General features: G+C 47.8%; 116 protein-coding genes and 1 riboswitch (1 of these 117 running past the window's edge). Of the genes, 49 read left to right on the top strand and 67 right to left on the bottom strand.

The features are described 5' to 3' along the window. Positions 1–137 precede the first annotated feature (137 nt). Entirely contained in the window at positions 138–524 is a 387-nt protein-coding gene (locus tag ACHWTJ_RS14900; RefSeq protein ID WP_394679947.1) for a RidA family protein, read from the top strand. Positions 525–557: 33 nt separating this feature from the next. Here the strand turns inward: ACHWTJ_RS14900 and ACHWTJ_RS14895 are convergent, their stop codons facing one another. The 3 genes from ACHWTJ_RS14895 to ACHWTJ_RS14885 are packed head-to-tail and all read right to left on the bottom strand — an operon-like array spanning position 558 to position 1439. Beyond that, positions 558–821 carry a hypothetical protein gene (locus ACHWTJ_RS14895; RefSeq protein ID WP_394679946.1) on the bottom strand — a complete coding sequence of 88 codons (264 nt, stop codon included), beginning with the start codon at positions 819–821 and terminating at the stop codon, positions 558–560. After that, a complete protein-coding gene (locus tag ACHWTJ_RS14890; RefSeq protein ID WP_394679945.1) occupies positions 811–1173 on the bottom strand; it encodes a hypothetical protein in 363 nt (120 codons plus the stop codon). The genes ACHWTJ_RS14895 and ACHWTJ_RS14890 overlap by 11 nt, the downstream gene beginning before the upstream one ends. Continuing rightward, positions 1170–1439: a hypothetical protein gene (locus ACHWTJ_RS14885; RefSeq protein WP_394679944.1), complete on the bottom strand. Its 270-nt coding sequence runs from the start codon at positions 1437–1439 to the stop codon at positions 1170–1172. The genes ACHWTJ_RS14890 and ACHWTJ_RS14885 overlap by 4 nt, the downstream gene beginning before the upstream one ends. A gap of 260 nt (positions 1440–1699) precedes the next feature. Between ACHWTJ_RS14885 and ACHWTJ_RS14880 the strand changes: the two genes are divergently transcribed. The 5 genes from ACHWTJ_RS14880 to ACHWTJ_RS14860 all read left to right on the top strand — a co-directional run bounded on the left by ACHWTJ_RS14880 (position 1700) and on the right by ACHWTJ_RS14860 (position 6632). Then, a complete protein-coding gene (locus tag ACHWTJ_RS14880; protein WP_394679943.1) occupies positions 1700–2380 on the top strand; it encodes an ATP-binding cassette domain-containing protein in 681 nt (226 codons plus the stop codon). Then, positions 2373–3404, top strand: coding sequence for an ABC transporter permease (locus ACHWTJ_RS14875; protein WP_394679942.1), 1032 nt, complete (start codon positions 2373–2375; stop codon positions 3402–3404). Before ACHWTJ_RS14880 ends, ACHWTJ_RS14875 begins: the two co-directional genes overlap by 8 nt. A 79-nt stretch (positions 3405–3483) precedes the next feature. Further along, positions 3484–5556 (top strand): methyl-accepting chemotaxis protein, encoded by a 2073-nt coding sequence (locus ACHWTJ_RS14870; protein ID WP_394679941.1) that lies wholly within the window; start codon positions 3484–3486, stop codon positions 5554–5556. A gap of 21 nt (positions 5557–5577) precedes the next feature. Beyond that, on the top strand, positions 5578–6228 hold the full coding sequence (locus ACHWTJ_RS14865) for a Type 1 glutamine amidotransferase-like domain-containing protein (RefSeq protein WP_394679940.1): 651 nt from the start codon (positions 5578–5580) through the stop codon (positions 6226–6228). Then, the gene (locus ACHWTJ_RS14860) at positions 6225–6632 is read left to right on the top strand and encodes an NUDIX domain-containing protein (RefSeq protein ID WP_294748550.1); all 408 of its coding nucleotides are present in this window, start codon (positions 6225–6227) and stop codon (positions 6630–6632) included. The genes ACHWTJ_RS14865 and ACHWTJ_RS14860 overlap by 4 nt, the downstream gene beginning before the upstream one ends. A 47-nt stretch (positions 6633–6679) precedes the next feature. Here ACHWTJ_RS14860 and ACHWTJ_RS14855 read toward each other — a convergent pair whose 3' ends face one another. Then, positions 6680–7771: a GGDEF domain-containing protein gene (locus ACHWTJ_RS14855; protein ID WP_394679939.1), complete on the bottom strand. Its 1092-nt coding sequence runs from the start codon at positions 7769–7771 to the stop codon at positions 6680–6682. 145 nt (positions 7772–7916) lie between these two features. Between ACHWTJ_RS14855 and ACHWTJ_RS14850 the strand changes: the two genes are divergently transcribed. Further along, entirely contained in the window at positions 7917–8093 is a 177-nt protein-coding gene (locus ACHWTJ_RS14850) for a hypothetical protein (RefSeq protein ID WP_167341066.1), read from the top strand. 89 nt (positions 8094–8182) lie between these two features. Further along, a complete protein-coding gene (locus tag ACHWTJ_RS14845) occupies positions 8183–9832 on the top strand; it encodes a methyl-accepting chemotaxis protein (protein ID WP_294748539.1) in 1650 nt (549 codons plus the stop codon). 48 nt (positions 9833–9880) lie between these two features. Here ACHWTJ_RS14845 and ACHWTJ_RS14840 read toward each other — a convergent pair whose 3' ends face one another. Then, positions 9881–10408: an NUMOD4 domain-containing protein gene (locus ACHWTJ_RS14840; RefSeq protein ID WP_294739349.1), complete on the bottom strand. Its 528-nt coding sequence runs from the start codon at positions 10406–10408 to the stop codon at positions 9881–9883. 132 nt (positions 10409–10540) lie between these two features. On the opposite strand from ACHWTJ_RS14840, the gene ACHWTJ_RS14835 reads away from it, so the two are divergent. Then, positions 10541–11119, top strand: coding sequence for an AAA family ATPase (locus tag ACHWTJ_RS14835; protein WP_174315936.1), 579 nt, complete (start codon positions 10541–10543; stop codon positions 11117–11119). A gap of 38 nt (positions 11120–11157) precedes the next feature. Here ACHWTJ_RS14835 and ACHWTJ_RS14830 read toward each other — a convergent pair whose 3' ends face one another. Genes ACHWTJ_RS14830 through ACHWTJ_RS14820 form a run of 3 tightly spaced genes read right to left on the bottom strand, consistent with a single transcriptional unit; the run spans position 11158 to position 13586 of the window. Further along, positions 11158–11499 (bottom strand): GNAT family N-acetyltransferase, encoded by a 342-nt coding sequence (locus ACHWTJ_RS14830; protein ID WP_394679938.1) that lies wholly within the window; start codon positions 11497–11499, stop codon positions 11158–11160. After that, positions 11500–12546, bottom strand: a complete 1047-nt coding sequence (locus ACHWTJ_RS14825) for a DNA alkylation repair protein (RefSeq protein ID WP_294739354.1) — start codon at positions 12544–12546, stop codon at positions 11500–11502. After that, entirely contained in the window at positions 12543–13586 is a 1044-nt protein-coding gene (locus tag ACHWTJ_RS14820; protein ID WP_087681842.1) for a bifunctional transcriptional activator/DNA repair enzyme AdaA, read from the bottom strand. Before ACHWTJ_RS14820 ends, ACHWTJ_RS14825 begins: the two co-directional genes overlap by 4 nt. 162 nt (positions 13587–13748) lie before the next feature. On the opposite strand from ACHWTJ_RS14820, the gene ACHWTJ_RS14815 reads away from it, so the two are divergent. From ACHWTJ_RS14815 to ACHWTJ_RS14800, 4 genes are all read left to right on the top strand, one after another. Continuing rightward, positions 13749–14324, top strand: a complete 576-nt coding sequence (locus ACHWTJ_RS14815) for a class I SAM-dependent methyltransferase (protein ID WP_294750669.1) — start codon at positions 13749–13751, stop codon at positions 14322–14324. Then, positions 14302–14991 (top strand): response regulator transcription factor, encoded by a 690-nt coding sequence (locus ACHWTJ_RS14810; protein WP_294739361.1) that lies wholly within the window; start codon positions 14302–14304, stop codon positions 14989–14991. The genes ACHWTJ_RS14815 and ACHWTJ_RS14810 overlap by 23 nt, the downstream gene beginning before the upstream one ends. Continuing rightward, positions 14988–16337: a sensor histidine kinase KdpD gene (locus tag ACHWTJ_RS14805; RefSeq protein ID WP_294739363.1), complete on the top strand. Its 1350-nt coding sequence runs from the start codon at positions 14988–14990 to the stop codon at positions 16335–16337. The genes ACHWTJ_RS14810 and ACHWTJ_RS14805 overlap by 4 nt, the downstream gene beginning before the upstream one ends. 135 nt (positions 16338–16472) lie before the next feature. After that, the gene (locus ACHWTJ_RS14800; RefSeq protein ID WP_294739365.1) at positions 16473–18266 is read left to right on the top strand and encodes an acyltransferase family protein; all 1794 of its coding nucleotides are present in this window, start codon (positions 16473–16475) and stop codon (positions 18264–18266) included. Positions 18267–18317: 51 nt separating this feature from the next. On the opposite strand, the gene ACHWTJ_RS14795 is transcribed toward ACHWTJ_RS14800, so the two are convergent. The 3 genes from ACHWTJ_RS14795 to ACHWTJ_RS14785 all read right to left on the bottom strand — a co-directional run bounded on the left by ACHWTJ_RS14795 (position 18318) and on the right by ACHWTJ_RS14785 (position 21268). Further along, positions 18318–19307, bottom strand: coding sequence for a CopD family protein (locus ACHWTJ_RS14795; protein WP_394679937.1), 990 nt, complete (start codon positions 19305–19307; stop codon positions 18318–18320). Continuing rightward, complete coding sequence (locus ACHWTJ_RS14790; RefSeq protein WP_294749990.1) at positions 19304–19831, bottom strand: copper resistance CopC family protein; 528 nt, start codon at positions 19829–19831, stop codon at positions 19304–19306. Before ACHWTJ_RS14790 ends, ACHWTJ_RS14795 begins: the two co-directional genes overlap by 4 nt. 63 nt (positions 19832–19894) lie before the next feature. Next, on the bottom strand, positions 19895–21268 hold the full coding sequence (locus ACHWTJ_RS14785; RefSeq protein WP_294739373.1) for a copper amine oxidase: 1374 nt from the start codon (positions 21266–21268) through the stop codon (positions 19895–19897). Between the two features lie 244 nt (positions 21269–21512). On the opposite strand from ACHWTJ_RS14785, the gene ACHWTJ_RS14780 reads away from it, so the two are divergent. Next, a complete protein-coding gene (locus ACHWTJ_RS14780) occupies positions 21513–22520 on the top strand; it encodes a hypothetical protein (protein WP_394679936.1) in 1008 nt (335 codons plus the stop codon). Between the two features lie 57 nt (positions 22521–22577). On the opposite strand, the gene ACHWTJ_RS14775 is transcribed toward ACHWTJ_RS14780, so the two are convergent. The 3 genes from ACHWTJ_RS14775 to ACHWTJ_RS14765 all read right to left on the bottom strand — a co-directional run bounded on the left by ACHWTJ_RS14775 (position 22578) and on the right by ACHWTJ_RS14765 (position 25279). Then, positions 22578–23063 carry a FixH family protein gene (locus tag ACHWTJ_RS14775; RefSeq protein ID WP_394679935.1) on the bottom strand — a complete coding sequence of 162 codons (486 nt, stop codon included), beginning with the start codon at positions 23061–23063 and terminating at the stop codon, positions 22578–22580. Further along, on the bottom strand, positions 23056–24423 hold the full coding sequence (locus ACHWTJ_RS14770; RefSeq protein WP_294739378.1) for a PepSY domain-containing protein: 1368 nt from the start codon (positions 24421–24423) through the stop codon (positions 23056–23058). The genes ACHWTJ_RS14775 and ACHWTJ_RS14770 overlap by 8 nt, the downstream gene beginning before the upstream one ends. A 274-nt stretch (positions 24424–24697) precedes the next feature. Beyond that, a complete protein-coding gene (locus ACHWTJ_RS14765; RefSeq protein ID WP_294739381.1) occupies positions 24698–25279 on the bottom strand; it encodes a DedA family protein in 582 nt (193 codons plus the stop codon). Between the two features lie 273 nt (positions 25280–25552). Between ACHWTJ_RS14765 and ACHWTJ_RS14760 the strand changes: the two genes are divergently transcribed. Continuing rightward, positions 25553–26338 carry an NUDIX domain-containing protein gene (locus ACHWTJ_RS14760; protein WP_294739383.1) on the top strand — a complete coding sequence of 262 codons (786 nt, stop codon included), beginning with the start codon at positions 25553–25555 and terminating at the stop codon, positions 26336–26338. A gap of 47 nt (positions 26339–26385) precedes the next feature. Here ACHWTJ_RS14760 and ACHWTJ_RS14755 read toward each other — a convergent pair whose 3' ends face one another. Further along, on the bottom strand, positions 26386–27234 hold the full coding sequence (locus tag ACHWTJ_RS14755) for a VOC family protein (RefSeq protein WP_394679934.1): 849 nt from the start codon (positions 27232–27234) through the stop codon (positions 26386–26388). A gap of 121 nt (positions 27235–27355) precedes the next feature. Between ACHWTJ_RS14755 and ACHWTJ_RS14750 the strand changes: the two genes are divergently transcribed. Then, a complete protein-coding gene (locus tag ACHWTJ_RS14750; RefSeq protein ID WP_394679933.1) occupies positions 27356–27706 on the top strand; it encodes a winged helix-turn-helix transcriptional regulator in 351 nt (116 codons plus the stop codon). 7 nt (positions 27707–27713) lie between these two features. On the opposite strand, the gene ACHWTJ_RS14745 is transcribed toward ACHWTJ_RS14750, so the two are convergent. Further along, entirely contained in the window at positions 27714–29627 is a 1914-nt protein-coding gene (locus tag ACHWTJ_RS14745; RefSeq protein ID WP_394679932.1) for a 3'-5' exonuclease, read from the bottom strand. A 121-nt stretch (positions 29628–29748) separates the two neighbouring features. Here ACHWTJ_RS14745 and ACHWTJ_RS14740 point away from each other — a divergent pair, with 121 nt between their 5' ends. After that, the gene (locus ACHWTJ_RS14740) at positions 29749–30531 is read left to right on the top strand and encodes a nucleotidyltransferase domain-containing protein (RefSeq protein WP_394679931.1); all 783 of its coding nucleotides are present in this window, start codon (positions 29749–29751) and stop codon (positions 30529–30531) included. Positions 30532–30582: 51 nt separating this feature from the next. Here the strand turns inward: ACHWTJ_RS14740 and ACHWTJ_RS14735 are convergent, their stop codons facing one another. The 3 genes from ACHWTJ_RS14735 to ACHWTJ_RS14725 form a co-directional block, all read right to left on the bottom strand. Then, positions 30583–31176, bottom strand: a complete 594-nt coding sequence (locus tag ACHWTJ_RS14735; RefSeq protein WP_394679930.1) for a DUF4352 domain-containing protein — start codon at positions 31174–31176, stop codon at positions 30583–30585. A gap of 168 nt (positions 31177–31344) precedes the next feature. Continuing rightward, positions 31345–32280 (bottom strand): NADP-dependent oxidoreductase, encoded by a 936-nt coding sequence (locus ACHWTJ_RS14730; RefSeq protein WP_294739395.1) that lies wholly within the window; start codon positions 32278–32280, stop codon positions 31345–31347. 112 nt (positions 32281–32392) lie between these two features. After that, positions 32393–33862 (bottom strand): methyl-accepting chemotaxis protein, encoded by a 1470-nt coding sequence (locus tag ACHWTJ_RS14725; RefSeq protein ID WP_294739397.1) that lies wholly within the window; start codon positions 33860–33862, stop codon positions 32393–32395. A gap of 154 nt (positions 33863–34016) precedes the next feature. Between ACHWTJ_RS14725 and crcB (ACHWTJ_RS14720) the strand changes: the two genes are divergently transcribed. Beyond that, positions 34017–34415, top strand: a complete 399-nt coding sequence (gene crcB, locus ACHWTJ_RS14720; protein ID WP_294739399.1) for a fluoride efflux transporter CrcB — start codon at positions 34017–34019, stop codon at positions 34413–34415. Then, positions 34416–34766, top strand: coding sequence for a fluoride efflux transporter CrcB (gene crcB / locus ACHWTJ_RS14715; RefSeq protein ID WP_294739401.1), 351 nt, complete (start codon positions 34416–34418; stop codon positions 34764–34766). Between the two features lie 54 nt (positions 34767–34820). On the opposite strand, the gene ACHWTJ_RS14710 is transcribed toward crcB (ACHWTJ_RS14715), so the two are convergent. The 6 genes from ACHWTJ_RS14710 to ACHWTJ_RS14685 form a co-directional block, all read right to left on the bottom strand. Then, the gene (locus tag ACHWTJ_RS14710) at positions 34821–35675 is read right to left on the bottom strand and encodes a DegV family protein (RefSeq protein ID WP_294739403.1); all 855 of its coding nucleotides are present in this window, start codon (positions 35673–35675) and stop codon (positions 34821–34823) included. A gap of 70 nt (positions 35676–35745) precedes the next feature. Next, positions 35746–36777, bottom strand: a complete 1032-nt coding sequence (locus ACHWTJ_RS14705) for an aldose epimerase family protein (protein WP_294739405.1) — start codon at positions 36775–36777, stop codon at positions 35746–35748. An 89-nt stretch (positions 36778–36866) separates the two neighbouring features. Next, a complete protein-coding gene (locus ACHWTJ_RS14700) occupies positions 36867–38543 on the bottom strand; it encodes a LytS/YhcK type 5TM receptor domain-containing protein (protein WP_394679929.1) in 1677 nt (558 codons plus the stop codon). Positions 38544–38721: 178 nt separating this feature from the next. Continuing rightward, on the bottom strand, positions 38722–40044 hold the full coding sequence (locus ACHWTJ_RS14695) for a hemolysin family protein (protein WP_294739409.1): 1323 nt from the start codon (positions 40042–40044) through the stop codon (positions 38722–38724). Between the two features lie 36 nt (positions 40045–40080). Next, a complete protein-coding gene (locus tag ACHWTJ_RS14690) occupies positions 40081–40449 on the bottom strand; it encodes a MerR family transcriptional regulator (protein ID WP_294739662.1) in 369 nt (122 codons plus the stop codon). A gap of 151 nt (positions 40450–40600) precedes the next feature. Next, positions 40601–42736, bottom strand: coding sequence for a (Fe-S)-binding protein (locus tag ACHWTJ_RS14685; RefSeq protein WP_394679928.1), 2136 nt, complete (start codon positions 42734–42736; stop codon positions 40601–40603). A 203-nt stretch (positions 42737–42939) separates the two neighbouring features. Here ACHWTJ_RS14685 and ACHWTJ_RS14680 point away from each other — a divergent pair, with 203 nt between their 5' ends. Next, positions 42940–43287 (top strand): DUF2628 domain-containing protein, encoded by a 348-nt coding sequence (locus ACHWTJ_RS14680; protein ID WP_294739414.1) that lies wholly within the window; start codon positions 42940–42942, stop codon positions 43285–43287. Between the two features lie 48 nt (positions 43288–43335). Here the strand turns inward: ACHWTJ_RS14680 and ACHWTJ_RS14675 are convergent, their stop codons facing one another. The 4 genes from ACHWTJ_RS14675 to ACHWTJ_RS14660 form a co-directional block, all read right to left on the bottom strand. Beyond that, positions 43336–43773, bottom strand: coding sequence for an NUDIX domain-containing protein (locus tag ACHWTJ_RS14675; RefSeq protein WP_394679927.1), 438 nt, complete (start codon positions 43771–43773; stop codon positions 43336–43338). A 55-nt stretch (positions 43774–43828) separates the two neighbouring features. Next, positions 43829–44248 carry a hypothetical protein gene (locus tag ACHWTJ_RS14670; protein ID WP_394679926.1) on the bottom strand — a complete coding sequence of 140 codons (420 nt, stop codon included), beginning with the start codon at positions 44246–44248 and terminating at the stop codon, positions 43829–43831. Further along, positions 44238–44660, bottom strand: a complete 423-nt coding sequence (locus ACHWTJ_RS14665) for a DUF1934 domain-containing protein (RefSeq protein ID WP_394679925.1) — start codon at positions 44658–44660, stop codon at positions 44238–44240. Before ACHWTJ_RS14665 ends, ACHWTJ_RS14670 begins: the two co-directional genes overlap by 11 nt. Before the next feature lie 108 nt (positions 44661–44768). Beyond that, positions 44769–46469 (bottom strand): alpha-glucosidase, encoded by a 1701-nt coding sequence (locus ACHWTJ_RS14660; RefSeq protein WP_294739421.1) that lies wholly within the window; start codon positions 46467–46469, stop codon positions 44769–44771. Positions 46470–46819: 350 nt separating this feature from the next. Between ACHWTJ_RS14660 and ACHWTJ_RS14655 the strand changes: the two genes are divergently transcribed. From ACHWTJ_RS14655 to ACHWTJ_RS14615, 9 genes are all read left to right on the top strand, one after another. Next, on the top strand, positions 46820–48256 hold the full coding sequence (locus ACHWTJ_RS14655; protein ID WP_394679924.1) for an NAD-dependent succinate-semialdehyde dehydrogenase: 1437 nt from the start codon (positions 46820–46822) through the stop codon (positions 48254–48256). Then, the gene (locus tag ACHWTJ_RS14650) at positions 48253–49881 is read left to right on the top strand and encodes an acetolactate synthase large subunit (RefSeq protein ID WP_394679923.1); all 1629 of its coding nucleotides are present in this window, start codon (positions 48253–48255) and stop codon (positions 49879–49881) included. Before ACHWTJ_RS14655 ends, ACHWTJ_RS14650 begins: the two co-directional genes overlap by 4 nt. 5 nt (positions 49882–49886) lie before the next feature. Continuing rightward, a complete protein-coding gene (gene ytxJ / locus ACHWTJ_RS14645; protein WP_029343222.1) occupies positions 49887–50213 on the top strand; it encodes a bacillithiol system redox-active protein YtxJ in 327 nt (108 codons plus the stop codon). A 263-nt stretch (positions 50214–50476) separates the two neighbouring features. After that, complete coding sequence (locus ACHWTJ_RS14640) at positions 50477–52012, top strand: DHA2 family efflux MFS transporter permease subunit (RefSeq protein ID WP_294739428.1); 1536 nt, start codon at positions 50477–50479, stop codon at positions 52010–52012. Between the two features lie 118 nt (positions 52013–52130). Then, on the top strand, positions 52131–52427 hold the full coding sequence (locus ACHWTJ_RS14635) for a metal-sensitive transcriptional regulator (protein WP_294739430.1): 297 nt from the start codon (positions 52131–52133) through the stop codon (positions 52425–52427). A 13-nt stretch (positions 52428–52440) separates the two neighbouring features. Then, positions 52441–54570 (top strand): heavy metal translocating P-type ATPase, encoded by a 2130-nt coding sequence (locus ACHWTJ_RS14630; protein WP_394679922.1) that lies wholly within the window; start codon positions 52441–52443, stop codon positions 54568–54570. Then, positions 54567–54773 (top strand): cation transporter, encoded by a 207-nt coding sequence (locus ACHWTJ_RS14625; protein ID WP_294739433.1) that lies wholly within the window; start codon positions 54567–54569, stop codon positions 54771–54773. The genes ACHWTJ_RS14630 and ACHWTJ_RS14625 overlap by 4 nt, the downstream gene beginning before the upstream one ends. An 86-nt stretch (positions 54774–54859) precedes the next feature. Beyond that, a complete protein-coding gene (locus ACHWTJ_RS14620) occupies positions 54860–55066 on the top strand; it encodes a hypothetical protein (protein WP_394679921.1) in 207 nt (68 codons plus the stop codon). Between the two features lie 190 nt (positions 55067–55256). After that, entirely contained in the window at positions 55257–56558 is a 1302-nt protein-coding gene (locus tag ACHWTJ_RS14615; RefSeq protein ID WP_294739437.1) for a globin-coupled sensor protein, read from the top strand. A gap of 55 nt (positions 56559–56613) precedes the next feature. On the opposite strand, the gene ACHWTJ_RS14610 is transcribed toward ACHWTJ_RS14615, so the two are convergent. Both ACHWTJ_RS14610 and ACHWTJ_RS14605 read right to left on the bottom strand, forming a co-directional pair. Next, positions 56614–57219: a class F sortase gene (locus ACHWTJ_RS14610; RefSeq protein WP_394679920.1), complete on the bottom strand. Its 606-nt coding sequence runs from the start codon at positions 57217–57219 to the stop codon at positions 56614–56616. After that, positions 57191–57979 (bottom strand): DUF4397 domain-containing protein, encoded by a 789-nt coding sequence (locus tag ACHWTJ_RS14605; protein ID WP_394679919.1) that lies wholly within the window; start codon positions 57977–57979, stop codon positions 57191–57193. The genes ACHWTJ_RS14610 and ACHWTJ_RS14605 overlap by 29 nt, the downstream gene beginning before the upstream one ends. A gap of 217 nt (positions 57980–58196) precedes the next feature. Here ACHWTJ_RS14605 and ACHWTJ_RS14600 point away from each other — a divergent pair, with 217 nt between their 5' ends. Both ACHWTJ_RS14600 and ACHWTJ_RS14595 read left to right on the top strand, forming a co-directional pair. Continuing rightward, positions 58197–58658 (top strand): Lrp/AsnC family transcriptional regulator, encoded by a 462-nt coding sequence (locus ACHWTJ_RS14600; RefSeq protein WP_394679918.1) that lies wholly within the window; start codon positions 58197–58199, stop codon positions 58656–58658. Beyond that, complete coding sequence (locus tag ACHWTJ_RS14595) at positions 58658–59251, top strand: LysE family translocator (RefSeq protein WP_294751737.1); 594 nt, start codon at positions 58658–58660, stop codon at positions 59249–59251. The genes ACHWTJ_RS14600 and ACHWTJ_RS14595 overlap by 1 nt, the downstream gene beginning before the upstream one ends. Before the next feature lie 45 nt (positions 59252–59296). Here ACHWTJ_RS14595 and speB read toward each other — a convergent pair whose 3' ends face one another. The 3 genes from speB to ACHWTJ_RS14580 form a co-directional block, all read right to left on the bottom strand. Next, positions 59297–60169: an agmatinase gene (gene speB / locus ACHWTJ_RS14590; RefSeq protein WP_394679917.1), complete on the bottom strand. Its 873-nt coding sequence runs from the start codon at positions 60167–60169 to the stop codon at positions 59297–59299. A 115-nt stretch (positions 60170–60284) separates the two neighbouring features. Beyond that, entirely contained in the window at positions 60285–61127 is an 843-nt protein-coding gene (gene speE, locus ACHWTJ_RS14585) for a polyamine aminopropyltransferase (protein WP_023466799.1), read from the bottom strand. A 144-nt stretch (positions 61128–61271) separates the two neighbouring features. After that, positions 61272–61943, bottom strand: a complete 672-nt coding sequence (locus ACHWTJ_RS14580; protein ID WP_294748479.1) for an NAD(P)H-dependent oxidoreductase — start codon at positions 61941–61943, stop codon at positions 61272–61274. Between the two features lie 377 nt (positions 61944–62320). On the opposite strand from ACHWTJ_RS14580, the gene ACHWTJ_RS14575 reads away from it, so the two are divergent. Further along, on the top strand, positions 62321–63877 hold the full coding sequence (locus tag ACHWTJ_RS14575) for a BCCT family transporter (RefSeq protein ID WP_294739453.1): 1557 nt from the start codon (positions 62321–62323) through the stop codon (positions 63875–63877). An 89-nt stretch (positions 63878–63966) separates the two neighbouring features. Next, positions 63967–64812, top strand: a complete 846-nt coding sequence (locus ACHWTJ_RS14570; RefSeq protein ID WP_294748477.1) for a metallophosphoesterase — start codon at positions 63967–63969, stop codon at positions 64810–64812. Positions 64813–64846: 34 nt separating this feature from the next. On the opposite strand, the gene ACHWTJ_RS14565 is transcribed toward ACHWTJ_RS14570, so the two are convergent. Then, positions 64847–65341: a YwhD family protein gene (locus ACHWTJ_RS14565; protein WP_023466794.1), complete on the bottom strand. Its 495-nt coding sequence runs from the start codon at positions 65339–65341 to the stop codon at positions 64847–64849. Between the two features lie 65 nt (positions 65342–65406). Next, positions 65407–65931: a hypothetical protein gene (locus tag ACHWTJ_RS14560; RefSeq protein ID WP_294739457.1), complete on the bottom strand. Its 525-nt coding sequence runs from the start codon at positions 65929–65931 to the stop codon at positions 65407–65409. Between the two features lie 169 nt (positions 65932–66100). On the opposite strand from ACHWTJ_RS14560, the gene ACHWTJ_RS14555 reads away from it, so the two are divergent. Continuing rightward, positions 66101–66286 (top strand): 2-hydroxymuconate tautomerase, encoded by a 186-nt coding sequence (locus ACHWTJ_RS14555; protein WP_023466792.1) that lies wholly within the window; start codon positions 66101–66103, stop codon positions 66284–66286. 72 nt (positions 66287–66358) lie between these two features. Then, positions 66359–67003, top strand: coding sequence for an NAD(P)-dependent oxidoreductase (locus ACHWTJ_RS14550; RefSeq protein ID WP_394679916.1), 645 nt, complete (start codon positions 66359–66361; stop codon positions 67001–67003). Positions 67004–67058: 55 nt separating this feature from the next. Here ACHWTJ_RS14550 and ACHWTJ_RS14545 read toward each other — a convergent pair whose 3' ends face one another. The 3 genes from ACHWTJ_RS14545 to ACHWTJ_RS14535 form a co-directional block, all read right to left on the bottom strand. Then, positions 67059–68237, bottom strand: a complete 1179-nt coding sequence (locus ACHWTJ_RS14545) for a NupC/NupG family nucleoside CNT transporter (protein WP_294739461.1) — start codon at positions 68235–68237, stop codon at positions 67059–67061. 122 nt (positions 68238–68359) lie between these two features. Then, positions 68360–69217, bottom strand: a complete 858-nt coding sequence (locus tag ACHWTJ_RS14540; RefSeq protein WP_294739463.1) for a phosphotransferase family protein — start codon at positions 69215–69217, stop codon at positions 68360–68362. After that, entirely contained in the window at positions 69214–70521 is a 1308-nt protein-coding gene (locus ACHWTJ_RS14535) for an HD domain-containing protein (protein WP_294739465.1), read from the bottom strand. Before ACHWTJ_RS14535 ends, ACHWTJ_RS14540 begins: the two co-directional genes overlap by 4 nt. Positions 70522–70666: 145 nt before the next feature. On the opposite strand from ACHWTJ_RS14535, the gene ACHWTJ_RS14530 reads away from it, so the two are divergent. Together ACHWTJ_RS14530 and ACHWTJ_RS14525 are read left to right on the top strand one after the other, a co-directional pair. Continuing rightward, positions 70667–71488 (top strand): biotin/lipoate A/B protein ligase family protein, encoded by an 822-nt coding sequence (locus tag ACHWTJ_RS14530; RefSeq protein ID WP_394679915.1) that lies wholly within the window; start codon positions 70667–70669, stop codon positions 71486–71488. A gap of 16 nt (positions 71489–71504) precedes the next feature. Further along, positions 71505–72353, top strand: coding sequence for a DegV family protein (locus ACHWTJ_RS14525; RefSeq protein WP_394679914.1), 849 nt, complete (start codon positions 71505–71507; stop codon positions 72351–72353). A 61-nt stretch (positions 72354–72414) separates the two neighbouring features. Here the strand turns inward: ACHWTJ_RS14525 and ACHWTJ_RS14520 are convergent, their stop codons facing one another. The 8 genes from ACHWTJ_RS14520 to ACHWTJ_RS14485 all read right to left on the bottom strand — a co-directional run bounded on the left by ACHWTJ_RS14520 (position 72415) and on the right by ACHWTJ_RS14485 (position 79285). After that, positions 72415–72630 carry a hypothetical protein gene (locus ACHWTJ_RS14520; RefSeq protein WP_394679913.1) on the bottom strand — a complete coding sequence of 72 codons (216 nt, stop codon included), beginning with the start codon at positions 72628–72630 and terminating at the stop codon, positions 72415–72417. Between the two features lie 49 nt (positions 72631–72679). After that, the gene (locus tag ACHWTJ_RS14515; protein WP_294739472.1) at positions 72680–74200 is read right to left on the bottom strand and encodes a flotillin family protein; all 1521 of its coding nucleotides are present in this window, start codon (positions 74198–74200) and stop codon (positions 72680–72682) included. Further along, positions 74197–74718 carry a hypothetical protein gene (locus ACHWTJ_RS14510; protein WP_394679912.1) on the bottom strand — a complete coding sequence of 174 codons (522 nt, stop codon included), beginning with the start codon at positions 74716–74718 and terminating at the stop codon, positions 74197–74199. Before ACHWTJ_RS14510 ends, ACHWTJ_RS14515 begins: the two co-directional genes overlap by 4 nt. Further along, positions 74708–74935: a hypothetical protein gene (locus ACHWTJ_RS14505; RefSeq protein WP_394679911.1), complete on the bottom strand. Its 228-nt coding sequence runs from the start codon at positions 74933–74935 to the stop codon at positions 74708–74710. Before ACHWTJ_RS14505 ends, ACHWTJ_RS14510 begins: the two co-directional genes overlap by 11 nt. 151 nt (positions 74936–75086) lie before the next feature. After that, positions 75087–76289, bottom strand: a complete 1203-nt coding sequence (locus ACHWTJ_RS14500) for a multidrug effflux MFS transporter (RefSeq protein ID WP_294748465.1) — start codon at positions 76287–76289, stop codon at positions 75087–75089. After that, positions 76286–77419 (bottom strand): YfbR-like 5'-deoxynucleotidase, encoded by a 1134-nt coding sequence (locus ACHWTJ_RS14495; RefSeq protein WP_394679910.1) that lies wholly within the window; start codon positions 77417–77419, stop codon positions 76286–76288. The genes ACHWTJ_RS14500 and ACHWTJ_RS14495 overlap by 4 nt, the downstream gene beginning before the upstream one ends. 51 nt (positions 77420–77470) lie before the next feature. Beyond that, positions 77471–78235: a TerC family protein gene (locus ACHWTJ_RS14490; protein WP_294739481.1), complete on the bottom strand. Its 765-nt coding sequence runs from the start codon at positions 78233–78235 to the stop codon at positions 77471–77473. Between the two features lie 192 nt (positions 78236–78427). Next, complete coding sequence (locus tag ACHWTJ_RS14485; protein WP_294739483.1) at positions 78428–79285, bottom strand: TerC family protein; 858 nt, start codon at positions 79283–79285, stop codon at positions 78428–78430. 325 nt (positions 79286–79610) lie between these two features. Between ACHWTJ_RS14485 and folE2 the strand changes: the two genes are divergently transcribed. The 4 genes from folE2 (at position 79611) to ACHWTJ_RS14465 (ending at position 85001) form a co-directional block, all read left to right on the top strand. After that, entirely contained in the window at positions 79611–80516 is a 906-nt protein-coding gene (gene folE2, locus ACHWTJ_RS14480; protein ID WP_394679909.1) for a GTP cyclohydrolase FolE2, read from the top strand. A gap of 109 nt (positions 80517–80625) precedes the next feature. Beyond that, positions 80626–82392, top strand: coding sequence for a LytS/YhcK type 5TM receptor domain-containing protein (locus ACHWTJ_RS14475; protein WP_394679908.1), 1767 nt, complete (start codon positions 80626–80628; stop codon positions 82390–82392). Continuing rightward, on the top strand, positions 82373–83068 hold the full coding sequence (locus ACHWTJ_RS14470) for a LytTR family DNA-binding domain-containing protein (RefSeq protein ID WP_029343193.1): 696 nt from the start codon (positions 82373–82375) through the stop codon (positions 83066–83068). Before ACHWTJ_RS14475 ends, ACHWTJ_RS14470 begins: the two co-directional genes overlap by 20 nt. A 139-nt stretch (positions 83069–83207) precedes the next feature. Continuing rightward, a complete protein-coding gene (locus ACHWTJ_RS14465; protein WP_294739492.1) occupies positions 83208–85001 on the top strand; it encodes a carbon starvation protein A in 1794 nt (597 codons plus the stop codon). A gap of 61 nt (positions 85002–85062) precedes the next feature. On the opposite strand, the gene ACHWTJ_RS14460 is transcribed toward ACHWTJ_RS14465, so the two are convergent. The 12 genes from ACHWTJ_RS14460 to pta all read right to left on the bottom strand — a co-directional run bounded on the left by ACHWTJ_RS14460 (position 85063) and on the right by pta (position 98490). Then, positions 85063–85887, bottom strand: a complete 825-nt coding sequence (locus tag ACHWTJ_RS14460) for an energy-coupling factor transporter transmembrane protein EcfT (protein WP_294739494.1) — start codon at positions 85885–85887, stop codon at positions 85063–85065. Then, positions 85878–87581, bottom strand: coding sequence for a DUF3744 domain-containing protein (locus ACHWTJ_RS14455; protein ID WP_394679907.1), 1704 nt, complete (start codon positions 87579–87581; stop codon positions 85878–85880). The genes ACHWTJ_RS14460 and ACHWTJ_RS14455 overlap by 10 nt, the downstream gene beginning before the upstream one ends. 70 nt (positions 87582–87651) lie before the next feature. Beyond that, a complete protein-coding gene (locus ACHWTJ_RS14450; protein WP_294748451.1) occupies positions 87652–88203 on the bottom strand; it encodes an ECF-type riboflavin transporter substrate-binding protein in 552 nt (183 codons plus the stop codon). Continuing rightward, positions 88200–89057, bottom strand: coding sequence for an S-adenosyl-l-methionine hydroxide adenosyltransferase family protein (locus ACHWTJ_RS14445; RefSeq protein WP_294748448.1), 858 nt, complete (start codon positions 89055–89057; stop codon positions 88200–88202). Before ACHWTJ_RS14445 ends, ACHWTJ_RS14450 begins: the two co-directional genes overlap by 4 nt. A gap of 372 nt (positions 89058–89429) precedes the next feature. Further along, on the bottom strand, positions 89430–89873 hold the full coding sequence (locus ACHWTJ_RS14440) for a GDYXXLXY domain-containing protein (RefSeq protein ID WP_394679906.1): 444 nt from the start codon (positions 89871–89873) through the stop codon (positions 89430–89432). Next, on the bottom strand, positions 89870–91057 hold the full coding sequence (locus tag ACHWTJ_RS14435; RefSeq protein WP_394679905.1) for a DUF2157 domain-containing protein: 1188 nt from the start codon (positions 91055–91057) through the stop codon (positions 89870–89872). Before ACHWTJ_RS14435 ends, ACHWTJ_RS14440 begins: the two co-directional genes overlap by 4 nt. Positions 91058–91224: 167 nt before the next feature. Then, positions 91225–93204 (bottom strand): methyl-accepting chemotaxis protein, encoded by a 1980-nt coding sequence (locus ACHWTJ_RS14430; RefSeq protein WP_294748440.1) that lies wholly within the window; start codon positions 93202–93204, stop codon positions 91225–91227. Positions 93205–93358: 154 nt separating this feature from the next. Beyond that, positions 93359–93658, bottom strand: coding sequence for a rhodanese-like domain-containing protein (locus tag ACHWTJ_RS14425; RefSeq protein WP_294739507.1), 300 nt, complete (start codon positions 93656–93658; stop codon positions 93359–93361). Between the two features lie 120 nt (positions 93659–93778). After that, positions 93779–95155, bottom strand: coding sequence for an amino acid permease (locus ACHWTJ_RS14420; protein WP_294748438.1), 1377 nt, complete (start codon positions 95153–95155; stop codon positions 93779–93781). A gap of 220 nt (positions 95156–95375) precedes the next feature. Continuing rightward, the gene (locus ACHWTJ_RS14415; protein ID WP_294739513.1) at positions 95376–96677 is read right to left on the bottom strand and encodes a nucleobase:cation symporter-2 family protein; all 1302 of its coding nucleotides are present in this window, start codon (positions 96675–96677) and stop codon (positions 95376–95378) included. Continuing rightward, positions 96674–97258 (bottom strand): xanthine phosphoribosyltransferase, encoded by a 585-nt coding sequence (locus ACHWTJ_RS14410; protein WP_394679904.1) that lies wholly within the window; start codon positions 97256–97258, stop codon positions 96674–96676. The genes ACHWTJ_RS14415 and ACHWTJ_RS14410 overlap by 4 nt, the downstream gene beginning before the upstream one ends. 75 nt (positions 97259–97333) lie before the next feature. Then, positions 97334–97433, bottom strand: a riboswitch (purine riboswitch). 70 nt (positions 97434–97503) lie between these two features. Next, on the bottom strand, positions 97504–98490 hold the full coding sequence (gene pta / locus ACHWTJ_RS14405) for a phosphate acetyltransferase (protein ID WP_394679903.1): 987 nt from the start codon (positions 98488–98490) through the stop codon (positions 97504–97506). Between the two features lie 345 nt (positions 98491–98835). Between pta and hemQ the strand changes: the two genes are divergently transcribed. Together hemQ and ACHWTJ_RS14395 are read left to right on the top strand one after the other, a co-directional pair. Next, positions 98836–99612 carry a hydrogen peroxide-dependent heme synthase gene (hemQ, locus tag ACHWTJ_RS14400; protein WP_394679902.1) on the top strand — a complete coding sequence of 259 codons (777 nt, stop codon included), beginning with the start codon at positions 98836–98838 and terminating at the stop codon, positions 99610–99612. A gap of 92 nt (positions 99613–99704) precedes the next feature. Then, complete coding sequence (locus tag ACHWTJ_RS14395; RefSeq protein WP_023466754.1) at positions 99705–99854, top strand: hypothetical protein; 150 nt, start codon at positions 99705–99707, stop codon at positions 99852–99854. A gap of 95 nt (positions 99855–99949) precedes the next feature. Here the strand turns inward: ACHWTJ_RS14395 and ACHWTJ_RS14390 are convergent, their stop codons facing one another. Together ACHWTJ_RS14390 and ACHWTJ_RS14385 are read right to left on the bottom strand one after the other, a co-directional pair. Next, positions 99950–100318: a DUF423 domain-containing protein gene (locus ACHWTJ_RS14390; protein ID WP_294751682.1), complete on the bottom strand. Its 369-nt coding sequence runs from the start codon at positions 100316–100318 to the stop codon at positions 99950–99952. A 2-nt stretch (positions 100319–100320) separates the two neighbouring features. After that, positions 100321–100926 carry a trimeric intracellular cation channel family protein gene (locus ACHWTJ_RS14385; RefSeq protein ID WP_023466752.1) on the bottom strand — a complete coding sequence of 202 codons (606 nt, stop codon included), beginning with the start codon at positions 100924–100926 and terminating at the stop codon, positions 100321–100323. A 165-nt stretch (positions 100927–101091) separates the two neighbouring features. Here ACHWTJ_RS14385 and ACHWTJ_RS14380 point away from each other — a divergent pair, with 165 nt between their 5' ends. The 4 genes from ACHWTJ_RS14380 (at position 101092) to ACHWTJ_RS14365 (ending at position 105525) form a co-directional block, all read left to right on the top strand. Then, positions 101092–102720, top strand: a complete 1629-nt coding sequence (locus ACHWTJ_RS14380) for an ABC1 kinase family protein (RefSeq protein WP_394679901.1) — start codon at positions 101092–101094, stop codon at positions 102718–102720. A gap of 142 nt (positions 102721–102862) precedes the next feature. Beyond that, on the top strand, positions 102863–103714 hold the full coding sequence (locus ACHWTJ_RS14375) for a GRP family sugar transporter (protein ID WP_394679996.1): 852 nt from the start codon (positions 102863–102865) through the stop codon (positions 103712–103714). An 18-nt stretch (positions 103715–103732) separates the two neighbouring features. Then, positions 103733–104518, top strand: coding sequence for an SDR family oxidoreductase (locus tag ACHWTJ_RS14370; protein WP_394679900.1), 786 nt, complete (start codon positions 103733–103735; stop codon positions 104516–104518). Between the two features lie 32 nt (positions 104519–104550). After that, on the top strand, positions 104551–105525 hold the full coding sequence (locus ACHWTJ_RS14365) for a cation diffusion facilitator family transporter (RefSeq protein WP_294751679.1): 975 nt from the start codon (positions 104551–104553) through the stop codon (positions 105523–105525). Between the two features lie 44 nt (positions 105526–105569). On the opposite strand, the gene ACHWTJ_RS14360 is transcribed toward ACHWTJ_RS14365, so the two are convergent. The 3 genes from ACHWTJ_RS14360 to ACHWTJ_RS14350 all read right to left on the bottom strand — a co-directional run bounded on the left by ACHWTJ_RS14360 (position 105570) and on the right by ACHWTJ_RS14350 (position 107333). Then, positions 105570–106280 carry a thermonuclease family protein gene (locus ACHWTJ_RS14360; protein ID WP_394679899.1) on the bottom strand — a complete coding sequence of 237 codons (711 nt, stop codon included), beginning with the start codon at positions 106278–106280 and terminating at the stop codon, positions 105570–105572. A 75-nt stretch (positions 106281–106355) separates the two neighbouring features. Then, a complete protein-coding gene (locus ACHWTJ_RS14355) occupies positions 106356–107006 on the bottom strand; it encodes an SDR family NAD(P)-dependent oxidoreductase (protein WP_394679898.1) in 651 nt (216 codons plus the stop codon). A gap of 60 nt (positions 107007–107066) precedes the next feature. Then, the gene (locus tag ACHWTJ_RS14350) at positions 107067–107333 is read right to left on the bottom strand and encodes a DUF5327 family protein (protein ID WP_394679897.1); all 267 of its coding nucleotides are present in this window, start codon (positions 107331–107333) and stop codon (positions 107067–107069) included. Between the two features lie 57 nt (positions 107334–107390). Between ACHWTJ_RS14350 and ACHWTJ_RS14345 the strand changes: the two genes are divergently transcribed. Together ACHWTJ_RS14345 and ACHWTJ_RS14340 are read left to right on the top strand one after the other, a co-directional pair. Further along, a complete protein-coding gene (locus ACHWTJ_RS14345; protein ID WP_394679896.1) occupies positions 107391–108359 on the top strand; it encodes a Gfo/Idh/MocA family oxidoreductase in 969 nt (322 codons plus the stop codon). Positions 108360–108392: 33 nt separating this feature from the next. Further along, positions 108393–110054 (top strand): glycerol-3-phosphate dehydrogenase/oxidase, encoded by a 1662-nt coding sequence (locus tag ACHWTJ_RS14340; RefSeq protein WP_294739540.1) that lies wholly within the window; start codon positions 108393–108395, stop codon positions 110052–110054. A 46-nt stretch (positions 110055–110100) separates the two neighbouring features. On the opposite strand, the gene ACHWTJ_RS14335 is transcribed toward ACHWTJ_RS14340, so the two are convergent. From ACHWTJ_RS14335 to msrA, 3 genes are all read right to left on the bottom strand, one after another. Then, a complete protein-coding gene (locus tag ACHWTJ_RS14335) occupies positions 110101–111537 on the bottom strand; it encodes an amino acid permease (RefSeq protein WP_294739542.1) in 1437 nt (478 codons plus the stop codon). 225 nt (positions 111538–111762) lie between these two features. Beyond that, entirely contained in the window at positions 111763–113058 is a 1296-nt protein-coding gene (locus tag ACHWTJ_RS14330; RefSeq protein WP_294739543.1) for a DUF2252 domain-containing protein, read from the bottom strand. A 67-nt stretch (positions 113059–113125) separates the two neighbouring features. Next, on the bottom strand, positions 113126–113877 hold the 3' portion of the coding sequence (gene msrA, locus ACHWTJ_RS14325; protein WP_294739545.1) for a peptide-methionine (S)-S-oxide reductase MsrA. It continues 196 nt past the right edge of the window; 752 of the gene's 948 nt are visible here — the last part of the coding sequence; the start codon falls outside the window, past its right edge — the gene reads right to left on this strand; its stop codon occupies positions 113126–113128.

Here is a 113877-nt window from a genome sequence, read left to right as displayed (position 1 = left end):
TTCCCTAATAAATTATATCATTTATGGTTTTTTATTCATATTGTATTGTTAATAATTATAATAAAAGTGATTTTAAGTTATATCTTTTAATTTACTTTAGAGTAAAAATTATTATAAGAATGGAGAGAAATAACGACATGTCATTTTTGAAAATCGAAACTTCTAACGCTCCCGCTGCAATCGGCCCTTACTCGCAAGGCTTTATCGCGAAAGGTACACTCTATGCTTCCGGTCAAATCCCGATTGATCCGGCAACCGGTGAACTCGTACCAGGTGGTATCACGGAACAGACGGAACAAGTCATGCGAAACGTCGATGCCATCCTGAAAGAAGCAGGACTGACACCTGACCGCGTCGTCAAGACGACATGCTACTTAACGAGCATGGAACACTTCGCTGCTTTTAATACGATTTACTCCGATTACTTCGCACCGCACAATCACTTCCCGGCTCGGTCTTGTATCGCTGTGAAGGAACTACCAAAAGGTGCTTTAGTTGAAGTCGAGATTTTAGGACTCATGTGATCTGATCGCTACGCACTCGTTGCGTAGCGTTTTTTATCGCAATCCCCAGCGCCCAGTTCCTTTTCCCGTCTCGCTGTAAAAGAGGTCCTGCTCTCCCCGGTACAATTCACACTCACTCGCATGTAGGTAGATCAATTTCCGAACGCGTGCCTCGAGTCCTGCTTCTGATGTAAACCGTGATAGATCCAAATGTTCTGTTTGTCTGACGCGCTGGTAGATATCAACTAAGTCGAGTGGCGATTGCCGTTCTAGGATTCGTTGAATTACATCAAGTAACTGTTGGCTCTCATCCGTCATATCCTTCTAACTCCTTTTTCATCACTTTGTTTCGAATCGCATGCATTACGATCGGTATTTGTACAACCAGATTCAAGATACTTACTCCGATCACTAGTTGACTGACCGTCAATGGATTGAAGTACCCTTCGCCATATCCTCTCCCTACGCTGAGCGCGATCCCGTATGAAATCGCAAACGAAACTAGATTGCCGATGACGATATATTTCGGTTCCCCACTCCGCGCAAGTGAATACGATAGAGCACCGAGTCCAAACAAAAATAAGGCATAGCCTAGAAGTGAACCTTCTTTCCAATCAAAATAGGGTCCAAACCAAGCAAAGGGAATCACATACAACCATGTTCGTTTCATCGCTGCCCCTCCTGACTCGCTTGTGATGTGAAAAAACGATACAACGCGTCACGGATGTTTCTCCATCCAGGTGGATAGACATTTGACTTGCTGATACAGACGGTTTGGTTATTCGTTGTTACTTCAAGCGTCCAATCCGTCCCGTCTAGCATCTCATGCACTGACTCAGGATACGTCTCCCACGCTACTAGATCATACTTCTTCATCCACGTATCCATGAACGCTAGATCGTCTTGTGTCAGTATACGTTCTCCGGGTGTCGTCAATCGATTTTCTTCATCTTATGCTCGAACCGTTTGACTTGCACGGTTCCACCAAAACGTCTGTCCTATTCCCCTTCCAGACTCGCGGTAATAGACCCGTTTTACTGTCTCCATCATAATCATCCTCTAAATTTGATGTTCCCAGTATACTCCATTTATTATTTTCAACCTGTTACATTTTTTACTATGGTTCTACTGATTTCTGTTGCTGTGAAACATTTTTCTTCTTCTATCAGTAGATGTAGTGAAAGGAGATGTTTCACATGCATGTATCCATTCAACAAGCCGGTTATGACGTCGGTCAGCCCGTCTTACAAGAGATCACGTTTTCCTTACACCCTGGATCCATCACCGGTTTGATCGGTACGAACGGTGCGGGAAAAAGTACGACGATTCAAGCGATGTTCGGTACGCTACCTTGGGTCGAAGGAGAGATCGATTTACCGGTCTCACTCGCCTATATTCCGGAGCAGCCGATCTATTACGAATATTTGACGCTCGCCGAGCATCTTGAGCTGGTCGCTTCGCTTCACGAGACGGATCATGCCTATACAGAACGACTCTTAAAGACGTTCGAACTGCATGCTGTCACGGGTGACTATGTATCTTCTTTCTCTAAAGGAATGAAACAGAAAGTGATGCTCGTCTGCGCTTTGATGCAACGCGCGGACTGCCTGATCATCGATGAACCGTTCGTTGGTCTCGACGCGGTCGCGACGATTCGATTGTTGCATTTACTCGAATTAGAACGAACGCGCGGCGTAGCGATTCTGCTCGTCACTCATGTCCTCGATTCCGCAGAACGTCTGTGTGACGACTTCGTCTGGATTGATCTAGGGCGCATCAAACATCAAGGAACACTCGCTCAAATCGGTGAAGCCTCTGGTCATCCTGGTGCCCGCTTGTTCGACATCATGGAAGCGATGGTGCTCGAGCATGATTGAAACCTTTTTGAAGCAACGGATCCGTCGACGGCATGCGGAACAGCGTCGCTTGTTCCGAGAAATCTTCGACTGGACGATTTTGCTGTATCTCGTCGTTCCGGTCGGTCTGTTCATCATCTATGAAGCGATTCAAATCTTAAATGGTCAAGCGGACTGGGTTCAAACGGTTCCGGTCGCTTGGATTTTACTCGGATGGATTCTGTATGGATTCCTGCCCGCCTTTTACGCCTGTTTCGAACCAGCAGATCGCCTCTTCTTCAAACCGGTTCCTGGAGCAATCGTTCGAATGAAGTGGTATTCCGTTCGGTATCACTTCATGCGGATTTTTCTATTGACTGCCGGATTACATCTAATCTGTTTTCCCTTACATAGCATCCGGTTTGACCAGTCTAGTATCACAGTACTGCTGATTAGTCTTGCGCTCTCTTTGCTCCAACCGTTCTTTAGCTTTTGGACATACCGGCTATCTGGGCAACGGTTCTTGCGGAAATGGAGCGGTCACCTCGTCCTGGCAACCGGACGCATCACTCTGTTACTCCTGCTTTGGCTTCAACCACACCCTGTCCTCTTCGTCTTTGCACTGTGTGTGGTGCTGTTCGGATCCCTTCATGTCCGGCACTGGTCACGGCGTGAGGACGGATTAACGGAGGATATCCTGTTGTCAACGAAACGACAGTCGAGTTTATCGGCGACCGTCCTTGAATTGAACGGTGCCTTACCGAAGCCGTTTCACCGAAAGCGTCCGTTTCTTCATCTGCGATTATTCAAGCAGACACACCAGCAACTCCCACTGATCACGTATCTACGGGATCCGAGCAAGCGCCGCTTTTTACTCCAGCTGTTCGCTGCAATGAACTATGGTCTTCTCGTCTTACCATGGATCGGACGTGGTCTCGTCATTGCCTTTGTTCTGTTCGTCCTATATCAAGAAGTAAAACAACACGCCCTGTGGTTTAGACAGCAGCGCTTCTATCGGCTCGTTGACTCTCGTATTACAGCTTCTGCGGAAAATAAAGTCATTTAAAAGATATGGAAATCCGATATCTCTTCTCGTATTCCTTTCGTACACTAAAGGTAACCTAAAACGAACGGAGTGTATGCGTATGAAGTGGGGTCTGTATCCGAAAATGTTACTCGCTTTCCTCGGTCTTGCAATCGTACCGATCGTCTTGATCGGTTCGTTTTTGTATGTTGAAACGAAGAGTGCCTTAACGGACGAAGCTTACGCGAAACTTGAGGCGATTCGTGATGCTAAAAAAGCGACTGTCACACAACATATCGATGAGAAGTTCTTAAATCTCGAAGCTTTAGCAGAGAACGAACAAGTCCAGCAAGCATTCGCTCCCTTAACGAAACAGTTTGCGGACGGTGGACTGGCAAACGACGCCTACCAACAAGAAGCCAAAAAATTCGATACGTATTTCAATCAGTACATCGAACAGTTCGGCTTCTATGATGTCTTCTTCATTGATCCGGATGGGAATGTCGTCTATACGGCGTTCAAGGAAGCGGACCTCGGTCAGAATGTCGTCACTGGTGATCTCAAATCGTCTGGGCTCGGAAAAGCGTATCAGGACGCCTTGACGAAACAAACAGGCGTCATCGCTGATTATGCGTATTACGAACCGTCAAAAGCTCCAGCTGCTTTCTTTGCGATTCCCTATGTCGATCCAAAGACGAATAAACCACGTGGAGTTCTTGCGCTTCAGCTCGCCGGTGACCGGATCAATCAGATTATGAAATCAACGGCCGGTCTCGGCAAGACAGGCGAATCCTATCTTGTCGGTGCCGATCAACGTCTGCGATCTGATTTCCGAGCGACGAAACAGACCGAAGTTGGTGAAAAACGGATTCAGTCGACGCCAGTCAAACAAGTCATTGCCGGTCAGACGAAGACGATGGAAACAACCGATACAGACGGTCATGACGTCGTGACCGCGTTTACGCCGCTGCAAATCGCTGGTCTCAATTGGGGACTCATCACAGAAGTCCATACGGAAGAAGTATTTGCTTCCTTATCTGATTTCGTCCAAAAACTATTGATTGCGTTAGTGGCATTAATTGCCTTCGTAGCACTTGCTGCGATCCTCTTCACACGCACGCTCGTCCGACCAATTCGCGCGTTACTGCATAGTGCGGGCGCGATTGCCGAACACGATTTATCACAACCGGTCGTTGCGACGTCACGTGATGAAATTGGACAGCTCTCCCGTTTATTCGAGACAATGCGCCTCTCTTTAATCAATTTGGTACAGCGAGTCGATGCAATGTCACGGACGATTGATGACTCTCTCGCTGAGCTCGTCGTTGAAGCCGAAGAGACCGGACACGGAACAAAAGAGATGGCAACAGCAATGACTGGAATTGCCGCAACCGCCCAGCAACAATCTGGCGCATTTGATGGGCATACAGCGTCCTTGCAATCTCTGACAGCGACGATTGAGCAGAACGCGCAAACGTCGGCACTTGTCGTCGATAGCGCTAGTCGTTCAGAAAATCTTGCGACGACCGGACGTTCGGATCTCCATGCGGTCACGGAGCAGATGCAATCGATTCAAAATGCGATTGACGAGGCGGCCGATAAATCACGTCGCGTCCAAATCGCTTCCGAGAATATCTTAGAGATCATCAGCATCATCGAGTCGATCGCCAATGAAACGAACCTTCTCTCATTAAACGCTTCGATCGAAGCGGCGCGTGCTGGGGAACAAGGCAAAGGATTCGTCGTCGTTGCGCGTGAGATTCAGAATCTTGCCAACCAATCGAAACAGTCAATGGTTCGTGTCCAGGAAACAATTGATTCGATCCAACTGGAGACAAAACAACTCGAAGACGCCATGGCACGCGGAACTGTTGCCGTTCAAGACGGTGTCGTTCGCGTGACGGAAGCGACGCAATCTTTTGATTCAATCGTCACCCAGTCCAAAGGGGTCACCGTTGATATGGCCGCCCTTTCTGAAACGAACCGGGATGTCTTATCGACCGCTTCCCACCTCGTCGCTCAAGCCGAACAGTTACGCGCCGGAATCATTTCCAGCGCCCAAGACAACCAACACGCATCCGAGCAATCACTCGCTTTCAGCGAACGAATGGATGTCGTCCATACGCTGACGGAAGAGATTTATACGCTCTCTCGTGAGTTGCACGAGACGATCAACCGCTATACACTGGATTAAACTTGAAAGGAGACATGCCTCATGCCGACTCACTTATTCCTCTTTGGAGGCGGTCCTCCTTTTACACCGAACTTACGAACACGATTTGCTACATTAACGAACGGTGGACCGGTCGCGATTCTATACGTTCCGCGGATCGGTAAAGACTGGACGAGTTACGCTTCGATTTATACGAAGCCGTTACAGGAAGATGGCATCTCGTCTTTCGTCCATCTGCCACTATCTGACGCACCAACAGACGGACAACTCGCGCAACTGAAGCAGTGTCAAGGCATCATCATCTCCGGTGGTGAGACCGAATTATATCAGCAATACTTGGTCGGTACACCGATCGGTGACATCATTCAGTCGCGTTTCGTAGATGGTGTTCCGGTCGCCGGCTTTTCAGCCGGTGCCCTCATTTCGCCCGAACGGTGTATCATTCCGGAGATCGACCAACGCGACAATCAACGTCTTCGCTTGCCTGGTCTTGCCTTACTGAACGACGCGGTCATCTGTGTCCATTACGAGACGTGGGGCGAAGCTGCCCATCTCACGCAATCCTTTACGGAAGAAAGCACAGACAGTGCTTTCGGGCTTGCTGACGAGAGCGGAATCTATCTACGCGATCAACACCTCGTCGAAACAGAAGGAACCGATCCCGTCGTATTGTCGCGGAGTCCCGTCAGATGACAGCGATCGTTCCTGCCGTCAAAGGCATCATCATTCACGAGCAACGTCTCCTGATCGTTCGCCGCGCTGCTGCTGACTTCGGTGGTGGGACGTGGGAATGCCCGGGTGGCAAGATTGACTTCGGTGAACTGCCGCTCGATAGTCTCGTTCGCGAGATAAAAGAAGAGACACAGTTGACAGTTACGCCAGAGCGTCTGCTCTATGCTTCGAGCTTCCTGACGCATCCCGATCGGCAAATCGTTCTCTTGATGTACGTCTGTTCGACGCATCAAACGGACGTTCAATTATCAGTGGAACACGACGCGTATCTCTGGGCGGACGAAACAACGATCCGTCAGTTGATCGCACCGAATATCTTAGCTGATTTTGAACGTCATGATGTATTTTCGTTACTGCATCGCTAAACACAACTGCCCCGCCTGACCATTTGGTCGAGCGGGGCAATTTTTATTTACAGTAAAGGATCTCGGTAACAGACGACGCGATTCCGACCGGTTTGTTTGGCTTCATACAATGCTAAGTCCGCTTTCTGGACGGTCTCAAATACAGTCGATGCTTGATCGGATGAAGCAGCCCCTAGCGATAACGTGATATGAAACACAGGATGCTCCTTATAAACGAAGTGTTGATCGGCGCAGGCAGAGCGAATCCGTTCCCCCAGTCGTTCCGCTTGTCGAAGTGGTACGTCCGGCAATAGTAAGACAAACTCTTCACCACCGTACCGACCGACGACGCCCTGTTCCGGACAATACGATTGTAAGAGATGACTGAGTTGTCGTAAGACGACGTCACCCCCTTCATGACCGTATGTATCGTTGATTGATTTAAAATGATCGAGATCGAGAATGAGGACGGAAAAGACCGTTCCGTTCTGAGCGTACTCGGCTAACGTCTCATCGAGTTTCCGGCGGTTTCCGAGTTGCGTCAGTCCATCCTTTAAAGCCAGTTCCTGTTGCGTATGTACGAACAAAAAGTGCTTCCTTAGTTCCTGTAAGAAACGATAGGTGACGTAGCCACCAATCATGATGACGATGATATAAACGAACGCAATTTCTAAAAACCGTTCGAACGTATGCGTCAATAAATAGAGCGCCGGTAAGCTGTACGCAATACCAGTTCCAAGCAATACGAGATAATCTTTCATCCGTTGAGCAGCGAACCGGCGATAAATCGTCGCTGTCACAAGTAACGCGACACAGATCAAGGTCGTCAGAATCAATCCTTGGTATTCGCCAGCTGGTGTCACCGCAAATCGGGCACCGATGATGAACAACATCGTGATGCTACCGCTCACTAATCCTCCATAAAAATATGCCGTGACGAGCGCAACGAGACGCAAATCAATCTTTGCAACGTCATAGGAGATACTGTTAAAGATCAACAGTGCACCAATCACACCGGCGATACAACCGATCACGAGTCGGACTTGTAAGGAGGAGTTGGGCGAAATTCTCTCGATCCGTCGTAATGGTAAAAACGCGAACAACAATGTCGCAATCAATAGGGAAAAGTTCAACAACAATGAATTGAGCAACGTAAGCACGACCACATCCTCCTCATTCCATTTCAGATGTTTACTCTATTCCCTCTAAATTACACATTCCCCTCTTTTTCCAAGGTTTTCAAACAAGAGGAGAGGGAATCAAACAAATATGTCTATCGTCTACATCATTGAGGGGGAATCTTTCATGGACCGTCAAGCCGAAAAACGAAAAAGTAAGATGCCATTCTTCATCATTCTCGTTATCGCTATCTTCGTCATCGTTGCTGCTGCGTTGATCATTTATGTCACATCTGAACCAAAAGAAGAGACACAAGCACTTATGACACATCTTGCGACTGTCCTTCCGGTTTACGTGAATTAGATTCACAAGACCTTTACACAAGCCGTACAACACCTTCATACATGTTGCTTTATCTCCTTCCGATAGGTACACGGGAGGAGATGTTTTTTATGCTTATGAAAAAACGATTATTAGCACAACAACTAAATGGATGGTTGATTCCGATCGTTGCCATCGGGCTGATCGTGATCAGCGGTCTCAGCGTTTACGCATCGTATCAACAATCCGTCGCAGCAACTGAGGAACGGCTGATGCGGGAGTTAACCATGTTCGACGCGAATGTCCGGGCAACGTTTCTTGCGTATCCGGATGACGCGACAGACCGCTCGCGTGCCATCAAACGATTGCAACAGCAACAGCGAACTGACTTATCACGTGACGACTATTCGATTCGTTTCCAAAGCCTGAAAACGAGTGAGGCGTTCCGACCGTTGACACTCGAACCGACAAAACGGAAACAACTACTGCAGCACTTAAAAAATGCGCGTACATATGCTTTTTCGAATCAAGATCAGTTTCTTGTCGCGATGACGATTCCGGAACTCGATGACGTCATTTTACTAACGACCGATCGTGATAAATTAATCGCTCCTGCTCGCGATTTAGCTTGGACACTCGTCTGGGTGAGCGTGATTACGCTTGTTAGCATCAGCTTTTTGATTCGCTCACGAATTAGAAGACAACTCGCCCCACTATCGAAACTCGCCTTACAGATTGAAGAAGCGCATGCGAAGCGATCGTATCGTCCATTAACGCTCAAGACGACGACCTTTGAATTACAACAGCTGACGTTTCAATACAATCAATTGATGCAACAAATCGGAGATTTAACGGCTGAGATGCAACAAGCGAGTCAGGAACTCGAATCCGTCCAGCCCCACTTTTCCTCACGCTTATCCGCGATGGATCAATCGGTCCAAGCCGTCGATGAAGTCGCCGGTTCTTTACTTGCGCAATCGTCGCAAATGGATCAAACAATCGTCGCCTCGACACGTTTGACTGCTCAAGGGCACGATGCGTTAAGTGAGATGCAAACGACACTCCTCAACAGCCAACATGCCGTAACCCGTTTTCAACAGACTGTTCAGACGAATCACACGACACTTGAGACCTTACAAGAGGAAAGCCAGTTACTGAAGGAACAATCCGCGACGACAGAGCAGATTTTGCAACAGACCTCACATCTGCAGCAACAGATGGAGATCTCAATTTCACACATCCAGCGTGTCGCTGAAGAGACGCGCCGTTTATCGCTGAACGCGCTGATTGAGGCAACCCGTGCGGGAGAAGCCGGTCGTGGCTTCACCGTCGTTGCCAAAGAAGTCGAAAAACTAGCAATCGATATCCGAACGAGTACAGATCACATCCGTCAAGTCAATCAGACATGGACGGCGGGACTCGATCAAGTCGAACAAGCCATCGCGCAGATGACTGAACGTTTTCTCTCAACATCGCAACAGCTCGAGACGGCAATGGCACACTTGCAACAAATGTTGACCGAAGCGACGACGATTGAGACGACACTGGGTACCGTCGAACAACAGCGTCAAATCGTCGCCCACGTTCAATCGAACATGCAGGAACATCTGCAGTCCGTTCAGCAGTTGATGTCGGAGCTCTCTTCTTACAGCCAAGTCCTCGGTGATCAAATGCAACACCACGTCAACCAGCAGACGGAACTGAAGACACATAGTGCGGTACTCGAGTCACGCATCAGTTCGTTGCAACAGACCGTTCGTGCCGGCGAACAATCGTTTTAAATCAAAGGAGCGCTTACCATCTCTGGTAAACGCTCCTTTATTCTGGGCTCAGCCAATGTAACGTGCTTCCTTTTTATCGATAATGTTGCGAATCCGGTTCTCCGTCACCTGATACTGCTCTGCCAATTGACGGGTTGTTTCCCCTTTTTTGTACTGCGCGCGAATCGTTCGAATCTGAAACGGTGACAGCGTCACATGTTGACCTAACAAGAGATCGAACTCACCAAGCAGTTCGTTATACTGCTGATCAATCGAAGGCAGAATTTCTAAATTTGATAACTGATCGTCAATTCGTTTACCATTACGTCGGACGAGTCGTGCTTCCGTGACGTCTTTCGTCAGAAAGGCTTGTGCGACAAGCAATCCGACCTGCACGCGCTCTCCTCGACCACGTTGATAGAGCGTGACTTTCCGGTACCCTTCCCGATTGAGCCGTGGACGGAGCAAGACACCTTTTCGTCGTTGCCGAACACCGCGACACGTCACGATCGTCCGGTCGAGCGACCTGACGCGACCTAGCGATGAGACTTCATATATACCTACATAGCCGATGACGGCTTTCCATTGTTCTTGCATGGTTGTCCTCCTTCAGACAAGGACACGACGGGACTTCATACTTGAATTATATCAAATTACGAACAAACGTTCTAGTGATGTCACTCGTCGGAATGTGCTATTCTTAGCAGAAAAAGGAAATGAGGTTCGCCCATGAAATTTGTCTTGTTACTTGGTCCCCAAGCGGTCGGAAAGATGACGATCGGTCAGGAAATCGAACGGTTGACGGAGATGAAAGTCTTCCATAACCATCAGACGATCGACCTATTATTGCCTTATTTTGATTTCTCTGAACCTGCACATCACCGCTTAAAGGATACGATCCGGCGCGAGATGTTCAAGGAAATGGCGAACAGTTCGCTCGAAGGTGTCCTGTTTACATTCCTCTGTCTATTCGGTGTCGAAGGCGGTGGTCTTGAGTTCATCGAAGAGACAGTCGAATTATTCGAACAAGCGGGTGCTGACGTCTATATCGTTGAACTGGATGCGCCGGTCGCAACTCGTCTGCACCGGAACACAACCGAAAACCGATTGACGCACAAAGTAACGAAGCGCGATCTCGCTGCTTCTGAACAGGACTTACGCGAGACGGCGGACGGATACCGGACACGTTCGCTGCCAGGCGAACTACCGGACGTCAACTATCTCTTCCTCGATACGGAACAATTAAGCGCACGTGAAAGCGCCGAAGCGATTTGCGACCATTTCAACTGGTCCAAAACAACGGTCTAATCCCAAATAAGCCCCGTCCTGCTCAAGCAGGCGGGGCTTTAGTGATGGAGTTCGCGTTCATGTCGATCAGCCTGCCACTGAAAGCCGTTCCGGCGCCAGACCGTATTACTGCCTGCTTCGCCGTAGACACATGTCAGTAATAACGTCCGCGCGAGATACGATAAAATCGACGTCAACGCTTCTGTGATATAGCCGCGCTGATCGTCCTCATCCGTCGTTGTATAACGTAAGTTTCCGGTCGATGCGTTCCATGTGAAAATAATCGTCCCGACGATCGTTTTCTCACGTAACGCATGCAGTGTCCACTTGCAACCCGATTCGTCATCCGTTGCTTCGACAAACAGTCGTGACGTCGTAAAATCCGGATGTCGTCCTTGCATTCAGCTCTCCTCCTCGACCTCAAACGTTGCTGTCGCGTAAGCCTCTCCGTTAATCAAAATGGTCAAGGTGTGTGTCCCAGGGTAATGGACACGCGTCGTCATGTTCCGAAACGATTGGCGTCGTTCGACTGGCAGCACACCTTTAACTTCCCGCTCCCGCAGTTGAAACACCTTCCGACTTGTTCCGCGTTGTTTGACGTAATCGATTGCGTACTCTAAGCGTAAACGTTGTGGAACGGAACTCGTCACCGTGAACGAGAAGTCGAGTTCTCCACCGATTGTCACTGGAGAAACGACTAAGTTCGTGACCGCCACTTCACCTTGCGTGACGTGCCCGAATAACTGTAAGACTTCTGAGTTCCCACGCTTCAATAACGTCCGGGAAGCGTGACGTAAAATCCAGTCCGTGTTCGGATCTGTTCCTAAGTGACGTTCAATTCGTTCAATCAGATATTCCGGATGTGTCTTTGAAATATCATTCAAGTGATTGGCGACACTTTTTCGGACGTAGAGTGACGGATCCTGCAGTAACGCATCAAGAATCGGTAACGCCGGTCGCGGATCAGCAATCAAACGCGGAATCGCTTGTCCCCACGGCAGACGCGGGCGTGTTCCTTCAGACGCTAAGCGCCGGACATGTTCATCATCTGATCTTGTCCATTTGAGTGCCTGCTCGAGATATCGTTCTTGATCGACAAGTAGAAAACGCCGAACGGCGAACTCCGACGTCGAGTGTGGCGTCAACTTGGCGAGTGTCGCTAACGCAAGCGACCAATCAGCAAGGTCTGCCGTCCGTTCGACATACTCTGGAAAAACAATTCCCGGTAGCCCGGTAAACTGCGGTGCGAGTCGCTCTAGCTCCCCCGCTGCGTCCGGAAACGGCGGCAAGATTGTCTCTAATGTCTCCGCCACACGACGGACACGTTGTTTAAACGCGAGTTCTTCCCAGTCTCCCCGATCGACTCGTCTTCGAAAATCCGATACATCGATCGCTGCTCCTAAGCGGTCGAGCCAACTCGGTGAAAATACATCTTTAATCAAACTCATCCTTCATCCAGTCCCCTCTGTGTGCGCTCCAGTTTGAGCAATGTTTCCTTGCGTGCGAGTCCACCCGCGTATCCACCTAAATCTCCATTCGTCCGAATGACCCGATGGCACGGAATGACGATTGCCAGTTGGTTCGCTCCATTCGCTCGTGCGACGGCACGAACAGCAGTCGGTTGACCGATCCGGATCGCCAGCTCTTGGTACGAGATCGTCTCCCCACTCGGAATCCGCTCGAGTTCTTCCCAGACGCGGCGTTGAAATGGTGTCCCGTACCGCATCAGTGGCGTCTGAAACGATACCGGCTCTCCTTTGAAGTAACGACGGAGCTCCGCTTCGATCTGTCCAAAGACCGGTGATTCCCCGGGAACGATGACAGCGCGCGCTTTTTGACGTAATTGTTCGATTTCCCGCTCCAGTCCACGTCGGTCGACGAACTCGAGCAGATGTAAGAGTTGATCGTCGGCAATCGCCAGCATCGAACCGAGTGGTGTATCAAGCCATTTCGCGCGTAAGACCTGCCCGTCAAAGCGCGACGGTGCCTGCCCGAGAATCCGTGCTGACGCCTCACGAAAACCACTACTCGATTCATAACCTCCAGCCAACTGCCCTTCGATGATCGGCTTACCGGTCCGGATCTCCTTCATCGCAAGCCCCATCCGTCGTGCCCGAGCATACGCGACGAACGTCATTCCGAAGCGTTTCTTGAACTGGCGGCGTGCCGTTGATTCATCGAGACCAAGTGCTCGAAAATCGGCTTCCTTGAATCGTTTGTCTGGTTCTGCCTCGACCGCTTCGATCAAGCGTTGAATCGTACCATGATCGCCGGGATAAGCAAGCGGATGACAACGACGGCACGGTCGATAAGAGGCAAGTAATGCCTCTTGCGCCGTCTCAAAAAACTCACAGTTCTCTGCTTTCGGTTTTCGTGCCGGACACGTCGGACGGCAAAAGATGCCGGTCGTCTTGACACCAACAAAAAACGTTCCTTCGTACGTCGCGTCCCGGCGAACGAGCGCTTCATAATACGTGTGATGTTCCATCGCCTTCCCCTCCTTTGTCCTTAGTATACCGGCTTGTCCGGTCATCATGTCGCCGAAAATCAGGCATTGATATGTTTAAGATTCACTTAAGAAACATCGTCCTGTTTTCGAAAGGGACGATGTGCATACTACATGATATACTCAACGGAAAGTAGGGTTTTCATGTTTGATTTCTTAAAAGAAGCACTTCACGCACCACTCCGTGTCGGAGCCATCGCACCGAGCAGTCCACGTCTGGCTGAAATGATGGCACGACGCGCCGTCGCCGATCGTCCACGCCAAATTCTTGAAGTCGGAGCGGGTGACGGAGCGATCACCAAAGCTTTACTGGCCGCTCGTTCACCGGAGACACATCTCTTGATTTGTGAACGGAGCGAAACGTTCCGCCCGGCACTCGAACAATTACTGGCTCAGGAAACGAATGTCACTCTCTTCATTGGTGACGTTCAAGGATTATCCGATTCATGGAGCGGACAGATCGACGTCATCGTCAGTGGTCTCCCGTTTGCGTCGTTCCCGGCAGCGTTACGGCATGATTTATTGGCACAATTCCAAACGTTACTACGATCAGGCGGTCACTTCATCGCCTTTCAATACACCCGGTTTCAGTTCAAGATGTTCCGGGACTATTTCCAAGAACACAGCTATTCGCACACGCTCTACAATCTTCCCCCGGCTTACGTCTTCGAGGGGGTGCAACAGGAGGAAATGAATCATGCCTACGCTCTTGATCGTTGATGACGAAGCAGACATCCGTCAATTGCTTCGACTCTATTTAACAAATGAAGGTTACGAAATCATCGAAGCCGAAAACGGTGAGGAGGCGTTAACGACTCTTGCAACGCGTCCAGTTGATGCGATGTTACTCGACGTGATGATGCCCGTTCGCGATGGCTTCTCGACCGTTCAAGCGGCGCGCGCTGCCGGTCACACGTTACCCGTCTTGATGCTGACGGCGAAACGCGAAGATATGGATAAGATTCAAGGTTTGACCTTCGGGGCGGACGATTACATCGGTAAACCGTTCAATCCGCTTGAAGTCGTCGCCCGCGTCAAAGCACTACTGCGACGTGTCAGCCAGTATCATGTCCCAACTACTACTTCAGCCGTTCAGGTGGGGCCATTCACGCTCAAAGAAGACGAACGCGTCATCTTTAAGTATGATGTTCCGCTTGCCCTGACCCGCCGTGAATTTGATTGCCTGGCGCTCTTTTTGAGTCACCCCCGTCGTGTCTTCTCAGCTGAAGATCTCTATGAGCGGGTTTGGCAGGAAGAAGCACTTGGTTCCGCGTCGAACGCTGTCATGGTCTTGATCCATAAGCTCCGCGACAAGATCGAGGACGTCCCAAAAGAACCGCGCCACCTGCAGACCGTCTGGGGCGTTGGTTATAAGGTTGAGCCATGAGACGGATCAAACTAACTGTTTGGATGCTCGTCTTACTCTTACTCGCCGCGGTTTTAAGTACGGCACTCGCCTGGTTGCTTGCTAGTCAGTTACCGCTCGGTACGAAGACGGTTCCTCGGTACTATTACACGACAGAGCAAGAAGTCGTTCAAGATGTGAAGCGTGATATCGCCCGCTACGAAAATGGACAGTCGCCGATTGGTCCTTATGAATGGGCTATCTACGATGCGGATAATCGTCGAATCGATGCTTCTGATAAGTACCCGGAAGATTTAACACCAAGTCGGTTGCTCGCTGCTCAAACCCCCACCGAAAGGGATCCGTCCGATACCGGAAAGATTCGGACCCTGCATCATATCGAAGCGATTGATTTATCAGAGAACGAACCAGGATATTTTTTAACTGTACAATCAGAAAAGCCTAAACTGAATGAATATCAGATTGGGAATTCAAGTACTTTTTTCCTCCTACAATTGACGCTGTTCATCCTCTTTTTACTACTCTTGACGCGTTGGATTGCCGGATTGTTCCGGGAACTCGAGCGACGGCTTGAACGATTGACGGTCGAACCAGCGCCAACAGCACCGTTACCTCCAGTCAAAGGACCGAAGGAATTCAAATTGTTCGCCCAATCGATCGAACGAATCGAACAGGAACTTCGCACCTTACGCGTACGCGACCAGGAGCGGTTCGTAGAGCAGTTGCGATTGATCACTAGTCTATCGCACGACTTACGGACGCCCTTGACCTCAATCCAAGGCTTCATCCAGTGGCTGACGGAAAAACATGAGACGTTATCCGCGACAGAACGGACGGAACTTCTAGCGATCGTCACCCGCCAGTCAGAAACGCTCGCTGCCCGGATCGATGAACTGTTCACGCTCGCTAAATTATCGAACACTGATTATCCAGTCGAACGAAGATCGCTTGATCTCGTCACTCTGACCGAACAAGTTCTAGAGCTGTTTCCCGGAATCGATGGTGTCATCGATGGACCATCCCACGTGACACTGTTCGCCGATCCAATGCTCTTACGGCGCTTGCTTGAGAATTTGATTCGCAATGCGACGCTTCACGGGACGGGGGATCTTCGAATTACGATCAAAGAAGAAACAGAAAGTATCCAGCTAATCTGTTCAAATGCGATTAAATCGACTTATACGCTAGAAGAACTAAACGAATGGCTAACACCGTTCGGGACGTCTGATGCTTCCCGCTCGACTGGCGGCTCCGGCATCGGTCTGTCAATCGTTCAGCAAATCATGGCGCGTCATGCAGGGAGCGTCGCGTTGACTTCACAAGACAACCGCTTCATCGTGAACTGTTGTTTTCCACATGTTTCGTAAGCCTGCATCCGATGTGCGCATCGGGTGCTTTTTTCGTCAGGTTGTTACTTCTTAGACACTTCTTTGAAATTGGAATTCGATACACTAAAGACTGTTAGAAATTAGTTGTCGTTTTAAAGGAGTTGTTCGTGTCTTATGAAATCCTCGTCTCGTTCGATTACATATATGCCAGGGCTTGATGGCTTACGTGCCTTCGCCGTTTTATCTGTCATTCTCTACCATCTGTCTGTTTCATTCTTCTCCGGTGGTTTCCTCGGTGTTGATCTCTTTTTCGTCCTATCCGGTTACCTGATTACCGGTCTCTTGTTACGCGAGTGGCAGACAACCGGACGCCTCGATTTGAAACGGTTTTGGATTCATCGCTTCCGTCGCCTGTTCCCAGCCCTATTCGTCATGCTGTTACTTGTTCTCGGGTACGTGACCGTCTTTGAACACGAGCTGTTGCATACGGTCCGCCAAGATAGTGCCTTTGCGCTCATTTACGGGACGAACTGGTGGTATATCTTCCATGACGTCTCGTATTTCGAGTCGTTCGGCAAACCGTCACCGATTCAAAACCTTTGGTCACTTGCAATCGAAGAGCAGTTCTATTTGTTATTCCCGATCTTACTTTGGTTCGGAATGAAGAATCGCCGACTGTTCCTGCAATTGATGGGCGTTGCGGTCGGTGCATCCGTGCTCGCGATGGCGATTCAGTTCACACCTGGTGAAGACCCAAGTCGTGTCTACTATGGCACGGATACTCGATTATTCGCCCTATTGATTGGGAGTCTGCTCGCGTTCGCGTGGCAACCGACCCGCTTTAAGCCCGATATCCCAAAACGCGGTGTCCGGTTACTGAATCAAACAGGCGCTGTCACTTTGCCACTCTTGCTTATACTAATGATCGTCACAAGTGAGTTCGGAAGCTTTTTATACCGAGGTGGCTTTTTCCTTGTCGCGGTCCTTGCGGCGCTATTGATTGCTGCGATTGCCCATCCGGCGTCGATTTGGAGTCGCTGGTTTGCGCATCCGGCACTCGTTGCGATTGGCAAACGATCGTACGGTTTATATCTCTGGCATTTTCCCGTCATCACGCTGATGACGCCGGTCGAGCAGATCGGAACGTTTTCATTGCTTCGGACCGTGTTGATCGTCGTTGTGCTGGTTGCGTTAACCGAAGCATCGTACCGCTTCATCGAACGTCCGATCCGTCAGCACGGACTATCCGGTTATTTAGAACGTCTGTCGTTACATCCGCGGCAGTTACGTCAGTTTTCACCGATGCAATGGGCGAGTGTCGTTGTATTGACAGTGCTCGTCGTCAGCTTCATTGGTAACTTATCGATTCTCGCTGTCTCCGATACACCGAAGCCAGAACCTGCTTTTCATAAGGTAGCGGCACCAAAAGAAAAACCGAAGCCGGTCCTGAAACCGACGACACCAAAAGCAAAGCCCGATCAGCGAAAAATCTGTCGCCCGACGCTTGCCATCGGCGACTCGGTCTTACTCGGTGTCGAAGATTATCTCGGCAGCACGCTCAAGCAATTGACGATTGATGCGAAACTCGGTCGTCAGCTTCGTGAGGCGATTCCGCTGAGTGAGCAATATGCGGCGTACAATCGACATGGACGACAAGTCATCCTTCATCTCGGAACAAATGGTAGCTTCCGCAAAGATCAGTTGAACAGTTTGCTCGATCAATTCGCAAATGCCGATCACGTCTATCTGGTCACAGCACGCGTCCCGCGTCCATGGGAAGCGGAAGTCAATCAGATGTTACGCGAGGCCTCGAAACGAAAACGGGTCGAGCTGATCGACTGGCATGCTGTTGCCGTCAAGCATCCATCATACTTCGAAGCGGATGGTGTTCATTTGAATATCAAGGGTGCACGTGCCTATTCGAAAATTCTTGCGAAAGCGACGAATTGTGCCGTCTCAACGAAATAAAACCACGTCAAACAAGGTAGCGGAACTATCCGCTACCTTGTTTTTTCATGTTCACCCTGTCGCTAGCAATCCAAGATAAATCAGACTGACGCTGAATAAGCTTAACAAGACACCCACTGCATGGCGACGATACCCGAGTAAAAGCAGTGGTAAGGTCGCGATCCCGATCATCAAGACCCATCCATCCCCCGCTGGACCACTGGTTGGTAGTTGCCCTAGCGTCGGTTGTTCGAGACGACTGAGTGATGCACTTGCCATGAACAGCAGTATTAAAATGATGCTCTCCATCCGGAGTAACGGACGTGGATCGTACGTTGAGTCAAAACGCAACCGACGCCGGACGAGCGTGCCATTACAAAAGGCGTAGAACAAAAGCGGCAACAATAAGAGATGCTTCAGCAACAAGGCTTGACCGTATGGCACACCCAAAAGATTCGGATAACGTTCAAGTGGAATCGCCAGTTGCATCAGCAATAGACCCGACAGGATGACACCGATAAACGCGATTCGGGCAAACGGACTGAACCAACTTAAAAAGGCAGACCAATGAGCGGTCGAACGGGCACCGATAGCTAACCAAAACACGACGCCGATCCAAGCCGTCACACACAAGAAATGGCTAAACTGCAGCGTCCATCCAAGCACACCGTATTTCGCTGCGGCGTGACTCGTTCCTGCGATGCCAATCCATAACGGGATCGTCAAGAGTGCGAGTAGAACGGACCGTTGCTTTTGCCACGCGAGTACAATCAATAGGAGTAAAGCAGCGAAGTAAACGACAAGAAACATCTGACCGATATGCAACTCCAGTAACCCCGTTCGTAGAGCTTCTGTCATTGTTTGCGTCGAAAGCAGAAAACGAACGGCACCGATGACCGGGATACTTGTTCCAAGAACAAGCATCCCGAGCCCCGCCACCGCCCACGACATACCGTCCATTAATGGCGGTTTACGTTTCGTTGAGATGAAGCGTAATACCAAATAGCCCATCCAAAGCGCTCCACCCATGTAGACAAGTAGTTCGCCTAGAAACGCACTCATGTCGAACGACGACGTAATACGAGAAGGATGACGATACTAATTAACAGTCCCCCGACGATAAAAGGAAGCAGTGTCGGAACAAGTCCTTTTGAAACAGGCTCTGCTTCAGGAACGACTGTTGCTTTTGTTTCCATCGGCTCAGCCTTTTCTACAGTGCTTGTTTCAGCTTTCGCCGCACCCAGTACCGTAAAACGGATCGTTCCTTTCACAGGGTGACCATCATCTGAAATCGACGCCCACTTGATCGTGTATTTTCCTTCCGTTAAAGGCTCTGAGACGACAGCACTCAGTTCATTTCCGATGATAAGTGGTTTCGCAAGGGCTTGTTCAACCCCATTCGCGTCCACTACACGTAAGGTGCTCGTTTTTTCAACAGCCTCACTGAACGTCAAGCGGATCCGGTCGACGGGTTCAGATAATGCCGATCCCGCTGCCGGATTCGAGCTTTTTAAACTCGTGTGTGCTTCGACCGATATGGGCAACAGACAAATGAGGAATAGAAGTGCAAATCGGATGATGCGCATGTCGTTTACCTCCTTTCTGCTTGATGTGTACAAGAAAACCCGCTGTCACCAGCGGGTCGTCCTTTATTGTTGCGGGCGACGACGGAGTGCGAAGAATCCAAGGATCGATGCTGCTGCGATACCAAGCAGTGACCAAACGATACCTGTCGTCGATGATGCTTCTTCTTGCATACCACCGAGACCAGTGTTAGGCATTCCAGATGGTGCACCTTTGAATTTATCCGGGAACTGATCGACGATTGCTGTCGCTGTTCCTTCCCCTACGCCGTACATATGCGCATACGCTTCGCGAATCGCTGGGTACGTTTTGTCGTAATCTTTTTCATTGTAGCTATTGAAGGCGAGTAAGAGTTGGTCAATGTGAACCTTCAATCCTTCTTCCAAATCTTTTGCTTTTAAGCGACCTTCCGTTGCCGCATCGAGGAATGCTGCCTGTTCAACGCGGTATTCATCGAGTTCCTTCACAGCCATGTCGCGTGCTTGATCATCTTTCGCACCTGTTGCTTTGACATAATCAACGAAGTAGCCGATGTGGCTCGACCAGATTTTCTTGAATTGTTGTGCCGCTTCACTTCCGTAAACGGAGCCGATTGAAGCCGACAAATCATCTGTATTTTGACTTAAAGCACCAGCTGCTGCGTCAAAGTCTTTTGCACCGTCGATTCCTTTTTGCATCGCGAGAATTGCTAATGCTGCATGCTCTGAGAAGTTCCGGTTGAGTCCAGCACGAAGATCTGCTGCTGGTGTATCGACTTTCGTATTTTTGAATTTATCTGGGTACTGATCGACGATTGCACCAGCTAACCCTTCTCCGACCATATACATATGCTCGATCGCTTTACGTAGATTGCTATAAGCAGCGTCATAATCACCTGCTACATAGCTATCAAACGACGTTAATAGTTGTGTGATATGGACTTTAAGTCCTGCTTCCAGATCTGCTGCTTTCAGACGTCCGCCGGTTGCTTTATCGAGGAATGCAGCCTGCTCTACACGATACTCATCGAGGTCTTTCAATGCTTTTTGTTTTGCGTCTTCATCTTTTGCTCCGGTCGCTTTGACGTAATCGACGAAGTAACCGATGTGGCTCGCCCAGATGTCTTTAAATGCTTTTCCTGCATCGTCACCATAGACGGAACCGACAGCTGCCGCTAAATCATCCGTGTTTTGATTCAAGGCACCTGCTGCTTGTTCAAAATCTTTTTTACCATCAATCCCTTTTTGCATCGCGACGACTGCGAGATACGCGTGTTCAGATAGAATTTGATCGAGTGTCGCTCGTAGATCCGATGCTGGGGACGAGACGTCAAGTGAGACTTTTCCTGAACTGTGGGACATCTTACTATGGTCCTCATGACCATGAGCACTGACACCTGCTGCTGGAATCAACAATGCGGCACTAAGCGGAACAGCGAGATACGACTTTTTCATCTTCATCTTATGAACACCCCTTTAATTTTTTGGAATTCACATAGATAACGTAAGGAGTTCATAAATAGTTTTATCTTTTTACATTTTTTATTTAAAATATTTTTTTCAAAGAAATACATCTGTTCATTACTTTAATTATTTTTTAGTTTTTATTTACTCGTTTTACGAAACAATCGACTTATTTTCTAATCAATTCATTAGAATCTTTTTATAACCACATCTTTTATTTTTTTAGAACAGGAGTGAAATTATGAAACGAATCCTCATTGGCGCAGTACTTGCTTCCCTCGTCGTCTCGCAAGCAGTCGGACCTGTAGAAGCAAAAAGTAAATCGAAGAAGAAAGCTGTCGTGCAAGTCGATCGAGACAAAAATGGCATCCCGGATGCTTGGCAAAAGCAATATCATTTGGGATATGGAAAACACGTCGCAACAAAAGATCACGATCGCGACGGTTTGACGAATGTACAGGAGTATAAACTTCGCCTCATCCCAACCAAATCGGATTCGGATCGTGACGGAATCAAGGATGGGAAAGAGGATTCGGACCGCGACTTACTTACGAATCAACAAGAATACACAGCGCATCTGAACCCGTTGAGAAAGGATTCCGATCAAGATGGTATTTCCGACGCGAAAGAAGACCAAGATCAGGATCGATTGACGACACGAGAAGAGTTCATCGTTGGTACGCAACCATTGAAAAAGGATTCAGACCGTGATGGCATCAAAGACAATGAAGAAGACCGGGATCAGGATACGCTTATCAACGAAGATGAATTTGAACTCGGTTCTGATCCAACAAAAGCAGACAGTGATCAGGACGGAACACGAGATGATCAGGAAGATACGGATCAAGATGGCGTTCAAAATAACCAAGAACTCAAACGGATCATGATCAAAGTAACGGATACGAACAAGAAAAAGTTCGAGTGGCGCTATAGTAACGAACATCAACGGAAAGAATTACGCTTTAAAGACGAGATCGGTATCACTGACGTTGCGACGTTACAAGACCGTCTTCTCGTCACGCCATCGATGACAGAAAAAGAAGTATTAGCGTTAGTCGCTCAGGCGCTTCAATTGCCAAACATGAAAACACTACAAATCCAAGTCAAGTTCTACAATGGACAAGAGTTTGAATCGGAAGATGAACACTCGGATGACGACGGTGCATCGGATGATTCTGGGGATGATGAAGGAGATGACGATTCCGACGATCATGGCGATGATCATGGTGGTCACGGTGATGATGATTGATTCTCGATACACAAAGAGAGAACGGAAAATTCCGCTCTCTCTTTTTTCATACTCCTATTAATGATGGTGACCGCTACTTCCACCAGCGGGTTTTGCTCCACCTTGTAAGATTTTTAAATCCTGCGCCGACAGTTTTCCGACAATGAATTGCCGTGTCGGCATGATCATCGCACCTTTACTGCTTGCATGCGCTTTGACATAATACAAGCCAGACTTCGGAAGTGCTTTTGCAATCGTATAGACACCCGGTTTCTTTTCCTCTGCCGGTTCCATACTATAGCGGACTGTTCCGTCCGCTTTCCAGATTTCAAAGTGGACGTAGTCGACTTGTTGAGCCGGTTTCGCTTCACGCCAGACTGTTGCTTCGAACGTCTGCTTTTTCTTCGCATCCGGTTGTACGCCTTTTGGGACATTCATTTTAATCGACAGCGGCTTAGATACGACATACTGTGCCGCTGCATCAGAATCAACGGCGCAGCCAGCAAGGCTCATCGTCGTGACGAGCAGTCCACCGAGCACGAATGTTTGAATCGATTTACGCATTGAAGAACCTCCTTACACTCGAAATACGACGAATGACGAGGAAATCGAGTAACCAGACGACGAGCAACGAGAGACCAACAAGTGGGAAGACAATCCCCAGCACAACAAGCACAGCGAGGAATCCTTTCAACATGAATGCTTTCGGACCTTTTGGTGCCCCCATCCCCTTACTTGGTTTTCGCTTCAACCAGAGATAGAAACCACTGACTGCTACGAGAATGATTCCAAGACAAATCAATAGACTGATCAATTGGTTGAACCAGCCGAATTCCGTTCCTTTGTGGAGTGTGATTCCGGTCGCGACAATCTTCCCGACGACGCCATAATTGTCATAACGATAGTCAGCGAGCACGGCACCGGAATATTGATCGAGATGGATCGTCGCTTCATCCTGTGCTTTCGCTGGATACGCGGACAGTGTATAGACACCGCTTGGATCACTCGGGATGCTGATTTTAAAGCTTGGGTCCATCCCTTGTTGTTTGCCGATCGCAACGATGTCATCGATCGAAGCCGGAACGGCTCCTTCGACTTTCGACTGAGGTACATCAAGTGTTTCAGCGGCCCACGGGACTTCTGCGATATCCTTCGTTTGAAGCGTTGACGTCGGTGCTTCCCCACCCCAGATGGACGGTGGATAGCCCAGTCCTTGGTTCGTGACGAGTGACTGGAAGTTCGTTCCCCAGAAACCGGACCACGGAAGACCTGTCAGGATGAGGAATAACATTCCTGCTGTGATCCAAAATGCCGGAACAGCGTGGAGATCACGACGGAATAACTTCTTTCCTTGACGCAATCGCGGAAACAATACGCCAGACAACCCTTTTTGTTTACGCGGGAACCATAAGAATAATCCTGTCACGATCAAGACGATTGCCCAACAGGCAACGAGTTCGACGATCCGGTCACCGGTCGTCCCTGCCATCAGTTCTCCGTGGATTTCTTCAATTTTGTTCATGATTCGATCGTCGTCCGATAATGTTCCGATGATTTTCCCGGAGTACGGATTGACGAAGACTGTCGCCGACATCTTAGGTGACGAGATGTTCACTTCACTGGATCGATCGTCAGATTCACCCGGTCGGTATGACGTAACGAGCGCGTCCGGATACTTCGCTTTGACGCGATTGATTTGTTCCGTCGCCGTGATGCGATCCGCTTTTGGTGTAACTTCATAATACGATTGATACAGGACGTTTTCGATTTGCGGCTTAAATAGATAAATCGATCCTGTCACGGCAAGCATGACGAGGAACGGTGCAAAAATGATACCAGCATAAAAGTGCCACCGCCAAATCGTCCGGTAAGCAGAAGAAGTCGGTGCTTTTTTGACCGTCTCTTCCGTCTGCATGAGATTCATATGTATCCTCCTCTAATAATAAATATGTCCACTCTGTGAACACCTTTTAGTATAAGCGTTTACAATCTATTTCCGCCCACTGGCTTGTGACGATAAATTGCCAATCCAGTGTGTAAATCACGTAGCTTTTAAGAAGTGATGTGCGTCATTTTTTGACAATGATTTCACTTTTTTTGTAGATTACTTCTTATTTCAAAAAACTATCCTTATTCATAAAACCAAACTTTAACCTAAAAAGCGAATCCATTATCGGATTCGCCGTTGTATATGTGATTTACATCGAGGACTCTTCTTCCAACGCTTGCTTTTGACGATGATGATGGACGATTCCGATGACCGCTGCTCCAATGAGGATCACGATGATTGATCCAATGACACCAGGATTCACCTGTAGCCAGTTCCACAGTTCCGACCACGTCACAGCTTCTCCAATTCGAATGATGATGAATGTCCACAGTCCTGTATAGACGCCTGCTGCTAAGAACGTCATCACTAAATAACGCGGTAACGGATAACCAAGAAGTCCGGCGACATAATGAATCGGATGTCTGACGCCGGGTAAGAAGAACGATAGTCCGATTGCCCATAACCCGCGTCGATCGATGATTGCTTCTGCTCGTTCTAAGAAACGGGACTTCATCCAGCGTTTGACGAGCGGAATCTCCCGGAAGAACCGGGCAAGCAGATAAAACCATGTAAAAGCGATGAAGAAAATCGGCCATGCCGTCAACCAGATAACGACCGGGTACATTCCTTCTCTTAAACGCAGTGCTGCGAAACCCATCATTAAGACATCGTCCGACAATGGGGTGAACATGATTCCGCCAGCCAGGCGGACGAGTGCCATGATATCCATCACATATCCCTACTTTCTGTTTCTCTCTATATTCAGTATCCCCGATTTTTCTAAAGTTGAGCCCCGTCCGTTTCTTAAGTTCTTCTTTAGCTTTACTTTTTGGAACAAAATAAATCGTCATCGATTACGGAAAGTCTGCTATGTCTTATGAAATGTATCCACCCCCACTTTTATAAAAAATCCTTTTTCCATCTCGAGAAAAAGGGTTTCATCCGTTCGTTCGAGAAGGGGTACAACGTACATCTGAACGCTCATCTGATAGGAGGAATTTCCATGTTGCATCGCCGGAAGACCTATACGATTCGTCCCGAACGCCTAGAAGAATTTACTGAGTTTTTCCATACCTACCTGTATCCGCTCCAAGTCAGTCACGGTGCCCGCCTTGTCGGTCGCTGGGTGACGGAAGCAGAAGATGAAGTCATCGCCATTTGGGAATACCGCGACCGTGAACATTACGAACAAGTCGATCGTGATGTCCGGAACAGTGCCTTACGCCGTGAAGCGATGAAGAAACGCGCGCGCCTCGGCAAAAACCTCTATATCAAATCCTATGAAGATTTCATGACGTCGACTGGTACGTACGCTCCCCCTCGCGCGATCGTCAGCGTGACCGCGTACATCACGAACGATGCCGGTGAAGTCCTGCTCGTCCGTAACCTCCACCGGGGTGATACGTATGAGATGCCAGGTGGACAAGTCGAAAATCATGAGTCGATTCTTGACGCCATCAAACGCGAAGTCAAAGAAGAGACCGGTATCGATGTCTCAATCGATGGCATCACCGGTATTTATCAAAATGTCTCAAGTCATGTCCTTTGTGTCTGCTTCCGCGGAAAAGCCATCGGTGGTGAGCTCGCCACACAAGAAGGCGAAACGACGGATGTCGGATTCTTCCCGCTAACGCGCGACTCGCTGAGTGAGTATATCAAACGGGAGCACTTCCAGTTGCGGACACTTGATGCGATGGATCCGCACTACTTCCCGCATGCCTTATATAAAGTTAGACCGTATGAGTTGATCAGCCGGTATGACGGCAATGCAACGTCATCTTCACGGTAAACAAAAAATCCCCTTGCAGATTTTTCTCCGCAAGGGGATTTTTTCGGTTACGTTGTCAATCGAGCAGTGATTCCGGCATCATCGGTAACATAAACATCGCCCGCATCATCGGTAACAGTATAAGCAGAAGACTTTAATGTTTCGATGGCTGCTTGAAGCGTCGCTTGATCCGGATAACGCAGCGTCCAGTAAACAAGTCCGACCGCATCTTCCGGATTCGTCGGTGCGTTCACTCCAGACCAGACGTTCAGACCGATATGATGATGGTAGCCGCCGGCAGCGACGAACAAGGCACGCATCCGCGAAGCGTCAGCCGCAACCTCAAAGCCGAGCGTGTCGACATAAAAGGCACGCGCCGCTTCGAGTGTCTTGACGTGGAAATGGACATGTCCCATGACCGTATCGCTTGGCATGCCGTACCAGTCTTCTTCTCCCGCTTCGACGAGCATACTTTGCCAGTCAACAGGATCCGTCGTCATCTTGACGTCTCCATTTGCTTCATACGTCCATGTCTCACGTGGACGATCGGCATAAATCTCGATCCCGTTCCCGTCTGGATCGGACAGATAAAAGGCTTCACTGACGAGATGGTCACCTTGACCAATCTCGATTCCTTGTTCGATCAGATTCCGGATGACAAAACCGAGTTCTTTTCGGTTTGGTAGCAAAATCGCAAAATGGTATAACCCGGCGACCGAGTTCGGTGGGAAACGGCGGGCATTCGGATGAACTTCAAGTTCAATGAGTGGTGTATCTTGTGCACCGAGCACCGTTAGCTGATCGGTTTGCGTCAGCACACGTAATCCAAGTGATGACGTATAAAATGAAACGGAACGGTCAAGATCCGTGACGCGTAAACGAACAGGACCGAGTGTAATCTGTGGGTGAATCGACATGTTGTTTCCTCCTTCAATGAATTAGCTCATACCTCTATTATTACGCGGAAGTGATGGAAGCGGAAGTAGGCACGAATAAGTGGTATAGTATCCTAAACGATACCATGAAGGAGGAAGACCGATGGAAGAGACACCAAGCTGTCGGGTTGAGACCGCACTCGAAATCTTGACCGGAAAATGGAAACCGTCGATTTTACTCGTTTTGATCACACATGGAACGCTTCGCTTCAGTGAACTGAAACGACAATTGCCGAACATCACGCAAAAGATGCTGACGGCTCAATTGCGCGAGCTCGAACTAAATGACATCGTGCACCGTGAGATTTACCAGGAAGTCCCGCCACGCGTTGAGTATTCTCTGACGGACTATGGACGGACACTGATTCCGGTTCTTGACGCGATCAATGCATGGGGCGAACAACATGTTCAACATTTAGCAAAAAAAGAAACTGCATCTTTCTCAACTCTTTAAATTTCACTTACGCTTGTTGAGATGCGACAACTGACTGAACAGCTTTAACTTGATCTAAATAAGCAGTAAACTCAGATTCCTCAGAATATGACAAATATAAATATTCTTTTGCTCGCGTCATTCCGATATACATCAGCGATACTTCACGTTCAACATCTTTTTCTAAAGGGAATGGCATCAAGTCTACTTTAATCATAAAGACTGCTTGAAAATCTAATCCTTTACTACTGTCGATTGTGCTCAATTTGACGCTGTTTGACTCTGGATTATATGAACGTTTGGATTCCTCATTTTCAGAAATCCACTCGTAGGCTATTCCGTATCGTGTTAAGCTACGACGAAGTTCATCTATGACATTGTGTTTGTACGTACGTTTAACTCGATATAAAATAAGCATTTCTGAAAAAGGTACATTTTTTGTTTGATGAAGTCGGATGATTTGTCTTGCAACCAAATCGACCTCTTTTGCGAATTTATCTACTTTCATCAGGGCCACTTCAGGTCCTTTTCGTCTTGTACTCAAAGGTGAAATTAACTCTACACTATCCGTTTGTCCTGAAACAACCTTATTTTTTAAGACAGAATGTTGTTGGAAAAATTCCCATGCAAACTTTACAATTTGTGATGTATTACGATAATTAATATTCAATATTTTTGATCGTCCTCTAAAATCAAGACCAGTTTCTTTAGCATAGCTTCCTTTTTTCTTATAAATAGACTGTGCTCGATCTTCTACTAACAACAGAGACTGAGTCTCAGGATTTAAGCAAAGACTAACTAAATGCAACCATGACATTTGAAAATCTTGACCTTCATCAATTAATATAGCATCGTATTTTGGGACAATTATTTTATTGTTCTCAAGTGAATCAATTAGCCCATCAATTTGTTTCTCGGATGTTTTTAAACTTTGCTTTAACCACTGATGAAAATTTAAAATATGCAAATTGTCTGGAATTTTTCCAATCATAGAGTTCCCTTTCTCATATGCATAATCAAAAAGGTCCTCTGGTTGCGAATACATGGATTGAATTATATGTTTAATATTTTGAGATAATGAAATATTGTAGCATAAAATAAGTATTTTCCAATCTGGATGCTGCTTTGCTAGCATTTTTGCTCTACTAGCCAATATTAGTGTCTTCCCACTTCCTGCAACTCCTCGGATCATTCGATGACGATCACCGATTTGTTTCGCTAAGTTCTCCTGATGTAAGTCCATTGTTTTAATGTCATATAAAGACAACAGTAATTGATCCTGATGTGGAATTGTTTTTTGAAATTCTGCCCCTAAACGTACTTCCGGAAACAGATAGTATCGAATTGTATTGATTTCTTCATAGGTTAGAGGCTCTTTCAAACGAAAATTTACTTTGAACATTCCAATCAAGCGTTCAATTAGCTGTTCTTCAGAAAAAAGCGGATCTTCTGGATTAATGGATTCACGCGCTAACATTGATTCCATATCAATCACGTGATACAGCTGATTTTTAACTATTTGTTGCTCAGACAATCGTGTAAAGACGACTCCATATCCATAAGGAAACTTTAACTGAAATTGATATTTCCCACTTCCTTGGATTAAGTTTTTATCTTTTTTTAGTACATCTACTACTTTAAACGCATATTCTCTAGCCTGAACTAATGGACTTTTAACCGTATGCAAATTCCCACTCGTTGATTGAATTGTCCACTGATCTTGATTCAATTGATATAACGTATTACTAGTATAATCCTTTACTTCTAAAACCAATAAACCAATATCAGGACCGATAATGACGAAGTCAGGTCTTACTCCTTTAATCTCAGGTTCAAAATATACAATGTAATCATCTGGTAAGTATTCTTTTAAAGTTCGAAATAACAGACGTTCGCCTGCAGTCGCTGAAGTTCGAATTGTTTCAGGGACAGTTGTAGCCATCGATGCCATCTCCCAGTGAATTTTTAATTTTAAGGATATTTTACCATTTCTATTGCTATTTAGTATCCATTTTAAGTAAACTGACGAAATAGACTTCTGTTTCAGAAAGGAATGAGTCCTCATGCATCAACTTCATGCGATCGAGCAACTTGTGGCTCGACTCAAACAAGATCCTGCAGTCGAAGCTATCTTTTTGAAAGGATCTTTTGGACGGGGAGAAGAAGATGTCCATTCAGACATCGATCTGTATTGTCTCGTCTCGGAAGAACGTCAAACAACATTCTTATCGCGTCGTTTGTCCCACCTTTCTGCTTATCGTTCGATCATCTGGAAAGATGAGATCGATATCATCGCCCCACAAATGATCGTCGTCTATGATGATCTGCTACATATTGATTTGTTTACAGTGACGCTGGACTCGCTGAACCATAAGGATCAATTGCGTGTCTTGTATGATCCACAAGAACAGTTGACAGACTTTATCGACACATGTGACTTAACGCTGTCTGCTCAGGAAGCGACTGACGAAGCGATTGATGCTGCCTGGTTCTTGTTCCAATATAAAAAAGCAGCGGCACGAGGTAACGACTTATGGGCAGTCGAGATGCTCCGTAGCGCCTTGATCAAGTTCGCAAAAGTATTACTCCATCATCATGCTCCAGAACGAGCGCAACTCGGATTAAAAACGATTCCGACGACATTGCCTGACGGTCCACGCCTTGCTCTTGAAGCAATCTACGACGTCTTGACACCCACGACGCATACGGAAGCAGCTCAACGTTATTTGGCATGTCTCGCGACTGAACGGAAGACACTCGATCAGACGCTCGTCACGCATCCCGAAACACTCGACTTACTCGATCGTTTAACGCATGAACTATCGATGCAACAAGTAAAACGATAACAACAAAGGAGTAGCAGGCAAATGCCCGCTACTCCTTTGTCTGCTCACCCATCATCGTGTCAATTGAATCTCTTTTGATTGTCCACCCGCCCAGCCAAAACCGGATGAGACTTCAAGATTTGGATTTTGGACCTGCTTCGGTAATTCGAAAACGATGTTGCCGCTTTTCTCGATATTCGGGTTGATCGTCTCTAAGAAGAAGCCCATACCGTCTTCATTCGCATAGAGATCGAGCTCCGTATCGGCTGAGTATTCCGTATCGCCGACATTGACTTTAAACATGTTACTGTCGACGAATCGCTCTTCCTTATCTCCGTTTAGAATCGTCAGACTGATAACTAAGAACTGTCCTGATGTTTTCTTTTCACCGAGAACGTTCGACAACGTATCGACCATCTTGACGTCGTTGACGACGTACGTCAGTTTTCCGACCTTTACCTGATCATTCACCCCGTATGTTTTCTTGACCGGCTTCGCAGCTGCTTTTGCTTTTACTGGTTTTACTGGTTTTACTTCTGATTTGACTGCTTCTTGTTCGACTTCTACTTTTTTCTCCGGTGCTGCTTGTTCTTCGTCATCTCCTAGATTTCCGAGAATGACTGCACCGATCACGATAATTCCTGCCCACTTCAATCCTTTTTTCATGTTACTTCCTCCTTTTAATATGGCTGACTCACGTCTGATAGCCTTAGTATAGGAAGAAGCAATCCCTTATCCTTTACACTTTTTCAACCAGGTTATTTTTTGTTTATGGTTCGATAAAAAGATTGACAAAAAATAAAAGAGAACGCTGATTTCAGCGCCCTCTTCTCCTTATTCTTCTTTGACCCGGATGACGATTTTTCCTTTTGCGTGTCCTTCTTCACCATAATCGTGCGCTTCCTTGATTTGGTCGAGATCAAAGATCCGGTCAACGACAGGTTGTAGCTCGCCACGTTCGACCGCTTTAGCGATATGCTGTAAACGCTCACCTGTCGGTTGCATGAAGACGTACGCAGAACGCGCATTATGCTCTTTTGCTTGCTCTTCATCGGGTGGTGTAGAAATGGAGACGAGCATGCCGTTCGGCTTCAGCATCTGATACAGTTCCCCTTGCTTGTCGCCACCCATCGTATCAAATACAAAATCGACGTCGCGAACACGATCGGCCGGATTTTCCTGTTTATAGTCAATGACTTCGTCGGCTCCAAGTGCTTTTACCCAGTCAACGTTTTTCGTACTTGTTGACGTGATCACGTACAACCCATTCGCTTTCGCAAGTTGAATCGCAACCGTTCCGACACCCCCTGATCCGGCACCAATGAAGATCCGGTCACCCGGCTTCGCATCCATCACTTCGAACATGACCTGCCACGCTGTATGCGAGACGAGTGGGAGCGAAGCCGCTTCAGCAAAACTTAGCGATTCTGGTTTTTTGACGACAAGATGTGCATCGACCGCGACGTACTCCGCATACGTTCCTTGACGGGCGATTTCCGGGCGACTGAAGACGGCGTCCCCGATTTGAAGATCGGAGACATTCGCTCCGACTTCCTGAATCACACCGGCAACGTCCCACCCGATGACGAGCGGCATTTCGTAGCTCAACATCTGACGTAAATATCCTTCGCGCAGTTTCCAATCGACCGGATTCACACTCGCGGCATAGACTTCGATTAAGACATCATCCGGTCCGATGACCGGCTTTTCCAGTTCCCCGACCTTAAATTGTTCCGATCCACCATACTGTTCAATGTAAGCTGCCTTCATCCGTTGACTCCTCCTTCAAGGTTCGTTCCCTATCTTCTTCCCCGTCCGTCCTACCGACAAACAGTCTGAAGATATACAACAGCTCCCCATCGATCGATGAGGAGCTGTTTCGTTAACGATTCGTTTGCTGAAGAGTGGATGCCGTTTCGTTCAAGGCATGGATCGCATGCTGCAGCTCCATGACCTGACCGACTTGGTGACGTGTCAAGCCGGATAGTGACTCACTTTGTGAGAGTAATGCATTCATGAACGTGTCGAGTTGACCGGCTGCTGTCGTGATGGCGGCAAGACTGCTCGTCATCGTTGCGAATTGGGTCTGCGCCGACTGGATTGATCCAACAACTTCCGTTGCATCCGTCTCGATCGTTTGCAGCGCTAACTGACTCTCTGCCATGCGTTCTTCCTGCTCACGTAGCAATGTCGTACTCGCATGAATCGAGTTCCCTGTTTGCGTGACGTCCTGATCAACACGTTCAATGATCGCATTGATTTCTTTCGACGCTTCTGCCGTCTGTGCTGATAGATTACGAATTTCTTGCGCAACGACCGTAAAACCTTTTCCGAACTCACCCGCACGAGCTGCTTCGATCGATGCGTTAAGACTGAGCAAGTTCGTTTGCGCCGCAATCGCATTGATGCTCGACGTGATGGCGACGATTTCCTGGAAACGTCCAGCAAGCTGTCCGAACGACGTGACCGAATCATCCATGCTCGTCGTCAATTGTTGTAGGGATTGTCCCGCAAGACCAATCGTCTGCCTGCTTTGTTCAGCTGTCGTTCGTGATGAGGAGCTTCGTTCGAGCGCACGGTCGACTGATACCGTCACTTCCTCCATCCGGTTGACTTGCTGTTCGTTCAATTGACGGATTTCGCGAATCGCTTGAACGCTACCTGCTGCATCATGCGCCAACTGTTGCATCGCTAGATCGACCTGACTGAACGAATCCTTCGCCGCGTCGACAGTCTCGCTCATCTCTTCCGTGAATGTTGTCACTTCCGTTGCGGTTGCTGCCGTTTGCTCGAGAGCAATTTGTGATGTTGCCGCATAGGCTTCCGACCGTTCCTGTTCTTGGCGGACGGCTAACATGACGTTCCGTCCAAAGACGGCGACAAAGACAGCCGCCGAGAAAATCATCAAATAGATGACATACGCGACGATCAAATCGAATGTATTCGTAAAGACAATCGTTCCAAGCATTGTGAATACAGCCATTTCAACTAAACCAAGGATTCCGGCGAGAATGACCAACCTCGGAATCAAATAGACGATTGAAATCGTCAAGTAGAGATAGACGATCGTCCAAATGCTCGGCGACGGTAATGTTATTAAAACGAGAGCGAGGACGAAATACGTTAACGTCACTTGAACGTACTTCCCGCTCGGACGATGTCCAAGTAGACGGTTGCCCACAAGCAACGCGACCGTCAAGATCAAACCACCGACTAAAAACTGATAAAACACACTGATCGGGACGTAATTCATTTGCGCGAATAAGAAAATCAATGGATGCGCAATCGTAATTAACGTTGCAATCAGGCGGGACAAAATCTTTGTACTTTGTTGCTCGAGGGCAGATACCATCTTGTTCAAACTCCTTCACCTTATTAAAGTCATACAATTGTTCATCGGCAGAAAGAATTCAATCGTTAAGTCCCTCAAGCGACTTTTTTTCTTGACGCTTTCTTAAGAGCGGGAGTACGTTTAACATAGACTTTTTTCAGAAAAGAGGATTCCTATGCTCTATGTACTCGTAGGTCTCGCAGGTGTTCTCGGTGCCTCTGCACGGTATGGGCTCGGACTGCTGATCGGCGACTTTACGACTGGTCCGTTCCCGTGGCCGACGCTTGCGATCAACTTGATCGGGAGCTTTTTGCTCGGCTACGCGACACACTTTTTATTTCGAACGAAACTCTTGCACCAATATGCGATCACAGCCATCGGAACGGGCTTCATCGGCTCATTTACGACGTTTTCGACATTTAGCGTCGAGACCGTGACCTTATTCAACGAACATCATGTAGCGAATGCTTTTCTCTATGTACTCGTAAGCCTATTCGGCGGTCTGTTCCTGTCTTACCTTGGTTACGTGCTCGGAACAAGACGACTGCGGCGCGTGACGAAAGGACGTGAGTGAATGGAATTACTTGCCCTCGCTATTGGTGCTTTTTGTGGCGCTATCAGTCGTTTTGCTGTCAGTCAATGGATCAAGACGATGTGGAAACGCGAATTTCCTCTGGCGACGTTCCTGATTAACGTAATCGGCTCGTTTTTGCTCGGACTCGTCATCGGTGCGAATCTGGATACGACATGGACATTACTCTTAGGTACCGGCTTCCTTGGATCGTTCACGACGTTCTCGACGTTTAAAATCGAGACGTTGCAGTTATTTCATGACGGAAATCGTAAAGTGCTCACCCTCTATCTCATCTCGAGCTACGGTTTAGGAATTCTTGCAGCTTTCCTTGGAATTACACTTACAGCTTGAACGAAACAAGAGGCGATGGAAAAATCCGTCGCCTCTTTTGATATACATATAGGTTTAATCATTCATCCAGAATAGACCGACCGTCTCTGCTCCGGCATGCGTCCCGATCGCAGGACCAAATGTCCCTTCAAGAATCGTCAGATCCGGAAACTTCACTGCGACTTGTTGGCGCAGTTCCGCTGCCATTTCCGGTGCCATCGTCGTCGCGACATAAATCCGGTTCTTGTAGAATGTGTGCTGACGCATTGACTCATCGATTTGTTTGACCATCTCAATGTAGGCTTTCTTAAGAGAACGCGCTTTTTTGAATGGCACGATTTTTCCTGCTTCATCCGTCGTGATGATCGGTTTGATGCTGAGTAAGTTCGCAAGGAATAGGTCTCCCGACGAGACACGTCCACCGCGACGCATCGTCTCCATGTTACCGACGATCATATAAAAATGGGTCTTTTTCGTCAATGCTTGTAACGCCGCAACGATTTCTTCGACCGATTTCCCCTGTGCCTCAAGTTCCATTCCATAACGAATGAATTCCTGTTGGTTTTCAAACGCGGTATGGGAATCGATGATATGAACCGGAAAGCTTGCTGCTTCCGCTGCTGATGCTGAACTTTGAACGGTACTTGATAAGCCATTTGTACAATGCACTGCAATGGCACAGTCATATCCCTCTTCTTTTAGCCGTTCGTATGTTCCGACGAACTCACCAAAGATCGGTTGTGAAGTTTTCGCAATCAGCTTTTTGTCCGCATCCAGAGCACGAAACAGGCGCTCGACCGTGATGGCATTCTCTTGATACGCCGTATCACCAAGTAAGATTTGAATCGGAACGACATTGACGCCGATCGCTTCTGCCTCTTCCTTCGTGAAATAGGCCATACTATCGGTCACCCATGCAATTTTAGTCATTTTCCTTAGCCTCCGTTAGATTCTTCTCGCTCTATCCTACCATATACAGAAGTGGAAATCGCAAGAAACCTCATGACATCATCTGAAAATGAAACGATGTACGCTTATGATAGTGTTCACCGGCACGTAAGACGACGGAAGGGAAATCCGGTTGATTGATCGCATCCGGCAGTCCTTGTGTCTCAAAACAGATGCCCAGGTACGGTGTTGCCCGTCTTCCGCAAATCTTGAACTCGCCTGACAAGTGATTGGCTGTGTAGACAACGACTCCTGGTTGATCGGTCACGACCCGTAACCGCCGACCGCTGAGTGGTTCGTCGAGAACGATTTCCCCACCTTCTCTAAGTAGAAAGGGATGATCGACCCCACTACCCGCTTGACGGAGTTGTTCGTCTGGTGCATGTGTGACCTCATGTAAGGGACGGGCATCCAGAAAATCAAAGACAGTGTCTGTCACCGGAAGCATGTCACCGGTCGGTACGGCATCTTTCGTCAACGGAATATAAAAAGGGGCATCCATTCGCAGGACATGCTGTTCAATCGTCGTCTTCGCTTCACCCGTCAAATTGAAGTACGTATGATTCGTTGGACTGAACGGCGTCGAAGCCGTCGTCTCCGCTTCATAATGAATATGCAGGACGTTCTCGTCTGTCCATTCGAAGGTCAACTCAAACGATACGTGACCGGGATAACCGTTTTCTCCGCTCGGACTATCTAATCGCAGGATGAGTCGGTCGTCGGTGATTTCATGCGTGAACATCCGGTTCGCCCAATTCTCACTTCCCCCATGGAGATGATGTTCGCCCTCATTTTGTTCAAGTACATATGTCATCCCTTCGAGCGCGAACGCGCCGTTCGCGATCCGCCCTCCGACACGTCCGATTGTTGCACCTAAATGGTGTGGATCATCCTGGTATTCTGACAGGTCATCAAACGCGAGTACAACGTTTTCGATTACCCCTTGCTGATCCGGAACCCGTATCGCAAGAATTTTTGCGCCTCGGTTCAAGATATCGACACTGTGTCCATGCGCATTCTCTAACGTGAACCGTAACAAGGACTGATTTTCTAGTTGTCCCACTTCTGTTGTCGTAATCATCATCTGTTTCCTCCTGTACGATACGTTTTCCTGTTTTCCTATTTACCCTTGAAGCAAAACAAAAAAACAACAGTAGCAAAGTGCCACTGTCGTCATGGGGATGGAAAAGGTAGCCGGACTTCGATTCGTGTTCCTTGATTAATGATGGAATAGACGCGTAATGACGCAGCCGGACCATATGTCACCTCCAGTGCGCGCCGAATCAAGAATAGATTTGAATCACCGGCTTCCTTTTGATCCAGTTGTTGCATGACGGCAAACGGCATTCCTTGACCATTATCCGCGACTTCGATGACCCAGTCCGTCGTCGTCTTAGATGCGCGGACATCAATCCGGTGATGTCGTCCTGCCTTTGCGAACGCATGGCGCAATGCATTATCGACGAGCTGTGTCACGAGAAATGGAAAGACGAAGTATTCTTCGACGGCAGTCTCGATGTCGAGGTCTACCGTGATGTCAGCGGAGGTCAGTTGATTTGGACGACGGCGTGTTCCTTCGAGCGATAGATACGCTTTTAACGTCGCTAGTTCCTCGCGTAGTGGATGTTCCTCATGCCGCGTTGCTGCCGTCAACAACTGCGATAATGCATTCAGTTGATGTTTCACAGGAGTTCCCGGATCAGCGGTCCGCTGAATTTCTTCGATGATGCCTTTGAGATAACTGACGTGTAACATGGGTTTCATCTTTCTGCCGCTTATTCGGAGCAACTGCTCTTCTCGGTGCATGTGTAGCTCTCGCGCTAATAAACGGACAAGTTGTTCCGTCATCCGCTCGACCGTATCGTCAAACAGATCTTTCGAGAAGTAACAGATGACACCCGCTTTTTGACCGTTGATGCGCATCGGATGAAAGCTTAAAATCTGTCCCGTCAGTTCATCTTCCTGTCGGACGGGTTCTTCTGCCTCAATCCATTGTTGCTCCTCACGTCTTGGTTGCTCACCACAGACTGCAGGTTGCTGTTCTGTCATATCGATGACGACTTCCGTCGCTCCGAGCAAGACGACACGTTGCATCTTCGTTTCTTTCAATAGCGTCGCTCCGATTTGTCGCGCGACTTCTGACGTCAACCCCTGCTTTCGTAAGGGCTGTAACGCTTGTAGCAGACGATCGGAACGCTCCGTTTGTCGAATGAAAAGATCACCTTCGAGTCGAAGTTGCGTTCGTAAAATCATGATGAACAGTACGACACCACACGTGTTCGCGAGCAGTAACGGAAACACCGCATGACTGATTAAATCAAGCGCCTGCGCTGTATCTGGAGCCAGCAACAACGTGATTCCACTCTCACAGAACAATGCCGTTAAGACGATACCGACTGGTGGAATCAAGGCGTAGTCATCCCGTAAACGCCAACGTTTCCGGTACCATCCACTCACAAGACCAGCTACCATCGCAATGATCCAACCTGCTTCTGCCCCTATAGAACCTAGTAGATAGCGGTGCAATCCAACTAGACATCCTGTGATCCCGCCAACGATTGGTCCGCCGATCAAACCGCTCGTCACGATGACTGCTAAACGTGTATCGAGTAATAAAGCATCCTTCTTGACGGATAATCCGAGTAACGGATCGATCGTCGTATCTTTTGAAAGCACGATTCCCGCATAGTTCATTAAAATACCAGATGATACGAATGCCAAAAGAAGTGGTACATTCATCCCGCGATCCATCTTGAATATGTATCGGGATATTCGCCACTGGGATAATAAAAAGGCTAACAGTGCTAACATACCTAAACGACTCAGTAAGAATGGAATCTGATCAAGCACGGAATACCTCCTCATTTCATAGGACGCGAATCGACAATACAGTAGTTGTAGATTACATTCCCGCTCATCTCTTCATTCTCCTATCATGTCCGCTGAAAGTTCGTACAATCTGTCGGTTCTTGATTTTTTGACTGATGTGATATAAAAAAATCGGTTCCTCTATGAGGAACCGACCATCTTATCCTTCTGCTTCAACTTGTTCAGCTGGATGCAACCAAATCTTGACACGATTGATTTGATAGTTCTCCATCTCCATGACTTCAACCGAAAAGTCTGGTGTATCGATATGTTCACCTGGTTGAAGATCAATGTTGTGCATCTGAATCCAACCACCGATCGTATCCACGTCCTCGACATTCGTAAACTGAATGTTGAAGCGCTCTTCTAAATCGGCGAGTAACACCGTACCATCTAGTAAAAATTCGTCGGATTTAATTTGTTCGATTTCTTCGACTTCATCCGCATCGAATTCATCGCGGATTTCACCAACGATTTCTTCGAGTAAGTCTTCCATCGAGACGAGTCCTGCTGTTCCACCGTACTCATCGACGACGAGAACAAGATGCGTACGAGTCCGTTTCATCTTCCGTAATGTGTCCTGAAGTGATGTTACTTCAGAAACGACCGGTAATTCCTTGACGTAATGTGTCACCGGATGTTCGTTCCCGTTCGCGTAATCCGTCAAGACTTCCTTAACGTTGACGTATCCAAGAATCCGGTCTTTATCGTTCTCTTCCGTGACCGGATAACGCGTATACGGATTATCCATGAAAATTTCCATCAGTTCATTCTTCGTCAAACGTTCCGAGATCGTCTCCATTCGCATCCGTGGAACCATCAGATCCTTGACGATATGCTCGTCAAAGGCAAAGACGTTTTGCATGAGAGCAAGTTCCGTCTGGTTGATTTCACCACTTTGGAAGCTTTGCGCCATGATGATTTTTAATTCATCTTCTGAGTGGGCTTGTTCATGTCCTGCTGGTTTGACACCGAACAGACCAAGGAACAGACGTGCTGAACCGTTGAGTAACCAGATGAACGGATACATGATCTTTCCGAACACATAAAGCGGACGGGCAAATAATAATGTCATGCGTTCCGCATACTGAATCGCAAGCGTCTTCGGAGCGAGTTCACCGATGACGACGTGTAAGAACGTCACCGATACGAATGCGATACCAAACGACAACAGTGTCGAAACCGCAGCAGAGATTCCGAAGTCATCGAAGACCGGGTGCAAAATCTTTTCGACTGTCGGTTCCCCAAGTGCCCCAAGACCAAGTGCTGTGACGGTAATACCAAGCTGACAGGCAGACAAGTAATAATCAAGATCTCCTGCGATTTTTTTCGCGAGGACCGCACTTTTATTGCCTTCCTGGATCATCTGATCCAAACGTGACATCCGTACTTTAACGACAGCGAATTCCGATCCGACGAAAAACGCCGTCAACACGATCAACAACACCACTAAAAATAAATTGATGAATAATATAGTATCCAAAATCCCCTAAACAGGGGTCACCTCCATTGTTTTGTATTAAAGCTGTGCAATCAAAGAAGCAATCAATGTCAGACGCCGTGACAGTTCTAAGCGAATCGCTTGTTTCTCGACGTCTGTCGAACGTAACAAGCGTTGCTCAAGTCCCTCAACCGTTGCCTGCAATTGTTGTACCTCTTGATAAATCGTCTCCCCTGTTTTTTGTTCCCGTTCCGTAAAAGAAGCAAGAATCTCTTGCAGGGAAAGCCGTTGAGACTTCAAATATTCAATCTTTTCGATTTGATGAATGACCGATTCGTCATACAAACGGTAGCCAGATGCGGTACGCTCTGGTGTTAAGAGACCGAGTGATGTGTAGTAATCAATCGTTCGTTTAGATAAGCCGGTGGTCTCCGCGACCTGACCGATTCGAAGTAACGCCTTCCCAAAAGATTCTCACCTCCTTTCGATAATTAGTTCTTTTATCTTATCACGTCAAAACCATACAGTAAAACGTCATGCTTTTAATAAAAAAAACGATTACTCCCGTTGATACGAGAATAATCGTTCACTCCTACTTTTAAACCGTTGCAATTGGCTCTTCGACCGCCACACCGACGATTGACCGTTCTAGCAATTCAACGACATCATACGTGGCAACTGCCTCGTCAACTTCCTTCGCTTTCGTGCCGTCACTGAGCATCGTCAGACAGTATGGACATGCTGATCCAATGACGGATGGTTGGACGGTCAACAATTGTTCCGTCCGCGCGACGTTGACACGTGCACCGACTTTTTCTTCTTGCCACATCATGCCGCCACCAGCACCACAGCACATGCCTTTTTCACGGTTGCGTTCCGTCTCGACGAGTGTGATGCCTGGAATCTTCTCGAGAATATAACGCGGTGCGTCGTAAATATCATTGTAGCGACCGAGGTAACACGAATCGTGATAGACGACCCGTTCCTTGACTTCATGGAGCGGTGTGATGCGTTTCTCGTCAATCAGTCGTGCGAGCAATTCCGTATGGTGATAGACTTCGACGTCCGAACTGAGCCCGAAGTCGGGATACTCGTTTTTAAATGTATTGTAGGCATGCGGATCAATCGTGACGATCTTTTTGACGCCATACTTCTCAAATGATTTAATGTTTGCTTCCGCGAGTTCCTGAAACAACACTTCGTTCCCGATTCGGCGCGGTGTATCGCCTGAGTTCTTCTCATCGTTTCCGAGAATCGCAAACGAGATGTCTGCCTCATTCAAAATACGAGCAAATGCCATCGCGATTTTTTGACTCCGGTTATCGTACGATCCCATCGCACCGACCCAGAACAGGTACTCGAAGTCTTCGCCTGCTTTCTTTTTTTCCTTCGCTGTCGGAACGACGAGTTCATCCCGGTTTTTCCGCCAGTTTTCGCGTTCTTTCCGATTCATCCCCCATGGATTACCTTGACGTTCGATGTTTGCCATCGTCCGTTGCATCTCCGGATCCATCTTCCCTTCCATCATGACGAGATGGCGACGGAGGTCGATGATCTTATCGACATGTTCGTTCATGACCGGACACTGATCTTCACAGTTCCGACAAGTCGTACACGCCCAGATTTCTTCTTCCGTAATGACGTTCCCAATCAATGAATCCGGAACGATATCCATTTGTCCGGCTGCAGCCAGTGAAGCGATTTGATTACCTTGCGATCCTTCGAACGCAAAGGCAGGTGCCCATGGCGAACGTTGAGTGATCGCTGCCGTTTTCATGTTGAGATGGTCCCGTAATTTAACGATCAAATCCATCGGCGACAGCATCTTCCCAGTTCCGCTCGCTGGACACATATTCGTACAGCGACCACACTCGACGCAGGCATATAGATCAACGAGCTGCTTCTGATTGAAATCCTCGATCCGGTTGACCCCGAAGCTGAACTCCGCTTCTTCGTCTTCCGCCTCTTCCATGACCGATAGATCAATCGGTGCCAAACGACCGACTTTTGATGTCCGACCGAGCCAAACATTTGCCGTACCGGCAATCAAGTGCGCATGTTTACCTTGCGGGATGTAGACCATGAAGCTGAGTAAGAACAAGAGATGCGCCCACCAGAAGAAGACGAATAATCCGAACGCAACCGATTCTGGTACCCAGCCGAATAAGAAGGCAATACTTGAAGCGACGGGTTCACCGAGCGTCGAATGGTTCTCATAAACAAGGAAGAAGCCATTTCCAAATAGGACGGCGATCATCAAACCACCAATGAAGATCAAGGCAAGACCTGCCATGAAGTTTCGTTTCAAACGAACAAGTTTCTCGACATACCGACGATAAAAGCCCCAGACGACAGCAATCAAGATGACGAGCATGACGATTTCTTGGAAGAATGTAAAAAATGGATAAAGTGGACCGAGCGGAACATGCGGAAAACGCTGACCAACGGCGAGTCCTTTCCAGATAAAATCAATCGCTCCAAATTGAACGAGTAAGAAGCCATAGAACATCATGACGTGGATAGCGCCACTTTTCTTATCCTTTAATAGTTTCTTTTGTCCGAAGACGTTAATTAAAACTGCGTCTAGTCGTTCTTTATTCGTCAATGTCCACTCCGCTTTTTTTCCCCGTTTAATGGCGGCGTAACGACTTTTGACGAGTGACGTGAACAGATAGCCTGCATATCCGATGACGAGTAGGAAGGCAATCCAGTTAATGATTAAAAACGTATTCATATTCGAACAAACCCCTTTCCCCCTAAAGCAGTTGTGTTGAAATGAGTATAGCACATAATGAATGACTATTCATTCATTAATTTTCAAATAAATTTCCTGCTTATTTATTGACTTAATCTGTCAAAAAATCAGACGCATCCATAAAAAGTAAGTTATCGTATATATGGTCATTTTATTTATATACATATTAGGAGGTTTTTATTATGCAAGGTATTCTTCAACATCCAAGCGGTCTCGTCAAAGAAGTCAAGGTTGGCTTTTCTTGGACAACATTCTTTTTCGGCTTTTTCCCAGCTTTTTTCCGTGGCGATTTTAAATGGGGATTGATCCAACTTGTTCTTGCAATCGTCGCCGGTACGGCTACGGTAGGCTTTGGAACAGGTCTCGTCAGTCTTGTGTTTTCATTCATCTACAATAAAATCTATATCAATGAGTTGATTGAAAAAGGATATCGTCCAATCGACACATCATTCCAACAAGCTTTAAAACACCGTGGGATCCATGCACGTCTCTTATCTGAAACGCCTGCTCGACAAGAAGCAGCATTCTAAGCCAAAGAACGGATTCACTCCTTCATAAGAGTGATCCGTTCTTTTTGATTACCACTTCATCTCTTCAAACATATAATATGCCTGACGTTGTTCATCTAAATACGCATATAATGAGAGACGGACATCGTCACTCGTGATGTACTCGGCTAATTCCGTTTGGTCGATCCACTTCGTCTCGACGATTTCTTCATCGGGATCATTAGGATCAAGTACACCACTCACTTTGCAATCAAAATACGTCACGAGGCTGTGCGCTTGATAGGTCGGCATGAAGTTCTCCGTTAAGAAAGCAAACGACGACGATGTGACCGTCAAACCGGTTTCTTCTTCCACCTCGCGACGCAACGCTTGCTCGAGTGTCTCTCCAGATTCAATTTGTCCACCGGGTAAGCTCCAGCGTTTCTCCTGACCCGATTGATTATTGACGATGAGCAGTTGATCGCCCTTGCGGATGATCGCGACGATGATGCGATAGAGTGGATACATGACGTTTCCTCCTAAAAAGACCACCTTGCCTAAAACAAGATGGTCCACTGATTGTTTATTCTAAACCGAGCGACTGTGGCAGACGAACTGCACGTGCGAAGGCATTTTTATAGTCTTTTTTCGCGACAAATTTTTCGACTTCACGAATCGCCGGATGTTGCTCGTCCGCGAACGCACCAAGGATCGTCAAGTAACGCTCGTACACTTGATCGTCTTCCTGACGTGCTTTCAAGAGCGCTGTATACAGCATGACGGTATCTTCGCCGTATAAGACCGGTAATTCTTCGTTGATTAAAAGTAGTGTATCGATCGACTCTGGGTCGACCTTCGGGTTGTATTCCGTGATGACCTGCTCTGCGAGTCCTTCGAGTTGATCGCGCCATTCGTTGTAGCGCGGCTCATCGTTCTCGAGCCACTCGAACCAATCCTCCTCCAACATCTGTTCCATTTGACGTACTGTTTGTTCAAATGCCATTCGTCTCACTCCGTTCCCAAGTTAAATCAATCGTATACGTACCGACTGCTTGTCCATTCATCTTCAATGTATAGCGAAACTGCATCTGTTGCGGTTTCATCTCAATCGTCTCCGTGTCCGTTTCCATCAACATCTGACCGAACTGACTGCCATACTGGCTTTTGGTCGTCTCTCCTAAAATGAAGACATGATGCATCGCAACAGGACCTTTGCGATTCAAAGCGATTTGATCTTTTGACCATTTGATCGTTGTATCGATCGGTTGTTCATCCGGCTGAACGAACTTCACGGCAAAACCGTCTTTTGTTTCGAACAACGTGCCGTCCGCCTCAAGTTCGACCGATTCACGCATCGGACCATCTTCGATCGTCGTCACCTGTCTTAATGACACCGGGTACTTTACTGGTTTCACTTCTATCACCTCATCGTTTAGCGTACACGATTTTTTCGTCGGATGCACCTTCTGCTTACATGCAATAAAAAAACGGATTCGATGTACATCGAATCCGTTCAAAACCTATTAGCGCACACGGTACAGACGAGCTTCGAATGGACGAAGGACGAGTTCTGTACCTTCATGATGCATCGTCGGATAGTTGCCAAGCAACATATTATCCGAGTGCAAGATGATGTCCGTATCGATTTCTGCTGTTTCGCCTTTTAAGTTCGTAACGATCAAGAATTGTTCGTCACCAAGCGTCCGTGTATACGCGTAGACTTTCGTATCTTCCGGTAAGATGAGATCGTACGCGCCGTAAATCAACGTCTCTTCCATCTTACGGATTTGGATCATTCGTTTGTAGAAGTTCAAGATCGAATCTTCATCTTGTTCTTGCGACGCGACGTTGATGTCCGCATAGTTCGGGTTGACACCAAACCATGGGGATTGATTCGAGAAGCCACCGTTTTGCTCATTCGTCCACTGCATTGGTGTGCGTGAGTTATCGCGGGACGAGTTCCAGATGACTTCCATGATTTCCTCATGTGTCTTACCGGAAGCAAGTTGCATCTCGTACATGTTTTTTGTTGCGACGTCATCATAATCAGAGATGTCCGGGAATTGAACGTTCGTCATCCCAATCTCTTGTCCTTGATAGATGAACGGTGTGCCTTGCATGAAGAAATACATCATCGCAAGCGACTTCGCGCTCTCTTTCCAGTACTGTTCCTCGTCGCCCCAGAGAGAGACCGAACGAACCTTATCGTGGTTTTCGAGGTACAAGGCATTCCAACCTGTTGCTTCAAGTCCTTTTTGCCATTTCGTCAGCACTTGCTTCAGTTTGACGACGTCGACTCCTTTTTCCGCGTCGGCGCGCCAAAGATCCATATGCTCGAACTGGAAGACCATGTTCATCTTACCGTTCTCTTCTCCAACCCATAGATCCGCTTCTTCCGGTGTGACGCCGTTTGCTTCTCCGACTGTCATGATGTCGTATTTCGAGAACGTCTCGTCCTTCAACTCTTCGAGATACGCATGGATGCCTTCGACATTCATATGCATATCAAACGACGGCACATACGGCATACCGAGCGGGTTCGGGAGATCAGCGAACGATTGATCCTTGTTGATGTGACTGATTGCATCGATTCGGAAACCGTCAATACCTTTATCGAGCCACCAGTTAATCATCGTATAAACGGCTTGACGCATGTCGCGGTTTTGCCAGTTCAAGTCCGGCTGACGACGTGAGAAGACGTGCAGGAAGTACTGCTCTGTCTTTTCGTCATATTCCCATGCTGATCCACCGAAAATACTTTCCCAGTTGTTCGGTTCGCCACCATTGATAGCATCTTTCCAGATGTACCAATCGCGTTTCTCATTGTCTTTTGATGAACGTGATTCAAGGAACCACGGGTGTTCATCCGATGTGTGGTTGACGACGAGATCAAGCAAAACCTTAATGTCACGCTTATGCGCTTCTTCCATTAAGAGATCGAAGTCCGCCATCGTACCGAACTCATCCATGATGTCTTCATAATCACTAATGTCATATCCGTTATCGTCGTTCGGTGACTTAAACATCGGGCAAATCCAAAGAACGTCGACGCCAAGATCCTTTAAGTAATCCAGTTTTGCGATGATACCCGGAATATCGCCGATTCCATCGTTGTTTGCATCGTAAAAGCTGCGTGGATAGATTTGGTAAGCCACTGCTTCTTTCCACCAAGCTCGTGTAATTGTTTGTTGGGCCGTTTCAGGGCGCGGTATCATTTGTGTCATGTGTCGTGAATCCTCTCGTAGGTCAGTCTTTGGGGTGCTGTTTTCGTCAGTTAGTCAACATCTATACATATAGCGCAACCGATTGCGCAATTCCTCTACATTCATCTTATCAAATCCACTTTCAAAGTCAATGTTTCGAGGGGGATTCCACCATTTCACATCAACGGGTGTCACTCTTTGTTCACGATGAATATTTCAGATCATTTTACATTACATTTACTGAATTATCCTACACTGTTTATCGGTCGATTTCTACCCTTTTGCATAACCTTTCCTTCCCAAAGTGAATCTTTTTTTCGTCGTTCGGGTATACCCTTATCAATGCACGTAAAAAAAGGGGGATTTTCAAGATGAAGGGACAATTCTTTATTGGTGGACAATGGCTGGATCACGGACGGGAACGGACAGATGTCACAAATCCAGCAACCGGAGAAGTCGTCGGTAGCGTACCAAACGGAACAAAATCAGACGTCAACGACGCTGTCGAAGCGGCACGGAAGGCATTTCCTGATTGGTCGAAACGGACAGTATATGAACGCGCTGAACTCTTGGAAAAACTCTATGCCAAGATGATCGAGAAAAAAGATGAACTCGCCCGGTTAATGACGCTCGAGATGGGGAAACCACTCGCTGAATCAGAAGGTGAAGTCCAGTATGCGGCAAACTTCGTTAAATGGTTCGCGGAAGAAGGAAAACGGGCGTATGGACGCGTCATTCCAACGCATGATGCTTCTAAACGACTTCAAGTCATCAAACAGCCGGTCGGTGTCGTTGCTGCGATCACACCGTGGAATTTCCCGGCAGCTATGATTACTCGAAAATTGGCTCCGGCACTTGTTGCCGGATGCACATTCGTCATCAAACCACCAACCGCGACTCCATTAACAGCCCTTCGCTTACTTGAACTTTGTCAGGAAGTCGGGATTCCAGAAGGCGTCGTCAATGCCGTTACAGGTAGCGGGAAAGCACTCGGTGAATCACTCGCGACACATCCACATGTCGATAAGATCACCTTTACTGGTTCAACCGAAGTCGGACGGACGTTGATGGCGCAAGGAGCAGAGACGATCAAAGCGATGTCGCTTGAACTTGGTGGACATGCACCGATTCTTGTCTTTGATGATTGTGACCTTGATTTAGCTGTCGCGGAGACGATTAAGTCAAAATTCCGAAACGGCGGACAGACATGCGTCTGCGGAAACCGGATTTATGTATCTGACTCGATCTATGACGTATTCGTTGAAAAACTCGGGCAGGAGACGGCGAAATTGAAAACCGGGAACGGTTTAGATGCCGAGACGAAAATCGGTCCGATGATCAATAAGGCGGGTTACGAGAAAGTCAAAAAGCATGTCGACGATGCGACATCTGCTGGTGCGCGAGTTGTCACGGGTGGAACAGGAACAACGGATGAGGAGAACGATGTTTATTATTATGAAGCAACTGTTCTCGCTGACGTAAAACCTGGCATGTTAATCATGAATGAGGAGACGTTCGGACCTGTCGCACCCGTCCAGCGTGTCAGTTCTGACGAAGAAGCGATTCGTTACGCTAACCAGACACCATTCGGTCTCGCTTCATACGTTTTTACAAAGGATTATGCTCGTGCGATTCGTGCGATTGAAGGACTTGATTACGGGATCGTCGGCTGGAATGATGGAGTTCCTTCTGCTGCGCAAGCGCCATTTGGTGGAATGAAACAATCCGGTCTTGGACGCGAGGGCGGTAGCGAAGGACTCGAAGCATATCTCGAGACGAAGTACATCTCAATCGGTGGACTGGCGTGAACGCGGCGGATTGGTTCGTCCAATGTTTAGAGGCAGAGGGTGTCACGCACATCTTCGGCGTTCCCGGTGAAGAGAACATCACATTGCTTGAGTCGCTCAGTCGTTCGTCGATTACATTCATTACGACTCGCCATGAAACGAACGCCGCTTTCATGGCAGCGATGTTCGGTCGTCTGAGCGGACGACCGGGAGTTTGCTTATCGACGCTTGGTCCTGGTGCGACCAACATGATGACTGGAATTGCGAGTGCAACAATGGACCATTCCCCTGTCGTCGCAATCACAGGACAAGGAGCACTATCACGACAGCATAAAGCGTCGCATCAAATGTTTGATCTCGTTGATCTGTATCGTCCGGTCACGAAGTCAAGTACGTCCGTTCTGACAGCAGAAGTGATTCCGGAAATCGTCCGTCGTGCCTTTGCGACGGCACAGAGCGAAAAGCCGGGAGCGACGCATATCTCTTTTCCGGAGGACGTCGCAAGACAAGAACAAGATCAATCTGTGACTCCTGTCCAAAACGATAGTGCACCGACGTATCTTCATCCGTTAACGATTGACGATCCAGACATTTTACGATTGATTGAACGATCGAAACGTCCTGTCATTATTGCTGGATTTGGTATCCATCGGCAACACGCACTTGAGTCGTTTCGGGCATTCGTCGAAAAGCTGAATGCTCCGGTCGTTGAAACGATGATGGGAAAAGGCTCCATCTCTTCCGAGCATCCACTTGCCGCGCATACGATCGGTTTGCCGGATGTTGATTACAACCAGCGGATTCTTGATGCGAGTGATCTCATCATTACGATTGGCTATGACATTACGGAATTGCCCCCGGAAAAATGGAATCCGAAAAAGACACCAATTGTCCATCTCGATACAAACGCTCACGAAATCGATTCCTACTATCCAGTCGTCGCGAATCTAGTCGGGAATCTTTCAGATTTATTGACCGTTTTGACGCCGCTTCTTCCAAAGCGTTCCTGGAACGGCTGGCAGCGGGATCGCGATAAGTTGCGCCAAGAGATTCAAGAGACGTATTCCCTCGCGCTTCCTTTACATCCTCAAAGCATCGTTCGTGAGCTCGAACGGACGGTTGGCGAAGCCGGGATGGTCTTCTCGGATGTCGGAGCACACAAAGTCTGGCTTGCCCGCCATTATCAAACGACACACCCCGATCAATTATTCATTTCGAATGGGTTTGCTTCGATGGGCTATGGTTTATCGAGCGCGCTCGCAGCCAAGCTGTTATACCCAGATCGACGCATCGTCTGTGCCGCTGGAGACGGAGCTTTTCTCATGAACGGTCAGGACCTCGAGACCGCTGTCCGTTTGAAGCTGCCGCTCGTCGTTTTGATTTGGCGTGACGGGACATATGGACTCATCGAATGGAAACAACAACAAGCATATGGAAAATCATCATATATCACCTTCGATAATCCAGATCTCGTTCAACTGGCTCATGCCTTCGGGGCACTTGGACTTCGCGTCGGTGAACACGGTTCGCTTGCCCACTGTCTCGATCAAGCTTTCGCGAGCGATGGACCCGTTTTGATTGACTGTCCGGTCGATTACCGGGAAAATCTAAAGTTAAGTGAACGTCTTCGGACGTATGGAGGGTGATATATATGACACAACCACGTAAACTGCAATCCATTTCTGATTTTGATCAATTTGCGTCCGAGCATACCGCGTTCGTGATTTGCAAACACAGCACGACATGCCCAATCAGTGCCGCAGGATTCTCAGAGTATACGAAGTTCGCGGATGAAACTTCTGTTCCGACAGCGTATCTCTTCGTTCAAGAAGCCCGCACCTTGTCGAACCACATCGCTGAGCATTACAGTGTTCGACACGAGTCTCCACAAGTATTGTTCATTCAAGACGGTAAATCCGTTTGGACAGCCTCTCATTACGACATCACGAAAGATGCACTCGAGACGAACGTCCAGTGACGCTGGATTAAAAAGATAGCCTCTGGTCTGTTTCAGACTGAAGACAAAGCGCAACTTTTTCTCTAACGAGAAGGATTGCGCTTTTTATGTTCACCGCGAATCATTTTTCTTATTTAGAAAAACGCTTTCAACATTACATAAAAAATAAAATTATCTTTCTTAGCTATTATTATTTGTAATTCGAACTAAATCGGATTAAGATAAACTACAGATAGAACGACCGTATAGAAATCTGTACCGTTAGTTTAGTTAGGAGGATATTCATGCAACAAAGTGCAACTCACACCACTCGAGCTCCTTACGGCATTCTCGCCGTTTTGATGATCGGGGCATTCATTGCTTTCTTAAATAATACTTTGCTCAACATCGCCCTTCCATCAATCATGAAGGATTTGGTGATTGAACCAGCCACTGCTCAATGGCTATCAACTGGTTTCATGCTCGTCAACGGTGTCTTGATTCCAACATCTGCTTTCTTGATTCAAAAGTATTCGGTTCGTCGTTTATTTTTACTCGCGATGACTCTCTTCTCGACCGGAACGATTCTTGCTGGATTCGCAGATGTCTTCCCTGTATTACTCGCAGGACGGATGATTCAAGCGTCGGGTTCTGCGATCATGATGCCGCTATTGATGAACGTCATGCTCGTCAGTTTCCCGATTGAAAAACGCGGGACTGCGATGGGCTTCTTCGGATTAATCATGATGGGGGCTCCAGCGATTGGACCGACGTTATCCGGTTGGATCATCGAGCACTATGATTGGCGGATGTTGTTCCACTTCATCACACCAATCGCCTTGATCGTCCTCGTTGCTGGTTTCTTCTTGCTCCGTGACGTCAAGGAACGGTCTGCCGCTCGAATCGACCTGACTTCCGTTGTACTCTCGTCACTTGGTTTTGGTGGCTTATTGTACGGATTCAGTTCTGCCGGCTCTAAAGGGTGGGACAGTTTCCACGTTTACGGCGCGTTGATCGTCGGAGTCATCGCACTCGTGACATTCATTTACCGTCAGCTCCATATGGAACGTCCGATGCTCAACTTCAAGATCTATCGTTACCCGATGTTCGCCTTGTCTTCTGCCATCTCGATGGTCGTCACGATGGCGATGTTCTCCGGAATGTTATTGCTTCCGATCTATGTCCAGACGATTCGCGGGATCTCACCACTCGATGCGGGTCTCATGCTGTTACCAGGAGCGATTTTGATGGCCGTCATGTCGCCAATCAACGGAAAACTGTTCGATAAGATTGGTGGCCGTCCTCTTGCGTTGACTGGATTGTTCATAACAGTCGTCACAAGTTATTACTTCAGCCAGCTTGAGATGGATACAACGTATACACATTTGATCGTTTTGTATTCGTTACGGATGTTTGGGATGTCGATGGTCATGATGCCGGTCTCAACAAACGGTTTGAACCAATTACCAACACGCTATTACCCACACGGCACAGCGATGAACAATACGTTGCAACAAGTATCTGGTGCAATCGGAACAGCATTGCTCGTTACGATCATGTCGACGCATGCGAAGACGCGTGGCACAGAGCTCGCGTCTGAAGCGGCGAAGAACATGACAGGTCAACCGACAGCTGAAGCGGCTGCTGCTCTGAAACAGCAGATCACGATGCAAGCGACGCTTGATGGAATCAACTATGCGTTCTTCATCTCGACCTTCATTGCCGGTTTAGCGTTCCTTCTCGCCTTCTTCATTAAACGCTCGACACAGGCAGAGGATATCATCAGCGATCAACGCTCGTTGAATGAAACAATCATCAAACCACAAGTTTCCAATCAATAAGAAAAAAAGCAGTCGCCGCTCGCGACTGCTTTTTTATTGTTCAAGCTATATACTGGTACCCCCCATACCTATATGTTAAAGTAAAGATAATAATAATATCACCAAAGGAGGTACGACTATGGCACACGATCATCCTGTCGTTCCACGAACGAATGAAGAACAAGATGCTTTAATGAAACGATTAAAACGCATCGAAGGACAAGTCCGCGGGATTGCCAACATGGTCGATGAAGATCGGTACTGCATCGACATTCTGACGCAAACGGCATCGATTCAAGCAGCTTTGCGGCAAGTCGAATTACAAATCATCGAACGCCATGTCAAGATGTGCATGCATGAAGTCGCCACCCGTCAAGATAGTACGGACGCTTACGTTGATGAGTTGATGGCGGTTATCGCTCGATTGAAAAAGTAAGGAGGGTTTTCTGATGTCAAAAACGATTGAGTTTGATATTGAAGGCATGACGTGTGCCGCCTGCTCCGCCCGGATTGAAAAAGTCCTCAACCGAATGGACGGGGTCGAAGCAACGGTCAACTTGCCGCTTGAAACCGCTCGTGTTTCGATTTCCGATGCCTATGACGATCAAGCGATCATCGAAAAAATTCGAAAAATCGGCTACGGAGCAACGGTCAAACAAACACCACACGCAACAAAATCGAATCGTCGGATGCTGTATCGATTTATGATTGCGGCAATCCTTTCGCTCCCTTTACTCGCAAGCATGCTGACGCATATTCCGAACAGTCCGTTTCATCTTCCATTCTTGATGAATCCGTGGCTTCAGTTTGCTTTAGCGACACCGGTGCAATTCATCATCGGTGCGCCCTTCTATAGCGGAGCCTACAAAAGTTTACGGAGCGGTAGCGCCAACATGGATGTCCTCGTCGCGCTCGGCACATCGGCCGCTTACTTTTATTCCGTTGCTGAAATGCTGTTCGTCTCTGATATGCCGCACCTTTACTTTGAGACAAGCGCGATTCTAATTACACTCGTCCTGCTTGGGAAAGTCCTCGAAGACCGTGCGAAACAACAGACGACGGGAGCGATTAAAAGCCTACTCTCCCTACAAGCAAAGGAAGCCGTCATCTTAGAGGACGGGCAGGAACGGATTGTTTCGATCGAGGCGATCCAAGCCGGGATGGTGTTGCTCGTAAAACCCGGAAATAAGATTCCAACAGACGGTATCGTTCGCGCAGGTGATGCGTATTTGGATGAGTCGATGTTGACCGGCGAATCCGTACCTGTTCATAAGACAGTCGGTGCCTCCGTCATTGGTGGTACGTTGAATACGAACGGGTCTTTACAAGTTGAAGCGACAAAAATCGGGCAAGCGACGGTTCTCGCACAAATCATCCGTGTCGTCGAACAAGCCCAAACCGAAAAAGCGCCGATTCAACGACAAGCCGATCGGATTTCTGGGGTGTTCGTACCAATTGTCGTCGCCATCGCGCTTCTGACATTAGCCGCTTGGTGGATGTTCACCGCTTCCTTTGCGGAGGCGATTCGTCCCGCCATCGCAGTGCTTGTCATCGCCTGTCCGTGTGCACTCGGACTTGCGACCCCCACTTCAATCATGGTCGGAACCGGAAAAGGCGCTGAGCGAGGGATTCTCTTTAAAGGGGGCGCTCAACTCGAAAACCTTCAACATGTCGATGCTGTCGTCTTCGATAAGACTGGAACACTGACAGTCGGTCGCCCCGTCGTCGTCGAAACGTTCGGTACGGAGACGGCGCTCGATTTCGCTGCCGCACTCGAACGGCAATCGGAACACCCTCTTGCTCGCGCCATCACAGCAGAACGGGATGTCGTCTTTGACATCGAACGGTTCCATGTCGAATCAGGACGTGGGATCACGGGACAAATCATGGAACATGATCTCATCGTCGGTTCAGCGCGAATGATGCAGGAGCGAGACATTGTTCTTCCTAATTGGACATCCCTCGGAGCGACACTCGTATACGTCGCTGTCGATGGAGAAGTCGCGGCCGGATACGCCATCCGTGACGCGCTAAAAGATTCAGCGAAAGAAACGATCTGGCGGTTGCGAGAGACTAAGGAAGTATATCTCTTGACCGGTGATCGTCGTGAAGTCGCTGATCACCTGGCAAAAGAACTTGGACTGGATCCGGCGTTCGTCTTCGCTGACGTCTTACCCATTGAAAAGGCAGATGTCATTCAGTCACTTCAACAAACGAAACGTGTCGCGATGGTCGGCGACGGTATCAATGATGCTCCTGCTCTTGTAACAGCGGATGTCGGCATCGCGCTTGGTAGCGGAACGGACGTTGCCCTTGAAGCAGCCGACGTGACGCTACTTGGACACGACTTAAAACAAGTTTTACTTGCGATCGAGCTGAGTGAGCAGACGATGAGAAACATTCGTCAAAATCTCGTCTTCGCACTTGGTTATAACACGATTGGCATTCCGGTCGCCTTTCTCGGTCTGCTTGCCCCATGGCTTGCGGGTGCCGCCATGGCATTCAGCTCTGTCTCTGTCGTGACGAATGCGTTACGATTAAAACGTACCCCACTATCTGAAGGAGGAACTTCATCATGAAAGAAACAACGTTATCTGTCATCGGTATGACATGCAATCACTGTAAAGCGAGTGTTGAAACTGCTTTATCCGAAGTCGAGGGTGTGCAACAAGCAACTGTCTCACTCGAACAAAACCAGGTTACAGTCCAGCACGAGGATGTTCCTCGTGAGCGCCTCGTCGACGCGATTGAAGAAATCGGCTACGATGTGCCGACTGCCTAAATTTCTATGCCAAACTGCTCCTAACACGCAGTTTGGCTTTTTTATTTTTTGAAAAGCGGGAATGTACGGAGTAAGGAGGGGTTCGTATGGTACCGAAAATCGAATTCGTAGAACACTTCGACGACAACAAAGGAAAACGATTCAAAATCGAACTTTGGAATCTCGGAACCTTCACATTCAGTGCCGAGTCAGCTCGTGGACCTGTCACCCGTTTCACCTCCATTGACATTCAATTCGTTCAAACCTGCGTTCAACGAATGCGCTCGATCGTGGACGCCAAAAAAGCATTCTAGGAAGATCAACCGGTCTAAATCCTGTACTTTTTCTATTCTCCTCATGGCATATGCCATGAGTTTTTTTGTTTCCGGTCAATGTTTTTCAATATTCTTGTCTTTTTTTCGAAAACCAGTATCGCTTCGTCAAGATGAACCGATAAGAAACAGACATCATTTTATTCACATCTTGAGTAATGGAGGCAACTACGTGCGCAACCCTTTTAAAAGTAAGACTACTTCAGCTTATCAAGCTACAATCGGCTTTCCTGATTCCCGTCTCATCACGAAGACGGCAGATCCCGATCTCACATCCCGTCTCGTATACATGGGGTATACAGAAGAACAGCTACAGACACTCAAATCAATGGCGCCTGTCGTTCAAGGCATCTTAGATGAAGTCCTTGAGCAAGTCTTAGACCACCTATTATTGAATCCCGAGATGGCTACGATCGCGAAACAATCATCGACACGTGAACGATTGAAAAAAGTCTTCGCTGACTACTTCACGAGTCTGTTGACCGGAAACATGGACGAGTCGTTCCTCGCGATGCGGACACGGATGGGACAGACGCATAAACACAACTTCGTTCCCGTCACTTGGTTCATCGCTTCTTATGCAGCGTTTCAAACGTTGTTGATTCCGAAAATCGTTGAACATTATCAGCACGACCCAGCACAACTGACGACGGCCGTACTCGCCTTGACTCATGCGATGAACTTAGATGCTCAGATCGTGACAAGTCAATATGTCGATTCTCGCTTGAATGAAGTGACGATGGCGAACGAGTCACGCCGTCAATTATTGACGGACGTCGTGCGCGTCAGTCAGGAAGTCGCAAGCTCCGTCGAACATACGGATCATGCCATCATCGAGACAAGCCGCCGTGCTTCACAAGTGTTGGCAGAAACGGCTCAAACGGAACAGACGAGTCAGCAACTCGTTCAAATGACGATCGCCAACGAACGACAGATGCAACAGATGGAGCAACAATTCGCGCAATCGACACAACAAGTCGGTACTTCACTTGAAAGTATTCATGAATTGAAGACGACGTCGGATGAGATCGTCCAGATGACACAAAGCATCGAAGCAATCGCCAATCAGACGAACTTACTCGCGTTGAATGCGTCAATCGAGGCAGCACGCGCCGGTGAACACGGGAAAGGATTTGCTGTCGTCGCAACCGAAGTCCGAAACCTCGCTGAAAACGCAAAATCATTGAGTAGTAGCATCAATGGTCTGATTCAAAAGAACAATGGCAATATCACACAACTTGTTTCTCAGATGGAAGACATCACACGTGCGAACACCGCATCTCAGCAAGAATTGCAACAAGTCAAACAAGGGATTCAAACAGTCAAAAGTGAGATGGAAAGCTCCCTCACCTTGTTTGGTCGCAATAAGGAAAACCTCGGACAGATCGTCGAGACGATCCAAGGGCTCAGTAAGACGACGCAAGGTTTAACGACTTTGACGACGGATCTTGTCGCCGCTTCGGAGACACACTAAAAAACAGGCATCTCTTCTTCGATTAAATCCGAAGGAAGGGATGCCTGTTTTTACTTTAATCGTCCTGTTCTGCTGTAACGACAAGACGTTGATCGTACCCTTTTGAACTCGTAAACGTACCAATACATGAAATGAGCGTCAGTTTATTCATGACGGTCGCACCAAAGATTGATCCTACTGGTGCTTCATCGACAGGATAGGACATGACGCTCGTCACCACGTATGACATCTGTTGTCCTGTCTTTCCCGTTACTTCAATCCGTTGCCCTTTTTTCAGTTTGGCTAAATCATAAAAGACAGCAGGTCCCTCTTCATCGTCTAGATGTCCTGCTAATACAACATTTCCGGTTTGACCGGCTTTCGCACCATATTTATACCACGCGACTTGATTCGTTTCTTTTGGTACATCCATCCGTCCTTGCTTATCCTTACCGACGACTTCAATGTTCGCTTTCACATCGAGCGTTGGAATCGTAATACGTGTTGGTACGAATGCCTCTTCGTCCACCTTTTCGGATGGAGTTGACGAAGAAGACGTTGCTTCGGTTTGTTTTGGTCTTTCCGGCTTTGTAGTATCTGGAGGTGATCCCGATTGGCATCCGGCTAATACGAGTAAGAAAAGCAGGCTGCTCTTAAGCGTTTTGTTTACGACGGACGACATACGCTGTTCCTACTAACAAGGCAGCAGCTGCTGCGACTGCCCATGGTGTAGCAGAAGTCGTATCAGAAGAGCCACCGAGTCCTGTATCTGGCATCGATGCCATTTCACCGCCATCTGGAATCAAGAGGACATCAAACGCTGGCTCGCCTTTCAGTAAACCGATTGCGAGTGCTGTATAGTTTTTGCCACTATCAAGTTTGACGCCGTCAAGTGCTTTGACGACATCCGTTGCTCCTGCAGGGCGAACTTCAAGGTCATACGTACCTGCATCGAGTGTACCGTAGTCAGAGACTTTCGAGAATTCAAGGTTACTGAAGAGTGGGTCTCCACCTTTTGGTGCGACATCAACAGCAGGTGCATCTGGTGCAAAGTGTGCGACACGGACCATTGATTTTCCGTCTTCGCCTTTGCCGTTGTCTTCCATGACAGCAAGTTTGATATCAGTTAGTTTACCGATTGCTGCGACAGAATAGAATTTACCAGCTTCCACGTTGAGTGTTTGAGAGAGCACAGGATCTTTTGTTGTTCCTGCAGCGAATACTTCTACTTTATGTTCGCCAGCTGGTAGTGTGAGGTAATCTGTGACATCTTTGAATTTTGCTCCTGACACCGCTTTTTTGCCATCGACCGCGATATCGACTGCCGGAGCATCTGGTGAAGCATGAATGACACGAACCATTGCGTCATCCGCTGCGCCTACCGGTAACACGAATAGTGCAAACAGTAATGTAGCGGTCACAAACGATAAGAGTTTCTTCATCTTTTTTCCACCTTTCTGATTGTCAAATGTACATCGCTCTCAAACCAATGTTCTTACACTTCAGAACATTTCCTTCGTGGTGACATCTTAAACTTAAGATACTTCCGTATATGTGTAAAGATTTCAGTGTGCTATGAACTTGTTTTGAAAACATATTGACTTTTTCTTTATTTTCAAAATAAAATATGTAATAAATCAGGTGAAAAGAAGGTTTATTATGATAGATTCTTACGATTTAAAAATTATCGATTTATTAAGACAAGATGCCCGAATGAAATGGTCAACACTTGCACAGCATATCGGTTTATCGGCACCAGCTGTCGCGGAACGCGTCATACGTTTACAAGAGCAAGGTATCATCCGTCAGTTGACGACGGTGCTAGACCCTTCTTCCTTTGACTATCGTCTTGCTGCATTCGTCGCTGTTTCACTCGAGCGACCAGAACATCGAGCGCCATTTCTAAAACGGATTCAAGAACTTGAACATGTACTGGAATGCCATCACGTCGCCGGGGACGATGATTACCTACTTAAAATCCGTTGTCGGGACACGGAACAACTAGATGAAATCATCACTTACCACATCAAAGAATTAGCAGGTATCCTACGGACGAAAACGACAATCATCATGCGGACGGAAAAGGAATCACTCCATTTTCCGTTACCCGAGGTCGACTGATGTTTACGACTGGTTTTGGAATCGGGTTCGCCTTAGCCGCACCCGTTGGTCCGATCGGACTCTTATGCATGCAACGGACACTTCGACATGGACGAATTTCTGGCGTTGTATCAGGTCTAGGAGCCGCAACAGCGGATTTCACTTACGGCGTACTTGCCTTATCTGGTTTTTCACTCGTTCACTCTTTACTCACCCAAGCGACCTGGATGCAATTGGTTGGTAGTCTGTTTTTGTGTTACATCGGTTGGTCGATGTTTCAAGCTTCTTCGAAAACATCGATTTCCGATACGGCGTCGTCACGGTTGAGCGCCTACTTATCCGTTTTACTTTTGACGCTCTTAAATCCGATGACGATCACGCTGTTCCTAGCATTGTTTGCACGGTTTGAGTTGACGATGACGAATGGACAAGACGCCTTTTTGTTTCTAATCGGTATTTTTCTTGGTTCTGCCGCCTGGTGGATCATTTTAGCGAACATCACACATCTGCTCAAGCATCAGCTTGCGACACCCGTTCTACGCATCATCCAATGGACATCCGCTATTCTGATCAGCGGATTCGGTGCGTTCGGGGTCATTCAATTCTTCCTCTGAGCAAAATAAAAGAGACCGACATCACGTCTGGTCTCTTTTGTCTATTTATTTAATGAATCCAATCATCATTTCGCGTAATACTTTCGCTGCTGCGATCGCTGTCATATCCGATTGATCGTACGCCGGGCATACTTCTACCAAATCCGCGCCGATGACGTCGACATCAGCTCGCGCGATCATGTGAACGACTTCGAGCAGTTCCTTCGTCGTCACCCCACCAATTTCTTGTGTTCCTGTTCCTGGTGCTGCTGACGGATCTAGCACATCGATGTCGATTGTGACGTAGACCTTTTTACCGGCAAGTGTTGGAAGAACTTGACGAAGCGGCTCGACGATTTCGTATTTGAAGAGGTTGTAGCCTGACGTCTTCGCCCATTCGAACTCTTCTTTCATCCCTGAACGAATTCCGAATGAATAGCAATTCTCTGGTCCGATCAAGTTTGCGATCTTCTTGAGTGGCGTCGAGTGCGACAATGGCTCTCCTTCGTACTCGTCACGTAAGTCCGTATGCGCATCAAAGTGAAGCACAACGAAATCATCGTAGTGTTTATCGAACGCTTTGACGACGGGCCACGTGACTAAATGTTCGCCACCCATACCGAGCGGGAACTTGCCTGCTGTCAGTAATGAATCGACGTATTCTTCAATCATATCAAGTGATTTTTGTGCATTCCCGAATGGTAAAGGGATATCTCCCGCGTCAAACAACTTCGCGTCGGCGATGTCGCCATCTAAGTACGGGCTATATTCTTCTAGACCAAGTGAGACTTCACGGATACGTGCCGGACCGAATCGTGAACCGGGACGGAAACTGACCGTCCAGTCCATCGGCATGCCGTATAAAATTCCTTTTGCATCCTCGTGAGTCGGTTGACTTGCGATAAAGACTTTTCCTGAATATGCTTCATTAAAACGCATGATTCATTCCCCCTATTCATTGGTCGTTTACTGATGCAAACGCCTCTTTACCTGACAACAGAGCGATTTCGAAGATCGAAACCGCTCTGTTCATGTGTGTCTATAGTGACTGAACTCAACCGTTCGTCAAATCTTTGACGAACTTCGGAAGCGCGAAGGCTGCCGTGTGAAGCTCAGGCGTGTAATACTTCGTGTCGATCTCGTGGAAACGCTCTGGTGCGACAGCAAGCGGATCGTGTTTCTTTGATCCGATTGTGAACGTCCAAAGACCACTTGGATACGTCGGAACGTTTGCGATGTAGAGCTTCGTGATCGGGAAGATTTCTTTGACGTCGCGTTGAACATCACGGATCAAGTCTGGTGTGAACCATGGGTTATCCGATTGTGCGACGAAAATGCCGTCTTCTTTTAATGCTTTTGAAATACCAGAGTAGAAGCCTTTCGTGAACAAGTTGACCGCTGGACCAACTGGTTCTGTCGAATCGACCATGATGACATCATACTCGTTTTCTGCTTCTGCGATATGCATGAATCCATCCCCAACGATGACTTCGACGCGTGCATCGTCCAATCCACCTGCAATGTTCGGGAGGTATTTTTTCGAATACTCGATGACTTTTCCGTCGATTTCAACTAAAACCGCTTTTTCGACGGACGGGTGTTTCAAGACTTCACGGATGACTCCGCCGTCTCCTCCACCAACAACCAGAACCGATTTTGGATTCGGGTGTGTGAACAATGGGACGTGCGCGACCATCTCGTGGTAAACGAACTCGTCCTTATCTGTCGTCATGACCATTCCGTCAAGTAACAACATCGTACCGAACTCGTCCGTTTCAACCATCTCTAGGCGTTGAAACTCCGTTTGTTCGCTCTCATAAACGTGGTTGACACGGAATGTGATACCGTAATCTTCCGTTTGGTGTTCCGTGAACCATAACTTTAATTTTTGTTCCATTTGCGATAGAACCCCTTTCTTTCATCAAGACAAAAGTTGTTCGTATGCGAGTGGCGTTTACGGCGCTTCTTAATCATACAAATGCGAGTATACCGAATTTCGAAAGAAACTTCTATATAATTCGAAAATTTTTGTCTTCCGTCTTTACTCGACGAACGTCACGATTTCATCAAGCGGACGACGTTGCTTCTCACGTTTTGGTTCGTCTGCCCGGTAACCGAATGCGACCATGACCGGCACCGTGAAAACAGAACGATCGAGCAGTCCACGATCGACGAGTAATTGCTCCACTGCTTGCTGGTCGAATCCTTCGATTGGGCATGAATCGATTCCGATTTGTGCCGCCGTCGACATCATGTTCCCAAGTGCGATATAGGCTTGTTTGGCTGCCCAGTCTTCCATCGCTTTCGGGTTATCACCAATCGCGAAATCCTCCTCTAAAAACAGACCGTAACGCTTCGTCCGTCCAGCTTTCGCTTCTTCGGATAAACCAAGGAAATCCATCATCTGCGTGACATGCGGACCATCTGCCTGCATTTGTTCTCCGGTGCGGGCGAGGAACAAGACGAAGTGACTCGCTGTCGGCAATTGTCCTTGTGCGCCCCAAGAAATTTCTTTTAAGGCTTCTCGGATTTCTGGATTTTGAATGACGAGCATGTTCCATGGCTCATATCCGAACGAGCTCGGTGACAGACGCGCCGTTTCTAGAATGAACCGGAAATCGTCTTCTGGGATCATTTGACCATTAAATGTCTTTGTCGCATGACGAGATTGAAATGCTTCAAGAATCGCTTGTTTTTGTTGTTGTTTTTCCATGTGAAGTGCCTCCTTTGAATTGATGCTGCTTTTGTTATATCAAATCTGATTTCCGACCGCCTCTGATTTGCTCACATCAAGCTTTACGTTAGTTTTAAGACGAAACGGGAAATAATAGTATTAACGTCTTCTCTTTCTTTATTTCCGCATTATTTTAAGTACGCATGAATCCAACCTTTTTTTAGTGTACCTTCCTGTAAATCATTAGTTTTTCCGTTCTCATTTCCCAGTTGATTTGCTTTTTTACCAAAGTTTTTGTTACGGTAGTACCCTGCGTGATTAGGTTTTGTTATCGGATGTATGGGGTAATGATAATGTCGTTGCCATCATTTGATACAGAACAACTATGTAAAATTCGAAAGAAGGTGTAGAACACGATGGAAAATAATCGAAAAAGTAAGATCACAACAGTCTTTATGGTATCCGTCATTTTCTGTGTGCTCTTTACCATATGGGGAATCTTACCGGAATCCCTAATCGGTGCAGCTAGTCTCGGAAATGTCACAGCTAAAGCTCAATCGTTTGTCTCTAACGGATTTGGCTGGCTTTATCTTCTTGGCATGAGTGCCTTTTTAATCATTGCTATCTTTTTAATCTTTTCCCGCTTCGGTTCCATCCGACTTGGTAAGGATTCGGACCGTCCTGAATACGGTCTTATTTCTTGGTTTGCCATGCTCTTCAGTGCTGGTATGGGAATCGGTCTTGTCTTCTGGGGTGTCTCAGAGCCATTGACGCACTTCCATACACCGCCGGTCGCAACAGACGATCCGACGGAAGCAGCACGCCTTGCGATGCGCTATTCGTTCTTCCACTGGGGACTACACCCTTGGGCCCTGTATGCGATCGTCGCGCTTGCCATCGCTTACTCGACATTCCGAAAAGGACGTCCCGCTACAATTGGTGACACGGTCGCTTCATTGATGAAGCCTCGGTACGCCTCTGCCGGTAAAGGTACGGTCGAAGTACTTGCTATCGTCGCAACGGCATTCGGTGTCGCGACGTCACTCGGTCTTGGTGCCCAACAAATCTCAGGTGGACTTAACTTCCTGACGAGTAGTGTTCCAAACTCATTCACGACACAAATGATCATCATCGTCATCGTGTCAGTGCTTTATATGATGAGTGCCGCGTCAGGACTCGATAAAGGGATCGTTCGTCTCAGTAACGCCAACATCGTTCTTGCCGTTCTACTGATGGTCGGCGTCCTCTTCCTCGGCCCGTTTAGCTTCATCATGGATCTTTTCGTGCAAACGACAGGGGCTTACCTGCAGAACTTACCCGTCATGAGCTTCCGGGCATCTGCCTTTAACCCAGATGAACGCGAATGGATCAACGGTTGGACAATTTTCTACTGGGCATGGTGGATTTCATGGTCACCATTCGTCGGTACGTTCATCGCCCGTGTCTCGAAAGGACGGACGATCCGTGAATTCGTCATCGGGATCATGCTCGTCCCAACGATTTTTGGTCTCCTTTGGTTCTCTGTCTTCGGTGGATCAGCGATCTGGAACGAATTGTTCCAAAACGTCGATTTGATTTCGACGGTTAATGATAAAGGAGTCGAAACCGGTATGTTCGCTCTGTTTGAGACATTCGGTGGCTTAGGCACGTTCCTTAGTATCGTCGCCGTCTTCTTGATCACGACGTTCTTCATCACTTCGGCTGACTCCGCGACATACGTTCTCGGGATGCTATCGTCTGGTGGTAGCCTGATGCCAAGCTTACGCATCAAGCTCGCTTGGGGTATCATCCAGTCTTCGATCGCTGCCGTCTTACTTTATGCCGGTGGATTAAGCGCTTTACAGGCAGCAGCTGTTCTGGCCGCCTTCCCGTTCATCTTCGTTGTCGGAATGATGGTCATCGCCCTGTTCAAAGATTTATCACAAGAGCCTGATGCGCAAAAAGAAGTCACAGACTTAAAACAAGACGCATAAAACGTTTTGAACTCCTCCTTCCGTCGCATACGGAAGGAGGTCTTTTTTGTTATTCTGAATTATGCTTAATAGAAGAAATGAGGTGACTTATGCGTAAACGTACACGCTGGTTGGTGTCCCTCAGCGTCCTAGCCTTAGGAAGCTGGTTTTTATATCGTGAAAATAACGTCATCGATGTCTCACAGGTGACGGTTACGTCAAGTCGCTTACCGGAAGCGTTTGACGGCTATCACGTCGTTCAGATCGCCGATTTACATGGCAAAGCGTTCGGGAATGAACAAGAACGACTACTGAAGAAAATTGATCGCGAAAAGCCGGATCTCGTCGTCATGACAGGTGATTTGATTGACTCACGACGAAACGGTGAAGAAGCTGCCCTTACACTCATGAAAACGCTCGTCGATCGATACCCCGTTTATTTCGTCACCGGGAATCATGAAGTCCGACGAAATCTAACGATTTTGCCGAAGCTTGAGCAAATGGGTGTCACCGTTCTCCGGAATGAAGTGCGCGTCATTGAATACCAAGGTCAATCGATTTCGTTACTTGGTATCGACGACCCGACGACGACACGTTGGCGTGAAGGACTGTCGGAACCGGATGGCATTCGTCAAAGTCTCGATCAAGCACTACAAGACGTCTCACCTGATGCGTTCCAGCTCTTGCTCGCCCATCGTCCGGAGTATAAATCGCTGTACGCGGAACGATCCATTGATCTCGTCTTGTCCGGTCATGCGCATGGCGGTCAGATTCGACTGCCGTTTACAGAGGGTCTGTATGCCCCCGGTCAAGGCTTTTTCCCAAAAGTAACGGCAGGTCGATATCAGGAACAGCAGACTGAACTGATTGTCAGTCGTGGTCTCGGGAACAGTCTGTTTCCATTTCGTCTGTTCAATCATCCGGAACTCGTCGTCTTGACGCTGAAACGACCATAAAAAAAGAACGTGTGCCGCGGCACACGTTCTTTTTTTAGACCAATGCTTCATGTAGAGCAGCGTCAGCATTTTCCCACATCTCCGGTTTATGTGTCTGTAAGAAATCACGTAACAATTCCTTTGAACGCTCATCCATATGATCGACGACGATCCGTCCTTTAAGGGATTTATCCATCTTATTGACGTGGTCGGCAAGAATCTTGAATCCGCGACGCGCTTCCGCATCGACTAACAGATCGCACGCAGCGACACCACCGTAATAGAAGCCTTCTGGCTTACGACCGACTGTCACCCAGACGATCCAGTACAATTTACCGTTCGGTGTATCGGCTTTATCCGTCGTGAACTTGACGCGCTTCTCAATGGCAGCTTTCGCATGCATCGCACCCATATCGATGTAAGCTTCACCGTCTTCCGGAGAAATGATGACCGGTGACATACTATTTAAACTGAGTGTTCCGACACCAAATCCTCCGTGACCGTCTGTAGAGTTATCTGAAATGATATTAAAGTTAATCTTTTTTTCCATCGTGTTTTGTCCCCTTTTAATCCTGTTACTTCTATCATACCGTATTCCGAGGTGTCTGCAACCAGTCACTCGTAACGGAGGAGCTGTAATTGTTCCTCTGTCGCTCGGCGAATCGTCGGGAGACGATAACACGTCATGGAAGCAATCTCCTCGTGTGCCGGGGGATTGACCTCTTCGAGATGGAGCAAAGCGCGGTCAAATAAGGTTTGCGCTGCACGACCGAATAAAAAGAGACGCTCTAGGGAAGAACATCGCGATCGAATCGCACGTAACTGATGCGCGAGTTCCCGCACCTTCGCCTCGACCTCCTCTTCCATGTCGGCTGTCGGCTTCCGGTTTTGAAACAGTGGTTTAAAACGCACATCGTCCTCAAGCAACGTCAGCATCCCGTATCGCTTTGCTTCTTTTTGATTCAGCATTTGAGCCAAATCTTTATCCGTCACGAGTCGACCGAACGGAATGTTCTGTTCAAATACGATATCTGCAACCTCAAGCCCTTTTGCGCCAGATAATGGATAACTCGTATCCTCCGGTAACGTCCGATCAAAAATCAGTAGCGTATGAATTTTCTTCCGTATGATCGCGTCCATTATGTCTCTCCTTTTCCGCCGTATGTGTATGACTTCTTTCGCTTCCGACAAGAATAGCTCCTACCTTATACCCTTCTTTTTCGAAAACGATGTTCGAATTGACGAATCCCCTATCGAATGCGCTATACTGATGGCGTATCGTCATCATGCTAGAGGGGGAAATGAAGTCATGCCATATGTTACGGTTAAAATGTTATCGGGTCGAACAGTTGAACAAAAACGCGCGTTGATTGAAAAAGTCACGGAAGCGGTGTCGGAAACGACGAATGCTCCAAAAGAAAACATCACGGTCTTCATCGAAGAGATGGAAAAAACGGATTACGGTCAAGCTGGCGTCATGTTCGCGGATAAATAACCAAAAAGAGACGTCCGGTCGTGACCGCACGTCTCTTTTTCCCATCTACTTGATCCTTAAGGAGGAAAACTTATGACTACTGTTACTGTACTTGGTGCGACCGGTCGAACGGGTCGCCCTTTAATTGATCGGTTATTAGAAGACGGCTATGATGTCCAAGCACTCGTGCGTTCCACATCACCGGACTTACCCGTTCACGATCGCCTTCATATCCTGACAGGAGACGCGACGAATCCAGAGGACCTCGGACAAGCACTCGCAGGAAGTACGGCTGTCTTCAGTTGTCTTGGTACCGATCAACAACAGGTCCTCTCGACAGCGATTCCACATCTCGTCACGAAGATGAAGGAAGCAGGCATCGAACGGATCGTCTTCATTGGTACAGCAGGCATTCTCGATGCGTCAGAAGAACCGGGGAAGTATCGTTTCCAATCGAGTGAGTCCCGTCGCCGCTCGACGATTGCAGCAGAGGATCACTTGAAAGCTTATCTGACTTTAAAGGATGCAGACGTCGACTTCACCGTCATCTGTCCAACACAACTGACGGAAGACAACGCACTTGCTGCTGACGACCTGTTGATCGAGACGACACGTTTCACGGCACCGACAGGTCCGATTCCCCGGGAAAACGTCGCGCAGTTCGCTTACGAAGTCTATCATGACGGAACCCATCATCGCGTCCGCGTCGGAATTGCTTCGCATGGATCAACTGAATGAAAAACAAAAAGAGCAATGGACCTGTTGATCCATTGCTCTTTTACGTGTGTAACGATTACAGCAAGACACTGACGACGATTGACGTCAAGACGCTGACAAGTGTTGCACCGTAGAGTAATTTCAAGCCAAAACTAGCTGCAACGCTTCCTTGGCGATCGTTCAATCCTTTAACCGCACCAGCGATGATTCCGATCGACGAGAAGTTCGCGAACGAGATCAAGAAGACAGACACGATTCCGAGTGTACGTTCTGAGAACTCTTTCGTGTACTCAGGAAGGCTTAACATCGCAACGAATTCATTCGTGATCAATTTCGTTGCCATGATACTACCGGCACTGACAGCTTCCGCCCATGGAACACCCATGATGAAAGCGAATGGTGCAAAGATGTATCCGAGAATTTCTTGGAACGAGATATCGAGAACCATGAGGAAGATATCGTTGACCATACCGATCAAGGCATTGTAACCGATCAACATCGCACCAACGATGATCGCGACCTTGAATCCATCCATGATGTATTCGCCGAGCATCTCGAAGAATGTTTGTTTTTCTTCAACGATTTCAAGAATGTCTTCTTCTGGGTCGACCGTGTACGGGTTGATGATCGAGACGATCATGAAACCACCAAACAAGTTCAAGACGATGGCTGTAACGACATATTTGGGTTCGACCATCGTCATGTACGCACCGACGATTGACATCGAAACTGTCGACATCGCTGACGCACACAATGTGTAAAGACGGTTTGCCGGTAATTGACCGATTTGTTTTTTGACTGTGATGAATACTTCTGATTGTCCGATCGCAGCTGAAGCAACCGCATTGTAAGACTCAAGACGTCCCATCCCGTTGACTTTCGAGAGGACGAAGCCAATCCCGCGCATCAAGATTGGAAGAATCTTCGTGAACTGAAGAATCCCGATCAAGGCAGAGATAAAGACGATTGGTAGCAAGACGTTAATGAAGAACGGTTGTGCGCCTTCGTTCGCTAAACCACCGAAGACGAAGTTGATGCCGATTGCCGCATAGCTGAGCAGTTTTTCGAATACTTTCGCTACACCACGAATGATGATGTAACCGAACGATGTATTGAGTAACACATACCCAAGTACGAGCTGAAGAACTAGCATGACCGCAAGCGGTTTCAATTTGATGCTTTTACGGTTGCTGCTGACAAGGAGTGCCAAGCCGAAAACGATAGCCAGTCCGAGTAGTGCGATAAGATATTTCATGAAGTACCCCTCTATCTATTAGTTGTTTATCAGTTGTACATTCGTACGATGTCTGACGTTTAATCTCTTTCCAAGTAATAGAATAATCAATATTTCAAAGAACTACAAGAGGAAAAGTTCATTTAGTAACCGCTTTCGTTATTTTCATAGACTTTCAAGACAAACTTTTCCAAGCGTTCCCGAACATTGTCCTGACTGAGGTTTTGCCTTCCATATGCTTTCCACCCCGGATAGACGTCGATTGTTTCCGGTCCAAAATCAAAAACAGCCCGAATATCCCACGCGTGATCGTAAGAACGTTTCGTCTGTTTGAGGTAACTTTCTAAAAAATGATCTGCCACCTCGACGGATTCGAGCAAAGCAAGATTCAAGCGGCAATGTGCTAAGTCCACTTCAACAGGACCTATACATGCGTTCACCCAATCAATCGTATGACATGTTTCGTCTATTTCGTATAACACATTGACCGGATGGAAATCCCGATGAATAAAACGGATATGTTGACTTTCAATCGGCTGAACAGTTAACAGTCGACACCATAATTTCGGACGATTCGTCCACGTCGGCACGTGTCGTTCCGTCGCATATGGTCGGTAAACATACCGTGCTTCCGGTACCGGCAATGCGTGAATCGCAGCAAGCGTACATGCCAATCGTTCGACGTATACCGTATCGACTCGATCAATCCGAATCTCTCCCGGCGAACGCGTCATATATAACCACGGTGGTATTTCGTCTCTAACATCCGTTTGATAATCCAGTACATCTGGTGCCAAATCACCTGCTGCTTGCAACGCAAATACTTCATGTGAGACGAGGTCGGGCTCTTCTCGCAACCATTCTTGATTCGTATGGACGCGAAGAATTCCCTCACCGACTCGTAAAACGAGGGAGGAAGTCGCCCCTTTTAGGACTTCGACCTCTCCTCCCTCCTGTCCAAGCTGTTGTAAGATTTTCGTAAGGACAGCGGACGATATCATGACGTCACGCTACCAATCAATAACTGGTCGATTTGCATCTTCTCGTTCGCATGTTCACGCAAGTCGTGCAAAATTTCTTGCGGGAAGAACAGCTTCTCATCCGTCTGCCGTGATGTCGCGATGGCTTGAACGAGTGGCGAAACTTGCGAAATCTCTTTCATCTGTCCATTTTTCATCTGTAACATGATTGGTTGTTTACTGATTTCACCGTTATCTCCATATAAATCGTAAGGAAGTCGACTTAATTTATCTTCGAGTAAATAATAAGCCGGATTTAAGCCGATCGCTTCAAACAACTCACATAATTTTTCGTGGACGAGTTCACGTTTTTCAGCCGGGTAATCGACATACTTGAACAATTTTCGATCAACGAATCGACTGGACAAATCTGCAAGGATCGAATCTTGTTCGTTTGCCCACTGCTGAAAATAGAAGTAGACGATCGTCTCGTCAAGTCCAAGGAAATCACGCAACTCCATCTTCTGATCAAACAACGGCATTAAATGAATCGGCGCAATCGCAAACGGATAACCGGACAGATACAATTCCTGTGCTCGTTCGAGAATGGCTTTTAATAGGTAATCACTCGATCGTGTCACCGGATGCAGATAGACTTGCCAATACATCTGATAGCGGCGCATGATATAGTCTTCGATCGAATGCATCCCGGACTGTTTGACGACCATCTGATTCGGCGCCGGACGCAATACCCGAAGCATCCGCTCGAGATCAAATTTTCCGTAGCTGACACCGGCAAAGTGTGCATCACGCAACAAATAGTCCATCCGATCGACGTCGAGTTGTGAGCTGATCATCGTGACGAGCAGTTGATTCGGATGGGTCTTATTGATGATTGACGCCACTTCTTCCGCGAATCCGTCTCCGACCTGATCGAGAACTTTTTTGATTTCCGTATCCCCGAGGATGATCCGCTCTGTCCATGTCTCATGGTTGACACCGAAGACATTCTCGAACGCGTGCGAAAACGGACCGTGACCGACATCATGTAAGAGTGCCGCAGCCAGCGTCAACTCCCGGTACTGATCATCCCAATCAGCGCGACCGTTGAAGACGTCGATCAGTTGTCGCGTGATCTCATAAACACCGAGTGAATGATGGAACCGCGTATGTTCCGCTCCATGAAATGTTAAAAAAGATGTTCCCAGTTGTTTGATCCGGCGTAGTCGTTGAAATTCACGTGTTCCGATCAGTTGCCAAATCAACTGATCACTGACATAGATATAGCGATGAACAGGATCTTTGAAGACCTTCGTTTCCTTTAATTGTCCCAATGATTGATACATATGTTTCTCTCCTTTAAATCGTGTCTATGTCGTTGTTGTTCGGTTTTATCTCAAAGGATTCCTGTCTCCCGCAGCGCTTCGCACAGAAACTTTACACACCCTGTGCTATAATGATGTCGCAAATCTACAATAAAGGAACGAGCCTATGGGAATCGAACTCTTAAAACAAGAACATTATCGTATTTTTGATCAAACGTCACTCGGAACTGCTTTCCATGCGACACAATCGTTTGCGATGGACGACACATTATGTGCTTCCGTCGCAAACGAAGGAGCCGCACTCCGCTCTTGGATTCACCACGAAACCGTCGTCCTCGGCATTCAGGATGCCCGTCTTCCCCATCTTGCTGACGGTGTAACCGTTCTGCATGAACATGGTTTCTCGCCTGTCGTCCGTAATTCGGGTGGTCTTGCTGTCGTCCTTGATGCAGGTGTTTTGAATATTTCACTTGTCCTACCTGAACGTGGTGGCATCGATATCGACAGCGGTTACGAAGCGATGCTTGCGCTCGTCCGCCATATGTTCGCGCAAGAAACAGACGCGATCGTCACCGGTGAAGTCGTCGGATCGTATTGTCCCGGTTCTTATGACTTGTCGATTGCCGGTAAAAAGTTCGCCGGTATCTCGCAACGTCGTGTTCGTGGCGGAGTCGCTGTCCAAATCTACCTTTGTGTCAATGGAAGTGGAAGTCAACGCGCCGCTTTAGTCCGTGACTTTTACGCGGCAGCGCTTCAAGGTGAGACAACAAAGTTCATCTATCCGACCGTCGTGCCGGAAACGATGGCGTCACTCGAGGAACTGCTTGGTACTTCCTTAACGGTCGAGGAGTGCTTACGTCGTGCGTATGAGGCGTTACTTGCGCTCGGCGCTGATTTGACGCCCGCGACGTTGACGGAACTCGAGAACGAGCGTTTCGGCGTCAACTTGAGTCGGATGCTTGATCGAAACGAAAAAGCCCTAGGTTAAGAAAGGAGAGAGCGTGATGATCCGATTGATCACAGACAGTGGTGCTGATGCACCAAAAGATATGTTAGATGCTTATGATTTTACGGTCATGCCGTTCGGTGTATTGATTGACGAAGACACGTTCTTCGATGGAGAATCGATATCTCCGAAACAACTGTATGATAAGATGCGTGACGGTGCGGCGCCAAAGACATTCCAGGTCGAAGTCAGCCGGATGGTCGAAGTGTTCACACGTCACTTCGAACAAGGAGATCCCTTCCTCTATCTCGCCTTCTCAAGCGAATTGTCGGGAACGTATCAAACCGCGAAGATGCTTGCGGAAGAACTCGCGGAAAAGTATCCGAATGTTCCTTATCTTGTACTCGATACGAAAACCGCTTCAACAGGACAAGGATTGTTCGTTCTCGATGTCGCAGAATATGCGAAGACACATTCGTTTGAAGAAACAGTGGCTTACGCTGAAGCCAAAGTGAATACGATTCGCCACCTCTTCACAGTGGAAACACTTGAATACTTGATGCGCGGTGGACGGGTTTCGCGAGCTAGCGCCTTCATTGGTGGTCTCTTATCGATCTTGCCACTGTTGACAGTCGAAGACGGGAAGTTAATTCCAAAAGAAAAGATCCGTGGTCAGAAAAAAGTCATGAACCGGATCGTCGAGTGGATGGAAGAAGCACGTCCAGCGATTGACGGACATCGAATCATGATTGGTCATGGAGATTCGATCGAACGGGCAGAACAGTTAAAACAATTGATTGAAGCACAGTTTTCACCAAGTGAAGTCATCTTGACGATCGCCGGCGCAGCGATCGGTTCACATACTGGACCGGGACTCGTCGTCATTGGGTACGACCTACCACGTTAACAGCATTCATTATTCCTTTATTTAAAACGGGACAGACTCGGTTAAGAGTCCGTCCCGTTTTTTAGGAATTATAGCCGAAGAACAACAGTACCACGCTTAAACCGAGTGAGGAGACGATGAATACGATCGCCATCCCACCCATTCCAAGGACCAGCATCTTCGGTAAATCATTTCGCTTCTTTAGAAGGGCTGTCAATAACCCGACGTTGATTAAGAAGACGACAACGAACGGGAGCAACAGCATCCAACGATCTTGTAGTAGAGCTAAACCATCCATGATGAGATATCCTTTCAAAAACTACTTCTACTAATGCCTAGTAATTATATCAGTCTTCTGTTTTTGACGCTGCCACCGCATCATGGGAATTCAAGTTGACTGTCAACGGTTTTGCTGTCCCTTTACCAGAGAAGTTCTCGATCAACTCTTTGACATCTAGTCCGGACGACGCTTTTAACGTCTCTTGCAGTGATGCCATCAAATCCGTTGCGTAACCGGTGACACGGTTCGCGCCGCCACCTTCGCCGCTACCTGTATCAACGACCGTGATTTTATCGATATTGCCGAGTGGTGCCGCAATCTCTTTCGCGTACTCTGGCATCATGCGAATGACCATGTCGAGAATCGCTGCTTGTCCGAATTGTTCGAACGCCTGCGCGATTTTTTCTTTCGCTTCTGCTTCGGCAAGACCCTTTAGACGAATGATATCCGCTTCTGTTTCCCCTTGTGCCCGCTCCGCGTCCGCTTTCGCAAGACCATCCAAACGAATTCGTTCTGCATCCGCTTTTGCCGATGCCTCAATCCGGTATTTCGTTGCGTCCGCTTCCGCATATTGCTTCGCACGGTCCGCTTGGGCCGCTTGCTCGATTGAGTAACGATCCGCGTCAGCGCGTTTTTTGACTTCCGCATCGTATTGTTTCTCACGACGGAGAATTTCGCGTTCTTCGAGCTCGATTTGTTTTTGACGCTCGATGATTTTGATTTGCATCTGTTGCTCGGTGACTTCTTGTTGCGCGCGTGCATTCTCAAGATCATACGCTTGGTCGGCTTTCGCCTTCGCGATATCTTGTTCACGGCGGTAATCTGCCATCTTCAACTGATTTTCTTTTTCCGCTTCAGCGATCTCTGTTGCGCGCTCAAGTTCTGCTTTTTTCGCATCTTTTGAAGCTTCCGCTCGTTTGATCCGTGTCTCTTTTTCCGCGTCCGCGGTTGCGATGTCCGCATCACGGCGAACCTGTGCGATCCGTGGTTTCCCGAGTGATTCTAAGTATCCGTTTTTGTCACGGACGTCTTTGATCGTAAAGGAAACGATGACGAGTCCCATCTTCGCAAGGTCTTGAGACGCGACCCGCTGAACTTCTTGCGAGAATTTATCACGGTTCTTATAAATTTCTTCGACGGTCATCGAACCGAGAATCGAACGTAAATGCCCTTCAAGGACTTCACGCGCTTCCCCTTCACGCTCTTCTTTTGATTTTCCGAGGAACTGCTCCGCTGCCGTCGCAATTTCAGAAATCGAACTGCCAATCTTAATGATCGCTGTTCCGTCTGCCATGACTGGTACACCTTGCTCCGTGTACACTTCTGGTGTCGTGACTTCGAGTTTACTCGATAACAAACTCAGTGGTGTTGCTTGTTGAAAGACAGGTAACACGAACGTCCCTCCACCGCGAATGATCTTCACGCGGTTGCCGGACTCATCCGTATTGACGTTACGTCCTCCGAGATAACTACCGGATACGATCAACGCTTCCTCCGGACCAACCGTCCGGTACTTCGTGATGAACAAAACGATCAAGGCAACGATCAAGGCGACCGCGATGATCGATACGATTAACACTGGATTCATAAAAACATCTCCTTTTTCCATTGTTGGGGGTACGTCATGACAGATGCGACCCCTTGTTTGATCTCAATGACGAGCACCTTCGTGCCTTGTGGTAAAGCGGGACCTTCAAATAGAACGGCTGACTTTGATACGCGTCCTGAGACGTCATCAAGTAAGATTTCACCATATCCTTCAGTCGGAATCGGCACGATGACGGTTGCGCTGCGTCCTTCTAGCATCTGTTCCGAAAAACCAAGTGACTGCTCGGCTTGCGCCATCGGAACGAATAAAAAGATATGCATCAGCGTCGTCACTAATAACGCAATCACACTACTGATGATTAAAATCAACATCGAACCAAGTGGACTGAGCTGCTCGAGACCGAAGCCGATTGCTGACGTGATGATGACGAAAGATAAGATCAATGTGGGATGGAAAATTTGATCGACACCGGGAATGACATCTGAGAATAGGATGGACACAAACACACCACACGCCGCGGCTGCCAATGCATATAAATAAAGTGTACTAACGTCCATCTTCGTTCACCTCGATGTAAGGATGCGAGCCATACAGTTCGTGGTAAGCACGCTGATAGGCAGTCCGGTTTTCTTCATACAATAAACGAGCCAACTCTTTATCTCGTTGATCAGTCGCTTCTTCTTGACGACGTAAGTATTTTTTTTGCGCGGCAAAATGACGTGCTAATCTTGCTTCGATCGACGGTTCTCGTTCACGCGGCAACTCCTGTTTCATCGCTCCACTCCTTTCTGAAGTACTGGCTTTCCTCCTGTTCTACGCAAATCATCTAGAAAATGTTTCAAAATGAAATCCATTTCTTTTCCTTTCATTAAATAAAAAAACGCTTGTCGCCTAAATGGGACAAACGTTTTTGACTAACGAATATTTATGAGCGGTTCGATCGTCGAACGATCAGTCCGTAATAGAGGACGAGCGCCAGACAATCGAGTGTCATGATGATCAGACCCATCGGAACAGCCGATTGCTCTCCCATGATGCCGACCAGTGGTGACACGAGCGAACCGACGAGCATCGGTAAAAGTCCAAGGAGTGCCGAAGCACTTCCAGCCGTTGCTCCGTAATTTTGCATCGCTAAGGTAAAACCAAGCGTTGAGATCAATCCGACGCTTGAGACGACGAAAAACAGAGGAATCATGACGAAAATCAACTGATCCGTTAACGTCAAAGCGAGGAACAATAAGATACTCGCACTCGCAACGATCGTCAAACTGATTCGCATCAGCCGCTCTGAATCGACACGACCAGCAAGACGACCGGCGATTTGAGCTGCTAAGATGATTCCGATTCCGTTTAAGCCGAACAAAAAACTGAACTGTTGCGGCGAAGCGCCATAAATATTTTGTAAGACGAACGGGGAACCGGAAATGTAGGCAAACATCGCACCCATGACGAATGCTTGCGCGAACGCATAGCCGATGAAGACACGGTCCGTCAACAAGCGTCCGAACGTCTTCAACGTTGTCGTCAGATTTCCTTCAACGCGTCTCTCGAGCGGGAGTGTTTCCGGTAAACGTAGCGCAACCGCAAGTAACATCAACGTACTTAAAATCGCCAGTAAGTAAAAGACGAAATGCCAATCGCCGAACCGGAGGAGTTGTCCACCAATGACGGGTGCGAGAATCGGCGCTGTTCCGTTAACGAGTGACAAGGCAGCAAAGAACCGCGTCAATTCAGGTCCTTCGAATAGGTCACGAACGATTGCCCGGGAAATGACGATACCTGACGCTCCGGCTGCCCCTTGGATGAAGCGAAGCGCGATCAACACTTCAATCGTCGGTGCCATCGCACAAGCAAGCGAAGCCAGCAAATAGGCAAGTAAGGCGAGCATCAACGGTCGTTTACGACCACGAACGTCACTGAGCGGACCAACAATCAATTGTCCGAGCGCCATTCCAAGCATACAAGCCGTCAAACTCAATTGGATTAGTGATGCACTTGCATCAAATGAGCGTGACATATCCGGAAAAGCAGGTAGATACATGTCGATCGAGAGCGGTCCTAGTGCAGCGAGTGAACCGAGGATCAAGATCAACGTCAAACGGCGTGGTGTCATCGTCGTCTTCGTCATGACGTCACGTAATCCAAATCATGCAAGACATAAGCGAGGAAAAAGACGACCGATGGATTTTCATATGTCATCTGAACCTTTTTGAGTTGTGCCCGATAACCGGTTTCATACTCGACACCGTTTAGTTTACGTTCCATGTTCATCTTGATCAACGCATCGAGTTTATCAATCACGTCGACCATTTGACCTTCATACGTCTCGTCTTTTGCTTCAACGACGAACCGACGGAACGGCGTTCGGATGTCTTCCGGTAAATTGTTGATCAATGTCTCGCCTTCTGCCCGTTCATAAGCTTCGAAGGCTGCCGCTGTGACCGGTGTCGCATGTTTGACAGGTCCAAGAACATCTCCCGTCGTTCCTTCGACGAGATCATGACACAAGAGGCGAGAGACGACTTCTTCGATATCGATCGTGACGCCGTATTTTTCTGATTCAATCAATCCATTGAATATACCAAGCGAGGCTGCTCGAAACGCATGTGTCGCATCATTATCATCAATCGTGTTGAAACGTCCTTTCCAGCGTCGAATCGTATCCATCATCAAGACATTTTCTATGAAATGAGACATCTCGTCCTCTTCCATGACGGACTGCGTCAAGCGACGGACGGAAATAAGTGGGTGTCGTTCCAGAACAGCCTGTAATTCCGCTGCTTTTTGTTCGAAAAAGACGGACTCCGTCATCCGCGCTTCCCGGCGCGCATACAACATCGCATCGAACGTATCGATGGCTTCGACGATTCGTCCTTCCGGTGAATCATCTTCCGCATGAACAAGATACGTCGTAAAGGCTGGTTGAAGCGACTTTGAGAGTAAGGAAACGAGCTGTTCACTTGCCTGTTGTTCCATTGCCTGAATGTGCGCATGCAACGTCGGCTCTTTTTTCGTCCGGTGTTTAATCGGTCCCGTGATGACCTCGTTCATGTCATGGAACAAAGCTTTTCCAAGCAACGTCAGGCGGTCGACTGGCGGTTGACCGTCTGCTTCTTCCAAATAGCTTGCCATCAAGCTGAATAAGGCGACACGAAAACTATGACTGGCTGCGTTATCCGGAAAACGTGGTGCGTATTCATCCCAACGTGGAACGTTTTGCATCCGCGTCAACATGCGAATGAAATTACCGTTTTGCATAAAATCTCTCCTAACGAAAGACGGGCAGAGAGTACCCTGCCCGTCGTTGTATTATTTTGCTGATTCACTGGAGCTGCTTCCACTTCGGAACCAACCAATGATCAGAATCAAGGCAAGGACGACCCAGAAAATCGTCTGCCAAAGTGTACTCTCTGGAAACTCGTGCGGTAAGACGTCGATCGATGGATGCGCGAGTGTCATGACGACGAGTTTCACCCCAACCCATGCCACAAGCCAAAATGCTGCTTCTTCGATACCTGGTCGTTTTTGGAGCAAGACGACGAACCAGCTCGCGAAATAACGCATGATGACGAGTCCGATGATCCCACTGAAAAAGACAACCCAGAATTGTCCTGTATTCAGACCGCCGATCGTTCCACCAATCATCGGTAATGTCGTCGCCATCGCGACGGCAGCAAGCGTCGAGTCGACAGCGAACGCTAAGTCGGAGAATTCGACTTTAACGACTGTCCACCAAAAATTCGGCGATGCCTTTTGTGAAGCAATCGCGTCCGGTACTTGATGTTTATTCGACCGTGCCTCGACGATTCCTTTAAATGCGACATAGAAGAGATAAATCGCCCCGAGTGCCTGGAGCTCCCAAATCGTCGCTAAATACGAAGCAAAGAAAATTGCCACGAAACGTAAGACAAGTGCTCCGACAAGACCGTAGAACAGTGCTTTTTTACGTTGATCATCCGGTAACGGACGCACGAGCACAGCCATAACCATCGCATTATCTGCAGAAAGTAACCCTTGCAAAATGATCAGTACGAGTCCGACGGTCGCATACTGCGTAATTAATCCAATATCCATACAAACGAATCCCCTTTTTTGTTCATTCTATTCATTATATGCCGGACATGAGGAAAGAAAAAGAGACCTGCTCTCCTTTTCAGCTTCACTCTGTCTCTTATTCCCGCTGATTGAACAGATGTAACGTGCGCGTCTTTCTTTCATACGCTACACAGAAAAACGATCCGTCAAATGACGAATCGTTTCAGTCGTTTATAGATTTTGATCGACTTTCTTCTCCGCATCTGGATTGGCTTTCGTCTTCGGTGACGAGAACCATCCCCAAAGAGCGAGACCGACCATGACTGTCCAGAAGAATGCCTGCCACGGTGTACTGTGAGCAAATCCTTCCGGAAGTTTTAAGGCTTCGAAGATCGTTCCCTCGATCGAAGCGTGGTATTTCGGGTGCTCGAGCGCAAGAACGGCTAACTTCACACCGACCCAGGCGACGATTGCAAAGGCTGCGGTTTCAAGGCCTGGACGCTCTGCGAGCAACTTCACGAAGACACGTGCCGCGAAACGCATGAGGACTACCCCCATCAAACCACCTGTCAGGATAACGATAAAGTGACCGGTGTTCAAACCACCGATTTCGCCTGCTCCCCAGTCCGGAAGAGCAACGGCGAGTGCGACTGCAGCTAGAATCGAATCGACTGCGAACGCTAAGTCTGCGAATTCGATTTTTGCGACTGTCCGCCAAAATTCACCTTTTGAAACTGGTTCTTCTGACTTCGGTTCGGCATCGAGTTCATTTTCAGCGCCATGATTCTCACCGAGCTTTCTGGCTTTGACGGTCTTATAAATATGCCGTAGTCCCATGACGAGCAAGTACGCCGCTCCAAGTGCTTGGATTTGCCAAATATCGACGAGGAACGAAATCGCGAACAATGCCGCGAATCGTAAGACGAACGCTCCAGCTAGTCCATAAAAAAGTGCTTTCTTTTGTTGTTCTCCTGGTAAGTGCTTGACCATGACCGCAAGTACGAGTGCATTATCCGCTGAAAGTAATCCTTCAAGCGCGATCAAGACGAGTACGACCCAGGCATATTGAAGTAATAACTGCCAATCCATTTCTGTCATCCCTTTCTCTGCCTATCTGTAAAATCAAAAATACATTGTATGACTATGACAAAAACAATAATTACACGTTCACCTGAACATATACTATAGGATAATATACCCGATTGCAAGCAAGTTATTCCTTCAGATATGGAATGTGTCGATTTTAAGTCGTGCGAGTTTCGTTTATCGAACGTTCGTGATAAAATTCAAGACAATACTTCTAGTGATGAAACGATGAAACACATTTGCGGAATCATCAGACTTGCTCGTCTCTAGCATTCCTGTCATGTTATTACTATTGAAACACTACAAAAGGACAAAGGGGCCAATGAATATGTCTACCTACCCGATTACGTTACCAACGAAAGAAGAGCGCCATAAGCTGTTCGGTTCGGTACCACCAATCAAAGGAACAAAACCGACTGAAAAAGATAAGATGGTCGACTTGCAAAATACACCGAAGAACTTCCTGTTCGCACTTGATGCTGTTGGAATCTCAAACGTCAAACATCCTGTCGTCATTCAAGACGGGGACAACACACAAGCAACAGTCGCGACGTTCGAGCTGTCGACGTCACTCGTACAAGACCGTAAAGGGATCAACATGAGCCGTCTCACGGAACAGCTTGATCAATACCACAACGAAGGTTGGACGGTCACGAATGAATCACTCATTCAATTCGCACGTGATTTAGCGGATCGTATGGAACAAACGGAAGGTCAATTGACGATCCGTTACCCATGGTTCTTTACACGTAAAGCACCTGCAACGGGACTTAGTGGTTTGATGAATGCTGAAGTGTGGCAAACAGTCAGTGTCAACACGGAAACAAACGAAGCGACATTGTCTGTCGGTCTGACGATTAACGTCACAACACTTTGCCCATGTTCAAAAGAAATCAGCGAATACAGTGCCCACAACCAACGTGGCTACGTCACGATGGAAGCATCGTTACGTGATGAAGCAGAAGACTTTGACTGGAAACAATCATTGCTTGATGCTGCGGAATCCAATGCCTCAGCGCCACTTCACCCGGTACTCAAACGTCCGGATGAAAAACGCGTGACAGAGTTGGCATATGAAAATCCACGTTTCGTAGAAGATATGGTTCGCTTGATTGCTGCTGATCTGTACGAAATGGATCCAATCGCTTCGTTCTACGTCGAATGCCGTAACGAAGAAACGATTCACCAACATGATGCGATCGCACGCATCACGTTCGATAAAGACGCACAATAAGCAGGCTTGCCGTACGTCCTCTTCACTAGAGGGCGTGCGGTTTTTTTATGTACCGGCATTGCTCTCCGTTTTGCGAGCGTTTACACTTAACTCGAATGGAGGAATGCACATGTTGGAACTGATTCCTTTTTTACTCGAGCGACTCGGTATCATGATCATCTTGGCGTTCATCCTCGCCCAGTGGGGACCGACACGCCGGCTGTTGCGTCAACCGGAAGCCGGCTGGCAATTCCGTGTCCTCGTCTTATTTTTTGCGACGTATGGTATCTTAAGTAACTATACAGGGGTCAAAGTCGACTTAGCAGAATTCTTGCCCCATGCTTGGCTCGAAGAAGTCGACGGGACATCGGCGATCGCGAATACGCGAACGATGATCGTCGTTATCAGTGGATTACTCGCTGGTCCACTCGGTGGATTGATGACCGGACTGATCGTCGGGATTCATCGGTACTCCCTCGGCGGATTCACAGCGTTCGCTTGCGCGCTTTCGACTGTCATCGCCGGCGGTGTCAGCGGCCTCTTACGCTCCTATTGGCGCGACCGCCTCAGTAGCCAAGCGTTATTGCCCGTGTGTCTGACTGCTTTTTTAATGCTGTTTGAAATGTCATTGATTTTACTGTTTTCCCGTCCCTTTGATGCGGCCGTTGAACTTGTTCAATTCATCTTCTTACCGATGACACTGATTAACGTTCTAGGTGTCTGGTTGTTCTTATCGATCATCCGTCTTGCTGCGCGAGAAGAGGAAACGGTTCGGGCACGAGAAGCCGAACGGTCGTTGCATATCGCTGATTTAACGCTTCCGCATCTGACGCGTGGTCTACATATCCATACGGCAGAAGCTGTCGCGGAAATTCTGTTACAACAAACGCGAGCCGAAGCCGTCTCGTTGACGGATCAATCCGTCATCCTCGCCCATATCGGTATCGGGAGCGACCACCATCAAGCTGGGAGTCACTGGACGACGAAACCGACCGAACATGTCTTGCAGGACGGGCAAGTCCGTCTTGTGACGGAGCGACTCGATATCGGCTGTCCTGTACCAGATTGTCCGCTTCAAGCTGGCATCATCGCTCCGCTCATCGTCGGGGAAACGACGATCGGGACGTTAAAAGTCTATTACCCTCATGCCGAATTGCTCGACGCTGTCGAAGTCGAACTCATTGAAGGGTTAGCGAAATTGTTTTCGACACAACTGGCACTCGGGAACGCAGAGCGGCAAGCTGGTTTACTGAAGGATGCCGAAATCCGGGCACTCGAAGCACAAATCCATCCCCACTTCCTGTTTAATGCGATCAATACGATTTATGCGCTGTGCCGAACGGATGTCGAACAAGCACGCACGTTGTTGCTCGAATTGTCGACGTTCTTCCGCAGTAACCTCCAAGGCGCGCGCTCAACGAAAATTCCGCTCCAAAAGGAACTTGAGCATATCGAGGCGTATACGTCCCTTGAAGCTGCTCGTTTTCCGAATCGACCGTTTCTTGATATCGATTTAGCGGACGAGACAACGTCCTTACTCGTTCCACCGTTCATCTTACAACCGTTGATCGAAAATGCGTTCCTTCATGCGTTTTCTTCTGAACAGACGGGATATGTCGGGGTGACGGCATGGTGTGAGGCAGGTCAGCTGTGTCTCGAAGTCGTCGACAACGGACGCGGGATTGACGCCTCGCGTCTTGCCCGTCTCGGTCGAGAAGTCGTTCCGTCCTCAGGCACCGGTACCGCATTATTCAATACGGCAGAACGGATTCGAAGTTTATATGGTGAAAAGGGACAATTTACGATCACGAGTGACGGTCAAAACGGCACGACGATCGCGATTCGTCTCCCGATTGAAGTCAGAAAGGAGATCCAGCATGCGCACCTTGTTGATTGAAGATGAACCGCTCGCACGTGACGAGCTCCGATATCACGTGACCGCAGCCGGTCTTGAAGTCGTCGGGGAAACCGGTAGTGTCGAGGAAGCCGAACGACTCGTTCGCTCCCTTCAACCCGACTTAGTCTTTCTCGACATCGAGCTGACGGACGGAAGTGGTCTTGAAGTCGCCAAACGCTTGAAATCGATGCCACGTCCTCCGGCTCTTTTGTTTGTGACGGCGTATGATGCTCATGCGCTTGAAGCGTTTGAGCTCAATGCTTATGACTACATCTTGAAACCGTATGATCCAGCACGGATTGTCCGTGCGATTGAAAAAGTCGCGCGACCGCTTCCGAAAAAAGCACCTCGACTTGAACGTTTAGCCGTCGAGACGGGCGAACAACTGAAGTTATTGTCTCCTCAAGATATCGATTACATCGTTGCTGAGAACGGGAAGACGAAGATCGTCACGGAACATGAGGCGTATCCATCGAACGAGACATTACTCGAACTCGAACGAAAGCTTCAAGATCATCGCTTTTTACGGGTTCACCGCTCGTACCTCGTCAACTTATCAGCAATAGATGCCATCGAACCTTGGTTCAACGGGGCCTACAACTTAAAAATTCATCAGATTGATGTGCCAGTCAGTCGGACGTATGTCAAACTACTGAAAGAAGCGCTCGGGATTTAAGCGCTTCTTTTTTGTGATTCAAGGTCTATTTTCAACCTTTCATCGGACAAAACCGACACCTCATCTAAAAATTAAAGAAAGCGCTTCCATAACTTGTATACTAAACCCATCATAGTTCATTCAAGAGGAGGAATTTTAGATGAGCGCTACTCCAATCGTTATTGCTGTCATCTGTATCTTATTAATCGCGTATCGTCTCTACGGTACGTTCATGGCCGCGAAAGTCTTAAAAATCAAAGATGATCGCGAAACGCCTGCTCATAAACTAGCGGACGGAAAGGATTACGTCCCAACGAACAAATGGGTCTCGTTCGGACACCACTTCGCAGCGATCGCTGCTGCCGGTCCACTTGTCGGACCTGTCCTTGCTGCGCAGTTCGGATACCTTCCTGGCTTACTGTGGCTCTTGATCGGTGCCGTCATCGGTGGAGCGGTCCATGATATGGTTGTTCTTTTTGCCTCGATGCGCCAAGACGGTCAATCGCTGTCTGAAGTCGCTAAAAAAGAATTAGGTCCCGTCGCTGGTTTTTGTGCCGGTCTTGCAATGCTCTTCATCATCACGATCACGATGGCTGGTCTATCGATGGTCGTCCTGCACGCCCTTGAACATAACCCATGGGGTACATTCGCTGTCTTCTCGACGATTCCGATTGCGATGCTCGTTGGGATTTACTTACGCAAAGGTGGTAATCTAGCACTTGCTTCAACGGTTGGTTTCTTACTGATTCTAGCGGCAATTGGTTTTGGTCCCCAGTTGACGGAAACATTCATCGGTGATTGGTTCGATCTTTCGTCACGTCAACTCGCGATCGCCCTACCGATCTATGCCTTCTTCGCTGCTGCTTTGCCTGTTTGGCTCTTACTCGCACCACGTGACTATTTATCCAGTTTCATGAAGATCGGTGTTTTCCTTGCGTTGATCGTTGGTGTCTTCATCATCAATCCGGATATTCGTTTCCCGGCGTTCACGAAGTTTGTTGATGGCGGCGGTCCAATCATCGCTGGTCCAGTCTGGCCGTTCATCTCAATTACGATTGCCTGTGGTGCGATTTCTGGTTTCCACGCTTTCGTTGGTTCTGGTACGACGCCAAAAATGATCAATCGCTGGAGCGACATCAAACCGGTCGCTTTCGGTGCCATGCTTGTCGAATGTCTCGTTGCCGTCATGGCATTGATCGCTGCGACATCTCTAGAAGTCGGTGACTACTTCGCCATTAACTCAACTCCTGAAGTATTCGCGACGCTCGGTATGAGCACGGTTTATCTCGATGAGCTCTCACGTGAAATCGGTCTTGATCTGGCAGGTCGAACAGGTGGTGCTGTCTCACTCGCCGTCGGTATGACGTTCATCTTCCGCGCCATCCCATGGTTCAAAGAGATTGCCGGCTTCTTCTTCCAATTCGTCATTTTGTTCGAAGCGGTCTTCATTCTGACAGCAATCGATGCAGGAACACGCGTTGCTCGTTACTTGATTCAAGACTTCTTCGGAGAGTTCTATAAACCGCTCAAACGCGTCGACTGGATTCCAGGTGCTATCTTCGCTTCAGCACTCGGAACGTTCTTCTGGGGCTATCTCCTGTTCTCGGGTGACATCGGTTCGATTTGGGCATTATTCGGGGTATCCAACCAGCTAATGGCTTCAATCGGCTTGATCATCGGAACGACGATCATCTTGAAAATCGCTGATAAAAAAGTCTATGCGTTGACGACGTTCATCCCGCTCGTCTACCTTCTGATCACGGTAACGTTCGCGGATATCTGGATGGTCGCAAACGTCTATGCGAATCCGGATTCTCCAGGTTTCAGCATCTTGAATACAGTCTTGTCCGTCACGATGGGTCTACTCGCGATCGTCATTACGATTTCAGCCGTCAAGAAATGGATTGAACTATTGAATTCACCACGTTGGGAAAATCAAAAACGATCTGCGTAAGCGGATTGGTCATATGTTAAAAGGCAGTGGACGCCTCCACTGCCTTTTTCGTATCTTATGCTTAAAACGGATTATAAAAGCGATTACCATCATAGAAAGTGACGACGAATGAGAAAATCGTCAATAGCACTATACAACTGATTGCGACATAATCAATCTGGTTCATCGTTTTTTGGTTGTACCACGTCCGTTTTCGTCCGGCACCGAATCCACGGAGGTCCATCGCGTTACTGACTGTCTCAATCCGCTCGAGACTCGTAAACAGCAATGGAAGTAAAATCTGGATACTATTGCGCGCCCGTTGCCAAAGCGAACCGTGTGAGACGGCAATCCCCCGCGCTTCTTGGGCATTCGCGATCGTCCGGAAGTCCGCTTGTACGTCCGGAATATAACGGAGCGCTAAGGAGACCGCAAAAGCGATTTTATATGGAACACCAATCCGGTTCAACGAAGAAGCGAACTCCGTCGGATGGGTCGTGACGAGAAACAACACAGCAATCGGAACGATCACACTGTATTTTAAGATGAGATTAAACAGATAAAATAACTGTTCTGCGGTCACCGTGAATCGTCCGATGCCTTCAAGTAAGACGTGACGCGACCCATAGATTTCAACACCCTGCTCTGGTTCGAACAGATAAACAGCGAGCGCATTAATCAGGACGAATAGCGCTGTAAAGATCAAGACGAACCGGACTTCCCGAAACCGAATACGCGACAATCGGAATAACACGATACTGACTAACCCCATGACAAGTAAGACCCGTGTATCATAGGTGAACATCGTTGCTGTCGTAAATAACAAGAATCCGATCAGTTTCGTCGTTCCTGTCAAGCGATGAATTGGTGACGTTTTTTCAATATAGCCAAGCATTTCTACAGCCATTGTTCCCGCTCCTTTCGCTCCGCCGTAATTACGGACTCGACAAATCGTTCCGGGTCGACTTCAAGATGCTCCGCTATCGTAAAGAGCGATGTTTGTTTTAAATGGGCATGATGCAGCAATTGTTCTTGATTCAGCAGTCCAAATGATGTTCCGGCGTAACGGATGCGCCCGGCTTGCACGAGGCAGACTTGATCGCTGTATTCTAAGACGAGGTGCATGTCATGCGTGATAATGAGTAACGTCATCCCGTCTTCTTTTAATCCTTCTAAAAAATCCATCATATCTGAATAGTGCCGATAATCTTGACCGGCTGTTGGTTCATCGAGAATCAAGATATCCGGTCGTCGAACGAGAATCGAAGCAATCGTCACTCGTTTCTTCTGACCAAAACTCAGTGCTTGAATCGGCCAATTACGAAACGGATATAATCCGCAACGACGTAATGTCTGCTCGAGACGCTCATTTTCTTCCGCCTCACTTAATCTGAGCGCCTGCATCCCGTAGCGGATTTCTTCTTGCACAAGGTGTTTTGAAATCATATGATTTGGATTTTGCAGGACGAATCCGATCGTTCCTGCTCGCTCTGCGATTGATTGGTTCGTGATATCGGTTCCGTCAAGTAGGATCTGACCACCTGTCGTCCGTTGATAACCACTCAATACTTTCGCAAGGGTGGATTTCCCGGCACCATTCTGACCGACGATCGTCGTCAGTGTTCCTTTTTGAAAAGTCGCCGTCACATTCTCAAGCACCGGTGTTCCTTGACGATAATGAAACGCCAACTGTTCAAGTTCAAGTAACGCAGTAGCGGTTGCAGTCTCTTTTTGAGGCGTTTCCTCTAAACGCTCTAACACGTCCGTCTGATTGAACTGTTTTAAAAAGGGATCGATGCGGCTCGGCTGGTCCACAGGTTCAACAGTCATACCAGCCCAGCGTGCGGCACTGACATAGAGGGGTTCACGCAAGATCGCTTGTTGAAGTACGCCATTACTTAAAATGACATCCGGATGGTCATCGGCAATGATTTCCCCGTCGACCATGACGATGATGCGGTCAAACGGAATGACGAGTACATCCTCGATTCGATGTTCAACGACGATCAACGTGCGATTCGTCTCACGTTGCAATCGATCCATAAGCGCCATCGCCTCTTGACCCGCTACCGGATCAAGATTTGCGAGCGGTTCATCAAATAACAAGATGTCCGCATCTTCGACGAGTACTCCAGCTAAAGCCGCCCGTTGCCGTTGTCCTCCTGATAGATCATTCAATCGCGCATGTAAGAGTGTCTCGACGTCCGTCATCCGTGCGACGCGTTCGACGATCTCCTGCATTTCCGGTCGCTCGGTCTGTTTATTTTCAAGCGCAAAGGCGATGTCTTCGCCAACCGATAAACCGACGAACTGTGCATCTGGATCCTGTAACACCGTGCCAATATGCAACGAGCGATCAAATAACGATAATTCTCGAGCGTCCTGCCCTTTGATCAGAACCTGTCCTTCCCACGTCCCCGGATACGAGAACGGAATCAACCCATTGATGCACTGAGCGAGCGTACTTTTCCCCGAACCCGACGGTCCAACGATTAAGATGCGTTCGCCTTCTTGAATCGTTAACTGAATTTGTCGGAGTGTCGGTTCCGACTGACTCCGATATGTAAATGAAAAGTCCTGAAATTCAATCGCGTTTGTCATGTCCTTCTCCCCCCAAGCTAAATGAGCTATGATCCTGCCGTCTCTTCGCACAGGATCATAGCTCATTCGGTCAAACTTCGCGTTTCAAGCTGCCTGCTTTACTTCTTGTTTTGGCATACGTGACCAGCAACAACGTTCCGATGACACCGACTGTCAAGATATTCGATGTCGCAGCGACAGCCCCTTGGACGAAGACTTTGTTCGCCGGCTCCGTGTAAATTAAGATATCGAGTACCGGTGCGATGATGATCCAACCGATCGCTTGTACGATGGCTTGTGTGACATTGAATAAGACGATTTTACGTGTCGTCAATCCGCCTTCTTCTAAGCGAATCCGGTTAGCGATCAGTCCGATGCCAAACCCGACGAAGCCGGAGACGATGACCCAACTCCACCACGGGGAACCATATAGAATCGCATCTTTTAATCCATGACCGATTAAACCAATCAAACCGGCTGTGACTGGTCCGAACAAAACTGCCATGAATGCAAGAAATGCATAGGCTGTCTCAATTGACGTGTTCGGTACGCCTGTCGGAATCGCAGCGAATCGACTTAAAATGATGAATACAGCTGCTCCGATCCCGGTTGCGACGATCTGTTTTGTCGTAAATCCTTTCATGTTTGATCTCCTCCTTTGATTTGTTGTACGGTAACACTCCAGTCATTTCCGATTCCAACTTCAAATGCATGCGCAAACGAACCTTGATTCAAGGCAAGAGCAATCTGATCCAGCGAATTGATGTAAACGACACCTGAACCGACTGGCACATCCGCGAACGAATGACCAAAGAGCAGTGTCTGTTCATAGACGATCCGTTCCCGGTACGAAATCGTTACCTTGACGTGGCTACCGATGTCGAGACCCGCCTGACGAACGAGAGCGACCGGAATATTCGTCCAGACATTTCCGAAGCGAACATCGAGAATCTCGACGATACCGGTAACACCGCTGTTCGACGACGAGGCAACTGTCCGGTCGAGCAAGACGATGTCCGCAACAGGTAAAACGGGTCCTACTTCCTCGAAGGTGATGACATGGCTTGATAATCGAGCACCCGTGAAAGCAAAGATATCCCGTCCGTGAAACGTATACGATTCCCCCATCCGTGGCAGACGATGCCGTTGATCATCGAGTTGTCTCACTTCAGCAATGTATCCGGCTTGCCACAGGTGCGTCAACGTTCCGTTATCCGGTGTGATGATGTACTGATTTGCATGCGTCCGCGCGACGACACTCTTTCGACTTGACCCGACACCTGGATCAACGACAGAAACGAACACCGTTTGCTCCGTCCAGTACGGCACTGTCTGCAGTAACCGATAGGACGCTTCCCAAATGTGGAACGGTGGAATGTCGTGCGTCAAATCAAAAATCCGAATCTCTGGATTGATGCTATGGGCTACCCCATACATCGCACTCACTGCCCCGTCACTCACGCCAAAGTCTGATTGCAATACCAATGCTTCTGCCATCTCGTCATCCTCCTCCTGCGCGAACGTCCCCACAAAAAAGACACCACGCCCTTATCTCTCAGGACGTGATGTCTGATCACGTGGTACCACCTTCGTTCATGGCTCAACTCACGTTCAGCCACCTCTAGGAGTACGAGACTCCATGGAATGCTAACGGTATCCGTCCTACCGGTCGGTTCTACTGATGAACACGGTTCACGTTCTTCCGACTGCTCCGGGACCATCTTCAAATGACGAAATCGTCTCATTTCCAGCAACAGAGACTCTCTATCGATTTCTGATCACTTTACTCTTCCCGTCTACGCATATAGATTTAGTTGTCTGAAAATTTAAATTAATAGTACAACCGTTTCATTCCTGACGCAAGGTTTTTTATTCAGAAATTTTTAAATTCGTCGTCCGGATCGTTCCCCATGGTGACACATCCGCACGGACTTCTAGTGCTTTAGCTTTCTCGTATTGTTTTCCGCTTCCCTGTTCGACATAATACTGCGTCAACTGTGGGATCGACACGTATTGATCGTAATAGTCGCCAGCAACACTTCCGAAGAATCGTTCATTCGAAATCCGGTCGATTTGAGCATAACCAGAAGCATCTGTCTCGAAGCTGACATAAACGCGTCCATTTTGAATCGTCGGACCTGGTTTTAAATCCGGATACTGAAGCATCACGTATTCACCGTAAACGGGATCAAACGGATCAAACGGTTCTGCTCGAAAGCGATACGATGTTCCGAACCAGGAGGTCGCAAAAAAACTAACGATCAATAAACCTACGGCGCACGTCTGCAATATAGGCATGAGATAGCGTTTCATGACGCCACACCTCCTCTACGGCGTAACCACCATAAGACACCGGACAACAGGAAGATGAGGAGCGCACCGATGAGGAAAAACAAAGACATATTCAAACGATCCCACGCATAGATAACGTATATTGCGATTTGAACGAGAATGAAATAGAGAAAGGCTGGCCAAACGACGGCATGACGACGTTCTTGATACAACAGATACAGTAGTGCGGATAGTTCAAAGAGGATGGCGAGTAGAATGGCCTGTTCATCGAGCCACAGGACACCGATGAATCCAAGCGGTACGATAAACAATAAGGAGCGACGTTTTTGATAGAGGAAAATTCCTAACCCGATGGATACGATAGCTAGCAGAATCGCTTCTGTCATGGATGGTAATGCGATATTTGATTCCGCACGTACAGACAGATAGACAATCGAACTGATGGCAGCAACGACCAGATAGACCATTTCAACGATCCGACGATTGGACTCCTCACGAACAAGCCAGAGAACTGGAACAAGTAAAAATAGCGTCCAGACCGGCCATAGGAATCCGTCATACGATACGAGGAGAAACAAGGAGAGACCACTGAAGAAGAGGAACAGCCAACTAAACAAAAGCGATGGCAGACGTTGACTGAAGTAAAACCAACTGAACGACAACACGACCATCAGACCGAACGACGTCCAGTCGAGATAACTCGCCTGCTCCTGACCAAAATCACCAAGACTCGTAAAGATCGTCCATCCGGAAAGGAAGGCGACGACACCATATGCTTCATGACGCCACAGTATATAATGTACTAATGCGGCGATAAACATACACCAACTGAGCAGTGATCCTTCCATCGGCAAGTGAAAACTTTGGATAACAACGAGAATCGAGGCGCCAAACGCTAGGATTCCACCAATTCGGAAGACGACCGGATGAAGAATACGACGACGTTCCGAAAGATCCGCCATGACGTAACAGCTCCACATGAGTGCTACGACAAGTCCGATTTTCCAGCCGACCGGCATCGCTTGCCAGTTGGCAGCTAAAAAGCTGAATACAGCCAAGACGACGAAGGTCCCTCCAACAATTAACAAGAGCGGGAGGCGTTGTTTCGTTGAATGTTGCTTTTCGTAATTCATGATTCGTTCGACAGTCGCTTCATCTAACAGACCCGCATCCTGCCACTCACGTATCTTGCGTAACTGCTTCACCGTACCCACCTCCTTCGAAGTGTTAGATATCTATTATTTTCCCGATTTACCCCTGTCTCAAGCCCGAATTCACAGGGATTCCAAGCCATTTGTTCAGTTCGTCACAGAATGGTGACAGACGAAAAAAGCAAGGAAGACTAGCTTCCTTGCTTTGTATAATCGATAGCTTAAACACGGAAGCGGGCAACGAGTACCTGTAGCTCTTCCGCCATATCGGATAATGCTTTCGCAGATTGCGAAATCTCTTCCATCGCACTCAACTGCTCTTCCGTCGTTGCTGCGACTTGTTTCGACGCCGATGAATTCTCTTGCGCGATATGAGCGATTTCTGTCGCCGATGCTGATACCTCTTGAACATTCGCTGCAATTTCCTCAACAGTCGCCGTCACATCTTCGATTCGTGGTGTCATCTCTTGTGTCCGTTCGAGAATCTTCTGGAATCGCTCTGCCGATGCTTCTGTCGTAGACAAGCCAGCTTTCGTCTGTCCCGAGACTTCCTTCATCATCGTGACGGATTGATCCGTCTCCTGCTTGATGTTTTGAATCAGCTGTGCAATCTGCTTCGTTGAGTCCTGTGACTGCTCTGCTAGTTTCCGTACTTCGCTTGCGACGACGGCGAAGCCTTTTCCGTTTTCGCCTGCGCGTGCCGCTTCAATCGCCGCGTTCAATGCCAATAAGTTCGTTTGTTCGGCAATGCCGTTGATGACATCGACGATTTTTCCAATCTCATTCGAGCGATGTGCGAGTGAACTGATGACACCACCGAAGTTTTGAACGGAGGCATCGATTTCTTTCATCTGCTGGACGTTTTGCAGTACAGCGACTGTTCCGTTCTCAGCTTCTGTAGCCGTTGAACGTGATAGCTCTGACACGTCCGTTGAGCTCTCAGCGATTCGCATGATGCCGGCTGTAATCGACTGGAGCGAGACGGCGTTCGCATCGAGTTGACGTTTCGATTGATCCGCCCCTGCTGCGACCTGTTGAATCGATCCCGCAATTTGTTCCGATGCGGACGTCGTCTGGGCAGAGTTCGCCATCAATTCCTGGGACGAACCGGCCACTTGTGTGATTGACTGATCGAGATTAATGATGATCGAGCGGAGTGAGTCGACCATGACGTTAAAGCTTTGTGCGACCTGTCCAACCTCATCGTTTGATTCAACGATGACCGGTTCCGTCAAATCACCAGATTGAATCCGTTCTGCTCCACGTGTCAAATGACCGAGTGGACGAAGAATCGAGCGAAGGATGAAGTAAATGAAGACGGCTGCGACGAGTAACATTCCGCCAATGACAGCAAGTGTCGTCCAAAGAATACTCGATGTCGCATCGGTGATTTCATGATCGTATAGTGTTCCAGCAACCTTCCACTTCGTCAAATCGTTCGTCATGAAGTCCATCTGTTTGCCTTCATTTTCATATTCATACGAAAATTGTCCAGCTGGGTCCGCATAGAGGGGTGCAACCCAGTTCCCTGTCGCTTTTTCACCTGGTTTTAACGTTGGGTGCGTAACGAACTTCTTATTCGAATCAAGAATCGTGACATAACCCTCTTTACCAATTTTAATCTTTTTCGCGATTTCTGCGATACGATCGACATCGACATCAATCGCAATCACGCCTCTCCCGTTACCCGTTGTTTGTGAGAGCGTGACCATCATCTTCTTCGAGGCAGCATCGACGTATGGATCGGTGATGACGACTTTGCCACCCGCTGCTTCCGCTGATTGATACCAGGAGCGTTCACGTGGATCATAATCCTCTGGCATAACTTGTTCCGGGAAAATGTTCATATCCCCTTCCGTCGTCGCGAAATAGATATTCGCTGCTTGCGGATGCATGTCGAGGTATTCCGTCATTTTTTCCTTTAACGCTGCATTTTGTTTTCCTTTTTGATAAAGCGTCCCGTCAATTCGGTCCGCAAAAAAGGCGACATCGCGTCGCATCGGATCAATGATATTCTGAATTTCATCGTTCATCCGATCGACTCCACCGTGAGCTGACTGCAGGATTTGCTCCGTCATCGATTGTTTCGCCTGATTGTAGGCGACAAATCCGATCACGAGCGCTGGAATTACTAATAGTAGAATCGATGTCAGTATTAACTTTTGTTTGATACTCATCGTGCGTTTGATCTTTTGTTCCATATGTCACTCCATTCTCGAGTGCAAGGACTCGCTATTCTACCTTCTCTATCGGAAGAATAACGAAAAATGTTCATAGAAAAATCGATAAACGTGTACTCGTTCACATAAAGAAAGACGACTCAGTTCGAGTCGTCTTTCTTGATAACGCTTACTCTTATGCTTCCTGATCGCCCTTCCAGTTCATCATACCGCCTTCGACGTTGACGACATCATATCCGTACTGCTCGAGGAAACGACCGACGTTTTCGCTCCGTCCGCCCGCTTTACAGATCAAGAAGTAAGTTTCGCCTTCTTGCAATTCCGTATAGCGTTCGCCGATCTCAGACATCGGAAGAAAGCGGACGTTTGGAATATGTCCTGCATCGTATTCATCCTGCTCTCGAACGTCAACGACGTGCAACGCTTCGCCTGCCTCTAATCGTTCTTGTAACTCATCTACATGAATCGTTTTCATTTCGTATGACCTCCTGTATGGTTCTGTCGTAAGTGTAGCAAATCTATCATTAAAACAAAATGAAACGGTTTGATACGAAGCGTCAAAAAAGCGAATCCGTTTCCGGATCCGCTTGTTTCCTTATTCTCCTGATGCCTGACGCGTCGATTGACGTTTCTCTTTATGCATTCCCCGTGCATAATAGACAGCAATCAGAATTGCGTACCACAGTGGTCCAACGACCAGAGCGATCCGTGTACTTGCGTCAAATGCCATCAAGACAATGACACCTGCCAGCGCCGCGAGGGCGATGTAGTTGGCAATCGGGAAGAACGGGACACCAAATTCTGCTGAACCGTGTACTTTCCGTGCTCGCATCTGAGCGATCAGAATCATTGCCCATGTCCAGACAGCTCCGAACGTCGCGATACTCGTAACGATCGCAAAGACGTCTTCCGGTAAGAAGTAGTTCAAAGCGACACCAACGAGCAATGCGACACCTGAAAGAATCGTCGCCAATGCCGGAACACCGTTTTTCGAGATTTTCGAGAAACGACGTGGTGCTTCACTGTTCTCGGATAAGTTCATCATCATCCGGGCTGTCGAGAAGATACCCGAGTTACATGACGAGAGTGCAGCCGTTAAAACAACGAAATTGATGATCCCGGCCGCTGACTCAATACCGAGCGATTGAAATAGTAATACGAACGGACTACTGTTGTTCGCACCGACTTGATCCCACGGATAAATCGATAAAATGACGAAGAGCGCCCCGATGTAGAATACTAAGATTCGAAGGAAGACGTTGTTGACGGCTTTTCGAATCGTTTTTTTCGGGTTCTTCGCTTCCCCTGCTGTGACCCCAATCACTTCAATTCCTAAGAAGGCAAACATGACCATCTGCATGGCAAGGAGTACTCCACCGAATCCGTTCGGCAGGAATCCACCATGTGACCACAGGTTCGAAATTCCAACCGGTGTGCCGCCGTTTCCAAGACCAATGACGATCGTCAAAGTTCCTAAGATGATCATGGCGACGATCGCGACGATTTTAATCAACGCAAACCAAAATTCGAATTCACCATAAAATTTAACAGCAATGAAGTTGATGCTTGTCATCAAGACAAGTGCTGCTAGTGCCCATACCCACCCCTGGGAATCTGGGAACCATACTTTCATGTAAATACCGACTGCTGTGATTTCCGCCATACACGTAAAAATCCAGAGTAACCAATAATTCCAACCTGTTAAAAAACCAGCTAATGGACTGACATACTTCCGGGCATACTCCGCAAAACTACCAGCAATCGGCTCCCGCACCGCAAGCTCCCCAAGTGCTCGCATGATGATGAAGATGATAATACCACCGATCAGATAACCAAGTAAGATCCCTGGACCTGCCAGTTGGATCGCTTTCGCTGATCCAAGGAAGAGTCCAACACCGATTGCCGCCCCCAGCGACATCAATGTAATATGACGTTCTTCCAGTCCCCGATTCAACTCTGTCTGTTGTTTCATTTTTACGACGTCCTTCCCGTCTCTGTTTGTTTCTTAGCAGTTCCCCGTACCGCTACGTTGTCAGTATAAAGAAGATGTGTCGATTTTGTAAACGTTTTCATACAATATTTCTCACCAAATCCACATACTCGGAATATTCTGATTACGATTGCAGTACAAAAAAGGAACCACCTGCTACTATGTAGTATACAGGACGGCTCCTTTCGGAAAGTTACAATTGTTATTCAACTTTAGCAAGTGGCACATCGGATGACTCAGACTTACTCGTCAATCGGAAGATTCCATTTAGTAATAATGCCGTTAGCGATCCCGCAACGATCGGGCTATCCGTCAAGACACGGATTTGTGACGGGAGACCCGCTACGATTTCAGGATTCATGCTGATTCCTAGACCGATCCCGAGTGCAAGTGCCACCGTGATGACATGTTCGTTCTTCGAGAAATCGACCCGCGACAGAATACGGATTCCGCTCGCTGCGACCGTTCCGAACATGATCAACATCGCCCCACCTAGGACAGGTTTTGGAATCAATGTCGTAAACGTCGCCACTTTTGGTAAGAAACCAAGCAAGATCAAAAACCCACCCGCAAATAAAATGACTTTACGTGTCTTGACGCCAGTCAACTGAACGAGACCGACGTTTTGGCTATAGGTCGTATACGGGAAACTGTTGAAAATACCGCCAACGATCGTTGCGACACCTTCGGCTCGGTAGCCACGTGCTAGATCCTTATCCGTTAAGCGACGATCCGTGATCTCACCAAGTGTCAAGAATACGCCTGTCGATTCGACCATCGAGACGAGACCAACGAGTGTCATCGTCAAGATCGCTGTCGCATTGAATGTCGGTACACCGAAGTAAAACGGCGTCACCATTTGGAACCATGACGCTTCCGCCACCGGACTGAAGTCGATCATTCCCATACCAAACGCAACGAGTGTACTGATCATCACAGCAATCAAGACAGCTGCTGCTTTTGAGAAGACCGTGCCGTAACGATTTAAGATTAAAATCAAGACGATCGTCAGTCCAGCGAGTCCGAGGTAACGTGCGTCACCAAAGTCCTTTACGCCCTGTCCGCCTCCGATGTCATTGATCGCAGCCGGAATCAAGGAAATCCCGATGATCGTCACGACAGAACCAAGGACGACTGGCGGGAACAGGACGGCAATCTTACTGAACCAACCTGAGATAACAAGAATGATCAGCCCACTCGCAATCAAAGCACCGTAAATCGCCGTAATCCCTTGAAGACTACCGATCGCGATCATCGGACCGACTGCCGTGAAGGTACAACCGAGGACGACTGGTAGACCGACACCTGTGTATTTCGTGACAAGTACTTGTAATAAGGTCGCGACGCCACACATGAAAAGATCAATCGCCACTAAATAAGCGAGTTCTTCTCCCGACAATCCGATCGCACTCCCAACGATCAGCGGAACAACAGCTGCTCCTGTGTACATCGCAAGCACATGCTGAAGTCCGAGACTAGCGGCTTTGAAGTTCGATAATCTCATACGGTCACCGAGTCAACGAACGTCGCTTTTCCGTCCTTCAATGACTCCACGCGAGCGAGTGACTCGACGCGGAAACCGGCTTCGATTAACTTTTGACGTCCCGGTTGGAACGACTTTTCAATGACAATTCCAAAGCCGGAAACTTCCGCACCTGCTTGCTCAACAAGGCGAGCAAGACCAAATGCCGCTTCCCCGTTCGCGAGGAAATCGTCGATGATCAAGACACGTTCACCCGGTTGTAGGTATTTTTCTGCAACCGTAATCGTACTCGTCTGTTGTTTCGTAAACGAGAAGACTTCAGCTGAAATCGTTCCTTCATTCAAGGTGACGGATTTCGTCTTACGAGCATAGACCATTGGTACCCCTAAACGGAGCGCCGTCATCATTGCCGGGGCAATACCACCCGCTTCGATCGTCAAAATCCGCGTGATACCGGCATCTTGGAAGCGATCCATGAACTCATAGGCGATTTCCCACATCAAGGTCGGGTCGACCTGGTGGTTTAAAAAGGCATCCACTTTCAATACTTGATCCGATAAGACGATTCCCTCTTGATTAATCATGTCGTGTAGACGTTTCATACATGCATTCTCCTCTTTAAAAACGAAAAAACGTACAGCCGCTACCCGGGGGCAGCCACTGTACGCCAAAAAAGAGAGCAGTAACTCACCACCCGTAGTCGGACCGTTACGGCGATCCGGTAGAGACTCGTGGGCCAATTCCCACTATTATACGAGCGTTGCTATACGTTTACGTTTCGTGATTTTCGTGATGTGTACCATTGTACGGGGTTTAGCGAAAAAGTAAAGACTTTTTCACACCGTGCTTAGGCTTGGCGTTCCTCGACCGCTTGTGCTGCCGTGATGATTGCGAGTTTGTAAACATCTTCTTCGTTACAACCGCGTGAAAGATCGTTGACCGGTTTGTTCAAACCTTGAAGAATCGGACCGATTGCTTCGAATCCACCAAGACGTTGTGCGATTTTGTAGCCAATGTTTCCAGCTTCAAGACTTGGGAAGATGAAGACGTTCGCTTGACCTGCGACATTTGATTCTGGTGCTTTTGATTTCGCGACGCTTGGAACGAATGCTGCATCGAATTGGAGTTCGCCATCGATTGCAAGCTCTGGTGCACGTTCTTTAGCAATGCGAGTTGCTTCAACGACGCGCTCTGTCTCTGGTGATTTTGCTGAACCTTTTGTCGAGAAGCTGAGCAATGCTACTTTTGGATCGATCCCGAATGTTTTTGCTGTTTTCGCAGATGCGATCGCGTTCTCTGCTAGATCGTTCGCATCTGGTGCGATGTTGATTGCGCAGTCTGCGAAGACGTATTGCTCATCGTCACGTACCATAATGAAGACGCCTGATGTTTTTTTATAGCCTTCTTGCATTTTGATGATTTGAAGTGCTGGACGAACTGTATCGCCTGTTGCGTGCATCGCACCCGATACAAGACCTTCTGCTTGCCCTGTGTGAACGAGCATCGTACCGAACGTGTTGACGTCTTTTAAGATGACAGCACGCGCTTGCTCTTCTGTTGCTTTCCCTTTACGACGCTCAACGAACGATGCGACAAGCTCATCGATTCCAGCGTAAGAAGCAGGATCGATCGTATCAAGTCCCGTGACATCGATTCCGTTCGCTGCTGCTGTTTCTTCGATTTGTACACGTGGTCCGATGACGACCGGTGTGACGAGACCGTCTTTCTTCAAACGGACAGCTGCGCCAAGAACACGCGCGTCGATTCCTTCTGGGAAGACGATTTTTGGTTGGTGCGCTTTAATCTTTTGTTCTAACATATCGAATAATTGCATGAGTTTCTCTCCTTTTTAGGTAAACACGACGTCGTCGATTTGATCGATTTTCTTTTCCATCGTTTATTATACACAGTTCTCAATCGTTGTTAAAACAATTTGCAAAAAAGTTATCTAACAAAAGCACTGAAGCCATATTCACTGACTATTACAGTCATTTTTAAGAATGGTACAGAGACTATTTCCAAGCAACGTAATCTCCACTTCCCCTTTTACCCACTCTCTGCTTTTTTCATGTGTTACGATCTCATGGACAAAGACCTTTTCGGGCGAAGCGTTTCAGTAGAATGTGATAAGATAGGATATGGAAAAAGACAATTTATTTCAGACTCAGGAGGTCATCCCATGCAACACCAAACATCTGAACCGACTGCTACGCAACAAGCCGCTGAAACACTCGACGGCTGGTATACATTACATGATTTCCGCCGGATCGATTGGTCACGCTTGAAACAAGTCGACGCGACAGACCGCGCGCGCATGATTGAAGAATTCCAAACCTTCCTCTCAGAGCTTTCTAGTGTCGAAGCGGCAAAAGACGGAAGCCATGCCCTTTATACGATCATCGGTCAAAAAGCCGATCTCGTCTTGATGGTTCTTCGTCCAACGATGGAACAAATCCAAGACGTCGAAGTCAAAATGCAGAAACTTGATCTCTATGATTACTTGATCCCGACGTATTCTTACGTCTCTGTCGTCGAACTCGGTACGTACCGTGGTTCAGGCGAAGGAAATCCATACGAGAACCCTTATGTGCGTGATCGTCTCTATCCAATCTTGCCGCAAGCGAAGCACATCTGCTTCTACCCGATGAGCAAGTCACGTCGCGATGGCGACAACTGGTACACGCTCTCGATGGAGAAACGAAAAGAACTCATGTATCGTCACGGTATGATCGGTCGGAGTTATGCTGGGAAAATTCAGCAAATCATCGGTGGATCAACTGGATTCGACGATTGGGAATGGGGCGTTACACTCTTCTCAGACGACATTCTCCAGTTCAAGAAAATCGTTTATGAAATGCGTTTTGACGAAGTTAGCGCGAAGTACGGTGAGTTTGGTGAGTTCTTCATCGGCAACCGTCTCGAAAGTGAACAATTAGATACTCATTTTGCACTTTAATGTGTTGAATGACGTTTGATTGAAATATCTCATGGGAATATACTCCTTGCGGCTATAAAACAGTAAGTTGAATGACGTAAGGAGGAATTACCATGGGGAATGCTATGAACCGATCGACACGGTCGCGTGAATTGCAATTCGCTGTGCTTTCAAAAGAGCTGAAACCGGTTGCAGATCGCGTACTGGATCGCTATGAGCAAGCATTATCGAAGCTAAACAAAACACAAACGACAAAACGATGAATTCGTTTTGATACCTGCGTCTACTCGATATCGAGTGGGCGTTTTTCGTATAAAAAAACCGTTTTTCTCCATGATGGAAGAAAAACGGTCGCACCTCATAATCCTTTATATGCACCAATCGCGACAAAGATCCACGCCGCGATGAATAAGACGCCACCAATCGGTGTGATAGCTCCCAGTTTCGTCACGTTCGTCAATGCCATGATGTACAGACTACCCGAGAAGAAAACGATTCCGGCGAGCATCAGCCAAGCAGCTAATGACCATTGTGGAATCGATGCCTTTAACAAGAGTCCCCCAAGTGCTAGGATACCGAGCGAGTGTACCATTTGGTAAAGTACGCCTGTCTGCCAGTTCGCGAGCATCCGTTCCGTCAACATATCTTTTAAGGCATGGGCACCGAATGCCCCAAGCGCGACCGATAACATCATCGAGATCGCACCAATCATAATGAATACTTTCATGCTTATTCTCCCCCTAACCGACGTGCTGGTAAATTCCATTCATAATAATACGATAGCATACGTAAAACAGTGATGAGTCCGAGCAATGTGAACAAATGTAGAGGATTCGTCAATTGGAAACGATCAATCACAAGTGCTGCCATGACGGCCCACATCGCATAAATCTCTTTATGCAAGACGAGTGGTTTGCGCCCCGCGAGTAAATCGCGAATCACTCCACCACCAACACCAGTCAGCACTGCAGCCGAAATTGTTGCTGACAATGGCAGTCCTTTTGCTGTCGCCATCAAAGCACCTTGAATCGCAAACGCCGACAATCCGAGCGCATCCGCGAGGACTCCCCAACGTGTCCAGTGCGGCAAGAACAACTGGGGTAACATGAAGATCAACAACGCAACGAGAATCGCTACTAAAAAGAGACCACCTTGCGACCAGAGAGCGGATACCGGTACACCAATCAGTAAGTTACGAATGGCACCACCACCAAACGCCGTGATCAAAGCAAGTAACCAGACGCCGAATAAATCATATTTTTCTTCCATCGCAACGATTGCTCCACTCATCGCAAAAGCGACCGTGCCGATGATATTCAATAAGTCCCAGGACATGCGCACATTTCACCTTTCTACAAAGAAATTCCAATACTTACTATACTCTCTTTTTAGTTTCCGTACAGCATTAATTTTCTGTCACCGTTTCGACCGTTTGCGAGTGACGATTTTAGGTAAAGTAACCTATACTGAAACAAACTGTACAGGAAGCTAGGTGACCGTATGAAACGTTGGGCGCTTTATCGCATCGTCGTCATCGTGACGATGTTCGCACGTTACATCTTTACGATCTATCGATTCACCCGGAAAAACCGGCCAGGTACGAACAACGAAGAGTTTGAGCGCATCATGATCCGGATTGCGCGTGACTATAAGAAAAAAGCATTACGCCTCGAAGGATTACTGATCAAGCTCGGTCAGTTCTTATCGATCCGAGCCGACCTGTTTCCTCCGTCCGTCTTAATGGAACTGACCGAACTCGTCGATAAAGTGCCTTCGAGTAAACTCGGAGAGTCACGAAAGATCATCGAAGAGGATTGGGGTATGCCGATCGAAGAGATTATCTCAGATATCAGTCCCCGCCCTGTCGCGTCGGCCTCGATTGGTGAAGTCTACAGCGGAATCCTAAAATCAAACGGTAAAAAGGTCGCGATCAAAGTCCAGCGACCGAATATCGAACAAATCATTAAGACTGATTTTCGTGCCATGCGTATCGTCATTGCCATGTTGCGCCGGACTTCATTAAACAAATCAACTGATCTACAAAGTTTGTATCGCCAAATGGTCTTCGTCATCGGTGATGAATTGAATTACCGAACTGAATTAAAAAACGGGCTCTACTTTAAAAAGATGTATGAGACGAACCCCGTCATCTATATTCCGAGTTATTATGAGGAACATTGCACGAATCGTGTTCTTGTCATGGAATGGATCGAAGGAACACGCATTACGGATCTCGATTATCTAGCAGAACACCAAATTGACCGTGACGAACTGGCACGTAATCTATTCTTGAACGCCGGGGAACAATTACTGTTCGGCGGGAAATTCCACGCCGATCCACACCCGGGCAACGTCCTCGTCCAATCCGACGGTAAAATCGTTTTGCTTGATTTCGGGATGATCGGAGCGACAACGCCTGACGACATGCGAGCGATTCAGCGAATCCTTCAGTCCTTCGTCACATTGGATTACGATGCGATCGTCGATGGTCTAGAAGATCTACGATTCTTGTTGCCAAATGCAAATAAGCAAAACATCCGACAAGCGATTGAAAAAGCGGTCACGTTTTATCTCGAAAGTGATATGGAGAACGTCGATACGAAATTGATCGAGAAGGTATTATCCGATATCGAGTTACTCGTCCGAAACGAACCAATCCAGCTTCCTGCCGAGTTCGCGTTCTTCGGTCGTGCTGCATCGACGATTCTTGGAATCCTTCAGATTCTTTCGCCACAAATCAATCTACTTGAATTAGCTAAACCAATGGTTCGACGTTGGCTCGATGATGAAGGGAAAAACCAAAACCGTTACCTCCAGATTGCCGGCTCTTACGGCGCGCGCTTGCTCGCCTTCCCGCGTCTTGTTAACGATGCCTTAAGCGAACCGACACGTTGGCGGATTATGGAGCAACAAAAGTTTTCTCGTGTCGCAAATATCGAGTCACTCAAAATCCGGCAGTGGACGAGTTCGCTCGTCGGGATCATCAGCCTACCATTTAGTTATCTCGGCTATTATTTTACGCAGTATGACGTCATGGGCATTTCCTTGACGATCGCGGTCATCTCTTTATGGAACGGTCGCCGAATCGGACGACAAATCGTCCGGATTGCTGACGAACCGTTCCGTTGAATGATACAACAGCCTACGTCCACTTCGGTGGACGTTTTTTTATTTCAGAATAATTCATCTTCACACTACGAGGTTTTTCCTAACGCCTTGCGGGGTACAGCTTCAAGTAGAGAGATAATAGTAAGGAGAGGTGAAACACTTGATTGATATTTTAATTGCCATCGTTCCTGCATTAATGTGGGGATCGTTGCCGCTCGTCGTCTCGAAAATCGGAGGTTCGACAGCGCAACAAATTATCGGTACGACTTTGGGTGCGTTGCTTTTCGCGATCGTCACCTTCTTTTTTGTCGGCCCAGAGATGTCAACGACTGCCTGGGTCGCCGGATTCTTTTCTGGTGCCTTCTGGGCACTTGGTCAAAAAAATCAGTTTGCCGCATTTCGTCAGATGGGTGTCTCGAAGACGATGCCCATCTCAACAGGGATGCAACTCGTCGGAACATCGTTGTTTGGTGTCCTTGCCTTTGGCGAGTGGTCAACGACAACTGCCTTGATTCTCGGAATCAGTGCGCTTGTATTGATTATTGCCGGAGCAGCCTTCACGTCTTATAAGGAAGACAAAAGTAAAGAAGATGAGAATATCGGCAAAGGATTGACGCTCCTCCTCGTCTCGACTGTCGGGTATGTCGGCTACGTCGTCATCGCCCGCTGGTTTGATATTAATGGTTGGGAAGCCGTCTTACCGCAAGCGATCGGGATGGTCGTCAGCGCCATTCTTCTTTCTTTACGAGAAGGAGATCTCTTTACGAAGAAAACTGCTGGCAATACAGTTGGTGGACTCATGTGGGCTGTCGGGAATGTCGCTTTACTGTTTGCGACGGCAAAAGTCGGGGTTGCGACAAGCTTCTCCCTTTCTCAAACAGGTGTCGTCATCTCAACCATCGGTGGCGTCCTCTTACTGAAAGAGACGAAGACGAAGAAAGAGATGACCTTCGTCATCATTGGTTGTATTTTAGTCGTTGTTGGCGGAATCATGATTGGATTTACGAAACAATAAATAAAGGAGTGGAGCATCATGTATGAGAGTTTAAAAGGAAAAGTTGCCATCGTAACAGGTGGATCAATGGGAATCGGCGAAGCTATCGTTCGTCGTTATGCAGAAGAAGGCATGCGTGTCGTTATCAACTACCGCAGTCACCCGGAAGAAGCGAAAAAAATCGCTGAATCTATTAAAGAACAGGGCGGCGAAGCCATTACGATCCAAGGGGATGTCTCGAAGGAAGACGATATGATCAACCTTGTGAAAGAGACTGTCACTCGCTTCGGTCAATTGGATGTTTTCGTCAATAATGCGGGAATCGAAATGCCGTCAGCATCTCATGAGATGTCACTCGAAGACTGGCAAAAAGTCATCGACGTCAACTTAACAGGGGCTTTCCTCGGGGCGCGAGAGGCTCTGAAGTACTTCGTCGAACATGATGTCAAAGGCAGTATCATCAATATGTCGAGTGTGCATGAAATCATTCCATGGCCGACGTTCGTTCACTACGCTGCGAGTAAAGGTGGCGTCAAATTGATGACACAAACACTTGCGATGGAGTATGCACCAAAAGGTATTCGGGTCAATGCGATTGGCCCTGGTGCAATCAATACACCAATCAACGCTGAAAAATTCGAAGATCCAGAACAACGAAAAGAAGTCGAGAGCATGATTCCAATGGGCAATATCGGGAAACCAGAAGAGATTTCTGCCGTTGCCGCATGGCTTGCGTCTGACGAAGCGAGTTATGTCACAGGGATCACACTCTTTGCGGACGGTGGTATGACACTCTATCCCTCTTTCCAAGCGGGCCGCGGTTAACCTATTTTGAGTAGACAAGGAGAGAACCGCTCATGACCACTTTTTTCTCGTTGATCCGTCGCGGTAATAAGTCAGCCCTTGCTGCAGCCATCGTCAACACGATCATTGCCGTGATCAAGTTCGTCGCCTATATCTTGACTGGGAATGTGGCGATGTTCGCTGAAATGATGCATACGATTGGTGACGCAGCGAACCAATTCTTCGTTTACATCGGTTCTGCCCTTAGTAAAAAGGCACCAACGAAGCGGTTTCCGAACGGATTTGGGCGTCTCGTCAATCTTGTTCTGCTCGCTGCCATTCTCGTCGTCGCACTTCTCGCTTACGAGACGATTCGGGAAGGTATCTTGCATATCACACATGGTCCTGGTGAAGAAACGACGGGACTATGGATTATCCTGACTGCACTTGGCATTGGTGTTGTTCTCGAGGTGAGTGTCTTTTATAAAGCGATGACGGAAATCGCCCACGAGACCGGATTGAAGTCTCGTGGATTGACGCTCGTCGCCCAAAGTTTTGCTCATCTTGGTCAGGCGAAACCGGCGACACGTCTCGTCTTCATGGAAGACCTTGTCGCAACTCTTGGTGGCGTCATCGCCATCATTGCTGTTTTGATTTCGCATTATACGTCGTTTTATCAAGCAGAAGGCATTGCGTCGATCTTGATTGGACTGATGATGTTTTACGTCGTCTACAACGTCTTTATTCAGAATGCAGCCGGTGCGCTCGGTGAGATTGATGAAGTATTGACGGCTAAAATTGGCGAAATCCTGTTACGTGACGAAGCGGTTCGGGACATCGAAAAGCTCGAAGTTATCAAAGAAGGCGATCACTTCCATGTCGAAACGGAGATTGAAGTTGATCCCAACTTAACGATTGCGCAAGCGGACGATATCAAGGACCGACTCGAACTGCAAATCCGGATTCTTAAAGGAGTCACGGATGTCACGATTTCCTTTGATGAAGATGATAACGTACAACAGTATCAACCACCACCGCCATCTGTATGATCGACAAAAAGCCATCGCTTCCGATGGCTTTTTGTGTGCGCTTATCAGCGTGCAGCACGGACGAATCCGGCGTCTTTCGCTTCTTTCTCCGTACAGAACCGTTGCTCCGGCTTCACTTCATCGTAGGATTGTCCTCCCGGTACATGATAGATTTTTTTACCTGACCGATTGATGTTGCCTTTAATGTCGCAGGATTTCGTTTCTGTAATCGCTTGAGCATTAAAGCCACGATTCGTGACATAGCCATCGTGCTCCCAAATCTTCTTCTTTGCCTGCTTGGCTTCCTGTTCGATCTGTTCGAACATATCGACGTAACCTGTGTCCGGTTCATAGACGAACGCCACACGCGCGAGTCCTTTTCGGAGTAACTCTTGATTCAACATTTTGTCGCCATACCAGACATATGCGAGCAGTCGTCCGTATCGATCCGTCCGGGAATGATCACGCTCCAACCGAATAGCTGTCCCGCTCGGTAAGGTCTCTTTTGTAAACGCTGATGCTTCCGTTCCATACGGTTGAACCGGCGTATCCGGTTTGACGGTTTCCGGTGTATCAACGAGCAACAAACGAACATCTTCTGTTTTTCCGTCTGCTAGCTTCACTTTTAATGTATCCCCATCAATGACGCGTTCGACCGTCGCCTTCGTGATCTTTGCATCATCTGGTTGCTTAATGCCAAGCAGCTCGCTTTCTTCTGGTGCACAACCGATGAGAACAAATAGTAACAGTAGACTTATCATGGCGTATCGTTTCACTTCTATTTGTCTCCTTTCCATGAAAATACGGATTCGGTCAAAGTCCGAACCCGCATACGCTATCTTGTTTATTCGTTAGTCTGCTGAAAGAACCGTTTCGACTTCGTTACGGTTCGTATAAAGTTGATAGAACGCTTCCGCTACATTTTTCGGATCAAGTGCCGTACCACGCTTCACTTCCCCAGCAATCGTGACGGTTCCGACGTAGACACCGTCTTCCTTCAATGTATCATGGAGCATATGCGTCACTTGACGAACGCCTGCCTTGCCGATCGACAGCCCTGGTAACGATTTGATTGCTTGCATCGCAGCGCCGCCTCCTGTAATCAGGATGGTACCCTCTTTTCGTTCCTGCATCGACGGCGCGACAAGTTGTGCGGCATGCAGTGCTCCGAGAACATCGATTTCGAACTCTTTCGTAATCTGTTCTGCCGAGACTTCAAGCACCGATGCTTGATGTAAAATCGAAGCATTGTAGACTAAGACATCGACTTGTCCGTACTGCTCTTCTGTCCATTCGATGAGCGATGCGATATCAGCTTTTCGAGAAGCATCACATTCCACTCCAACCGCTTCCACGCCTGCTTCTTTTAGTTCCGTGATGACAGCTGCGAGCGTTTCTTGTGTCCGTGCCGCGCAAACGACTTGAAAACCTTCTTGTCCGAATCGTTTACTGATTTCATATCCATTCCCTGGTCCTGCTCCGATGACGATTACTGTTTTCATGACATATCTCCCCTTCTCGTTTCAACTGTGATGGTTATTCCCTGAATCGCGTCATTTCATTCAAAAATCGAGTAATGAAGTGCCTTTTTCTTCTTTCTCCTGCGCGACACCCATGAAACGCGCCAACATCGGATCAACTGTTGGTGTTGCCTGAGGTGTTGACGTAGGTAGCGATATCGTCGAACTTGGTGTCGACTCGGATTCGAGCAGTAGTTCGCAGTAGACTTTCATCGCTGCAATCTGTTCTTTTTGCGTGGCTCCTGTTGTTTGATCGATGCGTTGCATCGCTTGGCGCATCTTTTCGATGATGTGTTGTTCCGTAATCATTTTATATTCCTCCTTATGGTAGATTGAGGGTATGAACTTGAAAAGGATGTGTTTTCTATGATTCGTACCGCTTTAGTTGGTTTTGGTCTTGCTGGCGAACATTTACATGCTCCTTACTTACAAGCACCTGATTATCAGTTAGTCGCTGTCCAGTCGAGTCGTCCGGAAGCAGTCGCTGCTTATGACGCGACGCTCCCTGTCTATTCGACACTCAAAGCCTTGCTCGCTAAAGAACAGATCGATTTAGTCGTCATTGCGACAGCAAATGAGCTACATTATCCACTTGCGCGTCTCGCTTTGTTATCGGGCTGCGATGTACTGGTCGAAAAACCGTTCACCGTCACGCTCGAAGAAGCCGAAGCGTTAACAGAACTAGCACGTACACACGATCGATTACTGACAGTTTATCATAATCGTCGGTACACGAAAGACTTCCGAACATTAATGAGCTTACTCGAATCTGGACGACTCGGTACACTTCAAACGTTCGAAGCGCATTATGACCGCTATCGTCCCGATGTGCAGGATCGTTGGCGCGAACAGGATGTGCCCGGTGCTGGTCTCTTGTACGATCTTGGATCACACTTGATTGATCAAGCACTTGTCGTTTTTGATGAAATTCCGGATCGTGTCTTTTGTGATCAAACGATTCAACGACAAGGTGGAATCGTCGATGACTACACACATCTCATTTTAGCCTTCGGCACGCGACGCGCTATTTTGCATATCGGTTCCATCGTTCCAGCTGTTGGTCCATCCCTGATGGTACACGGGACACAAGCAAGTTATTTCGTCGATGAAGTCGACACAAAGCGGACGACCTATCAATTGGCTGAAGCAAACGGACCGCTGCAAGACCTCCCGTTTGTTCCCGGTCATTTTGGCGATTATTATACGGATCTTGCTCCAGCTATTCGACAGCGGACGACACCGCCCGTCTCTTCAAAACAGGCTGAACTCGTCATGAAAATCATTGATTGTGCTCAAAAGAGTGCAAAAGTGGGTACATGGATAGAAGTAGACTAACTATCCATTTCAGACGAACAGGGGGAAGACAAGATGTTTTCAAGTACGGAACGGACAGCATGGTTAGAAGAGATGGGACAAGAACTTTTAGACGTCCTCGTCATCGGGGGCGGTATTACGGGAGCTGGCATTCTGCTTGACGCGCAAAGTCGTGGTATGCGGACAGGCTTGATCGAAATGCAGGACTTCGCCGAAGGGACATCGAGCCGATCGACGAAACTCGTCCATGGTGGATTGCGTTATCTGAAGCAGTTCGAGATCAAACTCGTCGCCGAAGTCGGAAAAGAACGTGCCATCGTATATGAGAATGCCCCACACGTGACGACCCCAGAGTGGATGATGCTCCCACTCGTCGAAGGCGGTACATTCGGCAGCTTCTCGACCTCGATCGGTTTACGTGTCTATGACCAACTCGCCGGTGTCAAACGTCACGAACGCCGGACGATGCTGAGTAAAGAAGAAACGTTACGTTACGAACCATTGTTACGCTCGGAACACTTAGTTGGCGGTGGTCGTTATGTCGAATATAAAACAGATGATGCCCGACTGACAGTCGAAGTCTTAAAAGCAGCCGTCGGTTACGGGGGACGTGCCGTCAACTATACAAAAGCCGAATCGCTTGTCTACCACAACGGAAAAGTCGTCGGTGTCGAAGTTCGTGACGTCTTAAATGGTAAAACGTATACGATCCGGGCAAAGAAAATCATTAATGCGACTGGTCCTTGGGTCGATGAACTACGTGAAAAAGATGGTTCGAAAGCCGGAAAATCACTACATCTGACGAAAGGGATTCATCTCGTCATCGATCAAGTGCATTTCCCGTTGCAGCAAGCCGTCTACTTCGATGTTCCGGATGGTCGGATGATCTTTGCAATTCCACGTGAAGGGAAAACGTATGTCGGAACGACTGATACGAACTATAAAGGAGATATCCTTGAGCCGGGTGTCACCGTTGAGGATCAGGATTATATTTTAGAAGCGACGAATCAAATGTTCAACGTCGAGTTGCGACCTGAGCATGTCGAATCGACATGGTCGGGACTGCGCCCACTCATTCATGAAGATGGGAAAGATCCAAGTGAACTATCCCGAAAAGACGAAATCTTCGTCTCGAAATCTGGTCTGATGTCAATCGCCGGTGGGAAGTTGACCGGGTACCGGAAGATGGCAGAACGCATCATCGATATGGTCGCGGAGCAATTCAAGACAGAAGAAAATAGAATTTATCTCGCTTCCCGTACGCACGATATCTTACTTGGTGGTGGTCATCCACAAGGAAGTAAAGGATTCGCTCGTTACATGAAAGAACAACAACCAAAGGGCGAAGCACTGGGGTTATCACCAAATGAGACGACATGGCTCATCCAGCGCTACGGTACGAATGTCGAACGTGTCTACGAGTTGATTCGGACACGTAGTGACGAAGCCGCTCGTTATCAATTACCGTTACACTGGTTCGGTGCTCTCCTATACGGACTTGAGGCAGAACTCGTCATGCAACCCGGCGACTTCTTGAACCGTCGTGCTTCAGCCGTCTTCTTTGATTTCCCTCATGCTGAACAATACGCAGATGGTGTTCTTGCTCTGATGCGTAGTGAACTCGGCTGGTCGGCAGAAGATGAAGCGAAAGCCAATGAAAGCATTCGTCGTGAATTTGATGCGGTTCGCGTCAAAGGACCCGTTCCGCTTTTATAATACAAGAAGACCCGATCGTCTAAAGGCGACCGGGTCTTCTTGTATGTTACTGTTCTTCTTTTGAAGCAGCGAGTTCCGCTGCCGGCATGTTTCCTGGATGTAGATTCGAACTCTTACGTGCAAACGTAAAGTAAAGGACTAAACCGATGGCGAGCCAGATTCCGAAAGCAATCCATGTCTCGAGTTTCAAGTTGAACATCAAGAAGAGACATGCAGCGATTGCTGCGATTGGCACATATGGCATACCCGGACATTTGAATGCACGCGGGAGATCCGGCTGTGTCTTACGAAGAATCAAGACAGCGACAGAGATCAAGACGAAGGCTGCGAGTGTACCCATGTTGACGAGGTTCGCGATGACATCGAGTGGAACGAATCCAGCGACGAGTGAGCTACCGAGTCCGATCATCCAAGTCGCTTTGAATGGTGTTTGGTACTTCGGATGCACTTCAGAGAATACTTTCGGGAACATTCCGTCACGCGAGATGGCGAACGCAAGACGTACCATTCCGTATGTCATGACGAGAATAACCGTTGTGATCCCGAGAATCGCACCGAGATCGATGAACCCAGCAACCCAGTTTTGACCTGCCATTTGAATCGCAAGTGAGACCGGGTGATCGATCCCAGCGAATTTTTGATACGGTACGATCCCTGTCATGATAGCTGCGACGATAACGTAAAGGATCGTACAGACAGCGAGTGAACCGATGATACCACGTGGTAAGTTCTTTTGCGGATCGCGGACTTCTTCTGCTGCTGATGTAACAGCATCAAAACCGATATACGCGAAGAAGACGATCGCGGCACCTGAGAAGACGCCTCCCCAACCGAATGGTGTGAATGGTGCCCAGTTCGATGGTTCAACGTAGCCGACACCAACGACGATGAACAACACAACGACTGCTAATTTGATGACGACCATGATGTTGTTGACACGCTTCGTTTCCTTGATTCCCATCGACAACAATGCCGTAATGGCAAAGAGGATTAGGAAGGCTGGAAGGTTGAAGTATGTCTTGGCTCCTTCGACTGCTCCAGGAGCTGCTGAGAGAGCAGTTGGTACATGGATATTGAATCCTGCGAGTAAAGACTGGAAGTAGCCAGACCAACCGGCTGCTACGGCACTGGAGGCAAGTCCATATTCGAGAATCAAGTTCCACCCGATGATCCAAGCAAAAATTTCTCCCATCGTTGCGTACGTATACGTATAGACGGATCCACTGACCGGAATCGTTGATGCGAATTCAGCGTAAGCAAGAGCAGCTAGACCACAGGCGATGGCAGATAAGATGAATGATACGATAAGTCCTGGTCCTGCAGTCAACGCTCCTGTTCCTGTCAAAACAAAGATTCCGGTTCCGATGATGGCGCCAATTCCTAAAAACGTTAAATCCATCGCGCCAAGATTTCGAGCAAGTCCACTGTTGCGTTTACTTGCAGCAATCATAGCGGAAACATCTTTTTTCCGCGTCAAACTCATGATGTACTTCCCCCTATATTCGTTGTGATTTGTCTTACGAAGCGAGTCGTTCGCAAGAACTTAATCAAAAATTTACGAAGTTTTCTGATAAATTGATATAGGTCATTGTACCTATTTGTTTTTTGAGTGACGCTTTCATCTGTTAAAGAACAAAAAATACCTCAAAAATATCGGTATGTAACAGATGTTACATACTGATATTTTTCTCTCTTTTCAGTTCATGTCTCAAATCGTTTTCCGTGTCTTCGTCCATTCCAAAAACACTTGGTAATCCAGCTTTGTTCGAATGACATAAGCTTCTGACCAGCGTTCGATTTGCTTCAAAAAAGCGGTATCGGAAACACCGATGGCTCGAATGATTTCAACGTCCGCATGATGAGTCAGTATTTTTTCTTTAATACCAGCATCCTGATCCGCTCGTGCATGCACTTTGGCGGTAATTTGACCTTGAATACATAACACATTTTCAAGGTCTTCCTGACTTTTTATATGCTTCGCCTTTAGTTTTTTCTTGTATGGTGAACGCTCGCGTACATAATATTCCTTTTTTCCGATCGTCAGATAACCAAGATATGGATCTTCATGTGCCTGCATCGCTTTTTGAGATGTGATGATCCGTCGTCCTTGATGGACGGCTTCTGCTTCCGGTCGATAGACAGGCAGGAATAACGAAGGAACGGACGTTTGCGCTTGTTTCATCTCAAGAATCAAATCTTCTTCTCCACCTTTGCCCTCAATCAGAATGTAATAGCGCTCAAGACCAATCGATGCTGTTCCGCTATCTAGCTTACGAACGATATCCTTAATCGTATAGAACGATTCTTCACGGCGATCCTCGGCGTCAATCGTCTCGATGTAGGAAGACCAGGCAGATTCGATTGCTGATCGTGTCGCGTCATCTACTGCTTCCATATCGGGTAATGTACAAAAACGTCTCACACCATCCACTAGCTCCGTTCGCTCCCCCATTAATTCCTCACGTTTCTTTTCTGCTTTTTTGATTAACTTCTTGATTGGTCCTTTTGTATTGTCCCGCGTAAAACAGACATCACTCGGATCTTTTCCGAGAGCGTACTTTTTTAAATCGTGTAAGTATTCGAGAACATAATTGCGAATCGCAGGAGTCGGATCATATCCTGCCTCTTCGGCGAACAATCGGACAGAGACCGCCATGCGAATCAAATCATATAAATACGATCCTAAGTATCCTTCATCAAAATCATTGACGTCGTAGATGATTTCTCCTTTTGCGTTGCCATGAACACCAAAATTCTCGAAGTGAAGATCTCCCTGAATCCACGTCGGTTTATCACGAGGTGTGTCAAAACCAAGAGGAATCCGGGTCACATCATAATAAAACAGATGCGAACTTCCCCGGAAAAACCGAAATGGACTCAAGCTCATCTTGTCGTACTTCTCCTGACGTGCTTGCTCATCAAGCTGACGGATTTCATGATCGTAGAAATCAAGGACCTTCGCAATCGTCATCTGTCGAATCTCTTCGTACACGGGCTGAAACATTCAATTCTCTCCTCTCCATTTGAAAAAAAAGCAGTCAAAACGAAATCGTTTGACTGCTCCCTGCGTGTTACTCGAAATGTTTTTTATATTCCCCATATCCTGCCGAATCAAGCTCTTCTACCGGAATAAATCGTAATGCCGCTGAGTTGATACAATAGCGAAGACCACCAAGTTCCGTCGGGCCATCGTCAAAAATGTGACCAAGGTGACTATCCGCATTCGCAGAACGCACTTCCGTCCGCGTCATCCCGTGACTCGTATCGAGTTCGACTTCCATCTTGTCTTCTGAGATCGGTTTAGCGAAGCTCGGCCAACCACAGTTCGATTGGAACTTGTCTTTTGATGTGAAGAGTGGTGTGCCATCAACGATATCGACATAAAGACCTGGACGTTCTTCGTCCCAATATTCGTTACGGAAAGCGGGTTCTGTTCCATTCTCTTGTGTGACTTTATACTGAATTGGTGTCAGACGCTCTTTCAGTTCTTTTTCCTTACCGTGATCCTTCCACGCTTCCTTGATGAATTTCGCGCGACCTGAGCCGACACTATACATCTGATAACGGAACGGATTCTTTTTATAATAATCTTGGTGATATTCTTCAGCTGGCCAAAACGGCTTTTCTGGACGAATCTCTACCGCGACCGGACGCGAGAAACGTCCTGATGCGTCAAGCGCTGCTTTCGAACGTTCCGCCGCTTCACGCTGTGCTTCATCGACATAAAAGATAGCCGGCTGATACGATTCACCACGGTCGTTGAACTGACCACCACCGTCTGTCGGATCGATTTGACGCCAGAAAATCTCGAGTAATTCTTCGT

It is taken from the genome of uncultured Exiguobacterium sp. (assembly GCF_964277885.1).
In the GTDB taxonomy this organism is placed as follows: Bacteria; Bacillota; Bacilli; order Exiguobacteriales; family Exiguobacteriaceae; genus Exiguobacterium_A.
Note: the sequence above shows the minus strand (reverse complement) of the source record. Positions and strands in the feature narration are given on the sequence as shown.

What these genes read in the sequence shown, in the direction of transcription:
- ACHWTJ_RS14890 (WP_394679945.1), bottom strand. Translation starts at nt 1,173, where the DNA reads ATGAAACGAACATGGTTGTATGTGATTCCCTTTGCTTGGTTTGGACCC.
- ACHWTJ_RS14755 (WP_394679934.1), bottom strand. Translation starts at nt 27,234, where the DNA reads ATGTCGATTCACCCACAGATTACACTCGGTCCTGTTCGTTTACGCGTC.
- ACHWTJ_RS14810 (WP_294739361.1), top strand. Translation starts at nt 14,302, where the DNA reads ATGCCTACGCTCTTGATCGTTGATGACGAAGCAGACATCCGTCAATTG.
- ACHWTJ_RS14760 (WP_294739383.1), top strand. Translation starts at nt 25,553, where the DNA reads ATGTTGCATCGCCGGAAGACCTATACGATTCGTCCCGAACGCCTAGAA.
- ACHWTJ_RS14595 (WP_294751737.1), top strand. Translation starts at nt 58,658, where the DNA reads ATGTTTACGACTGGTTTTGGAATCGGGTTCGCCTTAGCCGCACCCGTT.
- ACHWTJ_RS14515 (WP_294739472.1), bottom strand. Translation starts at nt 74,200, where the DNA reads ATGAATCCAGTGTTAATCGTATCGATCATCGCGGTCGCCTTGATCGTT.
- ACHWTJ_RS14740 (WP_394679931.1), top strand. Translation starts at nt 29,749, where the DNA reads ATGCATCAACTTCATGCGATCGAGCAACTTGTGGCTCGACTCAAACAA.
- ACHWTJ_RS14610 (WP_394679920.1), bottom strand. Translation starts at nt 57,219, where the DNA reads ATGTCGTCCGTCGTAAACAAAACGCTTAAGAGCAGCCTGCTTTTCTTA.
- ACHWTJ_RS14775 (WP_394679935.1), bottom strand. Translation starts at nt 23,063, where the DNA reads ATGCGTAAATCGATTCAAACATTCGTGCTCGGTGGACTGCTCGTCACG.
- ACHWTJ_RS14830 (WP_394679938.1), bottom strand. Translation starts at nt 11,499, where the DNA reads ATGCAAGGACGACATCCGGATTTTACGACGTCACGACTGTTTGTCGAA.
- ACHWTJ_RS14550 (WP_394679916.1), top strand. Translation starts at nt 66,359, where the DNA reads ATGACTACTGTTACTGTACTTGGTGCGACCGGTCGAACGGGTCGCCCT.
- ACHWTJ_RS14520 (WP_394679913.1), bottom strand. Translation starts at nt 72,630, where the DNA reads ATGGATGGTTTAGCTCTACTACAAGATCGTTGGATGCTGTTGCTCCCG.
- ACHWTJ_RS14895 (WP_394679946.1), bottom strand. Translation starts at nt 821, where the DNA reads ATGACGGATGAGAGCCAACAGTTACTTGATGTAATTCAACGAATCCTA.
- ACHWTJ_RS14660 (WP_294739421.1), bottom strand. Translation starts at nt 46,469, where the DNA reads ATGACACAAATGATACCGCGCCCTGAAACGGCCCAACAAACAATTACA.
- ACHWTJ_RS14580 (WP_294748479.1), bottom strand. Translation starts at nt 61,943, where the DNA reads ATGGAAAAACAACAACAAAAACAAGCGATTCTTGAAGCATTTCAATCT.
- ACHWTJ_RS14440 (WP_394679906.1), bottom strand. Translation starts at nt 89,873, where the DNA reads ATGAAACGCTATCTCATGCCTATATTGCAGACGTGCGCCGTAGGTTTA.
- ACHWTJ_RS14465 (WP_294739492.1), top strand. Translation starts at nt 83,208, where the DNA reads ATGAGCGCTACTCCAATCGTTATTGCTGTCATCTGTATCTTATTAATC.
- ACHWTJ_RS14865 (WP_394679940.1), top strand. Translation starts at nt 5,578, where the DNA reads ATGCCGACTCACTTATTCCTCTTTGGAGGCGGTCCTCCTTTTACACCG.
- ACHWTJ_RS14490 (WP_294739481.1), bottom strand. Translation starts at nt 78,235, where the DNA reads ATGGATATTGGATTAATTACGCAGTATGCGACCGTCGGACTCGTACTG.
- ACHWTJ_RS14560 (WP_294739457.1), bottom strand. Translation starts at nt 65,931, where the DNA reads ATGGACGCGATCATACGGAAGAAAATTCATACGCTACTGATTTTTGAT.
- ACHWTJ_RS14735 (WP_394679930.1), bottom strand. Translation starts at nt 31,176, where the DNA reads ATGAAAAAAGGATTGAAGTGGGCAGGAATTATCGTGATCGGTGCAGTC.
- ACHWTJ_RS14880 (WP_394679943.1), top strand. Translation starts at nt 1,700, where the DNA reads ATGCATGTATCCATTCAACAAGCCGGTTATGACGTCGGTCAGCCCGTC.
- pta (WP_394679903.1), bottom strand. Translation starts at nt 98,490, where the DNA reads ATGCAATTATTCGATATGTTAGAACAAAAGATTAAAGCGCACCAACCA.
- ACHWTJ_RS14420 (WP_294748438.1), bottom strand. Translation starts at nt 95,155, where the DNA reads ATGAAACAACAGACAGAGTTGAATCGGGGACTGGAAGAACGTCATATT.
- ACHWTJ_RS14475 (WP_394679908.1), top strand. Translation starts at nt 80,626, where the DNA reads ATGTTGGAACTGATTCCTTTTTTACTCGAGCGACTCGGTATCATGATC.
- ACHWTJ_RS14725 (WP_294739397.1), bottom strand. Translation starts at nt 33,862, where the DNA reads ATGGTATCTGCCCTCGAGCAACAAAGTACAAAGATTTTGTCCCGCCTG.
- ACHWTJ_RS14620 (WP_394679921.1), top strand. Translation starts at nt 54,860, where the DNA reads ATGGTACCGAAAATCGAATTCGTAGAACACTTCGACGACAACAAAGGA.
- folE2 (WP_394679909.1), top strand. Translation starts at nt 79,611, where the DNA reads ATGTCTACCTACCCGATTACGTTACCAACGAAAGAAGAGCGCCATAAG.
- ACHWTJ_RS14630 (WP_394679922.1), top strand. Translation starts at nt 52,441, where the DNA reads ATGTCAAAAACGATTGAGTTTGATATTGAAGGCATGACGTGTGCCGCC.
- ACHWTJ_RS14605 (WP_394679919.1), bottom strand. Translation starts at nt 57,979, where the DNA reads ATGAAGAAACTCTTATCGTTTGTGACCGCTACATTACTGTTTGCACTA.
- ACHWTJ_RS14845 (WP_294748539.1), top strand. Translation starts at nt 8,183, where the DNA reads ATGCTTATGAAAAAACGATTATTAGCACAACAACTAAATGGATGGTTG.
- ACHWTJ_RS14430 (WP_294748440.1), bottom strand. Translation starts at nt 93,204, where the DNA reads ATGGAACAAAAGATCAAACGCACGATGAGTATCAAACAAAAGTTAATA.
- ACHWTJ_RS14705 (WP_294739405.1), bottom strand. Translation starts at nt 36,777, where the DNA reads ATGATGATTACGACAACAGAAGTGGGACAACTAGAAAATCAGTCCTTG.
- ACHWTJ_RS14825 (WP_294739354.1), bottom strand. Translation starts at nt 12,546, where the DNA reads ATGAGTTTGATTAAAGATGTATTTTCACCGAGTTGGCTCGACCGCTTA.
- ACHWTJ_RS14840 (WP_294739349.1), bottom strand. Translation starts at nt 10,408, where the DNA reads ATGCAAGAACAATGGAAAGCCGTCATCGGCTATGTAGGTATATATGAA.
- ACHWTJ_RS14495 (WP_394679910.1), bottom strand. Translation starts at nt 77,419, where the DNA reads ATGCAAAACGGTAATTTCATTCGCATGTTGACGCGGATGCAAAACGTT.
- ACHWTJ_RS14565 (WP_023466794.1), bottom strand. Translation starts at nt 65,341, where the DNA reads ATGGAAAAAAAGATTAACTTTAATATCATTTCAGATAACTCTACAGAC.
- ACHWTJ_RS14390 (WP_294751682.1), bottom strand. Translation starts at nt 100,318, where the DNA reads ATGAAAGTATTCATTATGATTGGTGCGATCTCGATGATGTTATCGGTC.
- ACHWTJ_RS14820 (WP_087681842.1), bottom strand. Translation starts at nt 13,586, where the DNA reads ATGGAACATCACACGTATTATGAAGCGCTCGTTCGCCGGGACGCGACG.
- ACHWTJ_RS14770 (WP_294739378.1), bottom strand. Translation starts at nt 24,423, where the DNA reads ATGAATCTCATGCAGACGGAAGAGACGGTCAAAAAAGCACCGACTTCT.
- ACHWTJ_RS14805 (WP_294739363.1), top strand. Translation starts at nt 14,988, where the DNA reads ATGAGACGGATCAAACTAACTGTTTGGATGCTCGTCTTACTCTTACTC.
- ACHWTJ_RS14835 (WP_174315936.1), top strand. Translation starts at nt 10,541, where the DNA reads ATGAAATTTGTCTTGTTACTTGGTCCCCAAGCGGTCGGAAAGATGACG.
- ACHWTJ_RS14655 (WP_394679924.1), top strand. Translation starts at nt 46,820, where the DNA reads ATGAAGGGACAATTCTTTATTGGTGGACAATGGCTGGATCACGGACGG.
- ACHWTJ_RS14570 (WP_294748477.1), top strand. Translation starts at nt 63,967, where the DNA reads ATGCGTAAACGTACACGCTGGTTGGTGTCCCTCAGCGTCCTAGCCTTA.
- ACHWTJ_RS14625 (WP_294739433.1), top strand. Translation starts at nt 54,567, where the DNA reads ATGAAAGAAACAACGTTATCTGTCATCGGTATGACATGCAATCACTGT.
- ACHWTJ_RS14730 (WP_294739395.1), bottom strand. Translation starts at nt 32,280, where the DNA reads ATGAAGGCAGCTTACATTGAACAGTATGGTGGATCGGAACAATTTAAG.
- speB (WP_394679917.1), bottom strand. Translation starts at nt 60,169, where the DNA reads ATGCGTTTTAATGAAGCATATTCAGGAAAAGTCTTTATCGCAAGTCAA.
- ACHWTJ_RS14500 (WP_294748465.1), bottom strand. Translation starts at nt 76,289, where the DNA reads ATGACGAAGACGACGATGACACCACGCCGTTTGACGTTGATCTTGATC.
- ACHWTJ_RS14415 (WP_294739513.1), bottom strand. Translation starts at nt 96,677, where the DNA reads ATGAGATTATCGAACTTCAAAGCCGCTAGTCTCGGACTTCAGCATGTG.
- ACHWTJ_RS14345 (WP_394679896.1), top strand. Translation starts at nt 107,391, where the DNA reads ATGATTCGTACCGCTTTAGTTGGTTTTGGTCTTGCTGGCGAACATTTA.
- ACHWTJ_RS14410 (WP_394679904.1), bottom strand. Translation starts at nt 97,258, where the DNA reads ATGAAACGTCTACACGACATGATTAATCAAGAGGGAATCGTCTTATCG.
- ACHWTJ_RS14710 (WP_294739403.1), bottom strand. Translation starts at nt 35,675, where the DNA reads ATGACTAAAATTGCATGGGTGACCGATAGTATGGCCTATTTCACGAAG.
- ACHWTJ_RS14875 (WP_394679942.1), top strand. Translation starts at nt 2,373, where the DNA reads ATGATTGAAACCTTTTTGAAGCAACGGATCCGTCGACGGCATGCGGAA.
- ACHWTJ_RS14780 (WP_394679936.1), top strand. Translation starts at nt 21,513, where the DNA reads ATGAAACGAATCCTCATTGGCGCAGTACTTGCTTCCCTCGTCGTCTCG.
- ACHWTJ_RS14535 (WP_294739465.1), bottom strand. Translation starts at nt 70,521, where the DNA reads ATGTATCAATCATTGGGACAATTAAAGGAAACGAAGGTCTTCAAAGAT.
- ytxJ (WP_029343222.1), top strand. Translation starts at nt 49,887, where the DNA reads ATGACACAACCACGTAAACTGCAATCCATTTCTGATTTTGATCAATTT.
- ACHWTJ_RS14785 (WP_294739373.1), bottom strand. Translation starts at nt 21,268, where the DNA reads ATGAAGATGAAAAAGTCGTATCTCGCTGTTCCGCTTAGTGCCGCATTG.
- ACHWTJ_RS14445 (WP_294748448.1), bottom strand. Translation starts at nt 89,057, where the DNA reads ATGGCAGAAGCATTGGTATTGCAATCAGACTTTGGCGTGAGTGACGGG.
- ACHWTJ_RS14455 (WP_394679907.1), bottom strand. Translation starts at nt 87,581, where the DNA reads ATGACAAACGCGATTGAATTTCAGGACTTTTCATTTACATATCGGAGT.
- ACHWTJ_RS14355 (WP_394679898.1), bottom strand. Translation starts at nt 107,006, where the DNA reads ATGAAAACAGTAATCGTCATCGGAGCAGGACCAGGGAATGGATATGAA.
- ACHWTJ_RS14525 (WP_394679914.1), top strand. Translation starts at nt 71,505, where the DNA reads ATGATCCGATTGATCACAGACAGTGGTGCTGATGCACCAAAAGATATG.
- crcB (WP_294739401.1), top strand. Translation starts at nt 34,416, where the DNA reads ATGGAATTACTTGCCCTCGCTATTGGTGCTTTTTGTGGCGCTATCAGT.
- ACHWTJ_RS14800 (WP_294739365.1), top strand. Translation starts at nt 16,473, where the DNA reads ATGAAATCCTCGTCTCGTTCGATTACATATATGCCAGGGCTTGATGGC.
- ACHWTJ_RS14485 (WP_294739483.1), bottom strand. Translation starts at nt 79,285, where the DNA reads ATGGATTGGCAGTTATTACTTCAATATGCCTGGGTCGTACTCGTCTTG.
- ACHWTJ_RS14425 (WP_294739507.1), bottom strand. Translation starts at nt 93,658, where the DNA reads ATGAAAACGATTCATGTAGATGAGTTACAAGAACGATTAGAGGCAGGC.
- ACHWTJ_RS14385 (WP_023466752.1), bottom strand. Translation starts at nt 100,926, where the DNA reads ATGTCCTGGGACTTATTGAATATCATCGGCACGGTCGCTTTTGCGATG.
- ACHWTJ_RS14540 (WP_294739463.1), bottom strand. Translation starts at nt 69,217, where the DNA reads ATGATATCGTCCGCTGTCCTTACGAAAATCTTACAACAGCTTGGACAG.
- ACHWTJ_RS14685 (WP_394679928.1), bottom strand. Translation starts at nt 42,736, where the DNA reads ATGAATACGTTTTTAATCATTAACTGGATTGCCTTCCTACTCGTCATC.
- ACHWTJ_RS14505 (WP_394679911.1), bottom strand. Translation starts at nt 74,935, where the DNA reads ATGAAACAGGAGTTGCCGCGTGAACGAGAACCGTCGATCGAAGCAAGA.
- ACHWTJ_RS14795 (WP_394679937.1), bottom strand. Translation starts at nt 19,307, where the DNA reads ATGAGTGCGTTTCTAGGCGAACTACTTGTCTACATGGGTGGAGCGCTT.
- speE (WP_023466799.1), bottom strand. Translation starts at nt 61,127, where the DNA reads ATGGAACAAAAATTAAAGTTATGGTTCACGGAACACCAAACGGAAGAT.
- ACHWTJ_RS14670 (WP_394679926.1), bottom strand. Translation starts at nt 44,248, where the DNA reads ATGGCATTTGAACAAACAGTACGTCAAATGGAACAGATGTTGGAGGAG.
- ACHWTJ_RS14555 (WP_023466792.1), top strand. Translation starts at nt 66,101, where the DNA reads ATGCCATATGTTACGGTTAAAATGTTATCGGGTCGAACAGTTGAACAA.
- ACHWTJ_RS14510 (WP_394679912.1), bottom strand. Translation starts at nt 74,718, where the DNA reads ATGGACGTTAGTACACTTTATTTATATGCATTGGCAGCCGCGGCGTGT.
- ACHWTJ_RS14340 (WP_294739540.1), top strand. Translation starts at nt 108,393, where the DNA reads ATGTTTTCAAGTACGGAACGGACAGCATGGTTAGAAGAGATGGGACAA.
- ACHWTJ_RS14745 (WP_394679932.1), bottom strand. Translation starts at nt 29,627, where the DNA reads ATGGCTACAACTGTCCCTGAAACAATTCGAACTTCAGCGACTGCAGGC.
- ACHWTJ_RS14750 (WP_394679933.1), top strand. Translation starts at nt 27,356, where the DNA reads ATGGAAGAGACACCAAGCTGTCGGGTTGAGACCGCACTCGAAATCTTG.
- ACHWTJ_RS14450 (WP_294748451.1), bottom strand. Translation starts at nt 88,203, where the DNA reads ATGAAAGGATTTACGACAAAACAGATCGTCGCAACCGGGATCGGAGCA.
- ACHWTJ_RS14635 (WP_294739430.1), top strand. Translation starts at nt 52,131, where the DNA reads ATGGCACACGATCATCCTGTCGTTCCACGAACGAATGAAGAACAAGAT.
- ACHWTJ_RS14900 (WP_394679947.1), top strand. Translation starts at nt 138, where the DNA reads ATGTCATTTTTGAAAATCGAAACTTCTAACGCTCCCGCTGCAATCGGC.
- ACHWTJ_RS14370 (WP_394679900.1), top strand. Translation starts at nt 103,733, where the DNA reads ATGTATGAGAGTTTAAAAGGAAAAGTTGCCATCGTAACAGGTGGATCA.
- ACHWTJ_RS14575 (WP_294739453.1), top strand. Translation starts at nt 62,321, where the DNA reads ATGGAAAATAATCGAAAAAGTAAGATCACAACAGTCTTTATGGTATCC.
- ACHWTJ_RS14330 (WP_294739543.1), bottom strand. Translation starts at nt 113,058, where the DNA reads ATGTTTCAGCCCGTGTACGAAGAGATTCGACAGATGACGATTGCGAAG.
- ACHWTJ_RS14460 (WP_294739494.1), bottom strand. Translation starts at nt 85,887, where the DNA reads ATGGCTGTAGAAATGCTTGGCTATATTGAAAAAACGTCACCAATTCAT.
- ACHWTJ_RS14675 (WP_394679927.1), bottom strand. Translation starts at nt 43,773, where the DNA reads ATGTATCCACTCTATCGCATCATCGTCGCGATCATCCGCAAGGGCGAT.
- ACHWTJ_RS14470 (WP_029343193.1), top strand. Translation starts at nt 82,373, where the DNA reads ATGCGCACCTTGTTGATTGAAGATGAACCGCTCGCACGTGACGAGCTC.
- ACHWTJ_RS14335 (WP_294739542.1), bottom strand. Translation starts at nt 111,537, where the DNA reads ATGAGTTTGACGCGGAAAAAAGATGTTTCCGCTATGATTGCTGCAAGT.
- ACHWTJ_RS14850 (WP_167341066.1), top strand. Translation starts at nt 7,917, where the DNA reads ATGGACCGTCAAGCCGAAAAACGAAAAAGTAAGATGCCATTCTTCATC.
- ACHWTJ_RS14365 (WP_294751679.1), top strand. Translation starts at nt 104,551, where the DNA reads ATGACCACTTTTTTCTCGTTGATCCGTCGCGGTAATAAGTCAGCCCTT.
- ACHWTJ_RS14545 (WP_294739461.1), bottom strand. Translation starts at nt 68,237, where the DNA reads ATGAAATATCTTATCGCACTACTCGGACTGGCTATCGTTTTCGGCTTG.
- ACHWTJ_RS14395 (WP_023466754.1), top strand. Translation starts at nt 99,705, where the DNA reads ATGGGGAATGCTATGAACCGATCGACACGGTCGCGTGAATTGCAATTC.
- ACHWTJ_RS14380 (WP_394679901.1), top strand. Translation starts at nt 101,092, where the DNA reads ATGAAACGTTGGGCGCTTTATCGCATCGTCGTCATCGTGACGATGTTC.
- ACHWTJ_RS14600 (WP_394679918.1), top strand. Translation starts at nt 58,197, where the DNA reads ATGATAGATTCTTACGATTTAAAAATTATCGATTTATTAAGACAAGAT.
- ACHWTJ_RS14870 (WP_394679941.1), top strand. Translation starts at nt 3,484, where the DNA reads ATGAAGTGGGGTCTGTATCCGAAAATGTTACTCGCTTTCCTCGGTCTT.
- crcB (WP_294739399.1), top strand. Translation starts at nt 34,017, where the DNA reads ATGCTCTATGTACTCGTAGGTCTCGCAGGTGTTCTCGGTGCCTCTGCA.
- ACHWTJ_RS14640 (WP_294739428.1), top strand. Translation starts at nt 50,477, where the DNA reads ATGCAACAAAGTGCAACTCACACCACTCGAGCTCCTTACGGCATTCTC.
- ACHWTJ_RS14350 (WP_394679897.1), bottom strand. Translation starts at nt 107,333, where the DNA reads ATGATTACGGAACAACACATCATCGAAAAGATGCGCCAAGCGATGCAA.
- ACHWTJ_RS14530 (WP_394679915.1), top strand. Translation starts at nt 70,667, where the DNA reads ATGGGAATCGAACTCTTAAAACAAGAACATTATCGTATTTTTGATCAA.
- ACHWTJ_RS14860 (WP_294748550.1), top strand. Translation starts at nt 6,225, where the DNA reads ATGACAGCGATCGTTCCTGCCGTCAAAGGCATCATCATTCACGAGCAA.
- ACHWTJ_RS14790 (WP_294749990.1), bottom strand. Translation starts at nt 19,831, where the DNA reads ATGCGCATCATCCGATTTGCACTTCTATTCCTCATTTGTCTGTTGCCC.
- ACHWTJ_RS14815 (WP_294750669.1), top strand. Translation starts at nt 13,749, where the DNA reads ATGTTTGATTTCTTAAAAGAAGCACTTCACGCACCACTCCGTGTCGGA.
- hemQ (WP_394679902.1), top strand. Translation starts at nt 98,836, where the DNA reads ATGCAACACCAAACATCTGAACCGACTGCTACGCAACAAGCCGCTGAA.
- ACHWTJ_RS14765 (WP_294739381.1), bottom strand. Translation starts at nt 25,279, where the DNA reads ATGGATATCATGGCACTCGTCCGCCTGGCTGGCGGAATCATGTTCACC.
- ACHWTJ_RS14680 (WP_294739414.1), top strand. Translation starts at nt 42,940, where the DNA reads ATGCAAGGTATTCTTCAACATCCAAGCGGTCTCGTCAAAGAAGTCAAG.